The following is a 113542-nucleotide window of genomic DNA, read 5'->3' as shown; positions in this document are numbered from 1 at the left end:
CGGTCCGACAGGGACCATCACGGGCCGCAATGCCCAAAATATGGGCAGCGCCCGATCTTGGGCCCATGAAACGGGCAGCCCGACGACTAAGCTATCAACAAGCCATGACGCGCGATGGCCGAGATCCGGCACGGACAGCACCTCGGGCCATCCCGTCCATGACTGGCATCCCCCATGCATTGTGCACAATCGCCATGGACGGACGGGGGGTCATCATGGGGGCCGGAGCTGCCGTCGAGCTGATCCAGCTGACCAAGATCTACGGTGACACGCTGGCGGTCGACCAAATCGACCTGCGCATCCCTGCCGGCTCCTACTGCTGCCTCCTGGGGCCCAGCGGCTGCGGCAAGACCACGACGCTGCGCATGATCGCAGGGCATGAGGCGATCACCGACGGCGACCTCCTGATCGGCGACGCCCAGGTGAACGACATCCCTCCGGCCCGCCGCGGCACGTCGATGATGTTCCAGAGCTACGCGCTCTTCCCCCATCTCGACTGCGTCGACAACGTCGCCTTCAGCCTCAAGATGCGCGGCGTCGGAAAGGCCGAGCGCCGCGAGCGCGCACGCGCCATGCTCGCGCGCGTTCAGATGGAGCCCTATGCCGACCGCCGGCCGGCCCAGCTTTCGGGCGGCCAGCAGCAGCGCGTGGCGCTCGCCCGCGCGCTGATCACCGAACCCGGCGTGCTGCTGCTGGACGAGCCGCTGTCGGCCCTCGATCCGTTCCTGCGGATTCGCGTGCGCGAGGAGCTGAAACGCCTGCAGGCGGATCTACTGGTTCGCGAACCTGTTCCAAGCGCAGGCGGTCGGGGATTTCGGCGGGTCGTTCAAGCGCTCGCTGATGCTGGCGCTGGTCGTGATGGTGCTGACGGTGCTGATCTCGCTGCGCGCCGGCTTCGCCTTCGGGCGCCGCTTCCGCGGATCCGGCCTGCTCTTCTATCTTGCGGTCGCGAGCCTGATCGTGCCCTCGGTCCTGGTCAGCCTGGGCATCGGCGTCCTGTTCCGCATCCTGGAGCCGGAGCCGGCCTGGTGGTCCTCGGCTCTGGGGGCGCACCTGACCTGGAGGCTTCCCTTCGGCCTGCTGATCGTCTTCGCGATCTTCAATCGGTTCAATCCCGCCTACGAGGAGGCCGCGCGCGACCTCGGCGCCGGGCCCTGGCAGACCGTGCGCCACGTCGTCCTGCCCATCATCCTGCCGAGCATCATCGGTGTCGCGCTGTTCGGCTTCACCCTATCCTATGACGAGTTCGCGCGCTCGCTGATGACGGCCGGCTCGTCGAACACCCTGCCGCTGGAGATCTACGGCATGACGACCAACGTCACGACACCGGTGCTCTACGCGCTGGGCACGCTGACGACCGGCTTTTCCTTCGTCGTGATCGGCGCATGCCTCGCCGTCCTTGCGATCGTGCAGCGCCGGCGCGCCCGCAGCCTGGCCGGGCGGGGCTGATCGACCTATGCGCATCCTGGTCCTGAACCCCAACACCACCGCCTCGATGACGGCGAGGATCGGCGCCGCCGCGCGTGCCGCGGCTGCGGCGGGGACGGAGATCGTCGCCGTGAACCCCGCCATGGGGCCCGCCTCCATCGAGGGCTTCTACGACGAGGCGCTGTGCCTGCCCGGGGTGATCGAGGAGGCCGTCCGCCACGAGCGCGCCGGGACCGACGGCGCTGGCATCGACGGCACGGTGCTCGCCTGCTTCGACGACACCGGCGTCGATGCCGTCCGGACCGTCGCCTCCGGCCCCGTGGTGGGAATATGCGAGGCGGCGCTCCGCAGCGCGGCGGTGTTGGGCACGCGGATCTCGGTGGTGACGACGCTGTCGCGCTCGGTCCCCGCGATCGAGATGCTGACCCGCCGCTACGGCTTCGCCGACCGCTGCCGGGTGCGCGCGACGGATATTCCCGTGCTGGCGCTCGAGGATCCGGCATCGGGCGCGACCGACCGCCTGCGCGCAGAGATCGCCGCCGCCATCGCCGACGACGGCGCCGATGCGGTCGTCCTGGGCTGCGCGGGCATGACCGACCTCGCGAGCCGCCTCGGGCACGAGTTCGGCCTGCCCGTGGTCGACGGGGTGGCGGCCGCCGTGAAGCTCGTCGAAGGGCTGGTGTCCCTGGGATTGCGCACCAGCAAGCGGGGAGCCTACGCGCCGCCGCTTGCCAAGGCCTATGCGGGCGAACTCGCCCGCTTCGCGCCGGGATCGGCGCCGGGGCTGGCATCATGACCGGCGCAGGCTACCAGATCCGGACCATGAGCCGGGCCGAGCTGGAGCTTGCCGTGGACTGGGCGGCGGCCGAGGGCTGGAACCCCGGCCTGCACGATGCAGGCCCCTTCCACGCCGCCGATCCCGAGGGTTTCCTGGTCGGCGTTCTCGACGGCAGCCCGGTCGCGACGATCTCGGTCGTCCGCTACGAGCCCGCCTTCTCCTTCCTGGGCTTCTACATCGTCGCGCCGGAGGCACGCGGACGCGGCCTGGGCCTGCGCCTTTGGCAGGCAGGCCTGGAGCGGCTGGCGGGCCGGACGATCGGGCTCGACGGCGTCGTCGCGCAGCAGGAGAACTATCGCCGCTCCGGCTTCGCCCTGGCCTGGCGCAACATCCGTTTCGGCGGTCCCGCCCCGGCCGGAGGCAGCCTGCCGGCGGGGCTGGTCGACGCCAGGACCCTGCCCATGGATCGGCTGCTGGCCTATGACCACGCCCTGTTCCAGGCCGGACGCCCTGCGTTCCTGGCTGGATGGATCGCCCTGCCCGGCTCGGTGGCGCTGGCCCGGCTGCGCGACGGTGCCGTCGCCGGATACGGCGTCGTGCGCCCCGCCCGCGAGGGCATGCGGATCGGCCCGCTCTTCGCTGACGATGCCGGGACGGCACGGCTCCTCTTCGAGGGGCTGACCGCGGCCGCCGCCGGCCAGCCGGTCTTCATCGACGTGCCGGAGTCCAATGCCGAGGCCATGCGGCTGGCGAGCGAGGCCGGGCTGACCGCCTGGTTCGAGACCGCGCGCATGTATGCCGGGCCGGCGCCCGACCTGCCGGCGGCGCGGATCTACGGCGTCACCAGCTTCGAGCTCGGCTGAGCGACAGCGGCGCCATGGCCTACCGTGTCGGGCCGGTCCGGGCCGCCTCCTCGAAGATCTCCCGGAACGGCTTTCCGCGCGTCCCCGGCAGCTCGGTCAGGATCAGGGCGAAGTCGACGCCGTCCAGGGCCGGCGTGTGCATGACCTCGTCGATCCGGAAGCTCGCCACCTCGCCACCGTCGTCGAACTGGACGGAATCCCCCGCGCGGGGCGGAAGGCGGAGATCCTTGTCGCTCCAGACGGGCTGCCGCCCCTCGCGGGCGAGAAGGCATCGGCACCGGATGCTCATGAAGGGTTCCTCGGGATCGGGCCGGGCCGCGACGGACGGACCGTCGCGGCCGGCGATGGGCCTCGACCGGCATCGGGGCTCGCGGCCCCGGCATCCGGCGCCCCTACCAATGGCCGGCCGCCGCCGCGGTTCCCTCTGTGGTCAGAGCAGGCGCTCGGCCCGGATCGGCAGCTCGCGCAGGCGCTTCCCCGTGGCATGGAACACGGCGTTGGCCACGGCCGCGTTCATGCCGACGATGCCGACCTCGCCGATGCCCTTGATGCCGAGCGCGTTCACCCGCTCGTCCTTCTCGGGCAGGATGATGATGTCGACCGAGGGCACGTCGGCGTTCACCGGGATCATGTAGTCCGCGAGGTTCTTGTTCACGTAGCGCGCGGCCCCGTGGTCGAGTTCGGTGGCCTCGTGCAGCGCCGATGCCAAGCCCCAGATCGCGCCGCCCATGAACTGGCTGCGCGCGGCCATGGGGTTGATGATGGTGCCGGCCGCGAAGGCCGAGACCACGCGCGGAACGCGGATCTCGCGCGTGCGCCGATGAACCCGCACCTCGACGAGCTGGGCGCCGAAGGCGAAGGCCGTCACGTCGCTGCGGTTGCCGTTGTGCTGGAAGAGCAGCTGCCCGTCGCCCAGCGCCGCGACCGCGCCCCGCGGCAGCCCGTCGGGCACGTGCTCGGCATAGACCTCCAGCCGGCCGCCGACCCGGACAAGCGCGTCCCTGATCGGCTCTTCCGCGCCGCCGTCATGGCGCAGCCTGCCTTCCACGAGCACCAGCGCGTCGGGGTCGAGGCCTCGGAGCGGACCGTCCGCCGCCGTGACGGCCGCCGCGGCAAGGCGCCGCCGTGCCTCCTCGCAGACCTTCGCGGTCGCCAGCGCCGTCGATGCGGCATTGCTGGATCCGCCTGCGACGATGACGGGCGGCAGGTCGCTGTCGCCCATCGAGACCGTCACGTCGTCGACGTCGATGCCCAGCAGGCGCGCGGCGGTGATCGCCACCGCCGTATAGGCACCGGTGCCGAGCTCGTGCCCCGCCATCGCGACCTGCGCCCTGCCGTCCGGCATCAGCGTCAGGCGCGCGCCTGCCGGACCGGTGAAGACGGGATAGCAGGCCGTGGCGCAGCCGTACCCGACCAGCCACTCGCCGTCGCGCATCGAGCCCGGCTGCGGGTCGCGCCGCTGCCAGCCGAACCGGACGGCGGCGGCGTCGAAGCAGGGCATCAGCGAGCGCGACGAGAATGGCCGACCGCTGACGGGATCGATCTGCGTGTCGTTGACGCGGCGCAGCTCGATGGGGTCCATCCCGAGCGCGTAGGAAAGCTCGTCCATGGCGCTTTCCAGGGCGAACATGTAGGGCGTCTCCGCCGGGGCACGCATGTAGCCCGGCGTGTTGCGGTCGGCGTGGACGACGTTCACCCTGGTCAGGATATTGGGACAGGCGTACATCCGCGCCGTCTGCTCGGTGCCGGCGACGCAGTAGGGCGAGGGCCGGGAGCTGAGCTCCCACCCCTCATGGAAGAACGATGTCAGCCGCCCGTCGCGCTCGGCCGAGAGCCTCACGTGCTGGAGGGTCTCGGCACGGTAGCTGTTCGTCGTGAAGCCGTCCGCGCGGGTCGCCACGAGCTTGACCGGCCGTCCGACCCGACGGGCTGCGATCGCCACCCAGGCTGCGCGCCCGTTGACCCCCTTGGATCCGAAGGCGCCGCCGACATAGCGCGAGACGGCCCGGACGTCCTGGATATCGAGGCCGAGCTGGCTCGCCATCCGCGCCTTCGTGCCGTGCATGAACTGCGTCGGCTCGTAGACCGTCAGCTTCGAGCCTTCCCATGCGCAGGTCGTGCTGAAGAGCTCCAGCGGATTGTGGTGCTGGGTGGGGGTCGCATAGCGCGCCTCGACCTTCACGGGCGCCGCAGCGAAGGCGCCGGCCGCATCCCCGACCTCGGGATTGGGGCCGAAGGGTGCCTCGGCAGGTTCGGTCTGCGTCCCCTCGTCCCCGAAGGTGCCGGCTGGCCGCTCCTCCGCATAGTCGACCTCGACCTTGTGGGCGGCCTCGCGCGCAGCCTCGAAGGTGTCGGCGACCACGACGGCGATGATCTGCCCGTCATGCCAGATCCGCTCGCTTTCGAGCGTCGTCGTGCTCGGCTTCCCGTCGGGCCCCGGCGGCGACTGCTTCAGCGCGTCCCCGACATTCTCATGGGTCAGGATGTCGAGCACGCCCGGAACGGCCATGGCTTGCTCCAAGCGGAAGCCGGCGATGCGCCCGCGCGCGATGGCGCTGGTGACGAGATAGGCGTAGGCGGGGTTGGCGACCACCTCGTCCGCGGCGTAGCGGGCGGCCCCGGTGACCTTGGCGACACCATCGACGCGCGGTGTGGCCTGTCCCAGCAGCGATTGCGGATCGTAATTCATGCCATGCGCTCCCCTATGCGCTCCTGGATGCAGGGCCTACATCGCCCTCGCCTGCAGCAGGGCACGCACGAGCGTGCGCCGGCCGAGCTCGGGCTTGTATGCGTTGTGGCCGTTGGTGACGGCGTCGCGCAGGGCGATCTCCGCCGCCGCCTCGGCGTTGGCTTCGGTCAGAGGCTTGCCGGTCAGGGCGGCCTCGGCCTCCGCGGCGCGCCAAGGCCGGTAGGCCATGCCCCCGATCCCCAGGCGGACGCTGCGCACGGTCTCGCCGTCCAGATCCAGGGCCACGGCCGCGGATGCGATGGCGAACTCGTACGAGGCCCGGTCGCGGATCTTCAGGTAGAGGGAGCGCCGCGTCCAGGCGCCGGCCGGCACGGCGACCTCCGTGATCAGCTCGCCCGGCAGCAGCGTCGTCTCGACATGGGGCTGCCCGCCCGGCGGCCGGTGCAGCGTCGAGAACGGGACCCGCCGCGCACCGCGGGGACCGGCGAGCTCGACCTGGGCATCGAGCGCCGCGAGGACGACGCCGAGATCGCCGGGATACTGGGCTATGCAGCTCGTATCGACGCCGAGGACCGCGTGATTGCGGTTGATGCCATCCAGCGCGGCACAGCCCGATCCCGGCAGGCGCTTGTTGCAGGCCGTCCAGCTCGGGTCGCGGAAGTAGGGGCACCGCGTGCGCTGCAGCAGGTTGCCGCCGATCGTCGCCATGTTGCGCAGCTGCGCGCTGGCCGCCAGCCGCAGGCTTTCGGCGATGGCCGGGTACTGCTCGACGACGCCCGGGTGCACGGCCACGCTGGCCATGCTGGCGAGCGCGCCGATCCGCAGCCCGTCGGGACGCAGCTCGACCGTCCCGTGCTCGGCCGCGAGCGGCGTGATGTCGACGAGGCTCCGCGGGCGCAGCACGTCGAGCTTCATCAGGTCGATGAGGCTCGTGCCGCCGGCGAGGAACTGGACCTCCGCGTCGACCTGTCCCTGGCCCGTCTGGAGGGCGCGGCGGGCCAGCTCGGCCAAGCCGTCCGCACGCTCGTAGGTGAAGGGGCGCATCAGCTCCGCTCCATCTGGTTGCGGGCATCCTCGATCGCCGCCACGATGTTCGGATAGGCAGCGCAGCGGCACAGGTTCCCGCTCATGTATTCGCGGATCTCGGCGGGGCTGCCCGCATGCCCCTCGTGCACGCAGGCGACCGCGGACATGATCTGGCCGGGGGTACAGTAGCCGCACTGGAAGGCGTCATGGGCGATGAAGGCCTGCTGCATCGGGTGCAGGCGATCACCGGCCGAAAGTCCCTCGATCGTCGTGACCGCCTTTCCCTGGACCGCGACCGCGAGGGTGAGGCAGGACAGCACCCGCCGTCCGTCCACATGGACCGTGCAGGCCCCGCACTGACCGTGGTCGCAGCCCTTCTTGGACCCCGTCAGGGCCATATGCTCGCGCAGCGCATCGAGCAGGGTCGTGCGCGGGTCGATGGCCAGGAGGCGGTCGCGGCCGTTGACGCGCAGGACGATCTCGGCGCGCGCCGGGGAGCCCTGCGCCGCGGCCGCCGGCGTGGCCGCGACGGCATCGGGTCCGGCGGCGCCCAGGGCGGCTCCGCCCAGCCCCGCGGCAGCCACTCCGAGGACACTTCCGCTCAGCACTTCACGACGATTGAGCGTGCCGCTCATGCGGTTCCTCATGATTCGATTTCGGGCTTCGAAAACGTACCACCTGCGGCAGCTTGTCTAAGGCCTTGAGTCGGCTCAGAAACGGGACGGCGATTCTTCGAAACTGGAACGGCTTCGGAGGGAACCAATGCTCGATGACCTCGCGATCTTCTGCCGCGTGGCCGAATCCCGGTCCGTTGCCGCTGCAGCCCGAGCCCTGGGGGCGCCGAAGGCGACGGTGAGCCGCCGCCTGTCCGCGCTCGAAAAGGAGATCGGAACGCCGCTCGTCCACCGGTCCACCCGCGCGGTCAGCCTGACCCACGCCGGGCGGGAGCTCTACAGCCAGGCGTCCTGCGCCCTGCGCGCGGCACTCGCGGCGATCGCCGACGCCCAGTCGGCCGCCCCGACGGGCGGGCTCGTGCGGCTGACCGCTCCGGCGGCGTTCGGACAGACGGTCCTGCTGCCGCACATCCTGGCGTTCCAGGCGCGACATCCCGACGTCCGTGTCGCATTGGACCTCAGCGATGCGCGCCTGCCGCTCGTCGAGCAAGGCGTCGATCTTGCCGTCCGCGTGGGGCCGCTCGAGAACTCCTGGCTGCGCTCGCGCCGGCTCTGCACGGTGGCGATGCGCGTCGTCGCAAGCCCCGCCTATCTGGCCCGGGCGGGCACGCCGACCACCATCGACGCGCTCCAGACGCATGATTGCGTCGCATTGTCCTCGGCATCCGAGACCTGGGCTTTCGAGCAGGGCGACAGGGTGCGGATCCTTCCGATCCGCTGGCGCCTGTCCATCTGCGGAATGACGGCGCTATCCGTTGCTGCTGCCGAAGGCGCAGGGGTAACGATCATTCCGGACTTCCTCGCCGATCCGCTGATCGCGGAGGGGCGCCTTGTCAGCCTGACCCTGGACGGTGTGCCCAGCTCCGCGCCGGTCACCGCCCTGTATCCCGGCAGCGGCGCCCCGTCCCCGGCGACCCGCCGGCTGCTCGAGCATATCGTCCTGGCGCTGCGCAGGCGGCCGGCGCCACCCGGGCGGGAACCGGAGGCCGTTCCCGACGAGACCCTTCCCCTGCCCCGCGGTTCTCATGCGCAGGAGCCACATCACTCTGCAGGAGAGCCGCCATGCACGCCCGCGACATGATCAGCACGCACCCGCATGTGCGGGGCAGCACAAACGACGCCCTTATCCGGTGCATCGAGGAATGCTACGACTGCGCACAGACCTGCACGACCTGCGCCGATGCCTGCCTGGGCGAGGAGCATGTGGCCGAGCTCGTGCAGTGCATCCGCCTGAACATGGACTGCGCGGATGTCTGCACCGCCACCGGATCGGTCGCAACGCGGCGCAGCGGCTCGAACGAAGCGGTGATCCGCGCCATGCTGGAGGCCTGCGCCACGGCCTGCCGCATGTGCGCCGAGGAATGCGACCGCCATGCTTCCATGCACGAGCACTGCCGGATCTGCGCCGAGGAATGCCGGAGCTGCGAGGAGGCCTGCCGCGGGGCCCTGCAGAGCATGGCCCACTGATCGCTATCCGGAAGTTCCGACGCGCGCTGGGGCGTCGCGCAGCGCCGGCGCGGCGGCACTAGCCTGCCCGGCAGGTCTTCCGGGCGAGCGCCACGTCGCCGCCCTCCGCGGTCGAAATGGCGGCGCCGCATCCGCGCGCGATGCGGAGCATCGGAGCGTTGTCGGGCATGATCTGCATGGTGATGCACCGCACGCCGAGCTGCTCAGCCGCGGCGATGGCGGCCCGGCCGAGTTGCCGGCCGCGTCCGGCGCCCTGCCACGCGTCTTCCACGGTCAGGGCCAGCTCCGCCTCGTCGTGCTCGGGACGCAGGACGAGTTCAGCAAGGCCACGGATCTCCCCCGCCTCGTCCCTGAAGGCCAGAAGGCGCACCCGGCTCTTCCGGCGGGCCAGAGATTGCGCATAGGCGTTGACCGCCAGGTCCGACAGCATGCCGTGCCAGCGCGACAGCCGCGCCGCAGGCGAGAGGCGGAGCAGGTGCGCCGCCACGGCGGCCGCATCGCGGCGGGTGTCGACCGGCATCGGGGTCATGTCAGGCGCATCCGTCTCTCAATCTACATTGTTGGACCGATCATCAACATGACGCACAAAGGTTTATTCCTGGTATATGCCTAGGGGGCAGTGCGGCGGGACCCGGGTTCAGTCAGGCGCCAAACGGTGCGTCCTGCCGGACGGGCGCGGAACGCTCGAGGCGGACGCCCCGCCGCTGCATGTCCCGGAGCTGGAGATAGGCCATGCCCGTCATCAGCGCGTCGTTGAACGCGTCGTGCTGCCCGAGCATGGGGATCCGCAGGTCCTGGAGGATCGACATGAAGCGGAGGTCGAGCACCGTTCCGGGCGGAGCGCCGAGGTACTTGACCGTGTAGTAAAGCTCCGAGATGTCGATCCGCCGGTTCGGCAGTCTGATCGCGATGAAGCGCAGGACGGACCTGTCCAGCATCGCGACATCGAAATCCACGTAGTAGCCGACAATGGGGCGGCCTCCGATGAAATGCAGCAGCTCCGGCATCACCCTGTGCATCGGCCGGCCTTCCGCGACCTCCTGCGCGCGAAGCCGATGGATCCTGATCGAGTCCGAGCTGGGGGCCTCCTCCGGGCGGACGATCGCGCGATAAGCCTGGCTGGTCAGGATCCGGTTGCCGCGGATCCGGATGGCGGCCAGCGCGATCACCTCGTCCCGGCGCGGGTTCAGCCCCGTCGTCTCGCAATCGATGACGACGGCCTCGTCCGCGGGTCCGGGACGGAACAGGAAGCGGTAGCTCTGGTCCCCCAGTGTCGCCCGGTAAAAGAGGTTCCTCAGCCGGCGCAGCATCTCAGAACGCCGCCAGATTGAAGCGCACGCGGATCGTCTCGCGGAAGCGCCGGACGATGCGCAGGGCATCCCGCAGCATGTCCCTGTCGGCCGCCGTAAGCCCGTCCAGGCGAATCGCCGAGCCCGGCTCAGCCCTGCCGCGGCGAAGGTCCTCGATCTGCGCGCGGAGCCTGAACTCCATGAAGACGCGGAGCGCCCCCACAAGCTCCCGCCCGAAGTCCGGCTCGAAGGAGCCCGCGCGCACCAGCGCGTCGATGCGCGCCCGTGTCGACGGCTCGGCGATCGCCTTCTCGAGAGCGAGCGTGCGCACGCCGTGCACGATGGGGAAAATGCCGGCGCGCTTGAGGTCAATCTCGTCGGGCCCGACCCCGACCGTCGCCATGACGGTGCTGAGGACCCCCAGGCTGGGCGTCGTGAAGGTCTCTATCAGATGCGCAAAGCGCGCCAGCACGACCCGCTCGCCGCGCATGGCCTCGAACAGGACGCTGCGCGCCCTGGGCAGGAGATCGGTGCGGCCGGCCGCCGTGACGGCGTCGAAGAAGATCGCAATCTTCATGGCTGCGTCGGGATCCCGGCTGGCGATCCATGACCGTAGCTGGCCGATGAAGCTGCCGACGGGCTGCGACCAGGTCGGGTTGCGGACCATGATGTTTCCCGGGCATGGCGGGAAGCCGAAGGAATCGAGCGCGCCCGAAAAGGCATCCCGGAAGTCCCGCAGGTCGCCTTCGGGAACCTCTTCCGCAAGGAGCAGGGCATTGTCCTGGTCGGTCCGGAGCGTCTGCTCCCCGCGGCCCTCCGATCCCATCAGCAGCAAGGCGCCCATGGATCCGATGCTGGGCGGCGCCACCATCTCGAAGAGACGCCCGAACAGGCGCCGGTTCAGGTCCGATGTGATCTCGGCGATCACCTCGACCTTCAGCCCCTGCCGATGAAGGCGTTCGACCTGGTCCTGGATGTCCCGCGCCGCGGCGCCGAGCTCGGCCAGGTCGCGCGCCCGGTCGATGCGCCCGGGGATGAGCTGGGAGTTTCCTGCGAAGAGCCCCAGGAGATCGATGTCCTCGAGAAAGCCCGAATAGCCCGCGCCGGAACGGATGGCGAGGCGCCGCTTTCCGTGCCGCGCCATCAGGAGCAGGGCCTCGTAGACGAAGTCCTCCTCGTCCACGGACACGACGTCGAAATGGCAGACGTCGCGCACGGGGGTGTCCAGGGGCAGCCGCCGCAGTACGACGGCCTTCGAGAGGTTCATCCCCGTCACCACGCCGGTGCGGCCGTCGTCGCGGACGAGGAGCGCGTTGGTGTTCGCATCGCGCATGCGGTGCCCGGCCTCCTCGATCGTCGCCAATCCATCGATGGTGACCGCCGGACCGTGCCGCGCGTCGCGCACCCTTGCGCGAAGGACGCCTTCGACCCCGTCCCCGCCGCGCTGGTCCGCGAAGGCCGCGAGCTTGTGCGAGATCTCCGCGTAGAAGAAGGCCGCGAACGCGGCATTGCGCCGGATCAGGCCCAGGACGAGCGCGCGCGGGACCACGTGGCAGAGCACCTCCTCGGCGGCCACGAAGTCCTCGCCCGCGGCGCCGTGCACCACTGCCCGGGAGTCGAAGGTATCCAGAGGGCCGAGCACAGCTTCCAGCGTCGCCCCGTCGCGCACCTCGACCGCGCCCTTGATGATCACGTGCAGCAGGTCCGAGGCGCTGCCGTGCGCCACGATCACCTCGCCCGGCGGGAAGTAGGCGATGTCGAGCGCCGCCTCCATCTCCTCGACCTCCTCCTGGCGCAGGCGGTCGAAGGGAGGGTTGGACAGGTCGAAGCCGCGCATGGCGGGTTCTCAGGCGCCCTGGGGCGTATGCGGAACGCCCCGCAGTTCGCTGCGCTCAGTGCGCATCTTCAATGCACATGGGCGCTGGCCGCCCCGATCCCGGTCTCCGAGCGGATGTATTGTCCGGCGAAGGCCGCACGCTCAGCCTCGGCCCGCCTGCTCGAATCCAGCTTCGAGAACACCCAGATCCCGAGGAAGGCGAGCGGCATCGAGAACACCGCCGGGTTGTCATAGGGGAAGAGCTCACGCTGGAAGCCGAAGGTCGACACCCAGACGGCCTTGCTCAGCACCACCAGGATGACGGCGCTGAAGAGGCCGAGGAGACCGCCAAGCAGCGCGCCCCGGGTCGTGGTGCCGCGCCAAAGGATCGACATGACGAGAACCGGGAAGTTGCAGCTCGCCGCGACCGCGAAGGCGAGCCCGACCATGAAGGCGACGTTCTGGTTCTCGAAGACGTAGCCGAGGACGATCGCGACGATGCCGATCACGATAGCGGCCAGCTTCGAGATGCTGACCTCCCGCTGGTCCGAGGCGCGCCCCCGTGCGATCACGGAGGCGTAGAGGTCGTGGCTGACCGCCGAGGCGCCGGAGAGCGTCAGCCCGGCGACCACGGCCAGGATCGTCGCGAAGGCGACCGCCGAGATGAAGCCGAGGAAGAGCGAGCCGCCCGTCGCCGTCGCGAGGTGCACGGCCGCCATGTTGGTGCCCCCGATCAGGCCCGAGATCCGGTCGTAGGTCCCTTCGGGGGTCGTGACGTAGTAGGCGGGCTCGTTCATCAGGTAGGTGATGGCTCCGAACCCGATGATGAAGGTCAGCACGTAGAAATAGGCGATGAAGCCGGTTGCATAGAACACCGACTTCCGCGCGGCCTGGGCGTCGGCGACCGTGAAAAAGCGCATCAGGATGTGCGGCAGGCCGGCTGTCCCGAACATCAGGGCCATGCCGAGCGAGATCGCGGAGATCGGATCGCTCACCAGCGCCCCGGGAGCCATGATCGCATCGCCCCTGGGATGGGTCGCCACCGCCTGCGCGAACATGGCTTCGGGGCTGAAGCCGAACCGCGCGAGCACGATCAGGGACATGAAGGTCGCCCCGGCTAGAAGCAGGCAGGCCTTGATGATCTGCACCCAGGTTGTCGCCTTCATGCCGCCGAAGGCCACGTAGACGATCATCAGCACGCCGACGATCACGACGGCATAGAGATAATCGAGCCCGAAGAGCAGCTGGATCAGCTTCCCCGCCCCGACCATCTGGGCGATCAGGTAGAAGGCCACCACCGCCAGGGTCCCGACCGCGGACAGGATCCGGATCGAGGTCTGGTCGAGGCGGAACGACGCTACGTCGGCGAAGGTGAAGCTGCCGAGGTTGCGCAGGCGTTCCGCGATCAGGAAGAGCACGATGGGCCAGCCGACGAGGAAGCCGATCGAGTAGATCAGGCCGTCGAAGCCGGACGTGAAGACCAGGGCCGAGATACCGAGGAAGGACGCCGCCGACATGTAGTCGCCCGCGATCGCGAGCCCGTTCTGGAACCCGGTGATGCCGCCGCCCGCCGCATAGAAATCCGCGGCCGACCGCGTCTGCCGTGCCGCGCGGTAGGTGATCCCCAGCGTCCCCAGGACGAACAGGAAGAACATCGCGATGGCCGGCCAGTTGAGGGCCTGCCTCTGTACGGCGCCGACATCCGGGCCTGCCGCCAGCACGGCCGCCCCGAAGCAGGCAATTCCGAGCACGGCGACGGCCGCTGCGGCGCGGATGCGGATCATGGCCGCAGCTCCTTCGTGAGGTTGCGCGTAAGCGGGTCGAAATGGCCGTTGGCGCGCCAGACATAGATGCCGGTCAGCAGGAAGGAGAAGACGATCACCCCGAGACCCAGCACGATGCCGAGCGAGGTCACCCCGCTGCCGATCTTCGAGGCGAGGAACCCCTTGGCGAAAGCCACGAGCAGGATGAAGCCGAAATAGGCCACCAGCATCGCGGCCGCGAGGGTCCAGGAGAACGCTGATCTCTGTTGCACGAGCTCGCGGAAGCGGGGGTTGCTCAGCACCCGGTCTTGGTCGTGGCCGATCATGCCACACTCCTTCGGCACCGCCGGACGCGGCCCGCGTGGCGCAGCCGCTGACGCGCGAAGCCGCGCGGCCGCGGACCTGACTGTTCGGCATACCGATAGTCTCACGGCCGAGACGGAATTCTCCATTCTCCCTTCGGTAAAGGACCGTTATCGGGCGGCCGCCGACCGGATGCATGGCCGCTTGGCATGAGGGCGCCGCCCGGCGACAATCGGCGCGAGCATCCGGCGCCGCCCGCACCCGTGGGCGGGATCTCAGCCTTCCCCGGTCGGACGTCGTTCCATGTCGAAGAAGCCACAGGCGCATCGGGCCGCGCAGCTCGACCAGCGGCTGAAGTTCCGTCAGCTCAAGACGATTCTGACGATCGCGGAGCACCGCAGCCTGCTGAGAGCGTCGCACGTCCTCGGTATCACGCAGCCGGCCCTGACAAAGAGCCTCCACGAAATCGAGGAGATCGTGGGCGTCCGGCTGTTCGACCGGCTGCCCAAGGGCGTGGTGCCGAACCAGTACGGCGAGGTGGTGCTGAGCCGCGCCCATCGGATCCTGTCCGAGCTCCACGAGATGGGCGACGAGCTGTTCCGCGTGGCGTCGGTCGGTGCCGGCGAGGTCTCGATCGGCGCCCTGCCAACGGCCGCGGCGGGCCTGCTGCCCGGAAGCCTCGCGCGGCTGCGCCGCTCGCACCCGGCGCTTGGGATCCGGCTGCGGCACGGCCGCACGGACGAGCTTCTGCCGGCGCTCGCGACCGGCGAGCTGGACGTGGTGATCGGGCGTTTTCACGAGCCGACGATCCCCGACGACTTCCACCGGGATGCGCTCTACGAGGAGCCCATAGCCTTCCTGGCGCAGGCCGGGCACCCCCTTCACGGCCGCGCGGCGCTCGGGGCGCAGGACGTGCTCGACTACGACCTGGCCCTGCCGGCCACGACGCAGCGCCTCGGCCGGGAGGTCGAGCTGGCGATGCTGGCGCTGGGGCTGGCGGTTCCCGCGACGGCGATCCGGTCCACGACGGTGCTCGCGATCCGCGAGATCGTGCGCAGCACCGAGACCGTGACGCTGCTGCCCAAGCTCGCCCTTGCAGGGGACATCCTGCGCGGAACCATCGCCGCGCTGCCGATCGAGGTGCCGAACCCAGCCCGCCCGGCCGGGCTGATCACGCTGCGCCACCGCCCCTCGCCGCCAGGGGTGGAGGCGTTGGTCGCCGCCATCCGCGCGCAGGTCGATGAGTTGCGCGCGGCGGGCGTCGCCCTCTAGCCCGCCGCACCGGTGGCGGCTTCGGCGTCAGCGCGCCTCGGGGACGTTGCGGGTCTTCAGAAAGTCCTCGAGGCTCTCGGCACGCATCCCGGCGTAGATCACCGCATTGGGGATCCCGTCCAGGCGCGCGATCTTCTCCATCACGAAGAAATTGACGCCGTAATGGATCATTCCCTGCCAGTCCCGCTTGCGGATCAGGTCCCGCTCCTGTTCGGTCAGCCCCGCGCGCTCGAAGCAGCCCTCGGGATCGGCCAGGAACTGCGGCCGGTTCTCCGGCTTGGTGGTCATGGACCACAGGAACTTGTTGATCCGCATGGTGCGGACGCTGACGCGGAGGTCGAAGGGATAGGTCCCGTCGATGGCCTCGATGCCCTGGAGCTGGACGTTCACGACACGGCCTCCGCGTTCCTGCCCGCGGCGGGCGGCGTGCCGGCCTCCTGCTCCTCGAAGACCGCGACCGTCATCGCCGTGGTGAAGGGCAGGTAATAGTTCTGGTGGACCTTGGTGATCTTCGGGGCGAGCGCTCCGCGCATTGCGAGCCACATGATCTCCTCGAGCCCCTCGGCGCCGCCGCGGCGGATGTAGTCGGCGTGGCGCATTTCGCAGAGCTGGGCGGGATCCTTCTCGATGAGCTCGAGGAAGCGCATGTCCCAGTCCGTATCGTTGAAGCCCGTGCGCTCGCCATGGACCTGGTGCGACAGCCCTCCCGTGCCGACGAAGGCGACGGAGATGTCGTCGGGGAAGCTGTCGACGGCGCGGCGCACCGCCTGGCCGAGCTTGAAGCAACGGCGGGCCGTGGGCAGCGGGAACTGCAGGACGTTGATGGCGATCGGAACGATCGCGCCCGGCCAGTCGGGATCGTGCGGCCACATCAGCGACAGCGGCGAGTTGCAGCCGTGGTCGAGCGGCCGGTCCTGGAAGACCGTCATGTCGAACTCGTCGTTGACGAGGGATTCCGTGATGTGGATCGCCAGCTCGGAATGGCCCTTGAGGGGCGGCAGGTTGCGCGGCCCCGCGCCCTCGTCGGCGATCGCGAAGCTCGGGCTGACCCCGATGGCGAAGGTCGGATAGAAGTCGAAGAAGAAGCTCGTCGCGTGGTCGTTGTAGAAGAAGACCAGGACGTCCGGCTTCTTCTCCGCCAGCCACCTGGCCACGGGCCTGTAGCCGTCGAACAGCGGCTTCCAGGCGGGGTCGTCCTGCTTGCCGCGGTCATAGGCGACGCCGATCGTGGGGACGTGCGACGTGCCGATGCCACCAACTACGCGGGCCATGTGCGCTCCTCCTCCCTAGTTTCCATGTTCAACAGCATTTCGGTCGCGATCGCCGCACGCGGGCCGGCTCCGCGGCATCAGTCGCGACCTTCCCGGTCCGCCCGATGGTCGGCGGCCGCCCGGATGCGGTCGAGCAGCGCGGCGAGGCCGAGGTCCTTCCAGCCGCCGTCCAGCCGGCGCCCGATCCCGGCGGCCCATTCCTGGCGCCGGACGGCGCCCGCCGTCATGTCGGGGGCAATGCCGGCATCCTCGACGGTCCTGGCGACCTCGCGCATTTCCTCAGCCCGGCGACGGCCATGCTGCAGCGAGCGCCCGATCATGTAGCGCGCGGTCTCCTCCCAGTCGTGGTTCGGGAAGGTGTCCCTCAGGGACGCCAGGACCGGTCCCTCGACGCCGTAGTGACGGGCGGTGGCCAGGCATTCCATGGCAAGCGCCTCCATGCCCTTGATCATGATGCTGCGGCACATCTTGACCGAGGACGCGACGCCGACCTCGTCCGAATAGGGCGCCGCATCCAGGCCGAGCGCGACCGCCACGTCCATGAAGGCGGCGGCGTGCGGGCCGCCCAGCAGCATCGGCGTGCGCAGGCGTTTGGGCGGCACCGACGCCATCACGGCGGCCTCGACATAGCGCCCTCCTACGCGCGCGATCAGGGCGGAGGCCTCCTGCTTGGTCGCGGGCGAGGCCGAGTTCAGATCCAGGAAGAAGGCCGCGCCGATGCCGGCGCCCGCGACTGCCGCCGCGGCCTCGCCGGTCGCAGCCGCGGTGACGGCCGAGATCACGAGCTCCGCGCCGGAGACCGCCTCGGCGGTCGAGGCGGCAGCCGTCACGCCGAGCCGCCTCGCAGCCCGGGCGGGACCGCTGGAGGCATCGGCGAAGGCGATGTCGAAGGCACGGATCGACGATACGCCCGCCGCCTTGAGGTCCTCGGCGAAGATCTGGCCGACCTCGCCGAAGCCGATCATGGCGATGGATGCGGGGATGGTCATGACGAGGCCCCCTTGAAGCTGAAGGTGACGGATCCGATGCGCTCGGCGATGTGCCACTGGCCGTCCACCAGGGCGAAGGTGTCGCGGTACTCGCCGACGAGCTGCACGGGATCTGCGGCCGGCGCGGCCGCGCCTTGCGCCCCGGTGCCGGCGCTGCCGGTATAGAGCGCCACGTAGCTGTGGCCGCGCGCCCTGTCCGGTCCCAGGACATCGATCACCGTGTTGGCGCAGAAATGACGCGTCAGGCGGTCCCTGGGCCGGGCCGCGAAGGCCGCCCGGATGGCCTCGCGCCCGCGGACGGGCTGGTCGGGCCTGGTCGGACGCGCGAAGACGCCGTCCTCGGTGAAGAGGGCCGCGAGCCCATCGGCATCCCCGGCATCGCTCAGCAGCGCGAAGCGGCGGACCAGCCTCTCGCACTGCCACTCGATGGCCAGCCGCTCCGGGCCTGGCAGCTCGACCGTCATGGCTGCGCTCCTTTCCACAGGTCCGCGGGCACGAAGACGTTGCCCTCGAAGATCTTGCGCGCGGTCCGCATCAACCCCGCGCGGACGACCTGCGGCTGGTCGGAGCGCTGCTCCACCTGCACCTCGACCAGGAAGGAGCCTGTCGGATGCTCGACCTCGATCCGCTGGACCGGGGCATCGGAAGGCAGCCGCGACAGGGGGCGGGCGACGGATCCCGGCATCAGGCAGGCGGTTGCGACGCTGACGGCGCCAAGCACGCCAATGGCCTCGTGCACACGGTGCGGGATGAAGGTTCGCGTCGCGATGGTGCCGCCCGAGCGCGGCGGCGAGACCAGCGACATCTTGGGCACCGTCCTGCGCGCGACGTCGCCGAGATTCATAAGGGGGCCAGCGGCCAGGCGCACCGCCTCGACCCGCGCCTTGAGGGCGGCGTTCGCCTCCAGGTCCGCCGGGCTCTCGGTGCCGGTGATCCCGAAATCCTCGGCCAGCATCACGACCACCGGCATGCCGTTGTCGATGCAGGTCACGCGGACGCCCTCGACGGTGTCGCAGACATGGCCCGAGGGCAGCAGCGCCCCGCAGGTCGAGCCCGCCACGTCCAGGAAGTCGATCATGATGGGCGCTGCGGTCCCGGGCACGCCGTCGATGCGGGCATCGCCCTGGTAGGCCACCTGCCCGCCCGGCGTCGGCACCCGGGCGATTGCGACGTCGCCGCTGTTGACCATGTGGATCCGCACCGGTGTCTCGCCGTCCCGCGCGGGCACCAGCCCCTTCTCGATGGCGAAGGGGCCGACGCCGGCCAGGATGTTGCCGCAGTTCTGGCCGAGATCGGTGCGCGGCGCATCGACGGCGACCTGGACGAAGAGATAGTCGACGTCGGCATCCGCGCGCGTGGCGGGCGAGACGATGGCGACCTTGCTGGTCAGGGTCGTCGCCCCACCCAGCCCGTCGATCTGGCGGGCATCGGGTGATCCCATCACCGCCAGCAGGACGCGTTCGCGCAGGTCCGGGTCGGACGGCAGGTCGGCCGCGAGGAAATAGGCGCCCTTCGAGGTGCCGCCGCGCATCAGCGTGCAGGGGATGGCGGTCTGCATGGCTCAGGCCTTGCCGTGATAGTCCGAGAGCGTCTCGTAGTACACGAGCCCCTGCGCCTCGAGCCGTGGCCGCATGCCGTAGATGTCGAGCCCGAGCTCGCCGCGCTGGAAGCGGGCGCGGTTGGCCTCCTCCCGCGCGAGACGCGCGCGGGCGCTGGCCAGGACCGCCGATGACCTTGCACGGGGCACCACCACCACGCCGTCGTCGTCGGCGACGACGATGTCTCCGGCATTGACGGGCTGGCCGGCGCAGACCAGGGGAAGGTTGACGTCGCCCAGCGTGTCCTTGACGGTGCCCTGGGCATTGACGGCCCTGGACCAGACCGGGAAGCCCATCTCGGTCAGCGGCGCCACGTCGCGGCAGCCGGCGTCTATGACGAGGCCGCGGACTCCCCGCTGGCGCAGGGAGGTCGCGAGGAGCTCGCCGAAATAGCCGTCCCGGCATTCCGATGTCGGCGCCACCACCAGCACGTCGCCGGGCCTGCAGACCTCGACCGCGACATGGATCATCGTATTGTTGCCGGGCGCGACGCTGACGGTCACGGCCGAGCCGGCGATGGCGGCTCCGGGATAGATCGGCCGGAGGTAGGGCTTCAGGAGGCCGGTACGGCCCTGCGCCTCGTGCACGGTGGCGACGCCGAGCCCGGCCAGCGCATCGATCTCGTCCTGCGGGGCGCGCTCGAACTCCCGGATGACGATGCCGGTCATGCCAGCTCTCCCGTCACCTGGGGGAAGACGCGCATGTAGCCCTCGCCGTAGGTGATCTTGAGGTCCGAGTTGCGCGCGGCTTGCACGCCGCGCTGGAGGGCGACGCGGGTATAGTATTCCCAGAGGTGCTCCTGGCCCTCCATGGCCTCGATCGCGCCCTTCTTCTTCTCCCAGACGGAGGTGATGTCGAGCAGCACGTCGGGCTTCCAGCCGCACTGCTCGGGCTGGTGGGGCTCGAACAGGAAGACCGGCGGCGCGCCCAGCACGGTCTCGCCGGGATTGTGGCCATGGGCCTGGGCGATGATGCGGGCCTCCTGGGCGAGGTGCGTCGCCAGCGGATGGTCGAAGTTGTAGGGATCCCGCAGGGAGTGGGACAGCACGAAGGACGGTCGCAGGGCGCGGTAGAGGTCGGCCAGGCGGAACAGCGTCGCGTCGTCAACGCGCAGCGGATAGTCGCCGAGGTCCCAGAACTGCACCTCGGCGCCCAGGATCCCGGCGGCCTTCTCCGCCTCGGCGCGGCGATTGCGCTTCACGTCCTCCAGGGTCATGCCGGGCTTGCGCCACAGCTTGGCGGATTCCCCGCGCTCGCCGTAGGACAGGCAGACGACGACGACCCTGTAGCCCTTCTCCACGTGCAGGGCGATGGCGCCTCCGGCGCGCCAGACGAAGTCGGCGGAATGGGCGCTGACGACCAGTGCGGTCCTGCTGTCCGCAGCCATGATGGATGGTCCTCTCTTCTCAGGTCCTTGTTGATGTCCGGAGCCAGCGGGCGAGCGCGGCGGTGACCGCCTCGGGCCGTTCGGCGGGCGCCATGTGCCCGCTGTCCTCGATGACCACGAGCTCCGCCCCCGGTATGGCCGTCGCCATGGCCTCGTGCTGCGCCAGCGGGCTCCAGGCGTCCTGCCTGCCGCAGGCCAGAAGGGTCGGCACCGCGATGCCGGAAAGCTGCGCGCTGGCATCCGGTCGGCCGAGCAGCGCCCGGATCTGGCCCTCGTGGATCTCGGGCGTGGCGCGGCAGACCATGGCGGTCAGCTCGGCCATCAATGGCGCATCGGCCAGGCGGTCCGGGTGGAGCATGGGCGGCAGCCACCGCTCCGCCAGGGCCGCCATTCCCCTTTCATAGGCGAGATCGACGAGCTCGCGGCGGCGCTCCTCCTCGCCAGACCGGCGGGGATGGACGCCGGTATCCAGAAGGGCCAGCCGCTCCACCCGATCGGGCGCGCGGCGAAGCACCTCCAGTGCGACCCGGGCTCCCATGGAATGCCCGGCCAACGAGAACCGTCGCGGCGCCCGGTCGAGGACGAGCTCGGCCATGGTGGCGATGGCATCGAGGCCGAAGAAATCAGGGACGAGCGTGTCGTGGGTCTCCGCCAGCGCGGCGGCCTGATGGCGCCAGACCGCGGCATCGCAGAGAAGCCCGGGAAGCAGCAGCAGGCTGGGCCGATCGGGCAAGGCAACACTCCTTCCTGTGCCGAAATCGGCCGGGCACGGGCATCCCGGCCTTGGCGGGAGCATCGACGGCGTGAAGTGACGCTACACCAGGCGCCCCGGGCCGTCGTATCGCTTAAAGGACTGAATGTATGAGGAGCCCGTTATACCGCCCCCGTACCGGCCCCCGGCGGCGGACGGCACCATCCATCCCAACCGGCGATCCGGCCATGTCGTGCCCGTCGGAGGGTCCGTGGCGGCGTCATGGGCGAAGCGCCTTTCAGCGGCGCGGGGCCCAGTCGGCCTCCACCTCGCATTTCAGGGAGGCCGCGAGGGCGTCGATGAAGAGCCGGACGGCAGGGATCAGGCCCCGGCGCGACGGGAAGACGGCGTGGAGGCTGCGGCTGGGCACCCTCCATTCCGGAAGCACCCTCTCGAGCCGCCCGCTCGCAATGGCCTCCCGGGCGATCATCGCGGGCAGTTCCGCGACGCCGATGCCGTCCAGCGCGGCCCGCTGAAGCATCAGCAACTCGTCGGTGACCAGGCGCGGCCGGTGCGGCACGCGGCGGACGTTGCCGGCCATGTCCGAAAGCGTCCAGGCATGTTCGGCCGAGGGGCTGCTCATGGCAACGCTGTCGGTGTGGAACAGATCGGCGGGATCCCGCGGGCGCCCCTGGCGGGCGAGAAGGCCCGGGCTCGCCACCAGAACCGGCTGGTCCTCGCCGAGAGTCCGGACGATCAGGCCGGTATCCTCCAGCGGGGTCTCGCGCACCCGGAGCGCCAGGTCGAAACCCTCGTCGATGACGTCGACGCGCCGGTTTGTCGCCTCCACATGGATGCGCACGCCGGGATGCTCGGACAGGAAGCGCGACACGATCTGCGCCAGGACGCCCTGGGCCAGCAGCACCGGGCAGCTCAGGCGCACCAGGCCGCGCGGCTCGGTCCGGGTGCGGTCGACGACGTCCTGCGCGGCTCCGGCCTCGGCGATCATCGCAAGGCAATGGCGGTGATATTCCTGGCCGAGCTCCGTCACCGAGAAGCGCCGGGTCGAGCGCTGGATCAGGCGCACTCCGAGGCGTTCCTCCAGCCCGGCGATGCGGCGGCTCAGCTTCGACTTGGGGACGCCGAGCGCGCGGCTGGCAGCGGCAAACCCGCCATGCTCCACGACCTGAGCGAAGAAGTAGAGGTCGTTCAGGTCCTGCACGGCCGCCCCGATCATCGTTCCAGGAATAGAACGGACAGTGCTGAATTCCCCGGCTGGAGGCAAGCTTCTGGGACACGCATCTTACCGGCTCGAACTTGAAAGGACACGGACATGAAGCTGCTGCACGTCGATTCCAGCCCCCTTGGCGGGGCTTCCGTCTCGCGCGAGGTCACCGCCGCCATCGTCGCCCAGCTGCTGCAGGCCGATCCCGGCGCCGAGGTGACCTACCGCGACCTCGCCGCGTCACCGCCGAACCATCTTTCGGCCGAGATTCTGGCCGCCATGATGCAAGCCGATCCGGCCGCCTTGAGCGCGGAGCAGAAGGCGGAACTGGCGCTGTCCGAGACGCTGGTGACGGAGTTCCTGGCCGCCGACGTCGTCGTGATCGGCGCGCCCATGTACAACTTCTCGATCCCGACCCAGCTCAAGGCCTGGCTGGACCGCATCGCGCGGGCCGGCCGCACCTTCCGCTACACCGAGAACGGGGCGGTGGGCCTCGCGGGCGGAAAGCGGGTCTTCATTGCGTCCTCGCGCGGGGGGATCTACGCCGGCACGCCCGCGGAGACCGCGCTCGACCACCAGGAAGCCTATCTCAAGGCCTTCCTGGCCTTCGTCGGGATCACCGAGCCGACGATCGTGCGCGCGGAAGGCGCGGCCATGGGACCCGAGGCGCGGGCCAAGGGCCTCGGCGAGGCCCATGGACGCATTGCCGAGCTCTTCGAGGCACAGGCGGCGTAGCCGCCGCCAACCTCCGGACCTATTTGCCCGGACCTATTCGCCCGAACGCGCGAAGGTCTCGGCCAGCAGGTCCACGAAGCGCCGCGCATCGGCGTCGAAGGCGACGTCGGCATTGGGCTCGCGCCCGGAGCGGCGGTGCACGTCGATGACGGTGCGGCCCAGCGTGTAGGTGCCGGCCGTCTCGACGACGACGTTCAAGCGCCGCGTGGCGAGAATCCCGCGATCGACGAGAAACGCCACGCAGAGCGCGTCGTGAACGGGCGCGGTGCCTGCGATGGGCATCTTCTGCCACTTCTCGTGGGTGTCGATGCGGAAGCGCACGATCTCGGACGTGGCCATGCCCGCAGGCGTCCCGAGCGCGGCCAGGCGTTCACAGTCGGAATAGGAGACGAGCGCCTTGTGGGTGGCATCCAGAAGCACCAGCGTCACCTTGGGGAAGCCGGCGCCCAGCACGCGCGCGGCCGCCTCGGGATCGCCCCAGATGTTGAATTCGGCCGCGGGCGTCACGTTGCCGATCTCGTGCCCGCCGCCCATGATCACGACCTCGGGGACCAGGCTCGCCAGCCGCGGCTCGGCGGCGAGCGCCGCGGCGATGTTCGTGAGCGTGCCGACGGGCACGAGCGTGATCGGCTCGGTCGCGGCGCGGTAGGTCTCGACCAGAAACTCGACGGCCGTGCTGCGCTCCTTGCGCCGGCGGGTGGCGGGGATGGGCAGCGTCTCGCCATGGTATCTCGCCCCCTGCTCGCCGGAGCCGCGGGGAATGGGGAAGTCGGTCCGCACCAGCGGCCGGTCGGCGCCCTCGAAGACCGGGACGTCGGAACGCCCGACATGGTCCAGCACGCGAAGCGTGTTGTCCGTGCAGGTCTCGACCGGCAGGTTGCCGTTGACCACCGTAACGCCCACGAGATCGAGCGCCGGGTGCAGCGCTGCCAGCATGATGGCGACCGCATCGTCGGTGCCGGTGTCGACGTCCAGAATGAGCTTGCGCGGGATCACGGGTCTGTCTCCCCAGGGGAGGCGGGCCTCACCGTTCTACGCGATCCCGGCGCCGTCGGCGAGACGGGCTCGAACCGGCGCACTCGTCACCCTGGAGGGACCGTTCCTCAATCGGCGCCCGCGGCCACGGCGTCCTCCTCGATCAACATGCTCGAAGCCGTCGCCGCGTAGAGCGCCAGGATGCCGAGCACTATCACCGCGGCGAGCGCCGGCGCCCTCCAATCGCCGGACATGATCCGGTTGGCGAGAAGGACGGCGCAGACCAGCGCCCCCGCCGCGGGGACCGCGACGGGCACCTCGAAGCCGCCCCTGGGCTCGCCGGGGCGCAGCTTCAGCACCACCAGCGCTAGGTTGACGATGGTGAAGACCATCAGCAACAGCAGGACCGTCGCCGCGGCGAGCTGCGTGATCTCGCCGACGAGCGCCAATGCGATCATCACCGCGAGCAGGACCCCGACGGCCACGTAGGGAGTGCGGCGGGCCCGGTGGACGCGGCTGAGAGGCCGCGGCAGCAGGCCCTGGGCGGCCATGCCGTAGGCCAGGCGCGAGGCCGTCACATAGTTCACCAGCGCCGTGTTCGTCACCGCGAAGAGCGTCACGCCGAAGAACACGGCCGGCGGGAACCAGGGCGCCGCGCGGGCGACGACCTCGGTCAGCGGCCCCGGAGCCTCGGACAGCTCCCGCCAGGGGACCACGGAGACGGCGGTGACGGCCACGGCCACGTAGATCAGGGTGGCGCCGACCATCGCCGTCATGATGCCGAGCGGGATCACCCGCCGCGGGTTCTTGACCTCCTCCGCGACGTTCAGCGTGTCCTCGAAGCCGATGAAGGAGAAGAAGGTCAGCACCGACCCCTGCATCACGAGCATCAGCCCCAGACCGTCGCCGCCATCCGCCGCCGGCGGCGCTTCCAGCAGGTCCACCGATCCCCAGTAGCGCATGCCGACCGCCACGACCAGGAGCAGCCCGGCCGCCTCGATGGCGGTGCAGACGACGTTCAGCCACATGGCCTCGCGGATGCCGCGGAAGACGATCCCGGCCAGGAACAGCAGGAACGCCATCGCCAGGATCGTCACCGGCAAGGCGCCGAAGGCCGGCAGGCTATGCAGGTTCTCGGCGATCACGCGCGACTGGGTCGCGACCGAGGTCAGGCCCGAGCACATCACCGCAAGGCCCACGATGTATGTCAGGAGCGGCCAGCGATAGGCCCGCTGGGTCACATAGGCGGCACCCGCGGCGCGGGGATAGCGCGATCCTATGGAGGCGTAGGACAGCCCCGTCAGCAGCGCCGCGACCATGCTGGCGATGAACGCCAACCAGACGGCATTGCCCATCTGGCCGGCCGCCTTGCCGATCAGGCCATAGACGCCGGCCCCGAGCATGCTGCCGAGGCCATAGAAGGCCATCTGCACCGGGCCGATGGTGCGCTGCAGGCTCGGCTGAGGATCGGAAGCCTGGCGCGCGGCCGACTGGCGAAGACCGGGTTCCTGCATCGAGGATCTCCCTTGACGGACAGAATGCCGTGCTTCCACTCCGGCCGCGCCGAAGTCGCGGGCCTTCATGAAACCGCAACGGTCTTGCGAGGTTGCGGAATCCCGCCCTCATCCCGAAGATTTAATCCCGGCGCGGCTGGCCCGGCTGCGGGGTCACAGCTTTGTTGCCTGCCCGGAGGGGGTAGTCTCCTGTAGGGCTGGATCAGGAACGAACTTTCAGGAAGATCTTTCGTGAGCGAACCGACCGCGCTCGAGCAATACATGCTCGAACTCGTGAACAGGGCCCGCGCAAATCCGTCTGCCGAGGCCGCACGCCTGGGTATCGACCTCAACCAGGGCGTCTCCACCGGATTCATCTCGACGGCAGCCAAGCAGCCCCTGGCCTTCAACCAGGACCTCATCGATGCCGCGCGCAAGCATTCGGCCTGGATGCTCGACACCGACACCTTCTCGCATACCGGCGTCAACGGCTCGAGCCCTGGCGACCGGATGGTGGCGGAAGGCTATGCCTTCTCTGGAAGCTGGCGCTGGGCCGAGAACATCGCGATCACCTGGGGCGCGCGGCAGACGCCGAACCAGCAGGTCGTCGACGGGCTCGAGGACGGCCTGTTCAAGAGCCCCGGGCATCGCCTGAACATCATGAACGCGGATGTCCGCGAGATCGGCGTCGGCATCGCCGCGGGTGAGTACAAGGGCTCGCCCGGCGTCACAGCAACGCAGGCCTTCGCCAAGTCCGGCGTGCTGCCCTTCCTGACCGGCGTCGCCTTCGACGACAGGGACGGCGACCATTTCTACGATCCCGGCGAAGGCTCGGGTGGCGTGCATGTCCAGGCACGGTCCGCGACCGGCCAGGTCTTCGAGACCGACACCTGGTCGGCCGGCGGCTGGCAGATGCCGGTCCCCCAGGGGACCTATACGCTGACCTTTTCGGGCGGCGGACTGGCCGCCCCGGTGGTGAAGACGGCAGTCGTCGGCACGTCGAACGTCAAGGTCGATCTCGACGCGGATATCGGCCAGCCGGCCCAGACGGCCCCCTCGCCCGCACCTGCGCCGACCCCAGCCCCAGGCCCGGTAGCGGCCGGCGTGGTCAGGGCGGGAACCGCCGGCCCCGACGCCATCACCGGTACGGACGGCGCCGACAAGCTCTCCGGCCTCGCGGGCAACGACACCCTTCAGGGCGGCGCCGGCGACGACCTGCTCTACGGCGATGCGGGTGCAGACCAGCTCCACGGCGGTACTGGAAGCGACCGTCTCTACGGCCGCGACGGCGCGGACCTGCTGTTCGGGAACGACGGCGCGGACTGGCTGGTCGGTGGCTTCGGGGGTGACCGCCTGACCGGTGGCACCGGTGCAGATCGGTTCACGGTCCAGTCCCTGAACGACCGGGGCGACCTGATCCTGGATTTCACCCTTGCCCAGGGCGATCGCCTGGATCTCTCCGAGCTGATGGACCGCCAGGGCTACGGCGGCGCAAATCCGTTCGCGGACGGCACGCTGGTCCTCGTGGACACTGCTGCCGGCGCCCGATTGGACGTCCATGTCAATTCGTACGATGTGGCCGGGCTCGTCACCTTCTCGGGCATCGCCGCGGCGGATCTGGACGCCTCGGCCTTCCTCGTGTAAGCGCGCCGACGCTTCGTGGCGTCAAGCATGGCCTCGGCTCGGGACATGCCGGGGCCATCCCACGGACCTGTCGGTACCGCCGCGACGGCCCGCTCCCGGCGGCCACCCTGGTGCCATGATCCGCATCACCCGGATAGACAATTCCGATCCCGATTCTCTCCGGCCGCAGGGCCGGAGAGAATCGGGATCGGATGACGGGACAGGTCCCCTGTCCTATAATAGGCTCTTTGTGTGAGAGCGTTATGCCGGCGATGGGCTAGGCTCTTGCAGGGGGATGCCCCGCATCCTGCTAACCGATACGGCATGCATGAGCATCAGCGATCAAATGCAGCAGCTCTTGCTGGCATCGATTATCGAATCCGCCGACGACGCGATCATCAGCAAGGACCTCGACGGCATCGTCACCAGCTGGAACCGTGCGGCCGAGCGTCTCTTCGGCTACACGGCCGAGGAGATGATCGGCAGGTCCATCGCTATCCTCGCCGTTCCCGACGTGCCCGACGAGATGCCGCCGATCCTGGAGCAGATCCGGCGCGGCGAGAAGATCGATCACTACGAGACGCGCCGCCGCCACAAGGATGGACACGTCATCGACATCTCGCTGACGGTCTCACCGGTGCGCGACGCGCAGGGGCGTATCGTCGGCGCATCGAAGATCGCCCGCGACATCAGCGATCGGCTGAGCGTTCAGAGGGAGAAGGGGCTCCTCGCGGCGATCGTGGATTCCTCCGACGATGCGATCGTCAGCAAGGACCTCAACGGCATCGTCACCAGCTGGAACGGCGCTGCCGAGCGCCTCTTCGGCTACACGGCCGAGGAGATGATCGGCAGGCCCATTGCAGTCCTCGCGGCGCCGGACAGGCTCGACGAGATGCCGCTGATCCTGGAGCGGGTCCGGCGTGGCGAGAAGGTCCAGCACTACGAGACGCGGCGGCGCCACAAGGAAGGCCGCATCCTCGACATCTCGCTGACGGTTTCCCCGGTGCTCAATGCGCAGGGTCGCATCATCGGCGCTTCGAAGATCGCCCATGACATCAGCGAGCGGCTGAGGGCCGAGCGCCAGGTCCGCGAGATGATGCACGAGCTCGACCACCGCGCGAAAAACGTCCTGGCGGTGGCGCAGGCGATCGTCCGGCTGACCAAGGCCGACGACATCGCCCAGTATTCCTCACTGGTACAGGGGCGCATATCGGCCCTGGCCCGCGCCCATTCCCAAGTGGCCGAGAACAAGTGGCATGGTGCCAGCCTGGACACGCTTGTCGCGTCCGAGCTGGAGCCGTTCCGCGCCGGCGAGGCAACACTTACGAGCCGCGGTCCCGAGGTCCTGCTCGCGCCGACGGCCGCGCAGGCCGTCGCGATTGTCCTGCACGAGCTCGCCACGAACGCGGCGAAGCACGGTGCCCTCTCTGCGCCCAAAGGTTCGGTCGAAGTGACATGGTTCCTGGACGGGCCCGAGGATGCTCTGACGCTGCGCTGGGTCGAAAGCGGCGTCTCCGGCGTGCGGAAGCCGGCACGGAGAAGCTTCGGCACGCGCGTGATCGAGCGCCAGATCCCTGACCAGCTCAAGGGCAAGGCGCGCATCGAATGGGCAGCGACGGGCCTTCGCTGCGAGTTCGAGATTCCGCGGAGCTACCTGATGCCAAGCCATGGCGAGATGGGGGAGCCGCTGATGATCGTCTGAGCGCCGCTGCAGACCAAAGGCGCCCATGGCCGGGCTTCAGGATGGATGTCCGGCATCAAGCAGCAGAAGTTTCCGCGCTTCACGGCCCTGACGATCTCATGCCGTGTTGAACGTCGATCGGCACCCGGGGCCGATCGGATGGAGCAGGCGCCTGGGATCGCCGCCGGCAGCCCGCCCCCTCAGACAATACGCTTGAAGAAGGTCCCGATCTGAGTTGCAGCCGCCGCGAGCGTTTCGACGTGGTCGGCCTCGACCTGCACGAACTCATGCTGGGGATTGGGCGGCAAACGGTCGAAGTAGCGCGGTTTGCTGGAGGCGAACAGGTTATCGCGGGTGCCGATCACCCACTGGACCGGGCAGGAAACCCTGGACATATTGGCCTCGACCTCCAGCTTCCCGTCGGGATCGAACCAGCTGAGATAGTCGTCGGCCCGCATCCGCGGGGAGAGCACCGTCATTTGGTTGTTGTCCGCGAATTCAGCGGCACTGGCACCGTCCCCGGCTGCGCGCATGGCGCGCGCCTTGTCGATCGCGGCTCTCACCCGGGCATTGAGAGGGATGCTCGTCGTCTCGTAGTAGACCTTGGGCAGGTGTCCCGGCGCGATCATCGATATGCCGTCAATCCCGCCGCGATGGACGGCATAGGCGACCGCCGTCGCCGCCCCGATCGAATGGCCGGCCAGGAACATCCTGGTTGCTCCGGCGCGCCGGAATGCAGCCAGGGCGGCTTCGATCTCGTCGAAGGCCCCGTCGAGCGATCCATCCAGATATCTCATGCGCGACCACGGCATCTCGTTGGCCTCGCAGCGCAGTCCTTGGCCCTGGATCTCGGCCCGCACCCGCTGCAAGCCTGAGAACTGTGGCATCCCTTGCTTGCCGTGCATAAGTAGGACCGCGCCCGGCGTGGTCGGTTGCGTGGTCACGCAACCGGGCAGCGTCAGTGCGGCTAACCCGAACCCAAGAAGGCTGCGGCGTCCGATCATCGACGTCCTTTCTGCGGGTGAGTGGAGCCGCGCTCGAAGCAGACCGATATACAACGATTTTTTTCTAAAATTACCGCAGTCCAGAGCGAATGGAAAGGAATACGGCGCGAGTGGTTGAGCTGTGGTGGAGGACGAACCACGGGCTGCGGCCCGCATCCCCCCGGGCCGCACGGGCGAGCCGTTCGCCCGTCGCCGTGATGCCGCACTGAGGCCTTCCGACATCGCCGGCGGGAACCGCCGATTGCCAGCGGGGTTCACGCAGGACGCCACGGAGGAGCCAATGCTGGACGAGGAGACGAAGGACGCGGTCCGCAGGCATCTGGATGAGTCGGAGACCGGCAGGCTCTCGCCCGAGATTGCCACCCGGCTGGCGCTGCTGTTCGAGCAGGAGATCGACGCGGCGGCCGATGCCGCGGGCCGGGACCAAGCAGAGTTATGCGACGAGCTGGCGGGGCTGATCTACCAGTGCAGGAGCGTCGAGGAGATCGACGCGACGGCAGAGGCCTATCTGGCGGCGGTCGGGTCGGACGCAGCCGGGCGGAAGATGGGAGGCACTTAGGACCTCGTTGCCGCCCGATCCGGAGGTCGAGGCGCAGTCCGGACCGCAGACCATGCTGATTCCGAAGGCCATCCTGTTCCTGACCGGCGGCGTCACGATCGCACTCGAGATCGTGGCGAGCCGTGTCATGACGCCATATTTCGGCGGCAGCCTTCATGTCTGGACTGCGATCCTCTGCGTCACACTCCTGAGCCTCGCCTTCGGCTATGGCTTCGGGGGCCGCCTCACTCGGGCGGGTCACGCCCTGCTGCGGCTGGGCTTTGCGACATTCCCGGCGCTCGCCGGCCTTGCCCTGGTCCTGGCCGTCCTGTGCTTCCCGGCCCTGCCGTGGATCGCATCGACCGACATCGTGGCCGGTGCCTTCGTCGCCGCCACGACCCTTCTGGCCCCCTGTCTGGTCGTCCTGAGCGCGCTCAACCCGCTGGTCGTCGCGCTGCCGGGCAGGCCTTCCGGCGGCGATGCCGGCAGCGGATCGGTCTTCGCCCTGAGCACTCTGGGATCCGTCGCAGGGGCACTGGTCGCGAGCTTCGTCCTCGTGCCGCTGCTTCCGGTCGACCACATCCTGCTTGCGATGGCTGCGACCCTGGGCCTGTGCTCGGTGGCTGCCGCCGTGACGGTGCTCGGGGGCCCCGCACGGCTCGTGACCCTGGCGGCGGCCTCGCTGACACTCCTGGGATCCGCCGCCGTGCCGATGCTCCTGCCCAAGCCGCGCTCGGTCGCGCTGGGCGACGGTCTGACCGCGCACCACGTCGCCAGCTACCGCTCGGGCTACGGAGAGGTCAGCATCGTGGAGCTGACCCACGACCGGATTCCGACACGCCGGCTCACGGCCTACGTCCAGAACGGTGGCGTGCAGGGCATGATCCATGCCGACGGGCGCATCGCCTCGGCCTATGCCCGCGTCATGGTCGAAGCGCTTCGGGCCTACAGGCCCGATGCACGGCGTGTCCTGGTCATCGGACTGGCTGCCGGCATGATCCCGACCGCGCTGCTGGAGCGCGAGCCGACCGCGCTGCTGGAGCGCGAGCCGACCGCGCTGCTGGAGCGCGGGCCGACCGCGCTCGCAAGGAGCGGCATCGCCGTGGACGTCGTCGACATCGATCCGCAGAGCCCGGCCATCGCCGCCCGGCATTTCGGTTTCATCCCGGCCCGTGCGCGCGTGCACATCCTCGATGCCCGCATCTTCCTGGACCGGTGCGCCGGTGCAGGATATGACGCCGTCATCCTGGACGCCTTCTCCGGGCTCGACCCACCCGAGCATCTGCTGAGCGTCGAGGCGTTCGGGGCCATGGCCGCCTGCCTGGCCGCGGATGGCCTGCTGCTGGCCAATCTCGTTGCGCCCCCGGCGACGGTTCCGGTGACAAAGGCAGTCCTGCGCACGGTGCAAGCCGCCCTGCCCGGCCCCATGCACCTCTTCTCGCTGACCAGGACCAGCTCGCGCCAGGAGCTGTCCAACCGGATCCTGCTCGCCGGCCCGGCCGTGCGGAGCCACGAGCCCAGCCTCGAGATCGAGGACTATCCCGTCGATCTCTTCGACTTCGGGGCCCGCACGCTGGTGGGACAAGTCATCGCGGCGAGCGACGAAGCCGACGGCATCCTTCTTTCGGACCGCCACAATCCCTTCGCGGTGCTCGCGGCGCGGGCAGCAGCCAGGCGTGCCGTCATCCCCCTGCCGGCCGGCTGGTGACGGATGCCCGGCGCTGGCGGCTCGGCGCGGATAGCCCCAGGCCACGCTTGCGCCGCCGGATTTGTTCGTTCATGGATATGTTCGGCATCACGTTGACGCATGGCGGGACGAACAATGGGCCGTAAGCCGCACTTCTCGAACGAGGAGATCGTCGCCGCTGGCGAGCGCCTGATGGCGGCTGGCGCCGAGGTGAACAAATTCGCCCTGCGCATGGCGGTCGGCGGCGGAAACCCCGCACGGCTCTGGCAGATCTGGCAGGCGCACGCCGCCCTTGCACCGCCAAATGGTCCCGCGCGCGAGCCAAGGCGCGCGGCGACCGGGCCCGAGCCCCGGCGTCCCGGCACGAGGAAGCCGGACACCACTGCGCGCCGCAGGAACGATCCTGAGAGCACGCGGCGCGACGTGCTGGAGGCTGCTATCCACGAGTTCGCCGCCAAGGGCCTGAGCGGGGCGCGGGTCGATGCCATCGCGGCCCGAACCCGGACGACGAAACGCTCGATCTATTACCATTTCGGCAGCAAGGACGGTCTTTACGTCGCAGTACTCGAGGCCGTCTACGGCAGGATCCGCGCCATCGAGCAGAACATCAGCCTGAGCGCCCTGCCCCCTGTCGAGGCGATGAGGAAGCTGATCGAATTCACCTTCGACTACCAGAACGACAATCCGGACTTCAACCGGCTCGTTACGATCGAGAACATCCATTTCGCCAAGCACCTGAAGCGTTCGACATCGATCAGGAACCTGAACGTCAGCGTAATCGAGACCATTCGGGAGATCCTGGCGCGCGGCCGGCAGAGCGGCGTCTTCGTCAGGGATGTGGATCCGATCGATCTTCACATGATGATCAGCGCCTACTGCTTTTTCCGCATGTCGAACCGCTACACCTTCTCGGAGATTTTCGGCGTCGACCTGAGCGAGGCGGAGGCCCGCAGGCGACACAAGACCGCGCTGGTCGAGATGATCCTGTCGTATCTGATGCATGCTTCCGACGCCACGGCAAAGCCGGGTCTTGACGCGCCCGCCGGCACGCCGGACGTGGGCGGCACGGCTCCGGGCCCGGCGCAGGTGCCGCCGCCGCGGCGAACGCGCGCCCGGAAGCTCGCGTCCCGCTGAGCGCCAGGGCGGCAGCGCCCGCCTCCCCGCCTCCCCACCTCCCCTCCCCGACGCCGCAGCCCCATCCCGCGCGCGTGGCGCCGGCATGCGGAGCCGGCACACCCGACCGTTGGCGCAGCTGAACATCAGCCGCCCCGAGAAAATGTTTGACGTACGAACCAGATGGTACAATGATATGACCGAACGAACCGGACGGTACATTGCTCCGCGCAGTCCGGCATCCGGCCGGGACCGCGGATCGGGATCGGGATCGGAGGACATCGATGGATCTGGAACGGCACGAGCCGCCACGCACCCCGGCAACCGACGCGGCACATGCGACGGGCGCGACGCGAAGCCGCATCGTCTATGTCCTGAACGGCCCGAACCTGAACCTGCTGGGCAAGCGCCAGCCGGCGATCTACGGCCACGAGACCCTTGCCGACGTCGAGGCGGAATGCCGGCGCGTCGGCGCCGAGCTCCGGCTCGAGATCGAGTTCCGCCAGAGCAATGCCGAGCACCAGATCATCGACTGGATCCATGAGGCCCGCGAGCGCGCAGCCGGCATCGTGATCAACCCTGCGGCGTTCACCCACACCTCGGTCGCGATCCTGGACGCGCTGAACACCTGCGACTTCCCGATCATCGAGGTGCACATCTCCAACGTGCACCGGCGGGAGGCTTTCAGACACCATTCCTACGTCTCGGCCGTCGCATCCGGCGTGATCGCCGGCTTCGGCACCCAGGGCTATTCCATGGGGCTCCAGCGCATGGCCCGGCTGATCGAGGCAGGGGCGTAAGGCCGAGAACGTCCGCCGAGCCCGGGAACGGCAATTCATAAACCAAGGAGGAGGAACACTCATGAAGTTCAAGACGCTCGCCGCGGTTCTGTCGCTGCCCGCCCTGGTGCTGCTCGCACAGCCCGCGGCGGCCGAGATCCGCGCCCACACCCTGAAGTTCACGGCCCAAAACCAGAAGGGCCACCCGCAGGTCATGGGCATGGAGAAGTTCGCCGAGATCCTGGAGAAGAAGAGCGGCGGGAAGATCACCGCCCGGCTGTTCCCGGGCGGCGTGCTCGGCGGCGACGTCCAGACGATCTCGGCGATGCAGGGCGGCACCGTCGAGATGTCCGTGATGAACGCCGGCCTCCTGGCGGGCCTGTCCAGGGACTTCGGCCTGGTCGACCTGCCTTTCCTGTTCGACAGCCCCAAGCAGGCCGATGCCGTGATGGACGGCGCGTTCGGCAAGCTGCTGGCCGACCAGCTGCCCGAGAAGGGACTCGTCGGGCTCGGCTACTGGGAGCTGGGCTTTCGCAACCTGACGAACAACCGCAGGCCCGTCGCCAAGGCCGAGGACATCGCGGGGCTGAAGATCCGCGTGGTCCAGACACCGGTTCTGATCGACCTGTTCGGCGCCCTCGGCGCCAATCCCGTCCCGATGCCCTATCCCGAGGTGTACACCGCGCTGGAGACAGGCACCGTCGACGGTCAGGAGAACCCCTTCGCCAATATCCTGAGCGCCAAGTTCTACGAGGTGCAAAAGCACGTCGCGGTCACGCGCCACGTCTACAATCCCCAGATCGTCCTGATCAGCAAGAAGACCTGGGACAAGCTCAACGACGAGGAGCGCAAGGTGATCCAGGAGGCAGCCGCGGAGGCGCGCGACTTCCAGCGCACCGCCTCCCGCGCGCAGGAGGCGGAGGCCCTGGCCGAGATCAAGGCGAAGGGCATGCAGGTCACAGAGTTCCCGCCCGCCGAGCTGGACAAGCTCCGCGAGAAGGCCAAGCCCGTCGTCGAGAAGCACGCCGCGGCAGCCAGCCCCGCGAGCTTCAAGGTCCTGCAGGACGAACTCGCGAAGACCCGCGCCAAGTAAGCCGGCGCCGCACGCGGGCGGCCGCGGCCGCCCGCGATGTTCCCGGACCGGGAGACGGAACGCGCGTCCCGGGCTCCCGGCTCCGCCCCTGCGGCAAGAGCCCCTGTTCCGGAGCATGGAATGACAACCGCGCAGAAAGCATCCTTCCTTGTCGGGCTGATCGGATCCGGCATCCAGGCATCCCGGTCGCCGGCGCTCCACGAGCGCGAGGGGGACGAGCAGGGCGTGCGCTACCTGTACAAGCTGATCGACCTGGAGCGCCTCGGTCTCGGTCCCGTCGACCTCCCCGACCTGCTGTGCGCGGCGCACCGCATGGGCTTCGCGGGATTGAACGTGACGCATCCCTGCAAGCAGGCGATCCTGCCGCATCTCGACGCGCTGTCGGACGATGCGCGGGCCCTGGGCGCCGTGAATACCGTCGTCCTGTCCGAGGGGCGCAGCATTGGCCACAACACCGACTGGTGGGGCTATGCAGAGGCATTCCGCCGAGGCCTTCCCGACGTCCGGCTCGGCCGGGCCGTGCAGCTCGGCGCGGGCGGCGCGGGAGCGGCCGTCGCCCATGCCGCGCTGAAGCTCGGCGTCCGCCGCCTCGCGCTCTTCGACATGGACCGCAGCCGGGCCGAAACGCTCGCCGGCACCCTGAACCAAAGCTTCGGGGCCGAGCGCGTCGTCGCGGGAACCGACCTCGCGGCCGAGATGGCCGAGGCGGACGGCCTGATCCACGCGACCCCCACCGGCATGGCCAAGTACCCCGGCCTGCCGCTGCCGGCCGAGTTGGTGGCGACCAGGCATTGGGTCTCCGAGATCGTCTACTTCCCGCTGGAGACCGAACTGCTGCGCCATGCCCGGTCCATCGGGTGCCGGACGCTGGACGGCGGCGGCATGGCGGTGTTCCAGGCAGCCGAAGCGTTCCGCCTCATCACCGGCATCGAGCCAGACGCTGACAGGATGCTCAGGCATTTCGCCTCGTTCGGCACGGCGTCCCGGCCGGGCTGAGCGCAGGAAAACCCGAGCAGGAAAGGACGGAGCATGACGACCTCTCCATCCAGGACCGCGCCTCCGGCCCCGCCGGCCCGGCTCGCGCAGCAGATCGCGGACGGCTATTGCCTGTTTCTGAAGATCGTGATCGCCCTATGCCTCGCAGGCATGTGCGTCCTGGTCTTCGGGAACGTGGTCCTCCGCTACGCCTTCAACTCGGGGATCACGGCGTCCGAGGAGATCTCCCGCCTCCTCTTCGTCTGGCTCACCTTTCTGGGCGCCGTGGTCGTCCTGCGCGAGCACGGCCATCTCGGCGTGGACATGCTGGTGCGGGCACTGCCCGATGCGGGCCGGCGAGCCTGCCTCGTCCTCAGCCATCTGCTGATGCTCTACGTCACCTGGCTGCTGCTCCAGGGAAGCTGGGACCAGACGCTGATCAACCTGGGCGTCACGTCCCCCGCGACCGGCTACTCCATGGCGCTCTTCTACGGGGCGGGTGTGGCCTTCGCGGTTCCGGCCGGCCTCATCTTGCTGAACGGCCTGTACGGGGCGGTGACGGGCAGGCTCCGCGGCGCCGACCTGATCATGGTGCAGGAATCCGAGGAGCACGTGGACATCGACAGCCTGCGCGGCCATCCCGCGTTCCCGGACGCCGACCGGCCGACGGCGCCTCTCGCCACCACCAAGCGCTGAGGGAGGAAGCTGCGATGACCATCACGATCTTCCTGGGCTCGCTGCTGGGCTCCATGGCCCTCGGCATGCCCATCGCCTTCGCGCTTCTGGTCTGCGGCGTAGCGCTGATGGCCCATCTGGACCTGTTCGACGCACAGATCGTCGCGCAGAACGTCGTCAACGGCGCGGACAGCTTCCCGCTGATGGCGGTGCCGTTCTTCCTGCTCGCCGGCGAGATCATGAATGCCGGCGGCCTGTCCAAGCGCATCGTCGACTTCGCGATGGCGGCCATCGGCCACGTCAAGGGCGGCCTTGGATACGTGGCGATCTTCGCGGCCTGCATCCTGGCCAGCCTCTCGGGTTCCGCGGTGGCGGACGCCGCGGCCCTTTCCGCGCTCCTGGTGCCCATGATGGTGAAGGCCGGGCATGATCGGGCCCGATCGGGAGGGCTGATCGCATCCGCGGGGATCATCGCCCCCATCATCCCGCCGTCGATCGGCTTCGTGATCTTCGGCGTCGCCGGCAACGTCTCCATCACCAAGCTCTTCCTCGCGGGCATCTTCCCGGGCCTGCTCCTCGGCCTTGCGCTGGTCGTAACCTGGTGGTGGCTGGTTCGCCGGGAGGCCGTGACTCCTCCGCCCCGCCGGTCGGCGCGGGAGGTGGCCCGCGCCTTCCGCGAGGCGCTGTGGGCGCTTGTCCTGCCGCTGATCATCATCTTCGGGCTGAAGTTCGGCGTGTTCACGCCGACCGAGGCCGCCGTCGTCGCCGCCATGTACTCGCTCTTCGTCGCGGTCTTCGTCTATCGCGAGCTGGCGCCCGGCGACCTCTTCGAGGTCTTCGTGACGGCCGCCAAGACGACGAGCGCCGTGATGTTCCTGGTCGCCGCCGCGCTCGTCTCGGCCTGGCTCATCACGGTGGCCGACCTGCCCGGCATGGTCGCCGAGCTGCTCGACCCGCTGATGGACAACCAGACGCTCCTGCTTCTCGGGATCATGCTGCTGGTGGTCGCCGTCGGCACGGCCATGGACATGACGCCCACGATCCTGATCCTGACGCCGGTGCTGATGCCGGTGGTCAAGATGGCGGGCATCGACCCCGTCTACTTCGGCGTCCTCTTCATCATCAACAACGCGATCGGCCTGCTGACCCCGCCCGTGGGCACCGTGCTGAACGTCGTCGCCGGCGTCTCCAAGCTCAAGATGGAGGAGGTGATCCGCGGCGTCTGGCCGTTCATGGCTGCCCAGCTCCTGGTGCTGCTGCTGCTCGTGCTGTTTCCCGCGCTCGTCACCGCGCCGGCCCGCTGGATCGGCGGCTGAGCGGCGGCGTGCCCGACCAAACCCAACCCCGTGGTGTCGCCATGCTCCGATCCACCGCTACCGTGTCCCTGAGTGGAACCCTTCCGGACAAGCTCGAGGCCGCCGCAGCCGCCCGTTTCGACGGCGTGGAGATCTTCGAGAGCGATCTGCTGTACTTCGGTGGCTCCCCGCGCGAGATCCGGCGCCTCGCCAGCGATCTGGGGCTCGAGATCACGCTGTATCAGCCCTTCCGCGACTTCGAAGGCCTGCCGCCAGAGCGGCGCGCCCGCAATCTCGACCGCGCCGAGCGGAAGTTCGACGTGATGGAGGAACTCGGCGTGCGGCTGCTGCTCCTGTGCAGCAACGTCTCGTCCGAGGTCATCAGGGACGACGCGGCCGCGGCCGAGGATCTGGCGGCCTTGGCCGATCGGGCCGGGCGGCGGGGCATCCGCGTCGGCTACGAGGCCCTGGCCTGGGGCACCCATGTCAGGACATGGGGCCATGCCTGGAAGATCGTCCAGGATGTGAACCACCCCAGTCTCGGGTTGCTGGTCGACAGCTTCCACACCCTCGCCCTGAATGACGACCCATCGGGACTGGCCGCGGTGCCCGGCGACCGGCTGTTCTTCGTGCAGGTCGCGGACGCCCCGCGGCTTCCCATGGACGTGCTGCCCTGGAGCCGCCATTTCCGCTGCTATCCCGGCCAGGGCGAGTTCGACCTCGCCGGGTTCCTTGCGCCGATCGTCCGCAGCGGCTACGGCGGCCCCATCTCCCTGGAGGTCTTCAACGACGACCTGCGGGCGGCGCCCGCCCGCCAGTCGGCCGCGGACGGCATGCGCTCGCTCCTGTATCTGGAGGAGGCGACGCGCCTGCGCCTCGCCAGCGAGACCGCGTCCGCCCCGCCGCAGGGTCCGACCTCCCCTGCCCGGCCGATCGACCTGTTCACGCCGCCGCCCCCCAGCCCCTGCCACGGCTTCGAGTTCATCGAGTTCGCGGCGGACGAAGGCGGCGCGGCACGCCTTGGCGCCTGGCTGGAGCAGCTCGGCTTCGTCGCCGCGGGACGGCACCGCTCCAAGAAGGTGACGCTGTACCGGCACGACGAGGTGAATCTGCTGATCAACGCCGAGGGCGAGTCCTTCGCCCATGCCTATTATCTGCTGCACGGGCCGTCGGTCTGCGCAATGGCCTTCCGGGTCGAAGCCGCGAACCAGGCGCTGAACCGCGCGCGGCTCTATCGCTGCCAGCCGTTCGAGGGGCGCATCGGGCCCAACGAGCTGCTGATCCCCGCGGTCCGCGCGCCCGACGGCAGCCTGATCTACCTCGTGGATGCCAACCCCTCATCCACAAGCATCTACGACACCGACTTCGTGCTGGACGAAGCGGCGAAGCCGGCTGGCGGCTCGCTCCGGGTCGATCACGTGTCGCTGGCGCTGCCGGACGGCCAGTTCGACAGCTGGGTCCTGTTCTTCAAGGCAGCCTTCGGCTTCCGCGCGGACGCGACCTTCGTCCTGCCCGACCCCTATGGCCTGGTGCGCAGCAAGGCGGTGCAGAGCCCAGAAGGATCCGTCCGCCTGCCCCTGAACATCTCGCAGAGCCGGAACACGGCGACGGCCCGCTCGATCTCGGCCTATAGCGGGGTCGGCGTTCAGCACATCGCGCTTGCCACCGACGACATCTTCCGCACTGTCGCCGACCTGCAGGAGCGCGGGTTAAGGTTCCTTGCGATCCCCGCGAACTACTACGAGGACCTCGCGGCCAAGTTCGGCCTCGACGACGCCTTCGTCGACCGCCTTGCGGCATCGAGCATTCTTTACGACCGCGAGGGCGGAGGCGAGTTCTTCCACGTCTACACCGAGAGCTTCGAGGAGCGTTTCAGCTTCGAGATCGTCGAGCGCCGCGGCTATGGCGGGTACGGCGCCGCCAACGCACCCGTGCGCCTCGCGGCCCAGGCCCAGGCGGCCTCGCGCCTGCCGGATTCGGCCGGGCTGATGTAGGTCGGTCGTCGGGACCGCCGTCACAGCCGGCGATCGCGACCGCCGTCACAGCCGGCGGCCTGCCGTTCACGCTGCACTCAGCCCTCGGGGACCAGAGCGTGCGGCTCGCCGGCATCCGGCCGCACGCCCGGCCGTCCCTGCCCCGTCATTACGTCCTCGACCGCCGCGGCGACCTGGTCGGGCACCGCGTAGTGGAGCATGTGACCCGTCCGCGGCAAGACGCGACGCACGCTCCGCGGGATCCGGCCGTGCAGCCACAGCGCGTGCGCCACGTGGTCGACGATGCGGTCCTCCGCGCCGGCGAGGATGGTCACGGGCATGCGGAGCTCGGCGTAGCGATCCTGCAGGGCGGCCGCATCCGACTTCATCGAGGCGGCGTCCTGGGCCTCGGCCCGGATCTGCCACGGCCGCAGCGGAAATCCATGGGGGAAGTCCTCGGAAAACCGTTGCGGCACGGCTCTCGGCGCGAACATGGCCTTCGTCGTCAGGGGCAGAAGGGCTGCGGTTACGAAGGGCGAGAGCGTGTAGCGGAGTAGATCCCCCAGCACGGGGACCGCATCCAGCGCCACGAGCGGCACGTCCAGCCGGGCCGCCGGTCTGTAGTAGCCGCTCAGCAGAACGAGCCCCGAGACCGCATCCGGATGCCGCAGCGCGAGCTCCAGGGCCGCAAGAGTCCCCCAGGAATGCCCGACAGCCGCGACGCGGCCGATGTCGAGCCTGCTCAGGGCCGCATGGATCAGCTCCGCCTGCTCCGCAGCCGTCCAGGCGCGGTCGTGGGGCCGGTCGCTGAACCCGAAGCCGGGGCGATCGAAGGCGAGCACGCGAAGTCCCTTGGCAACCAGCCAATTCGCGATCCCGCTGCGGATCCAGTCCTCGGCATCCACGACGTTGCCATGCAGGAGCAGGACGGCCGGGCCTTCGCCGCGATCGATGTAATGGAGGTTCACGCCGTCCACGCGGATGAAGCTCCCGCTCGGAAGGTGGGCACGCTCCGTGCGCATGGCCTGGACGGTATTGTAGAGCGCCGCTCCCGCCAGCGCCGCCGCAGTCCCGGCGAGTACCGCCGGCGCCCTGCCGCGACGGGGCGGCTGCGCCGGCCGCTCCGGAAAGGCCCGCATGCTGCGGCGGCGCCCGACCGGCTGCGTGGCGTCCGGGCGCTCCGGCGCGGGGGTGTTGTAGACCCGGACCATACCCGGCCGGTCGTGAATGCGGGATCGCTTCTTGGTCATAGCGCCTCCGGCCGGTCCTGATGCACCGCAGCGCGTCCGGCCGGACAACCGGGGCGGCCACGGAAGGTTCCCGCGGAAGGGAAGAGCCTGGCAGTCCTGCTCCTCGCTAGAAGAAGGCGGCACGGCGGAAGGCACCGCCGAAGAAGAGCTTCTGGCGCTTCAGGGCGATCACCTCGCTCTCGCCGAAGGAAATGCCCGCAGCGCCAAGGCGCTGTCGAACCATGCGGACGAGCTGCCGCTCCCCTTTGCGCTCGGCATCGTCGATGATGATCACGAAATCATCGGCCAGCCGGTCGAGGAAGACATCGGCGAAACCGGTGCGCGCCAGCCTGTCGGCATGGGCATGCGCCGGGGGCCCGTCCAGGATCATCAGGTCGAACGGTCCCGGCGGGATCAGGTCGGGCCCGTAGAAGCCGGCGCCATGACGCGTGCCCGTGCCCGTGGTCGGAACGAGCAGGACCTGGTGCCCGACCCGGCGGCCGACCTCCGCCGCCCATTCCGGATCGTGCTCGACGGTGACGATCTCGGCCGCGGGCCGGCACCGGGTGCGGAGACGGTCGAGCAGCACGGTCGTCTGCCCGGCTCCGAACTCAAGCGCGCGCGTCACGGGCAGCTCCTGGAAAGCCCGAGTAAGCAGGTACAGGAGGCCGTGGCTCGCCGCCCAGCCGAGGGGATAGAATTCGTCGCGGATGTCGAGCCGCGCCAGGTCGCGCAGCAGGACGTCGCGGTAGATCGCCTCCTGCGCGGGATTGAGGAGGGTTCGCGCCCTTATCTCCCGCAACAGCTCGTCCGGTGCCTGGGCGAGCATCTTGCCGATGCGCGTCATAACCGACATGGGCGTCTCCCTCGTGGTCGAGACGGTACTCGCGGATGCCGTAGGCGAGATTGAGGATGGCGGCGGTGCATGACGTCACGAGTGCCAGGGCCACCATCCTCATGCCTGATAGCATCTGATTCTCCTCGTGGGAGGTGACGAATTGAGGGCGGAGTTATCCCTGGCGACCAGGCACCGCGCCCAGCTGCCCCTTGCAAGCCTGGGCGCCGCAGGTCGATTGAGAACCATTCGCATCTGAATTATCATCGCGCGTCCGCCAGGATGCACCGGAGCCGCGCCTCGCACTGGGGTGCGGCTTCTCCTCCTACCCGTCGGGCGGCCTCGGTTCGGGCGTTCAGAAGGGCAGGACACGCATCATGGGGCATCGCGGACCGTCGGGCCTGATCATTAGCTTCCAGGAGTACTACGGCGATCTGCTGCGGTTCCTCGCGCGGCGCACCGGCAATCGCCAGTGGGCTGCCGACGTCGCGCAGGAGACCTATCTGCGGCTCGCCTCCCTGCAGGAGGCTACGCCCGAGGTCGGCGATGCGCGGGCCTACATATTCCGGGTCGCGGGCAATCTCGCCATCGATTCCATGCGCAAGGAGGCCCGCCTTGCCGCCCGCTATGCGGAGGAGGACGCTGCGATCCACGTCGCCGACCCCTCGCCCCTGCCCGAGACGATCCTCCTCGCAAGGGAAAGGCTGGCCCTGCTCGAAGAGGCCCTGAAGGAGCTGCCGCCCAATGCGCGGCAGGCCCTTCTGATGAGCCGCGTGGACGGGCTGAGCTTCGCCCAGATCGCGGCGGAGCTCGGCGTTTCAGAGAGCATGGTCGCGAAATACATCGCACAGGCGCTGCGTGCCTGCCGCGATCGCCTGAACCAGGAACGGTAAATGCCGATTGCCGCTGTCGGATCAGCTGCCGGGAATCGTCGTATTGATAAGCGAACCGCCGCACGGCGCATTACGCGCCAGGGGAGATCGGATCACCCCGGCGGAACACAATCGGCCGGCACCGCATGAAACCTGACGTGTCGAACAGTTCCGCCGAGGGCGGTCGCGATCTCCGCGACGAGGCGATCGACTGGATCGCGCGTCTTCGGTCCGGCCGTGCGACGCCCGCGGACCATGCAGCCTTCGCGGCATGGCGCCGAACGAGCACGGCACACGAGGCGGCCGCCCGCGAAGCGGAGACGCTCTGGCTGGATCTCGGGAATACGCCCTCGGCGGCGGCGTTTGCGAGGCGCCGAGGGGCTCTGCACGCCGGCGGGGATGCGGAGAGCCGGCACCGGGATCCCGCGAACCACCGGCGGCCAGGGCGCCGCACCCTGCTTGTTGGCGCCATCGCGGCATCCGTCCTGGTCGCCGTGATGGCGCCGGTCGCGTCCTGGCCGCCCGCGGGGCTCTACTCCGACTACGCGACCAGCGTCGGCGAACGTCGCCGCATCCAATTGCCGGACGGATCCATCGCCTTTCTCAACACCGCCACTGCGCTGAGCGTGAGCTATTCAGACGCGACCCGACGCGTCGTCCTGCACGCGGGCGAGGCGCTGTTCGAGGTGACCCGGGATCCGGGCCGCCCCTTCATCGTTGCCGCCGCAGGCGGCGAGGCCCAGGCCCTCGGCACCGCCTTCGCCGTGCGCGACGACGGTGGCAGCGCGGACGTCCTGGTCCGCGAGGGCAGCGTCATGGTCCGGGGCGCCGATGGATCTTCCGCCCGCCTCGAAGCCGGACAGCACGCCACTTTAGGCCCGGACCGAAATCTGGTCGGGCCAGTCCCCATCGACACCGCCGCGGCGACTGCCTGGACGCGCGGGAAGCTGATCTTCAACAGGCGCGCCCTGGGCGAAGTGATGGCCGAGCTGGAGCGATACCAGACCGGACGGATCATCGTGATCGCCGATCGGCTGCGGCAGGTAGAGGTCACCGGCGTCTTCGATCTCGACGATCCCGCCGGTCTCCTACGGGTGCTGGAACGCACGCTGGGCGTCGAGGTCGTGCGGCTTCCGTTCGTGACCCTGATCCGCTGACAGGGCCCTCGCCGCACTGCCCCCGAAAAAATTCGACCAAGCCGCTGCAAGATCGCCGCTGCAATTTCGTCGTAGGCATTGGCAGATGCGACTCAGTCCTAATCGCATGCATGCGAGGACGGAGCCGCCGACGAAACCGGAGGGGGCGTCCTGGACATGGAGATCGAGAGAATTTCACTGCGGAACCGCCGGCGCCCACGTCTCGGGTTCCGCGGGCTGGTGCTCGCGGGCGCTGCGCTCGTCGGTCTCGGCACGGCCGGGGACGCACGCGCCGGAGCTCCCCCGAAGCGGATCGGGAGCGGCGGCGCGGAACCTTCCGGGTTCGCACAGCTCCAGCTTGCCCAGGCCCAGCCTATCCAGGCCCGTGCCATCGAGCTGGCGATCCCCGCGCAGCAGCTCGACACCGCGCTGACGGTCTTCGCGGATCAGGCGAACCTGAGGCTCCTGTTCCCGTCGGAGGACGTCGCTGGACGGCGGACCCAGGGACTCTTCGGGACCCACACGCCCGAGCAGGGGCTTGCTCTATTGCTGGCGGGAACCGGCTTCCACCACCGCTTCGTCGAGACCGGGACGGTGACGATCGAGCGCACTGTGACAAGCCAGGACCCGGGCGTACTTCAACTCGCGCCGGTCACGATCCTTGGGACCCGCACCGCCGGCGTGCCGCTTTCCAACGTCCCCGGCTCCGTTACCGTCGTGGAGCGCGAGGAGATCCGCAGGGAACAGGCCACCACCGAACGCATCGAGGATATTCTCAGCCGGCGGATCCCAGGCTTCAATCCCACCAACAACGGCGTGCGGCAGATCCGCGGGCGGACCGCCCAGGTCTTTATCAACGGTGTGCCGGTCAACGAGCAGCTCCGGGCCAGCAGCGGCTCCGACCTGAACCTGATCAGCCCGGACCAGCTTGCCGGGGTTGAGGTCAGCCGCGGCGCCAACTCGGCCTACGGCTTCGGATCCCCGGGCGGCATCATCGCCCTGCAGACGCCGCGGGCTGAATCCGAGGAGCTGACGCTGCGCACGACTGTGCGGGAAAGCCTCAATCCCCACCGCGTCGGCGGCAGCCATCAGGCGAGCCTCTATCAGAGCGCTTCGCAGATCCTCGGCAGGTTCGACTATCACGTGGGCGGCCGCATCGCCTATGACGGCCTGGAGTTCGATCCCGATGGCGACCGCGCGCTCGGCTTCAACAACACGGCGCTGCTGAGCAACGGCAAGGAAATCCCCGCCAATCTGGACGGGTCCTTCGGCCTCGACCTGGGGGAAAGCGGACGGCTGCGGCTGACCGGGACCTATGGCTATGTCGACTTCACCGAGCGGTACGCGATCGAACCCGGCATCTATCGTGGAAGCTACGGCTCGCTCGCCCTGGATCCGGAAGGGGATCAGTCCTTCCGGCGCTCCCGCACGCTCAACCTGACCTACGAGAACGACGACATCGCCGAGAGCGCCCTCAAGCTCGAGGTCTTCACCAGCAAGACCTACACCGAGGTCCATTCCACGTCCGAAGGCACTCATTTCCGGGACGAACAGACCAACGAGTATTATGGCCTGCGCTCGGCGGTCACGACGCCGCTGGCGTTCATGACGGATGGATCCGCCGTCAGCTATGGCCTGGACATCCTGCGCAACCGGTACTTCCGCCCCAACTTCAACGCCGACACGGGCACGATCAGCACCTTCTTCTCTCCGGACGTGACGCTCGACAGCTACGCGCCCTATGCCCAGCTCGAGGTTCCCGTGGGCGATTTCCGCCTGAGCGGCGGCATCCGGCACGAGGAATATCGCGGCCATGTCGAGACCGCGCAGGGATCGGGCGGCATAACGGGAGGAGACATCAGGGACTTCGGCCTGACCCTTTACAACGCGGGCGTCGTCTACGGCCTGAACGAGACGATGGAGCTCTACACGACCCTCTCGCAGGGCGCGGAGATCACGCAGCTCGGCCGCGCGGCGCGCGGCGCAAGAAGTGCCGAGCTGATCGACCCGCAGCCCGCGAAGTCGAACCAGTACGAGTTTGGCCTGCGCGGCGACGGAACCGACCTGCGCTGGGGCATTGCGGCCTTCTACACGGAATCCGACCTGCTGAGCGCGCTGCAGTGCGACGGCATCAATCCCTGCACGCCGTTGCGCGAGCCCCGGGAGTTCTGGGGCCTGGAGGGCAATGCCGACTGGCGGAGCGACGAGCAGTGGAGCGTCGGCGGGGTCCTGACCTGGCAGGACGGCGTCCGCGAGACGAGCACCGGCGACAAGCGCCGTATCGGCAGCCGCGACGTCTCGCCGTTGCTGCTGACGGCCTATGCGGACTACAGCCCCTACGCCTGGTGGCGGAACCGGCTGCAGGTCAGCTATCGCGGCACGCGCGATCCCTTCGGCGTCAGCACCGCCTTTGACGAGGGCCGGGTCGACGACCTCCTTCTCGTCAATGTCTCGGCCGGGTTCGATATCGGTCCCGGCGAGCTCCAGGTCGGTGTCCGGAACCTGTTCAACACGGAATACACCTCGATCCAGGCGGAAGCCGGCAACAACGAGTTCCTCTGGCTGCCCGAGCAGGGCATGCGGGTCTTCGCCTCCTACTCCGTGAAATGGTGACCTGGGCCCGATGCGCTGCGTCTCAGGACAGGCAGTCGCCGACCGCGAGGGGCCCTCGGCCGACGGCCGGCGCGCGCGGCGCCCCCCGAAGCGTCGCCGCCCGCTCCCCTTCCTGATCCACAGCCTGCTCGGCCTCAAGCTCTGCCTGTTCACCTTGTTCGTCTGCGCCACCGGCACCGTCGCGGTGGTCAGCGACGATGTCGAATGGCTGTTCCAGCCCATGGTCCGGGCGAGCGCCACGGACCGGACCGTCGGCTGGGGCAGCCGCTATGCGGCCGTACGTGAGGCGCGTCCGGACCACACGATCGACTTCGCGGTGGTCGGAGAGGAACCCTATCTTGCGACCCGGTTCCTCACGACCAACCCGGCCGGCGAGACACGGATCGTCTATGTCGATCCCGCGACCGGCCGGGTGACCGGCGAGTCCGGCTGGATCACCTTTCCGTCGGTCGTGCGGGCCCTGCACTACTACCTGTTCTTGCCCGGAGACTGGGGCTTCTACGCCGTCACGGCGCTGGGCTTCGTCCTCACGGGATCGCTGATCAGCGGCCTGCTGACCTACAAGAAGTTCTGGCGCGGCCTTCTCAGGATGCCGCGGATGGGGCGCGGGTCGCGGGTCCTCTGGGGAGACCTGCACCGGCAGGTCGGGCTGTGGTCCGCCTGGTTCGTCTTCCTGATCGCAATGACCAGCCTGTGGTATCTCGGGGAACGCCTTCTCGCGCGCACCGGCCTAGATTTCGAGACGCCACGCACGATCATCGGGGCCGCGGCACTCGACGCGCTCGGCCCCGAGCCTCCACGGCATCGCCCGCTCGACGCCCTGGTCGACGTCGCCATGGCAGGCCTGCCCGACCTGGAGTTGCGGGAGATCTGGTTTCCCGCCCGTCCAGAAGAACCGCTTTTCCTGCGCGGTCAGGCGACAGCCTGGCTGGTCCGCGATCGCACGAACGGCGTCGAGCTGAATCCCTACACGGGCGAGGTTCTCGCGGTGCATCGCGCCGAGGCGATGCCGACCGTGGAGCGCTGGGTCCACACCGCCGACCCTCTCCACTTCGGTGACTTCGGCGGCCTCGCGTCCAAACTCGTATGGGTCGCCTTCGGCCTGGCGATGAGCTTCTCCACCGCAAGCGGCGCCGTGATCTTCCTCAAGCGTACGACACAGGCCGTCCATCCGCACGCTCTCGGCCCTGGACCGGGCACCGGTCGTTGCGGAGGGCGCCTCAGGTTTCTCGGACGGTGGAAATGGCCCAACCTCGTCGTGATCACGCTCGTGCCGGCCGCAGCCTATGCCATGCACTGGGCGCCGAGCTTCGCGCCGCAGCCAGCGGACAGCCTCATCCTAGGTCCCTCGCCGATCGGTCCCTGGCAGACGACGGTGCGGGCGGGCACGCCCTGGCCGCCGGTGCCTGGAGGGACGACCACTTGGTCCGTTCGGTTCTGCGACGGCTGCTATTGGGAGATCCGTTCCGCCGGACTCGGTATTAGCGGGCCGGACCTGCCGCCATCCCAACTCGCCCCGCTCGTCGGCGGCGCGAACACCGCATCGGCCCGCGTGCCCGTCCCCGAGATGCGCCCCGGCGAGATACCGCACCTGTGGCTCAACGTGGTCGGATGGGACGGCAGGAGCCATGCCGTCTCCTGGGCCTTGCCGCGCTAACCCGCCCCGGCATCCGGCGCGAGGCCTCCTCCGGGGGCGCCGCGAGAGGGAGTTTCTCGTTCGAAGGAGGTGTCGGCAGGTTTTACGCCGCAACGCCTCCGGAGCCGGAACATCGCCGTTCCGCGCCGCTGGTCCGATTGTTGCGTTGCCTCCGCCGCCTCGCATGGGAGCCCCCCGACGTGGCGCACAAGCAGCAACATGGGAGTTCAGGGAATGAAAGCGCCCATTGCCTTCATGCTCGCGACCCTCGCCGCATCCGGCGCGCAGGCCGCGATCATTGACCAGCAGCAGCTCGAAGCGGACAGCAGCTACCGGTTCGGCGAGACGGTGCAATGGCACCAGCTCGCCCAGAGCTTCACCAGCGGCGTCGACGGGACGCTGACCGGGCTCTCGCTGCGGCTCGGCCGGCAGGCCGGAACGGGCACCGACGGGACGGTGAGGATCGAGATCCGTGACACGGAATACGGCCCGGCCTCCTATGGGACCGGCTATTCCTACACCCAGACTCCGGGCTCTCCGGACATCCCCCCTGCCGGCGGGCAGATTCTCGCCAGCCTGACCCTGTCCGCCGCGGATCTGGCGGATATCGATCCTACGCAGGGCCAGATAGCATCCTTCACCACGCTGCTGATGCTGCCAAATCCGGTCGAGATCCTGAGCGGCGTGACCTATTCGATCCTGGTCGAAGGGTTCGGCACCACGACGTTCCTGTGGTCGCAGCAAAGGTCGGGGACCTACGCCGGCGGTGAAGGCTTCGCCCGAGTCGACGACGGCTATGGCTGGAGCTTCACCGGCACGTCCCCCGGCCGCGGGGACTTCGCCTTCTCGACCCAGGCCGTCCCCTCGGAGCCGCCCGGTCAGGTCCCGGAGCCGGCGACCGCCGGCCTGCTCGGAGTCGCGCTTGCGGGGATCGCGGGGCTGCGCCGCCGGAACGCAGGTCGCTGACCGGAGATCGACTTCATCCCGGAGGACGGAGATTTCCCGTCCTTCGGGGTCCTTCCGTCCCTCCCGGCGAACCGCTTGGGTCAGCCCGGGATCTGAGATCCGCCGCTAAACGGCCCGGAAGGTCGTTTCCTCCTCGACCGAGGCGATGCCCTCGACCGCCCGCACCTTGCCGAGGTTCTCCGTCGCCACCTCCCCCGCGATGACGCGGGACAGCGGGAAGACCTCGGCCACGGTCATGCCTGCCGACTTCAGGTTCCGGGCGACCGTCTCGATCTGGTCGCAGAACTGATCCTCGACCGTGATCAGCACATTCAAGGGCGGCTCCGCCTGCCCGCTCTTCGAAGACATGTCATCCCTCATCCGAGCCTGACCGACCTTGGAACCAAGCCCACCGCATTTTGGTTCGGTCCATTCTCTCCGAGCTACGCCTGCACCAGCCCGGCGCCGACATCGCGGACCGGCTGGGACAGTGGACGCGCGCGCGAGGTCAGCAGACGCCACAGCTCCGCTGCGGTGAGGCTCGGGTTCTCCTGCCTCAGCAGGGCCGCGATGCCTGCCACATGCGGCGTGGCCATGCTCGTTCCCGCGATCGTATCATATTGGGCCGCCCATTGCCGGAAGAAGGGGGGCTGGGGAGTCGGCGCAGGATCCGGCGCGCTCGAGTAAACGGCGACCCCGGGCCCCGAGATGTCGACCCGCCCGTCGGCATTGACCGATCCGTTCGAGAAATTGGCGGGTCTCAGGCCCCGATCGACCGCCGCGACGGCCATGATCGACGGGCAGTTCGCCGGGCTGCCGACGGGCCGGATGATGTTCTGGCTCCGATCGCTGTCATTGCCGGCGGCGGCAATGATCAGCGTGTTGCGCCGCATCGCCTCGCGAGCGGGGGTCTCGAAGGCGTTGAGAAAGCTCTGGCCCGGCTCTACGCGACCGCCGAGCGACATCGAGACGATATGGCAGCCATTCGTGATCGCCCACTCGATGCCGGCAAGGGTCGAGCGGCCGAGGCTCGAGCCCTGGTCGGACAGGACTTTGCCGACGTAGATCTCCGCCTCATGCGCGATCCCGTAACGCGGCCCCTTGGCAGGGCTCCGTGCGCCGCATGCGGTTCCGATGCAGTGCGTGCCGTGGCCGTTGTCATCCTGGACCTGCTGGCCGGGGATGAATGACTGCCCGACGATCTGGCGTCCGCGAAAGTCCGGATGGTCGAGGTCCAATCCCGTGTCGAGGACTGCCACGCGAACGCCGCGGCCGCTGCTTCTGGATTCGAGAGCCCTGCTCGCGATCAGGCCCCACGTCGCCTCGTTGGTGTCCTGGAACATGTCGGCCGCAGCCGCTCCCAGGTCGGAGCGCAGGGGTCCGACCAGACCGTCGCAGAGATGGTTCACGGCATCCCTGTAGCCCTGCAGATAGGCGACGACGTCGGCCGGCAGATTGCCGGCGAACGCAAAGAACACGGGTTCGGGTTCCACCGTCGCGATGGCGCCGTCCTGCGTCACCACCGCCGCCACGGCGGATTCCTGGTCGGTGTCGAGATCTGCGACGGCAACGCCCAGGCTGTTGAAGACGGTCATGCCCGCCTGGCGCGTCTGGGCGAGATCGACCGCTCCACCGGCAAAATCGGCGGCGAAGGCGACGTTCCTGACGCCGGCGGCGTCCTGCAGGCGCGCGACAGCGGCCTCCACTGCGTCGGGCCTGAAGGTGATCAGCGTGCCCGGGATCAGAGGCGGCGGAGACGCTGCCGTTTCCTGGCCGGGATTGCCCTCGGAGCGCCTCGATCTGCCGCGTGCCATGGCTCGTCCAACCCGGTTCGTGGTTCACCGCCGCCGACTGAACGGACCGATGATGCCTGCTCCCCCGATGCAGAGATCTTCCCCGACCCAGGCCGCTCAATCAGAGATTATGTTTCCAGCCTATGCCCGCATCCTTTGCAGTCCAATCGTCCCTACGACATAGCCTCGGGACAGGGGCGCTGCGATTGGAGCGGCCGGCGGACGGCGGGCAGCGTCGGGGTGCCGAGCGCCAGCGACATCGCGCTGGCGCTCATGCGGAACGATCGATCGGGTGCTTGAGCGCCCATTCGGCTCAGCGCTCTGGGATCGCCATGCAGGGCGTCACCGCAGCTCGACGACGATCTCGAGATACTCGCTCGGCACGACCACCGTGCCGTCGCCCGAGCGGTTGTAGCGGTCGATCAATGCCACGAGATCACCGAAGAGGGCAGCCTGCGCCGCCGGGTCGAGGGCAGCGAAGGTCTTGAGCACCGGCCCGTAGTAGCTCCTGAAGACGTCGAGCATGTGCTCGGGGCTGCGATAGCGGAACACGAACTCGCGGGATCCCGTCCGGATCATGGCGGCCCGGGCGCCGAACAGATCGGAAATGTGCTCGCGGGTCCCCCACAGAGCCGGCGACTTCACCCCCGCCGGGGGCGGCATGTGCCTTCCGATCGTCTTGAAGAGTTGGCCGATGAACCCCTCCGGCGTCCAGTTCGCGAGCCCAATCCTCCCCCCTGACCGGCACACGCGGGTCAGCTCGCCGGCAGCACGCGGCTGGTCGGGCGTGAACATCACGCCGAAGGTCGAGACGACGGCATCGAAGGCGCCATCCGCGAAAGGAAGCTCCTCGGCGTCCGCCTCGCGGAACTCGATCCTCAGCCGCTCGGCGGCGGCGCGCGCGCGGCCCCGCTCGAGCAGCTCCGGCACGTAGTCCGTCGACACGACCTCGCACCACCGCCGTGCCGCCGCAAGGGAGGCGTTGCCGTTTCCCGCCGCGACGTCGAGCACCCGCTGGCCCGCGCGCAGATCAAGGGCCTCGCACAGTGTTTCCCCCACGATCTGCAGCGTCGTGCCGACGACAGCGTAGTCACCCGAGGCCCAGGCGCCGTGCTGGCGGGCCTTCACGGCGACAAGATCGGGCCCGGGGTCGATCGACGCCGCGACGCCGCCGGGCCGTTGGCTGGTGAGACCTGCGTCCATTTCTGCCTTCCTTCTCCGCTTGAACGATGGCTTGCGAGGGGCTCTGCCCCTACGATCTGTGCGGGAGGTCCGGATCCGCCGGACGCGCACCGCATGTTTCCGACGATAGCGGCGGGGCATGGAGGAGAGCGTGGGGCAGGACGTGGAAACGGCCGTGGAAACCGAACGGCCTGCCCGGCGCGCCGGGACGGGTGGCCTGGATCTGCGGCTTCTCGGTCCTCTCGCGCTCGGCCGGGACGGCGTTCCCGTGGCGCTCCCGGCATCACGCAAGGTGCGTGCCCTGATCGCCTATCTGGGGCTGAGCCAGGGCCCCGTCAGCCGCAGCCACCTTTGCGAACTGCTCTGGGAGATCCCTAACGACCCACGAGGCGAGCTGCGGTGGTGCCTCAGCAAGCTCAGGAGCGTCCTGAACGGACCGGACCGCGAAAGGGTCGAGACCAGTGGCGACACGGTGAGGCTCGACCTCTCCGGCTGCTTCGTCGACGTGCTCGAGGTCGACGCGGCCGCGCGCGCGGGCCTCGAAACGCTTGGAGCGACGCGTCTGCGCACGCTCGCCCGGCTGTTCGCGGGCGATTTCCTGGAGGGGCTCGAGATCGACCGCAGCCCGGCCTTCGAGACCTGGCTCGCTGCGCAGCGGCGGCGGCTGCGGGCCTGCCACGCATCCATCCTAGAGCGCCTCGTCGCATGCCTGCCGCAAGGCTCCGACGAGGCGCTCGGCTGCCTGGACAGGTGGCTGCAGCTGGCGCCTTTCGACATGCGCGTGCACGAGGCGCTCCTGAATGCGCTCGCACTGCGCGGAAGGATCCGGGAGGGCGAGGAACACGTGGCGGCAACGGCCCGTCACTTCGACGCCGAGGGCATTCCCGCCGCTGCCCTCCGCGCAGCTTGGCGGTCGGCCCGGAGCCGGGACTGCGGGCACCGCGCGGCGGCCGTGCCCACGCGCGAGGCGAGCCCGCAAGCCGAAGGCGCCGGCGCTCCGACCCGTCGGGCATCCGTCGCAGTGATGCCGTTCCTGGACCGGACGGCTGGCGGGATCCGGGGCGGCCTGGCCGACGGACTCGTCCACGACGTCATCACCAGGCTTGCCAGGCTGCGCAGCGTCTGCGTCATTGCGCGCGGCTCGGTCTTCGCGCTCGACGAGAGAGGCGTCGCTCCGGAAGAAGCGGGCCGGCTCCTCAAGGTGGATTATGTCGCGAGCGGCTGGCTGCGCTGCCAGGGCGAGCGCGCTTCCATCGGCATCGAGCTCACCGAGACGGCGACCTCCCGGATCGTCTGGGCCGAGGTTTTCGAAGGGCTGACCCAGGACTCGCTTCTCATCCTTGACGATATCGGCGACAGGATCGTGGCCTCGGTCGCCGGCGAGATCGAGACCGCCGAGCGGAACCGGGCGATCCTGAAGCCTCCCGACTCCCTGGACGCCTGGGAGGCCTATCACCGCGGCCTCTGGCACGCCTACCGGTTCAACCGCCTGGACAACGAGCTCGCGCAGCACTTCTTCGGCCTGGCAGTCCGCCTCGACCGCACCTTCGCACGGGCTCATGCCGGCCTTTCCTTCACCCACTTCCAGAGCGCCTTCCTGGACTGGGGGGAGCGGGACCGGGAGATCGACAGGGCCTTCGCAGCCGCTGGACAGAGCATGATGGCCGACGATCGCGATCCCGCGGCCCATTGGGCCATGGGGCGCGCGCTCTGGCTGCGCGGCCGGCAGGACCAGTCGGTCGCGGAGCTGGAGACCGCGGTCGAGCTCAGCCCGAACTTCGCCCTGGGCCACTACACGCTCGCCTTCGTGCACTCGCAGTCCGGCGATCCCCGGACCGCGATCCAGGCTTCCGACCTTTCGCGGCGCCTGAGCCCCTTCGACCCGCTCCTGTTCGGGATGTTCGGTTCGCGGGCGATGGCCCATGTCCGCCTCGGGCAATTCGACGAAGCCGCGGATTGGGCGCTGAAGGCGGCCGGGCGCCCCAATGCCCACGTCCACATCCTCGCCATCGCCGCAAATTGCCTTGCCCTCGCCGGCCGCATCGAGGAGGCGCAGGCCTTCGGACGCGCCATCCGGAGGAGCGTCCCGGCCTATCGGATAGACGATTTCCTGGCGGCGTTTCGCTTCCCGCCGGAGGTGGAGGCCCTGTTCAGATCCGCTCCCGGGCGTTGCGGCCTCGACTAGCCCGGCTGTTCACGTCGGATGACATGAGGCGCCTTCGCATCGCCAGGCACGAGATTCCGCGTCCGCTCCAGACGTCTCCCCTTCCCGCCCTGCCCGGGCCAGACTGATGTAGGCCCCTTCCGTCGATCGGCACAGAATCTCGACGGTGTCCCTGCGGATCCCGACAATGCGGTCGTGCATAGCATCATCCAACCTGCGAAAACGCTTTCGGAACGCTCGCAGACCCAGCCAGGGCCGCCCAGAGCAACACGCTGCCGTCATTCCCAGGCGACCAAGAGCCTGACTTCGCCCTTCGTTCCCTTGACCGAAACGCCGACGAAGCCAAATCTTCAAGGCGTCTTTGCGAGGGGTTCCGCATGCGTTCACCGCATTCCGCCTCCTTCTTCAGCTTCAACGACCGTCTTCGGAGGATTCCGGGGCGCCGCTGACGCTTGGGCGTAGACGCAGCCGACGAAGCCCTCCGGAGCCCCCGGAGGGCTTCGTCGTTTCAGGGCCACATGACTGGCCCGCCACCGCGGCGCGACGCGCCGCCCCAAGGAGAAAGGCTTAGACACATGGGGTTCGCACGCTAACCAAGGACGAGCTCGACCGCGCGCTGGCGCTACGGGACCTGTCCGATCCCGCCTGCGGGGACCACGCCGTGGGCTTGGTCGTCGACCGCATCGCCACATCGCTTGGGACGCTCTGGGGCATCTCTCCGGAGATCCACCGGCCATCCCCCGTGGTCCCAATCGTGGACAACTACGACCGGCTGCTCTATCCCGCCGACGCCCCGGCTCGGTCGGACCGCTACGCCCGCTATCTCGGCGACGGGCTGATGCTCCGCACGCACACGACCGCCGCAATCCCGCCGCTGCTCTCCAGCATCACGGGCCCGGATGGCGCATCCATGGAACGGTTGCTGCTCTGCCCGGGCTTGGTCTACCGGCGCGACTGCGTCGATCGCACCCATGTCGGCGAACCGCACCAGCTCGACGTCTGGCGCATCACCAACGGCCCGCGCCTGGGACTGGAGGACCTGGTGGGCATGGTGCGCACCGTCCTCGAGGCCATCTTTTCGGGAGCGCGCTGGCGCGCAGCCGCGACGTCCCATCCCTACACGGATGAGGGCCTCGAGATCGAGGCCGAGTTCGGCGGACGCTGGGTCGAGATCCTGGAATGCGGCCTGGCGAGCCAAGCCCTTCTGTCGCGCTGCGGCCTGGATCCGGGACGCTGGTCGGGACTTGCCCTGGGCCTTGGCCTCGACCGCGCCGTGATGCTGGCCAAGCGGATCGACGATATCCGCCTCCTGCGGGCCGAGGACCCGCGCATCGCGTCCCAGATGCGCGACCTCGCGTCCAACCGTCCGGTCTCTCGCCAGCAGGCCTCGACGCGGGACCTGTCGGTCGCGGCCCCCGCCGGGATGGACGACGAGGAGGCTGGGGACCGGATCCGCGCAATGCTCGGCGTGCGGGCCGATCTCGTCGAGGAAGTCAGGATCGTCGCGCGCCACGCCGCGAGGGATGTGCCCCCACAAGCAGCGGCCCGCCTGGGCCTGCGCGGAAACCAGGAGAACCTGCTCGTCCGCGTTGTGGTGCGTGCTCCCGACCGTCCGGTCTCCCGGGCCGAGGCCGCGGAGATCCAACGTCTCGCGTACCAGGCGCTCCACAGCGGGGAAGCGCCCGGCTACATGGCGTGACCAACGGAAAGGCGGCGTCCACAACGGTGGACGCCGCCGCTCGGTCGGGATCAGCCCTCGCGATCCTGTCCGATCACAGCAAAGGCACCCGGGCCATCTTGCCTGGAACTATGCGGACACCGTGGCCACAGCTCGCGGTGCGGCGCGCCTGAGACCGATGAACTGCGCCTCAGCCAGGGCGAGGACGGCGGCCGCCTGGAACAAGACGAAGGTATAGCCGAGAGCAGTCGGGGCGACCCAGTTGGTCAGCAACAGGGCGGCGCTCTCGAAGACCCAGGCGGCGTTGACTGCCACCACTGTCCAAGCAAATCCCCGGGAGATTGTCGCGCGGGTCCCGAGCCAGGCCACCCCCGCGGCGAAGGGCAGGAGAACAAGACCGGCGGAGCGCAGAAGGTTCTCCGGCAGGCCGAGCAGGTCGGTGAGGGTGCCCGCACCTGCGGCCATCAGCAGACCGGTTGCGCCGCTTGCGGCGGCATCGGCGAGCAGCGCAATGCGCAGGAGGGAGGCGGAGCGAAGCAGGCTCATCATTGGATCGTCCTCTCGGTTCGTGTTGAGGCGATGATCGACCTGCTCGGCACCGGAATCGATTACGTGCCAGGTAACGCGCTCACGTTTCCCGAGCGCTGACCTCGGTGACAATCGTCCCGGACCAGTTGTCACGACCGGGTCTCTGCGCAGTGGATCCTGCAGCGTATCTTCGTCCCGCCGCTTCGGCCCATCCAACGACTACGTTTCGGCTTGCGTTCATGACTCATCGGGCGAGATGCTGTCCGCGGGATCGTCTGACGGATGAAGAAGCGACTCGAAATAATCGTCGGCGCCGCAATCGGCCTCGGCATGACAGCGCGGGCCGCCGCTGACGGCGGAGCTGATTTCCTGCTCGCACTCAGCGCCGGCCGTCTTCGCGTGATGGGCGCCCCTTCTCTGGCAGCCCTATTGCCAATCCGCGACAACAACAGCTTCACCGACGAATTCGCGCGCCAGGAGATCCTGGACCGTGTGTCCATCCCCGTCTTTTTCGGTGCAGCCGCCTGCGACCCGCGCCTGTCGATCGAGGCGCTGCTGACACGCGTTCGCGATGCCGGCTATTTCGGAATCGCCAATTTTCCGACTGCCATCCACCACGACGGCGCATTCCGCGCCGCCCTGGAGGACGCGGGCCTCGGCTTCGGGCGCGAGATCGAGATGCTCCGCGCGGCACCGGCCTTCGGCTTGGCAACCCTGGGCTACGCCAGGACCCGCGCAGAGGTGGATGCACTGATCGAGGCCGGCGTGGAGCGGCTCTGCCTGAATTTCGGCTGGAACTCCGGGGGCAGCCAGGGCGTGCCGAGCGGTGTGCCACTGGACCAGGCGGCGGAGCGCGCACGCCGCACCTTCGCCAGGGTTCGACGCAAGGCACGAGGTGTGCTCTGCTTCGTCGAGGGCGGCCCGATCATCGATCCGCGCCACCTGATGAGCGTCTGCGACGCGTCGCGCGCAGACGGATACGTGGGCGGCTCGACCCTCGACCGGTTGCCGCTCGAGATGTCCGTCATGCAGACCACCTCGGCGTTCAAGACGGCGGGCCTGCTGCGCGACGCGCCGGGCCCCGAGGCCGCCCGCATCCCCGGTCTGGTGGGGCGTTCACCGGCAGCCGGACAACTCGCCGCGCGCGTGGCGCGGCTGGCCGCCACCGACCTGCCCATCCTCGTCGAGGGAGAGCCGGGCGCCGGGCGCACGACGGTCGCCCGCGCCATCCACCAGGCGAGCGGGCGCACAGGCCCGACAACCATCCTCGACGCCCGGGAGGACATCGCGGCTCGCCTGTTCGGCGAAGGAGGGCCTGGAGCGCTGCTGGCAATGCGGCACGGCACGCTTGTCATCGAGAACGCCGATGCCCTGCCGCCAACGCTGCGCGCCCGCCTCGCGGACTGGATCGAACGCGGCACCTTCGACCGTTTCGCCAAGGCGAGTGACCGCATGCCACGTACGAGGCTGGTGCTGACGCATCCGCCGGGCGGGGAGGCGACGGCGCGGTCGCTTTCAGCCCAGCGGCTGACGGTGCCGCCGCTGCGCGACCGCCTCGAGGATCTGCCACTGCTGGCACGCGTGATGCTGCGTGGTGCGCAGCGCGGCGCCGCCGAGCTCGAACCGGCTGCACTGCGGCTCCTGATGGCGCGCAGCTGGCCGGGCAATCTCCGGGAGCTGGCGGAAGTGCTGCGCCGCGCCGTGACCGAGTCGAGTGGCGGGCGCATCACCTTGGCCCGGCTGGAGGCCCAGCTTGGCCCGGCCAACGCCGCCGCCCCGTCACCGCCCGAGGACGAACGCGCCTGGATCCTCGATGCGCTGCGCCGCAACCGCTTCCGCCGCGGCGAGACAGCGGCCTTCCTGGGCATTGCGCGCAAGACACTCTACAACCGCATGCGGCGCCTGGGACTCGATCCCTGAGCTCAGGAGGCGGCAGGTCGCCAGCCCAGGGGCTCGCCGCCCTCGACCGCCACATGCCCGGCGAGCTCCGTCCACAATGCCGCCGCATCTCCGGGCGAGGACAGACCCGGATGGATCAGGATGCGCCGCAGGCCGAGGGTAAGAGCCGCTTCCGCCGCCCGGAGCGACATCACGCAAGCCACCGGCGCGAAGCCGCGCTCGCGGAACTGCAGCAGCACGCGAAACTCCGCCTCCGCGCGATAGCCGACGGATGCCATAGCTGCGGCGGTTTCGCCCTCGTAGCACTGCACGGTCGGGTAGTTCACCACCTCGTCGATGCCGGCGCCGTGCAACGTCTTTGCCATGTCGGCGACACGCAGGAAAGGATCACAGGCGAAGATCCCGACGATCGGCGGTGAGCTTCTAAAGGGGCGCCGGGACTCCAGCGCGGCACGCAGCGCGCCGTTGACGTCAAGCACCGGCAGCATCGCCACCAGCGGCCACCTCGCCGCGGGAAATGGGGCGAGGGCGGGAAGGAAGACCGCGCGCTTTCGCCGCGTCGGCCGCAGCCCGTCCACGGCGGCACAAGGTTGGAGCATCGCATGGCTTGGCTGCATTGCCCAATTTTACCCATTGAGGCCAGCCAAACCACCTTTTAGGCGCCGGCACCGCTCCGTTACCGTCATTGCCAACAATCGGCGGGACAACGCCGCGACAAACGGGGGGACGGGCCGGCGCATGGATCTTGCTGCCACCATCGTGCTGAACGGGCTGACGCTGGCCGCGCTCTACTTCATCGTGGCGAGCGGCTTCTCGCTCATCTTCGGACTCATGCGCGTCGTGAACATGGCGCATGGCGCGATGTACATGGTGGCCGGCTATGTCGGCTATTCCGTATTCGAGCCACTCTACGACCGCGGCGCCTGGTACGCCTGGTATGCCGGCCTCGGCGTCGGCGTCGCCTTCGCGGCCGCCTTCGGCGCGCTGGTGCAGAAGCTGCTGCTCGGCTGGATGCAGGGGCAGGAGTTGCGGCAGGCGCTCGTCACCATTGGCCTCTCGATCATCGTGGCAGACCAGCTGCTGGCGGTCTATGGCGGCACGCCGCGGCAGTTCTTCGCGCCCGACGCAATCTTCGGCTCGACCCAGGTGCCCGGCATCGGCGGCTACCCGACTTTCCGCCTGGTGCAGATCGGTATCGCGGTGGCGGTCGGCCTCGGGCTCTGGCTCGTGCTGAACCGCACGAAGCTAGGCATGATGATCCGCGCCGGGGTGGACGACAGACAGATGCTCGGGGCGTGCGGCGTAAACGTGCCGCTCGTGGGTGTAGCGGTTTTTTCGCTTGGCGCCGCGCTGGCGGGGCTCGGCGGCGTGATTGGCGCCACGGCGCAACCTCTGGCGCAGGGCGCTGACGGGCGCTTCCTGCTGATCTCGCTCGTCGTCGTGATCGTCGGCGGCATGGGCAGCGTGACGGGCACCGCGCTGGGGGCCGTGCTTATCGGGCTGGCAGAACAGATCGGCCAGGCGATGTTCCCGACCTATTCGGTCATCCTGACCTTCGTCATCATGGTCGCCGTGTTGGCGCTGCGCCCACAGGGGATGCTGGGCCGTGCGTAGCGCCGCCGCGACCTGGTCGCTCCTGGGCGTGCTGGCGCTGCTGGCACTGCCCTGGCTTCTCGCGCAGGTCCTGCCGGCCGGCCAGGCGCAGTTCTGGACCGCAAACATCCTGGGGCGGGCGATCGTCTTCGGCATCATCGCCATGTCGCTCACCTTCCTGGCGACCTACGGCGGATTCGTGTCGCTGGCCCAGATGATGATCGCGGGCGTCGCCGGCTACGTACTGGCCATCTTCGTCGACGGCGCCGTGCCGCGCATTGTCGGTGGCCTCGGCTATAGCCTCGCGGTTCCGCTCGGTCTGGTGGCGGCGACCGCCATGGGGCTGCTGGTGGGGGCGATCAGCGTACGGACCCGGGACATCTACCTGCTGATGATCACGCTCGCGCTGGCGATGGGCGTGTTCCGCTTCGTCGAGACGAACATCGCCTGGTTCAACGGCTACGAGGGCATTCGCAACGTGGTCGGCCCCGCGATGCCCGGCTTTGACGTCCGGGATCCTATGGTCTTCTACCACGTGGCCCTGGGCACCGCGGCGTTGCTCTACTTCGGCGTCCTCTATCTGGTCCGCTCGCCCTTTGGACTGGTGCTGCAGGGAATCCGCGACAACCCGCGCCGCGTTGCCGCACTGGGCTACTCGGTGGCGCTGCACCGGATCGCCGCCTTCGGCGTGGCGGGCTTCATCGCCGGGTGCGGCGGCACGCTCTCCACCATCTACAACATCGGCATCTCGCCGGGCACCATCGGGCTAGGTGCCACGGTGAACGTCCTGATCATGAGCGTGATCGGCGGTTTGGGGCATCCTGTCGGCGCCTTCATTGGTTCGCTGATCTTCACCGTCTTCGACACCTTCGCCGCCACGATCTACGACCGCGACCGCTTCAACACGCTCATTGGCCTCGTCTTCCTCGTGATCGTGCTGGTCTCGCCGGACGGAGCGATCGGCATCGGGGCGCGGCTGCGCCGTCTGCTCGCCGCGGGACGGCGATGACCCCAGCGCGTCCGCGGGACCGATCGGTGCCGCGGACAAAGAGAACGGACAAGAAGCCAGCAAAGGAGGAAACGCCATGACCATCAAGATCTCCCGCCGCGTGATGCTGCTCGGCAGCGCCGGCCTCGCCGCCGGTGGGCTCGCCGCAGGCCGGATAGCCGCCCCCGCCATCGCGCAGAACGCGCCCATACGTCTGGGCGGCCTGACCACGCTCGAGGGCCCCTTCGCGACCGGCGGGCAGGACGCCTACCGATGCATCCAGATGGAGCTCGAGCGCATCAACCACACGGTCGGCGGCCGGAAGATCGAGTTTGTCCGGGAGAGCTCCAATGCGCAGGCGGATGTGGCGCTCGCCCGCGCGCGCAAGCTGGTCGAGCAGGACAATGTCGACATCATACTCGGCCCTCTGTCGGGTGCCGAGGGCATCGCGCTGCGCGACTATTCGCGCACGCTGAGCGGTAAGACCATCGTCAACGGCTCGTCGGGCGCTTCGGACACCACGCTGCGGAATCCCTCGCCCAACTTCTTCCGCTTCTCCACCGACGGCACCCAGTGGATGGCAGGTCTCGGCCGCCACGTGTACCAGACCCTGGGCATTCGCGAGGTGGCGGTCACGGCGGGCGACTATGCCTTCCCTTACGCTCAGGTCTTCGGCTTCAACCTCGAATTCTGCCGTCTCGGCGGGCGCGCGACGCATTACTGGGCGCCGCTCGGCACCACCGACTTCACCTCGCAGATCGCACAGATCAACCGCTCCAACGCGGGTGCCATCGTCGTGGTGCACGGCGGCACCGACGGCCTAGCTTTCATGACGCAATATGCCCAGGCCGGCGGCAACAAGCCGTTGATTGGCGGCTCCATCATGGCGGATCAGACCATGCTGTCTGCCCGCGGTCCCCATCGCCGCGTGATGATCGGCATGATCTCCGGCGGCCCGATCGCCGACGTGATCGATGATCCCACCTGGCGCGACTTCGTGGAGCGCTACCGTAAGCGCTGGCTGAATGAGGGCGGATTCCAGTCACCGTCCATCCACGGGGTGAACTACACGACCAACCTCTATGGCATCCTGCACGCACTGAAGGCCGTTGACGGCGACCTCTCCAACAACCAAGCAGCCTTTCAGCAGGCGCTCGCCAAGGCGGAGATCACCGCGCCGACCGGCGCCACGGTGAAGCTCGACCACAACCGCCAGGCCATTTCCGACATCTTCCTCAACAGGATTGAGGAGCGGCAGGGCAACGCGCAGGTCGTGGCCTTCGACCGCGCCCGCGCGATAAACCAGACGCTCGGCATGCCAGAGGAGCAGTTCCTGAAACTTGGCGCGCCCTCGCGCGACAACCCCGGCTGCGTCGCCTGACCAGGAGCACGGGGCCGGCGCCAGCGCTGGCCCCACCACCGCAGAACCGCTGGGCATGGCCATGACGGAACCTGCAATCCATCTCCGCGGCGTCAGCCGCCGCTTCGGCGCGCTGCAGGCCGTGCGCGACGTCAATCTCGCCGTGATGCCGGGTGAGCGGCGGGCAGTGCTCGGGCCGAACGGCGCGGGCAAGACGACGTTGTTCAACACCATCTGCGGCGACTTCCCGCCCACCTCTGGCACCATCGCCCTGTTCGGCGCCGACATCACGCGCCTGCGGCCGCACCGGCGCACGCGCCTGGGCATCGGCCGCACCTACCAGACATCGCTCCTGTTCAACGGCCTGACGTTGCTGGAGAACCTGTTCGTTGCCGTGCGCGGCCTGCGCCCGAACCGCTTCTCGTTCCTCCGCCCCGGCCGGGGAGACGACGGTATGGCGAAGGCGCGCGAGCTCGCGGACCGCATGCGCCTCTCGCACCTGCTGGACGCGGAGGTGATGAACCTCAGCCACGGCCAGCGCCGACAGCTCGAGGTCGGGATGGCGCTCGCGGGCGACCCGCGCGTGCTGATGCTGGACGAGCCGGCGGCCGGGTTGTCGCCGGGCGACCGTCCGGAGCTGCTGAACCTGATCCGCGGGCTGCCGCGCACGCTCACTCTGATCCTGATCGAGCACGACATGGACATCGCGCTGCCCGCGGCCGATGTCGTGACGGTGATGAAGGACGGCGAGGTCGTGGTGGAGGCGCCGCCCAACCGGATTGCGGACGACCCAGTGGTGCAGTCCATCTATCTCGGGGGCGTGCACTGATGCTGGAACTCCGCGACCTGCACGTCCGCTTCGGCCGGGCGCACATCCTGCAGGGCGTCTCGCTCTCCGTGGGAAAGCGCCCGCTGGCCATCGTCGGCCGCAACGGAATGGGTAAGACTACGCTCTGCCAGGCGGTCATGGGCCTCGTCTCGATCAGTGAAGGTCGGATAGCCTTGGGCGGGGAGCGAACGGACGGGCTTCCGCCCTTCCGCATCGCCCGGCGTGGGATCGCGCTGGTGCCGCAGGGGCGGCGCACCTTCCCCTCGCTCTCCGTGGACGAGCACCTGCGACTGGTGGCAACGCGCGGTGCGCGCTGGACGGTGGAGCGGGTGTACCACACCTTCCCGAGGCTCGCGGAGCGCCGTCGGAACGGCGGCACGGAGCTCTCCGGCGGCGAGCAGCAGATGCTCGCCATCGCCCGCGCTCTCCTCATGAACCCGAAGCTCGTCGTCATGGACGAGCCGAGCGAGGGCCTCGCCCCGGTCATTGTGGATCAGCTGGTCGCGGTGCTGCGCGCCCTGCCGCAGGACGGCATGGGCGTGCTGCTGGTGGAGCAGAACCTGCGCGTCGCGACGGAGGTGGCGGACGAGGTTGCGATCATGGTCACGGGCCGCATCGCCGCAACGATGCCGGCCGGGCAGCTCGCCGCGGACCAAGAGCTGCAGCGCCGCTACCTCGGCGTCTCGGTCGGCGGGCATTGAGAGAGGAGGAAGGGATGGCGAAGGTCTACGTCATCGGCACCATGGACACGAAGGGCGAGGAATTGCGCTTTGCTGCGGCCTGCGTGCGCCGGGCCGGGGCGGAACCGGTGCTGGTCGATGTCGGAACCCGGAACCCCGCTGGCGACGTCGATGTGACCGCAGTGGAGATCGCCTCGCATTGCCCCGAGGGGACCGGTCCCGCGCTCGGACTGGACGACCGCGGCCGGGCGATTGCCGGCATGGCGGCCGGGCTAACACGCTGGCTCGCCGGACGCCGGGACATCGGCGCGGTGCTGGGCCTGGGCGGATCGGGGAACACTGCCCTGGTCACTCATGCCATGCGGGCGCTGCCGGTCGGCACGCCGAAACTGATGGTCAGCACGGTCGCATCGGGCAACGTGGCGCCTTACGTCGGGCCGACCGACATCGCGATGATGTATTCGGTAGTGGACGTGGCCGGCCTCAACGCGATCTCGCGCCGCGTGATCGCCAACGCCGCCCACGCCGCCGCCGGCATGGCGCTTGCGGAGGCGCCGCCGGCGCCCGCGACGGAGAAGCCGGGCATCGGCATGACCATGTTCGGCGTCACCACCGCCTGCGTGACGATGCTCCGCGAGGCGCTCGATCCGACCCACGAATGCTACGTCTTCCACGCCACGGGCGCAGGTGGCCGAAGCATGGAGAAGCTCGCGGATTCCGGCCTGGTCGCCGCGGTGATCGACCTGACCACGACCGAGGTGCCGGATTTCCTGGTCGGCGGCGTCTTCCCGTGCGACGCGGACCGCTTCGGCGCGGCGATCCGCACGCGGCTGCCGTATGTCGGCAGCGTCGGCGCGGTGGACATGGTGAATTTCGGCGCGCTGGACACTGTTCCCGAGCGGTTCACAGGCCGCAACCTCTACGTCCACAATTCGCAGGTGACGCTCATGCGCACCACGCCAGACGAGAACGTCGAGATCGCCCACTTCATTGTCGAGCGGCTCAACCGAATGGAAGGGCCAGTGCGCTTCTTGCTGCCGCTCGGCGGCGTCTCGGCCATAGACGCGCCCGGCATGCCCTTCCACGATCCCGCAGCCGATGCGGCGCTTTTCGACACGATCCGAGCCGGCTTCGTCCCCGGGCCGAACCGCCGGCTGGTCGAGGTGCCGGCCGCCATCAACGACCGCGCCTTTGCGGACGCCGTCCTCACCGCCTTCAGGGAGATCGCCTGACCATGCCCCGCTTCACCCGCCAGCAATTGCTGGACCGCTTCAACGCCATGGTCGCGCGCCGAGAGCCGATCATCGGCGGCGGCGCCGGCACCGGGCTCTCCGCAAAATGCGAGGAGGCCGGGGGCATTGACCTGATCGTCATCTACAATTCCGGCCGGTACCGCATGGCTGGCCGGGGCTCGCTCGCTGGGTTGCTCGCCTACGGCAACGCCAATGAGATCGTAAAGGAGATGGCGCGCGAGGTGCTGCCCGTGGTGCGGCACACGCCCGTCATCGCCGGGGTCAACGGCACAGATCCCTTCGCCATCATGGACCACCTGCTGGACGAGCTGAAGGCGCTGGGCTTCGCGGGCGTGCAGAACTTCCCGACCGTGGGCCTGATCGACGGCACTTTCCGCGCCAATCTGGAGGAGACCGGCATGGGCTTTCAGCACGAAATCGACATGATCCGCCTGGCCCATGCGAAGGACATGCTGACGACACCTTATGTCTTCAACGCCGAGGAGGCGGCAGAGATGGCCAGGGCCGGCGCCGACATCCTGGTGCCGCATCTCGGTCTGACCACGGGCGGCGCGATCGGTGCGCAAACCGCACTGAAGCTGGAGGACTGCCCGAAGCTCATCGACGAATGGGCGGAAGCCGCCCGGCGCGTGCGCAAGGACATCATTGTGCTCTGCCACGGCGGGCCGATCGCGACGCCGGAGGATGCCAGCTACATCCTGCGCAACACGACGAACATCAACGGCTTCTACGGCGCCTCCTCCATGGAGAGGTTGCCCACCGAGACTGCGCTGACCGCGCAAACTCGCGCATTCAAGTCCGTTACCTTCTAGGGAGACCCGCCATGGCCCGCGCCTATGCCTCCACCATCCTGGATGCGCCCGTCGACACGGTCTGGTCCGTCGTTCGTGACTTCAACGGCTTGCCGACCTGGCATCCCGGCATCGCCCGATCCGAGATCGAGGACGGGCTCGATTCCGACGTGATCGGCTGCATCCGGCGCTTTTGGCTGCAGGACGGCGCGATGGTGCGGGAGCGGCTGTTGAGCCTCAGCGACCGCGACTACAGCTTCTCCTATAATTTCGAGACGCCAGCCTTTCCGGTGGGAAACTACGCCGCGCGCATGCGGCTGATGCCAGTCACCGATACCGACCGCACCTTCGCCGAGTGGGAGGCTACCTTCGACGAAGCCCCGGCAGACACCGGCAAATATGTGGAGGTCATTTCCAAAGGCGTGTTCCAGGCCGGCTGGGACGCGCTCAAGAAGGCGGTGGCTGGCCGCGCGACAGTCCCGGCCGCCCGGCGTTGGGCGGGTTTCCCTCCGAACAAGGTATGGTGCAGCACCGTCATCGACGGGCCGGTGGAGGCCGTCTGGGACATCATGCGCGATTTCGCGGGAATGGGTTCCTGGCATGCCGCCATCACGAAGATGCACATGATCGGGGGTGTGCGCAGCGACAAGGTGTCGGGCACCCGGGACTTTTACTTCGGCGAAGGCCACCTCCACGAAAAGCTCCTGCATCTCGACGACGCGGAGCGCAGCTTTTCTTATTGCATTGTCAAATGTGACACCCCCTGGATGCACTATGTCAGCGGTCCGCGCCTGTGGCCGGTGACGGACGGGGACCGCACCTTCGGCGTCTGGACGGGCGACTGGGTGGCCTCGCCGCAGGACGACCTGACGCTGATCCCGATGGCGACGAACGATGTCTATCTCAAAGCCTTCCACACGATTGCGGAGCGCTGGTTCGTGCGAAACTGACCGATATGCGGGTCGCCCTCCTCAGGGGCTCCAGGATCCGCCACGCGTCGATGGGCTGGCCGCGATCCGAACACCATTCGCACCAGCGCTCGTGCTGGTCGGAATGCCTCGTCTGCCACGCGCGATCAGGCCGCGACCCTCTTCTCGTCGAAGAGGCCCGCGCCGATGGCGCGCGCGGCCGTCAGCCGGGGACGCCAATCGCCATCGTCCGGGGCCGCGAGCAATTCCGACGTGACCACTCGAGCCCCGCAGAAGTCGAAGATCCCATGGTCGATCTGCGTCCTCATGGCCCAGAAATACCCGTGTCGTGCGTAGGTCCGCAGATCGGCACCGCCGATGGCCACCAAGTGCACGTTCAGCCTCTGGAGCTTCTTGACCAGTCCGGCCTCCGGCGTCTCGTGGTAGGCCCATCCGTTGCTGAAGACGCGGTCGATCCAGCCCTTCAGCAGGGCCGGGAACGACCACCAGTAGACGGGATAGACGAGCACCAGGGCGTCGGCCCGATCGATCCGTGCCTGCTCGACCGCGACGTCGGGCTGGATCGGCGTCTCTTGCTGGTACACGGCCATGTCCATGGCCGAGAAGCGGGGGTCGAACCCCTCCTCGGCAAGATCTGCGATCTCGGCGGTATGGACACCTCCGGCCTCGACGCCGGCCACCAGCTCCGCTGCAACGGAGTGGGTGAGCGAGGCCCTTCGCGGGTGAGCGACGACGATGAGCGCATGCATGGCGAAACTCCCATGGCCGGTTGCCCCGAGCGGGGCCATCTTATATACTGTTGGTAAGTTACGTTTGGTATATAGCGATGTCAAGCGCAGTGAGCGAACCAGCTGATAAGCACCCTCCCGTCCCGTCGCGTCGTCAACGCCTCGCCCGCGGCGATCGGAAGCGACAACTGATCTCGGTGGCTTGGACCATCGTGCAGCAGGAGGGCACGGAAGCCCTTACGCTTGGACGCCTCGCGGAAAAGGCGGGCATCACGAAGCCGGTGGTGTACGGTCACTTCAGCGACCGCAACGGCCTTCTGGCGGCCCTCTATCTTGAGTTCGACGCACTGCAGAACGAGCAGATCGACGAGGCGATCGCGCAGAGCGCCGAAACCCCGGCCGCACGGGCGAAGGTGATCGCCGACGCCTTCGTGGACTGTGTGTTGGCTCAGGGCCGCGAAATACCCGGCGTCATCGCAGCCTTATCGGGCTCTCCCGAACTCGAGCGCGTCCGGCGCGAGTGCGAAGGTGCCTGCCTGGAGAAGTGCCGCAAGGCGCTGGCGCCGGCATCGCCGTCGGGCGGCGTCAGCACTGCGGGGCTGCGTGCGATGCTGGGTGCGGCCGAGGCTCTTTCGGCCGCTGCCGCGGCCAGCGAGTTGAGTGCCGAGGATGCCAAGCGTGAACTGCGAGCGGTGATCCTCGACATGCTGGCGCGGCAAGCCGCGTCCTCGAGAATTTCTGCCGAATAGCCGCTCGCAGACTTCAGCACGCCTGGAAGACACGCCCGCGCAGCGTCAGGACGACACTTGGTTCGGTACTGCCGATCCGCGGTCTGAGTCACATCCCGCCATGGCGTACTGACGAAGCCGCAGCACGGTCGCGGCGATGACCAAGCTGTACTCCGAGGCTCTGTAGCTCATGTTCTCGAACGTGCGGTCGCGGATCTCGCCCTGACCGTGGAAGAAGATGGCGCAGCACGTTCACGCCTTCGCCCTTGTTCAGGCCTGCGCTCGAGCTGCCGCAGCGCACAGCCCCGAGCATTGGGCCGGTCCACCGCCATTGCGCAGCATCACCGGGAGCATCACCGTGCCCGCCTTCAGCAAGGTGGCCAGGTGGAGCAGCGCCGGCCATCGTTCGGTGATCGCGCTGCCGTCGATCCTGTCTCCGACCAGCGGCTCGCGGACCGATTGCTTCAACACCATCTTGACGGGCGCGACCTTTACGGACCCCGAGAGCTGACAAACCCGGTCAGCCGGAACCGACCCGCGATACGCCGCCGACCGCGGATCAAGACGTATCCAGCGATAGGCAGGAGCGCGAGCGCGAAGCCGAGAGAACTCTTTGGAGGATGCACGACAACCATTTCGCGGATGAAGGGCGCCTCGGCTGGCTGAACGAGCCCGATCGAACCGCGCGAAACCGATGCGTCGGCCGGTACTGCCACTGCGAATGCATCGAGATCCGGCGTCTCGCCCGCCCGTGCCGCACGGATGCGATAGCCGAAGCTCGAGCCGCCCGTCTGCTCCACCTTGAGCGGCTGTCGCGAGAGCTGGTCTCCTTCCGCATCGCTCCAGGCGACCTGAAGCCGGTCGACACCGGCAGGCCGGCGCCGCACCCAGATGGGACGCCCCGGGACGGGCTCAGCTTGGGGGCTCACGATCGGCAAATACTCGGCCTCATCGAACCGGCTTGCCTCCGCGAGCGTCAAATAGAGGACCGTGCCTGGCCGGGCGAATATGCGGGCGTCCTCGATGTTCGTCGCCAGCGGGCGCGTCCAGCGTTCCGTCGGGATGACATCAGCCACGAGCGCGGCGCGCCCCCGCAGTCCGATGGCACGCAGGCGACGCTCGGTACCGGTGACGCGCCGCCCGTCCCTTTCCACCGCCATCGTGTAGCGTCCCGGTTCCAGGAGCACCCGAAATCCCGGTTCGGGAGCCGTCACCAGCCGAATACTCGGCTTGGGCAATGGTGGCGGCGGCGCCACCGGCTCGACGGGTTCGCCCCTGATCCGCGCCGCCCCAGTTTGGACGAGCTTTCGCTCGTAGGCCGAATGCGCCTGTTGCGCCGCGGCGAAGTCGCGCACGAAACGGCGTTCTGTCTCCTGATGCTCGGTGTAGGCGCGCTCGGCCTCGTCTCCCCACAGGAGTCGTCCCCCACCGTTTCGCGCGCCTTCGGGATAGAGGATCGCATAGGGCTGAAGTGTCTCGCGCGCGACGACCTCCCCATCTTGACGGATTACGAGTTGACCTTCCACGACATCCCGCTGACGTTGGAAATCTACATAGACCTGACGCGACAGTGGCCAGTAATACTCGAGCGTGCGGGCATAGATGATCGCGCTGCCCTGACCCGCCATCAGGGTGACCTCATCCTCCGTTGATGGCACGAAGGTCTCCCTGTACTCGCCCCCGTCCCAGACGCGGCCGTTCACGACCACGACTTCACGCTGCTCGGGCTCGAGTCCAAGCGCGGGCTTGGCCGCGCCAAACAGGGCCACGGCGGCCAGGAAAATCCGGACCAGACTGTCTGAAGGCTTCAGGCTCGGCCGGACCTGCGGAGCGTTCATGCCAATGCTCCTCGGATCCGAAGGAGCGCGGTCGCCAAGATCAGGCCGGCGGCCGTGAGAGCGAGGGCCGACAGCATATGGGACGCCAAGAGAGGCGATTGCGCCGCCAGAGCCTCGGCAAGGTCGCCCAGGCCTCCGACCGCCGATACCGGATGCAGGATCGTCGCGGCGCCTTCGAGCACCTCCTTGAGATAGGCGGCGCCGAGGCTGAGCTCCTCCGGCGGACGGGCACGGAGCAGGCCGAGCACGATCTCGAACAGACCCAGGAGGCCGACCAGGATCAGATAGGCCACGACAGCGCCGCGAACAGTGCGCGCCCACGCGGAGACGAGCAGGCCAAGCACCAGCGTCGGCAATGCGCACAGGGTCATCTGGCCCGCCGAGAGGGCGCTGCCAAAGCCGACGACGCCGGCTCCGAGCGGCTGGGCCAGTAGGAGATAAAGGAAGTACGATCCCATCAGGGCCGCGAAGACGCACAGCTCCACGAGGAACTTCGCCAGAAGCACGGCCTCGAACGAGACCGGGCCCGCGATCAGCACGTCCAGCGTACGGTGCTCGCGCTCCCACGCGATGCTCGACGACAGCCGCAGCCCGAGTACGAGGCCCAGGAAGGTGACGACGACGACGTTCAGGCCCATCAGCGGATCGGTCGTCACCAGCACCGATTCCGTCTCGAAGGTCTTCACAAACCCCGTGCCGTAGGCCCACGCCGTCAGGCACACGACGCTCGCGACACCATAGAACCACGGAGATGCCAGCTTCGCCGACGCCTCGCGGCGGACCAGCAGCAGGGTGGTGCCCAAGAATCCGGGCCTGCGCAGCATGAACGTCATCGTCCGATCACATCACCGTGCGGATCAGCCCGCCGTCGATGCGCAGCGCGGCTCCGTTTACGATCGCGGTCCGCTCGCAACCGAGGAACGTGACGAAATCGGCCACTTCCTCCGGGCGCGAGAGGCGCTGAATCAGGGAGGTCGGTCGGTTCTCCGCGACGAAGCGCCGCTCGGCTTCCTCGGTGGGAACGCCCGGATAGAGGCCGGCGATGAGGTTGGCGACCCCCTCCGTCCGGCAGGGCCCCGGCAGAACGGAGTTCACCGTGACGTTCGTTCCCTTCGTGGTTTCGGCCAGATTGCGCGCCAGGGACAGCTGCATCGTCTTGGTCGCGCTGTAGGCGGGCAACTCCGGCGCCGGGTTGATCGCGGATTCGCTCGCCATGAAGATCACCCGGCCACTGTCACGCGCGAGCATTCTCGGCAAGTAATGGCGCGACAGGCGGACGCCGCTCATCACGTTGATCTCGATCAGGTCGTACCAACGGTCGTCGCCAGCCTCGTAGATGTCCACGGCCTCATAGATGCCGAGATTGACCACGAGGACGTCGACATCCGGACAGGCGGCAACGATGCTGGCGCAGCCTTCCGCGGTTCCGCTGTTGCCGACGACAGCCTCGACATCCGCCCCTCGGATACTCTCCCTGATGCGGCCGACGGCCCTTTCCACCGATTCGACGGACCGCCCGTTGACGACAACAGTAGCCCCTTCCGCCGCCATGCAGCGTGCGATCGCGAAGCCCAAACCTGCTGTCGACGCCGTTACCAGGCAGCGCTTTCCGGCGTAGCCGAGATCCATGATATCCTCCCTACTGCATGGTTTGGTTTGATTCCGCGAGTGCAAGAAACAGATCCTCGAGCGTCGGGGAGGCACCGCCCACGGTCAACACCGTCAGGCCGAGACCCGTCAGATCGCGGGCAAGGGCTGCCCGCGCTTCCCGGGAGTCGACGGGCGTCGGGGTCCGGAGCGCCACCTCTATCCGGCATCTCGCGATCTCGCGCACGGCGGCGACGCCTGCAAGGCCGCGAATGGCGTCCAGAACGGGGCCGACCGGTTCATGAACCTCGACCTCGAAAACGCCTGGCGCCGAACGGGTCGGGGCCAGGTCTGCGGGGCGGCCGGCGGCGACCACCCTGCCCTGCTTCATGAAAGCGACACGGTCGCAGATCCTTTCCATCTCCGCGAGCTGATGGGAGGAGAAGAGAAGCGTCACCCCGCCCTCGCGCATCTCGCGCAGGATATCGCGCATTTCCGCCACCCCGAGCGGATCCAACCCGAGCGTCGGCTCATCCAGCAGGAGAAGGACGGGCTGGTGCAGCATGACGCGGGCAAGGCAGGCCCGCTGCTGCATGCCCCTCGAGTAGGTGGCAAGGATCCGGTCCGCCGCATCCGTCAGGCCGACCCGATCCAATGCTGCGGCGACCCGCCGATCGGGCTCCGGCACACCGTGGAGCCTGGCGAAGAAATCCAGATAGGCCCGACCCGTCATCTCGGGATAGATGCGCGGCTTCTCCTGGAGATAGCCGACCCTGAGGCGAAGGTCGCGGTCGCGTGCCCCGCCGCGCACGCCAAGGAGCTCGATCTCTCCTCCGTCCGGGCGGACGAGGCCCATGATCATGTTCATCACCGTGGTCTTCCCGGCCCCGTTGGGGCCCAGGAAACCGAGGATCTCGCCACGCTCGACGGTCAGATCGACGCCGTCCACCACGCGCTTGCCGCGGAACGACTTGGTGAGATTTCTGACATGCAGGGCAGGCCCAACGTCCATCGCTCAGAAGACCGGTTCCAGAAGGTAGAGCCAAGCGAGACTGACGACGATCATCGTGACCGCCGAGCCGAGCAGGAACTCCATCGGCCAGCGAAGGATCCGCCACCGGTCGTTGGCAATCTTCATGACGCAAATGAGAAGCACCGCCGGGAGCGAGGCGGGCCAGTGCGAGAAGTCACCGGCCATGGCCGTGCAGGATCCAAGGAGGAAGAGAACGATCAGGATCAAGACGGCCGCGTTCTTCATGCCGCGCTCCTGACATCGGCGGCCGTGGCGGCCGCCTGTGCGATGGTGCGCCCGTCTTCCGGGTCGAAGAGGTAGATCCATTTCGGATCGAAGCGCACGGCGAGGCTCGCGCGGTCCTGCTTGCCGATGCACGCCGTCCCGGTGGTGGAATTTCGAGTCGTGAACTCGACGTCGCCGGCCCGCAGCACGTACAGGTTCTCCGCGCCGGTCGGCTCGAAGGAGTAGAGTTCGGCCGCGATCGTGTGATCGGCGTCGGGAGTGGTCCGCAGGTCGATGTGCTCGGGCCGTATTCCGAGCCGCACTTTGCGGCCCTCGCGCCGCGCGAGATCGTTCGCAAGCGCCCAGCTCCTGTCGAGCGGCACGGCGAAGGGGCCGACGTCGGCGATCACCCCGTGGTGGGAGCGCGTGATCACCGCATCCATGATGTTCATCTGCGGCTCGCCCACGAAGGTTGCGACGAACTCGTCGGCCGGCCTTTCGAAGATCTCGAGTGGCGGGGCGACCTGCACGATCCTGCCGTCCCGCATGACGATGATCCTGTCGGCCATCGTCATGGCCTCGAGCTGGTCGTGAGTGACGAAGATCGTCGTCACCCCGATCTTCTTCTGCAGGTGTCGCAGCTCCGCCCGCATCAGCCCGCGCAGCTGCGCATCCAGATGCGACATCGGCTCGTCCATAAGGAACAGGTCGGCTTCCCGCACAAGCATCCGGGCGATGGCGACGCGCTGGAGCTGGCCGGCCGCGAGCTGATCGGGCTTGCGGTCCAGCACGTCGGCGATCTGCATCATCCGAGCCACCGCATTCACCTTGTCCATGAGGACGGCCTTCGAGAAGCCGCGCACCTGCAATGGATAGGCGATGTTTCCGAACACCGTCATGTGTCGGTAGAGCCCGTAGTCCTGGAACACCATGCCGACGTTGCGGTGCCGTGGCCGGAGGAAGGTAACATTGCGCCCTCCGATCTCGATGCGGCCTTCCGTTGGCATTTCGAGGCCGGCGATCATGCGCAACGTGGTCGTCTTGCCGCAGCCGGACGGTCCCAGCAGGAACACGAATTCTCCGTCGCCCACGGCGATGTCCACGCCGCCGACAGCCGTGAAGGCACCGAAGCGCTTCACCAGATTCTGGACGCGAAGGTCAGCCAAGGACGCCCACTCCGGCCGGACGTGAAGGGAAAGGGCTCATTTCCGGATCACTCCCTGCGAAAGGCCGCTGATGAGCTGGCGCTGGAGGACGAGGACGAAAAGGATGAGTGGCGCTGTGACCAGCACGACCGCCGCGCCGAGCACGTTCCAGGAGATGTTCGCGCCGATCGAATAGGCCATGATCGCAGGTGGCAGGGTCTTAGCCTCCGTCGAAGTCAGGAAGGTCGCGAATGCGAACTCGTTCCAGGACAGGATCATGACGAAGATTGCCGTGGCGGAGATCGACGGCGCCATGAGCGGCAGGGTGACCTTCCGGAAGGCCTGGAACCAAGTGTCGCCGTCGACCATTGCGGATTCTTCGTAGCGGCGCGGGATGTCGCGGAAATAACCTGTCAGCATCCAGACGACGAACGGCAGCTGCATGGCCGTGTAGAGGATGATCAGACCCACGAGGGTGTCGAGCAGCTTCATGGTCTGGAAGGTCACGAATATCGGGATAAGGACCGCGACCGGCGGCATCATGCGATTGGTCAGCACCCAGAACGAGACGTCGTCTCGCCCCCCGAAGTCATACCGCGCGATCGCATAGGCGCAGAACATGCCGAACGTGACCGAGAAGAACGTCGACGCCAGGGACACCACCAGGCTGTTAAGGAAGTTCTCCATGATCCCCTTCTCGAAGATCAGGAAGCGGAAAGCCTCGACCGAAGGCGTGAATACCCATTGCGGGCTCTGCCCCGTGGCGGTCGCATTGTCCATGAAGCCGGTCATCACCATCCACAGATAGGGCAGGAAGTTGATGACGCAGACAGCCGCAAGGACCAGGTAGACCCACCAGTTACGCTGGACGGGCGGCGCGTCGGGCGAGACGATCGACGTGTCGGGATGTGCCATGCCAGCCTCTCACTCCGCCGTTTCGGTGCGCGAACGAAGAGCCCTGATGAAGACGAAGCTCATGACGATGATGACCATCATCATGACCAGCGAGATGGCGGCCGCCTTCGACGCGTCGAAGAACTCCAGCCCCGTCTTGGTCAGATAGACGTTCAGGGTCGTCGTGGCGTTTCCCGGTCCGCCCCGGGTCATCACCACGATGAGCTCGTAAGTGCGGAAGGCGTCCATCGTGCGGATGACCACCGCGATCAGCATCGCCGGGCGCAGGAGCGGCATGGTGATCGTCCAGAACACGCGCCACGCCGAGGCCCCGTCGATCTCCGCCGCCTCGTAGGGCTGTCGTGGGATGGAGGCCAGTCCGGCGCTCATCATCAGGAACATGAAAGGAGTCCATTCCCAGACATCGACGAAGACGAGCGTGTGGAATGCGATCGTCGGGTCGGAAAGGAACGGGATCTCGCCCCAGCCCAGGGCGCGCGTCACTCCGCCGCCGTAATAGGTGACAAGGCCGGCTCCGGGATAGAACATGTAGCGCCAGATCAGCGCGGCGACCAGCGGCGGCAGAATCATCGGAATGAGGATGAAGACCCGCATGATGCCGGCACCGAGCAGCCGGCGCTGGAACAGCAGGGCAAGACCGAGCCCAAGCCAGAATTCTATGAATACGGCCTGAACGGTGAACCAGATGGTCGTCTTCAGCGCGCTCCAGAACTCCGGGTCCTGGATCACCGCCTGGTACTGGTAAAGCCCCACGAAGAACCGCGGCACGTAGGGTTTGGACAGGATGACGTTGTGGCCCGCGATGTAGAGGGCGTAGAGAAACGGGTAGACGCCTATCGCGAACAGCACGATCAGCGTCGGCGCCATAAGAACCCATGGGAAGACGGCCGGGTTGGAGGGCCCGAGGCGCGACCAGATCCCGCGACGACGGCCTTCGGCCGGCTCCGCTGGCGACAACGGCGCGTCCGCGATGGTCTTAATGTGTGTCATTCGCTCGATCTCGTGACGGCTGACCGCGACGTCTCCACCACCGTGGCTCAGGATGGTCCGGGCGCCAAACGCCCGGACCGGCTGCGTCACGCCCTCATTTCCACGTGGAGGGCAGACGGTCGTAGTAGGACAGATCGCGCCAATGCTGGGGCGGAAGGTCAGTGCGGCCGGGCACGTAGTAGCCGCCGCGGCGCATCACCGCCGACATTCGCTTCTGCATGTTCTCGACCGCGGTCGCGCTGTTGATCTCCCCGATCCAGACGCGGCTTCCCTCCTCGCCCATGATGTCCGAGATCTCCGCCCATTCGGGGACGCGGATGCGTTCGTCGGGATTGGTCTCCTTCAGCATGAACTCGTAAACGTCCACCCACCAGGGCTGGAACTTCGCGAGGGTTACCGACTTGTAGGTCGAATGACGCGAGGGGCCGGCCCCGAATTCCGTCGCCCGCTCCTGGATCTTCTTGGACGTCATCCATTGAATGAACACCCAGGCGGCTTCCTTCTTGGTGGAGTCTTTGGACAGCCCGAAGGACCAGGCGCCGAACCAGGGATCGATCACGCCATGCGGACCGGCCGGGGTGTGCAGGTGCACATTCTTGCCGGCGACGGCCTTTTGCGCGTTCGGATCCTCGAAGAAGCCTTTGATGAAATCCTGGTAATTCCACAGGCCAAAGGCATTGCCCGACTGATAGACCGCCGTCGCCTCGCCGATGCCCCAATTGGCGCTATCGGCCGGCATGAATTTCTTGAATTTCACAAAGTAGTCTATCGAGTCGATGGTCTGCTTGTTGTTGATGGTGATCCGCCAGTTCTTGTCGACGTATTCATCGCCCTTCGTCTTGGGCGTCTGGAATGCGTAGAGGTACGGCAGATAGGTCACGCCCCAGAACCAGCGGCCAGGCATCTGCGCGAACCCGATCATGCCGGATTCCGGTTTGTGCACCTTCTCGGCTGCCTTGTACATGAAGTCCGTGGTGAATTCCGGCGAGAAGCGTTTGGGCATCTGGATGCCGGCGGCCTCTGCGACGTCCTTACGGAACGTCGTTCCCACCGGTCCTGCACCCAGAGGGATCGTATAGAGCGTGTCGTTGTAGACCCCGGTGCCGCTGATCACGCGCGGCAGGAAATCGTCGATGTCGTAGCCCTCGTCTGTGAGGTTTGGGTTCTTGACGTAAGGCATCAGGGGCTGGAGGAAGCCGGCCGCCGCGTATTCGGCGAGCCACATGACATCCACGGCATAGATGTCATAGGTGCCGGTCCCCTGCTGCATCTCGACCAGGGACTTTTGCCGATACTGGTCGAACGGGATCTCGTCGACCGTGACCTTGATCCCGTACTTCTCCTGAAACTCCGGGATGAACTTGCCCAGGGCCGCGAACTGCGGCATCGAAGGCTGCAGGAAGCGGATCTCCCGACCCGCCAGGGCTTTCTGCGCGTCCGTCTGCGCGAAGGCACCTGGCGCGCCCATCACTGAAAGCGCCAGAGCGGATACAAGTGCATGCCTGATCCGTTGCTTTGTCACTCTCTCCTCCCTAGCTGAGTATCCCCGTTCTTCTGGACTTCCCGCCGGCGCGGGACATCCGTACGCCTAATGCACGACTGCTTCTGAAAAGCGGGCCTGCCGCACGGTCCGGCCGCCATCAGCCTCGAACAGGTAGATGAAATCGGGATCGACCCTGAACGCGATCGGCGCGCCAATGTCGCGCGGATGAAGTCGTCCGACGTCGACCGTGGCCACCACGCGGAACACCCCACCCTCGACTTCGATGTCGAAGATGATGCGGGAGCCGAGCGTCTCCACCGCGAACACGCGTCCTCGGACGATGTCGTCGCCCGCCTCGCCGGGCGCCGCGAGGGCGACATGCTGCGGCCGTATGCCGGCGACATAGTCCGCCGACGGCGAGATCGCAGTTCCGGACCTGACCCATTCGCCGTCCAACGGGATGCGCGAGCTCCCGATGCCGAGGCGGAAGATGCCGCCGTCCTCCGAGATGCGGGCCGGCACGGTGTTCATCGCCGGCTCGCCGATGAAGGTGGCGGCGAAAAGGGTATCCGGACGATCGAAGAGCCTCTGCGGGGGCGCGATCTGCTCGATCCTGCCGCGATTGATCAGGACGATGCGGTCGGCCATCGTCATGGCCTCGAGCTGGTCGTGCGAGACGTAAAGCATCGTGGCGCGGAAATCGCGCTGCAGCCGCTTGAACTCCACCCGCATCTTCGCGCGCAGCTTCGCGTCGAGGTGTGAGATCGGCTCGTCCAGTAGATACACGCTCGCCTCGCGAACAAGCGCTCGACCGATTGCCACGCGCTGCATCTGGCCGCCCGAAAGTTGGGACGGATATCGGTCCAGAAGCCGCTCGACTTGCAGCGTCTCCGCTACCGCGGCGATGCGGGCAAAGATCTCCGCCTCGCTCATCTTCCGGACCCGCAGCGGGTAAGCCAGGTTCTCGAATACGGACAGGTGCGGAAAGAGCGAGTGCCGGTCATAGACCATCGCGAGGTTGCGCTCGCCCGGCGTCCACCGCGTGACGTCCCTGCCGCCGATCCGGATCGATCCTTCACTTGGCCGCTCGAGCCCGGCGATGAGGCGCAGCGTCGTCGTCTTCCCCGCCCCCGACGGCCCGAGGAGAAACACGGCCTCGCGGTCGGCAACGCCGAATGAAATGCCTGACAGGGCGGAAATGGCGCCCTTGAAGCTCTTGGACAGGTTTTCGATCAGCAGCTCTGCCATCGGATCACCGACCCACGAGAGACCACAAGGCGGCGAAGCTGGCCCGGCAGGTGCCGTCCAGCGGACGCAGGGGAGCCGCCGATCCAGCACGGCACCAGGTCCGACTGCGTCCGAAAGCCATCCGGAACCCCCTCGATGTCGCCCCGCCCCGGCGCACCAGTCCGGACGGGAACCACATTGCTTGTGTATGACATTATCAACCATGAAAATCGCTGTCTATGAAAACAAAAATCTTGAAAGCGATTTTCACGGGAAGCTATTGTGTCTGATAGGCAGCCTCGGGCCGCGAACGGGCGGTCCTTAACATCGGAGAGATCGACAGCTGCAATGGGTGCCGAGATCGGGCTTCTGGAGCACATTCAGAGCATTCGCGGCCGGCTGAAGCCGACGCTTCAGGCCGTCGCGGACATGGTGCTGGCGCGCCCCGCGGACGTCTGCACCATGAACATCAAGGAGCTCGCCGCCGCCTGCGACGTCTCGGAGTCCTCGATCAGCCGCTTCGTCCGCGGCATCGGCCAGGCGAACTTCCGCGCCTTCCAGCTCCGCATGGTCGAGGAAAGGTCCATCTGGGAGGACGAGGGGGCGAGCGACCAGGGAGCGATCTACGAGACGATCGGGCGTGGCGACACAGCCGCCACCATTTTGACCAAGGTCGCCCATCGCAACGCGGACGTGGCCCGCGCCTGCCTTTCGACGCTCGAACCCGGGGCGCTGAATAAGGCGGCCCAGATGATCTCCGAAGCCCAGGCCATCTATTTCTTCGCGGCTGGCCTGTCATCCCTTGCCGCCGAAAACGCGCTGATGCGCTTCTCGCGGATCGGCAAGCCGGCCATCTTCCACCGCGACCGAAACAGCCAGCTGCTGGCGGCTGCCGCCCTCCGCCCGGGCAGTGTGGCCATCGCCATCACCGACTCCGGCCGCACGGACCAGACCCTCATCGCACTGACCGCGGCCGCAAGCTCCGGGGTCGGCACGATCGCGATCACGTCCTTCGCCGATTCACCGGTCGCCCGAGCCGCGGAAGTCGTCCTGATCACCCCGACAGGCTACGCCGCCGCGGGCGACGAGCCGCTCTACGAGAGCATGGTCAGCAAGTTCGGCCAGTTGCTGACGATCGACGTCCTCTACTCGCTCGTTGCGGTCCAGGACTACGACAGCTCGCTCGCCTCGGTCCGGCGCGGGGACCCCTACATCCAGCAAAGCCGGCGCGTGAGACAGCACAATGGCAACGAGTGACCAGGCAGGTCCCGGCCGGATGAACCGCCGCTGGGCGCACCGCGGCGGATCGTTCGATCTGCTGCCCGAAGCCGTCCTGGAGGTCGAGCCGCTGCCCCCCCCGGCCCCCGACGAAGTGATCGCCCGCGTCGAGGCGGTGTCGATCTGCTCGTCGGACATCAAGGTGGTCCGCATGGGATCCAGTCACCCGCTGCTCGCGAACGGCGACGGCAGGGGCGTGGTGCTCGGCCACGAACTGAGCCTTCGTGTCCACGACGTCGGCAGCGCACAGACCGCACGCTTCCGCAAGGGACAGCGTATCAGCCTGCAACCCGCCATGCGGATCAATGGCAGGCGCAGCATCGTCGGATTCGATCTCGCCGGCGGCTTCGCGCAGTACCTCCGCCTCGGGCCGGAGGCGTTGGCGGACTACGTGTTCGAGGTTCCCGAGACGCTGACCGCCGCCGAGATCGCGATGCTCGAACCCTACGGCTGCGTCGAGCGGGCCTATCGCCCCAATGCGAGACAGGCGTTCCGGCACGACGGATCGGCACTGGTCTTGTTCGGGCCGAACGCCGATCGCCACCACGCCTCGCGCCCCCTGGGATGGAAGAGGCTGGTCGTAGCCGGCCCGCTCGATGCGCCGCTGCCGGACTTCGTCGGGCCGGTCGCGATGCGTTGCACCTCGATCACGGAGGTCTCAGAGGAGAGATTCGACGACATCCTCGCGCTGGGGGATATCGATGCGGGGAGCCTGGCGGCCCTTCCAACAATGCTGGCGGAAGGCGGACTGCTTCTGCAGGCGCGCCGATCCGCGCTCGGCCCCGTGCCCGTCGACGCGGCGCGCATCCACTATGATGCCCTGTCGTTCGTGGGCACGAGCGACCCCGACATCCTCCAGGCGCTGGCGCCCGGGCGCCAGCGCTTCGACGTCAAGCCCGGGGGTGTTGCCCTTGTCCACGGTGCCGGCGGCGCGATGGGCCGGATCCACGTCCACAGGCTGCTGCAACTCGAACAGGGTCCGCGCACCATCGTCGCCACCTCGCGAAAGGGTCGGCGGCTCGCCGACCTCGAAACGGATTTCGGACCGGTTGCCGATGCCATGGGCCGACGCCTGATCGTCGCCGAGAACGAGCAGCTTGGTACCATCATCGACCAGGTCGCGCCCGGGGGCCTCGACGATGCCGTCGTGGTGGCTCCCGACAGCGAGGCGGTTGCGGCCGCGGCCGGATGGCTCGCGCCGGATGGGCTGTTGGCGGTCTTCGCCGGCTTTCCCTACGGCGGGACCGTTCCATTCGACCTCGCAGGCATCGCGACCACGGGGAAGCGCATCACCGGATCGACCGGCTGCTCCGTCGAGGACATGCGGGATGTACTGTCGCGCGCCGTGCGCGGCGATCTCAACCTAACGGCAAACCTGAAGGCCGTGGCCGGCCTGAATGCGCTGCCACACGCGCTCGACGCCGTGAACCGCGGCACCGTCTCCGGAAAGATCGTCGTCTATCCCCAATCGCCGGACCTTCCCATGCGGGTGGTGACCGACGGCTGGCGCATCGCCGACGAAGAGGGCCTAACGAATCCCGAAGAACCAACATAGGGAACAACAGGGAGGACCCATGCGAGACCATGTCATCGGCATCGACATCGGCACGACTGGGACCAAGACCGGAATATACGACCGCGAAGGGCGGCTTGCCGGTAGCGCCTTCGAAGAATCGATCCTCCGCTACCCCCGGCCCGGTGAGGTCGAACAGGACCCCGACGAGATCTTCGATTCCGTCGTCCGGACAATCCGGGCCGCGCTCGCGGCATCCGGCCTCGACGCGTCCCGCATCGCCGGCATGGCGCTCGACGGGCAGATGGCCGGCATCATGGCCGTCGACGACGACTGGAACCCGGCCACGCACTACGACAGCTGGCTCGACACCCGCTGTGCTCCCTGGCTCGATCAGCTTCGCCCGCACGAAGCCGAGATCATCCGCACCTGCGGCATGGCGCTCGCGTTCAATCATGCGCCGAAGATCCTCTACTGGCGCGACGCCCGACCCGAGGTCTGGGAACGCATCGCCCGCTTCATCCAGCCAGCCGCCTATGTCGCCGGTCGCCTCGCCGGGCTCACCGCCGCGGACGCCTTTATGGACCGGACCTACATCGTCTTCTCGGGCTTCGGCTCCGGTGAGACCGGGGAATGGAACGACCGGTTGCTCGGCCATTTCGGCCTGACCACCGAGAAGCTGCCGCGGATCGTCGAGCCCTGGGACGTGATCGGCCATCTGACGCGGCGTTGGGCGCGCGAAACCGGCCTTCCGGAGGGGCTTCCAATTGCCGCGGGCTCCGGAGACCAGAGCGCCAACGTCCTCGGAGGCGGCCTCGTGGACCCGGGGGTCGTGTTCGACACGTCGGGAACGGCGTCGGTGTTCGCGACGATCATCGACCGCTTCGGAACCGACACGACCTACCGCTGCCTTATGACCTGCCCGCACGTGATCCGCGGGCTTTACTTCCCCATGGCATATGTGGCCGGCGGGGGCCTCAATCTTCGCTGGTTCCGAGACACCGTCTCGCCCCTTGAGAAGGTCGCCTACGAGAGCCGCGGGATCAATCCCTACGACGCACTCGCAGAGGAGGCCTCGGCGATCCAGCCGGGATCGGAGAAGCTGATATTCCTGCCGCATCTTTCCGGCCGCAACACGCCGATCGATCCCGACATGCGCGGCGCGTTCCTGGGCCTCACCTGGCGGCACGGAAAGCCGCACATGGCTCGGGCCATCATGGAGAGCATCGCCTACGAGTACGCGTTCTATCTCCGTGCCGTTCGAGAGATCGCGCCGGGCTATGATCCCCGCCATGCGATCAACATCGGCGGCGGCGCGCGAAGCCCGCTCCTCCGACAGATCAAGGCCGACGCCCTCGGAATCGACTATCACAGCCTGGAACGGGAGGAGTTCGGGACGCTCGGCTCCGCCATCATCGCCGGGCACGCGGTCGGCATGTTCCCGGACCTGGCGGCGACGGCAAGGCGCTTTGCCGGCGCAACTGTCGCGACGACACGGGCCCACCCGGACGTGACGGAGGCCTACGCGCCCTATGTGGACGCCTACATCGATGCGATGGCGACGCTCTCGCCGCTCTTCGCCCGTATGAATCGCAGACTGTCCGCCGTCCCGTAGGGGAACAACGGGACCGCCGGCACGTCCACACGCCCCGGCCGCCGCGAGGGACACGTCCCACGACCTGCGCCAGAAGGAAGGAAGCCATGCGCGCCATCGTCCTCCACTCACCCGGCGACATCCGCCTCGAGAACCGCCCCGATCCCGTTCCCGAACCGGGCCATGTGGTGGTGCGCGTGAGCTCGGTCGGCGTCTGCGGTTCCGACCTGCCGCGCATGCTGGTCAAGGGCGCCTGGAAGATGCCGCTGATTACCGGGCACGAATTCTCCGGCCGCATCACCGCTATCGGCGACGGCGTCGAGGGATGGAGCCTTGGCGAGCTGGTCGCCATCGCGCCCCTGCTGCCCTGCCGTCGTTGCAGCCAGTGCGCGACGGGCAACTTCTCCCGGTGCACGGACTATGATTACTTCGGAAGCCGGCGCGACGGGGCCTATGCGGAATTCGTCGCGGTGCCCGTCGGGAACCTGATCAAGGCGCCGCAGCACGTCGATCCGCGGGCCATCGCCATGACAGATCCCGCCTCCATCGCGCTCCATGCGATCTGGAAGGCGGGCGGGGTCACCGTCGGCCAGACGGCGGCCGTGGTCGGGTGCGGCCCTATCGGGCTCTTCGCGATCCAGTGGCTGCGCCTGCTCGGCGCCAGCGAGGTGATTGCCGTTGACGTCTCCGAGGAGAAGCTCGCCCTCGCCCGCGAGGCGGGCGCCTCCGTTTGTGTCCTGTCCCGCGACGTCGCCGGCCATCACGCGCAGGCCGCGGTCGTAGTCGAAGCTGTCGGTCTCGATGCGACGATCAACAGCGCGATCATGCTTGCCGGTCCGGGCGGGCATGTGACCTTCATCGGAATACCCGTTCCGGACGTGAAGCTCGACAACAAGACCTTCCAGCACCTGCTGCGGCAGGAGATCTCGTTGCACGGCTCGTGGAACAGCTTCGGAGCCCCCTTCCCGGGACCGCAGTGGACCACGACCTTGGAGAAGTTCGGCACCGGCGAGCTTCGCTGGGAGTTCATGATCTCCCACGATCTGGATTTGGCCGAGCTGCCGGCCATCTTCGGGCGGTTTGCGGCGAAAGACATCCATTTCTCCAAGGTCCTGTTCACGCCATGAGCGACGGCGGCCAGCCGACGAAGCAGGCGGTCCTCGGACTGGACCTGGGCACCAACGGCATTCGTGCGGGCGTGTTTGCTATCGATTCACGGCGTCCCGCGGCGATTGCGGAAGAGGCGTACCCGACCTCCTATCCTGCCCCGAGCCGGGCCGAGCAGAATCCCGCGGACTGGTGGCGCGCCCTCCGCGCAGCCGTCCGTCGGGCGCTTGCCGACGCCGGCCATCCGGACGTGCTGGCGATCACCGCCGCGACCTTCTCATCGACGGTCGTTGTTTGCGATAGGGCCGGCGGGGTTCTGGCTCCTGCCATCCTCTGGATGGATGCCCGTGCCGCCGAGGAGGCGCGGCTCACCGGGACGGTCGAACACCCGGTGCTGGCCGACAGCGGCGGATCGGACGCGTCGGAATGGCTGGTGCCCAAGGCGATGTGGATCGCCAGGCACGAGCCGGCCCTGTGGGCACGTTCAGAGGTGGTCTGCGAAGCTCTCGACTACATCAATTTCCGACTGACCGGCGTGTGGGTCGGGTCGCTCATGAACGCGACCTGCAAATGGAACTACGACGGACGCGCCCGACGCTTCTGCCCGGACCTGTACGCGCTCCTCGGCATCGCCGATCTCCTCGATCGGCTGCCGGCCACCATCGTTGAGCCCGGCGGCGTCATCGGCCCCGTGCCGGACGATGTGGCGCGGGAACTCGGCATCCGCGGGCGCCCCCTGGTCGTCCAGGGTGGAATCGACGCCCACATGGGCACGTTCGGCGCCAACACGATCGAGCCCGGCTCAATGCTGGTCATCGGTGGCACGTCGAACGTCCTTCTCACCCAGGTTCCCGACGACGGGTCGACGATCCGCGGCGTCTGGGGTCCCTATCCCAATGCCCTGACCCCGGGCCTGCGCATGATCGAAGGCGGGCAGGTCTCCGCCGGATCCGTCCTGAAATGGCTCACGGAAGAGGTCTTCATGCTGGACGATGCGGACCGTCCGGCACTGATGCACGAGGTTGCGGCGATGGCGCCGGATGCCGACGGCCTGCTCGCGCTCGACTTCTTCATGGGTTGCCGGACACCTTACCGCGATCCCCGCCTGCGCGGCGCATTCCTCGGCATGACCCTCTCCCACGGCAGGGCGGCACTGTATCGGGCCGCGCTGACGGCCATCTGCCTCGGCACGGCAAATGTCATCGTCGACCTGGAGGAACAGGGCGTGCCCATCGACCGGCTCGTGCTTGCCGGCGGCATCATGCGCAACCCGATCTGGCTCCGGGCCACGGTCGACGCGATCGGAAAGCCGGTCGACGTCGCTCTCGCCGACAATCTGACGCTGGTTGGAGCGGCGGCGGCCGCCGCGGCCGGGGTCGGTCTCCACGACGGGATGCGCAGCGCGTCCGCTGCGTGGCGAGTTCCGGTGCGGCGGATGACGCCCGACCCGGAACAGCACGGACGGTACCGGCGACTCCTCGCGGATTACCGTGCGGCCGCCGAGCAGCTGGCGCCGCTGCTTCACGCCCTGGCCGACAGGGCCGATCGCGCGACGCTCCGCGCCCAAGGCGGCGGCCTGCGGCCCTCGACGCCTGCCGCGTAACGACAGAGAGCTCGGACCGACCATGAACGGGAGAACGCCGATGAACGCCGAACCTCCTGCCGCACGATCGGCTGCGGCCGGCAGGCCTCTTGCCATGGTGAGCAATCATCGCAATCCGGGCACTCCGCTGCGACCCGAGATGTTCGAGGGACATCCGGCCAACAGGAGTGCCGCCGAGCGGCGGACCTCATCCCTCGCGGCGCGCCGCACGGTGAAAAAGGAGTGGCAGGCCGCGTGGTTGATCAATGCAATCCGATGCATGGACCTCACGACGCTCGCGGGGGATGACACGGCCGCACGGGTGGCGCGGCTCTGCGCGAAGGCCCGGCAACCGCTGGCGCCGCACGTCGTCGAAGGTCTCGGCATCGAAGCGCTCCGGCTGACGACAGGAGCCGTGTGCGTCTATCCGACGATGGTCACGCACGCCGTGAAGGCGCTCGCCGGCGCGGGCGTTCCGGTCGCATCGGTGGCGACCGGATTCCCGGCCGGTCTGATGCCACTCCGGCTGCGGCTCGAAGAGATCCGCTACGCAGTCGACCAGGGTGCCGACGAAATCGACATCGTGATCACCCGCGAGCATGTGCTCACCGGCGGCTGGACAGCCCTCTACGATGAAGTGCGCGCCATGCGCGAGGCCTGCGGAACGGCACATCTGAAGGCGATCCTGGCCACAGGAGACCTCCAGACGCTCCGCAATGCCTACTGCGCGTCGATGGTCGCCATGCAGGCCGGCGCCGACTTCATCAAGACTTCGACAGGCAAGGAAGGCGCGAACGCCACGCTGCCCGTCAGTCTGATCATGGTGCGTGCGCTGCGGGACTATCTCGACGAGACGGGATACCGCGTCGGCTTCAAGCCCGCGGGCGGCATGCGAACCGCCAAGGACGCGCTCAACTGGCAGTTCCTGATGAAGGAGGAGCTGGGCCGCGACTGGCTGGAGCCCCGACTCTTTCGGCTGGGCGCCTCCTCCATGCTCGCCGACATCGAACGCCAGCTCGAGCATTTCGTCACCGGACGCTACGCGGCGTCCTCGCGCCACGCGATCGCATGAGGACGCTTCGATGAACGCAATCTTGAGCATTCTCGACACGCTGGACTACGGCCCCGCCCCGGAGGACTGCAACGTCGCGCGCACTTGGCTGAAGAAGCACGAGGCCGGCTTCGGTCACTTCATCGACGGCCGCTTCACGGCGCCGGGAGAGACCTTTGAAGTGATGAATCCGGCGACCGGCGAGACCATCGCGAAGGTCACCCAGGGAACCGCGGCGGATGTCGATGCGGCCGTGACGGCCGCTCGCGCGGCGCAGCCCGGATGGGCGGCCCTCTCCGGCCACGAGCGCGCCCGCTTCCTCTACGCGCTGGCGCGCCATGTCCAGCAGCACAGCCGATTCCTCGCAGTGCTCGAGACGATCGACAACGGCAAGCCGATCCGCGAGAGCCGTGACATCGACGTTCCGCTCGTGGTGCGGCACTTCTATCACCATGCCGGTTGGGCCGAGATCCTGGCCGACGAGTTTCCGGGCGCGCGCCCGCACGGGGTCTGCGGACAGGTCGTCCCCTGGAACTTCCCCCTTCTCATGCTCGCATGGAAGGTCGCGCCTGCGCTGGCGGCCGGCAATACGGTCGTCCTGAAGCCGGCCGAGTACACGCCTCTGACGGCGCTCGCCTTCGCCGAGATCACCCGCGAGATCGGTCTGCCCGGTGGCGTGCTCAACATCGTCACCGGAGACGGCAGGACTGGCGCGGATGTCGTCGGGCACGAGGGCATCGACAAGGTCGCCTTCACCGGCTCGACCGAGGTCGGCCGCATCATCCGGCGCCGGACCGCGGGATCGGGCAAGGCGCTGACGTTGGAACTCGGAGGCAAGTCGCCCTTCATCGTCTTCGCCGACGCCGATCTCGATGCCGCGGTGGAAGGTGTCGTGGATTCCATCTGGCTCAACCAGGGCCAGGTCTGCTGCGCCGGCTCGCGCATCCTGGTCGCCGAGGCGGTTGCCCATCGTTTCGAGGAACTGCTCAGGCGCCGCCTCGCCAAACTCATCACCGGCGATCCACTGCAGAAATCGACTGATGTAGGGGCCATCGTCCATCCGGTGCAGTTGGAACGCATCCGAGGTCTCGTCGCGCGGGGTGCTGCGGAGGGCGCAGTACTGCACCAGGGCGCATCGCCCCAGGGATGCTTCTTTCCACCGACGCTGGTCACCAACGTGCATCCGGCCTCGGTCCTGTGCGCGGAGGAGATTTTCGGTCCGGTGGTGACGTTGACGCCTTTCCGCACCCCCGAGGACGCGGTGACCCTTGCCAACAATACTCGCTACGGGCTGGCGGCCTCGGTCTGGTCCGAAAACCTGAGTCTCGCGACAGATGTCGCCGCCAAGGTCAAGGCCGGCGTGGTCTGGGTCAACTGCGCCAACATCTTCGACGCCGGAGCCGGGTTCGGCGGATTCCGCGAAAGCGGCTTCGGACGCGAGGGCGGACGCGAGGGCATGGCCGCCTATCTCGCCATGCCGGGGCCGGTCGCGAAGAAGCCGGAAGGCAGTCCACCCGCACCCGACCCGACGCCGTCCTCGTCCATGGCCGGCGCAGCCCTCGACCGGACGGCGAAGCTCTATGTCGGCGGGAAGCAGGTGAGGCCCGACGGCGGCTACAGCTACCCCATCGAGGGACCAGGAGGCCCGGTGGGCCTTGCCGGCTTGGGAAACCGCAAGGACATCAGGAACGCGGTGGAAGCCGCGCACAAGGCGACCGGCTGGGGCGCGCAGACAGGCCACAACCGCGCGCAGGTGCTCTACTACCTCGCTGAGAACCTCGCGGCCCGAACCGCCGAATTCGAGGACCGGCTGAAAAGCTTCGGGCAGACGGCCGCCGCCGCCCGGGTCGAGTTGGCGACCGCGATCCGGCGGATCTTCTGGTATGCCGCCCAGGCCGACAAGTACGACGGCGCGGTGCACCAGACGAAGTCGGCCCATGTCACGCTCGCGATGAACGAACCCATCGGCGTCGTGGGCATCGCCTGCCCCACGGCGTTCCCGCTGCTCGGCTTCGTCTCCCTGGTGCTGCCCGCCATCGCGATGGGCAACCGGGTCGTCGCCATTCCCTCGCAGACGCATCCGCTCTCGGCGACCGATCTCTACCAAGTCATCGACACATCGGACGTGCCCGGCGGCGTCGTAAACATCGTGACCGGCGAGCGCGAGACGCTGGTGAAGACCCTTGCGGAGCACGACGACGTCGACGCCGTCTGGTACTTCGGCACCCGCGCGGGAGCACGCACCGTCGAGGAGGCCTCCGCAGGCAACCTCAAGCAGACCTGGACGGAGGACGGGACCGCGCGCGACTGGGGAAGCGCGCAGGGACAGGGGAAGCTGTTCCTGGCCAAGGCCTGCCAAGTGAAGAACATCTGGATTCCGTATGGCGAATGAACGCTGGCGCCGGCCCGGGTGACCGGGTCGGCCAGCCCGGCCACCCGGGCGAACGGCCTGGGATCAGCGGGAGGACTTGCGCATGAGCGGACGTTTCGGTGTCCACAGCCTGGTGTTCTCGGACCTATGGACCGAGGAGACGGCTCCGGTCATCTGCCGGACCGCCGCCGAGATCGGATACGAGCTGATCGAGGTCCTGATGTTCGATCCGGCCACTCTCGACCGGGTGGCGACACGCCGAGCGGTCCGCGAAGCGGGGCTCGGCCTGCGCCTCGGCATGGCGCTCGGCCCGGGGGCCGACATCTCGTCAAACGACCCAGAGACCGCCAAGCGCGGCGAGGCGACCGTGGCCTCAGCGCTTGAGATCGCCGCCGAGCTCCAGGCGCCAGCCGTGAGCGGGATCTGCTACGCCGCCTTCAGCAGCTATGCCGCGCCGCCGACGGCCGCTCAGGTCGAGCGGGTCGCCGCGGCGCTGGCACGCCTCGACACCCGCGCCGGCGAGCTCGGCGTGGCCTTGGGAATCGAGCCGGTCAACCGCTACGAGAGCTACCTGGTCAACACGCTTGACCAGGCGGCGGCGCTCATCGATGCCGCCGGCGGCCGGAACATGTTCATCCACATGGACACGTTCCACATGAACATCGAGGAGGCCGACATCGCCGCCGCGATCCGCCGGAACGCCAACCGGCTTGCCTACGCCCACGTCGCCGAAAGCCACCGCGGCCTGCTGGGCACGGGCAACTTCGACCTTCCCGGGTATCTTCGCGCGCTCGCGGCGGCTGGATATGCCGGCGAATTCACCTTCGAGGGCTTCTCGTCCCGTGTCCTGGGTCCGGATCTGATCGGCGGCGTCCGACTGTGGCGGGAGGCGTGGGCGGACTCGGTGGATGCGGCGCGCACGGCGCTCGAGATCCTGCGCGTCGAATGGGCAGCCGCACTGGCCGCGACGCTCCGCTGATGCACGTCGCGGCCTGCCCGGCTCCGGTCGCCTCGCCACCTCGCAGCGCCGGTGGACGGCCGCGCACGGCACCTCACGTCCCGGTCCGCCCCGCATCATCGAGGGACATGGCCGCGGAAGCCGGTCGCGCGCCGGGCTTATCCGAAGATCGAGCGGACGGTTCCGCCGTCGGCCCGGTGCGTCACGCCGTTCATGGCGGTGTTGGTGGCGAGTTGGAGCACCCCGCGGCCGTGCATGATCGGATCGATGAGCTTCTGGGTCAGGTTCGATGGCTGCACCTCCTTGTAGAAGTCCCGCAGGGTTTCCTCGACGGTCTTGCCCTGCTGCCGCGCGAGGTCGGCGAAATAGGTGGCGACGGATTCGGTTGCCGTGGTTCCGGGCATGTAGCTGTTGACCCGGACCGAAGTGCCGCGCGTCAGCTCCGCCAGGGACCGGCCGAGCCCCAGCATGGCAGTCTTGGTTACCGAATAGGGGACCATGTTTCCGATGGATCGGATCGCCGCCTCCGACGAGATGAAGACGATGCTGCCATCGTCCCGGGCGAGCATGTCCTTCATGACGATGCGGGTGATGCGGACGGCGGTCATCATGTTGTGCTCGAAATACTCGATCCAGCGCTCGTCACTGACCTCAAAGAAATCGTTCACGTCGAAGACGCCGATGTTGTTGATCAGGAACGAGACCGGCCCGAGCGCGGCCGCATGGTCGGCGAGAGTCCTCGCCCCCTCTCCTGTCAGGAGATCGGCGACCACGCCATGGGCACGCGGGCCGATGGCTGCGGCGGCGGCCTCGATGCGGGAGGGCGTACGGCCGTTAATGACCACGACAGCCCCTTCGTCATGAAAGGTCTTGGCAATCGCGTAGCCGATTCCCGATCCACCGCCAGTGATGATTGCAACCTTCCCGGTGACCCCGAAATCCATATCCATCCTCCCTTCCTAGCCCAACATCATCTACCATGGCTTCACGAAGATAGGCAACATCTTTTGCTTAACTTGCATCAGACAACACTATAAATCCGAGTATTATCCTCCACGTTCATTGTGATAACTGTGGCCTTAAACGGTTTTCGTCTGTCCCGGCCGAACTTGCAACATGCAGGCTCAGGGATCTTTCTCCCAGCGGCACCGCAATAACGCGAGCATACCGATTTGCGGGGTGGCGAACGCCGCCGCGGAAGCGCTGGTCGTCGCCAAAGCTGTTGGGCCTGCTGTGGCGGTCATCGATATCCGCTTGGGTCCGGGACCCGATGGCATCCATGTTGCGGAACGCTTGCGCGAGGACCTCCGATGCGGGGTGATCATTGTGTCCGGATCGTGCGAGCGGGAGACCCTTGAGCGGATCTCCGGGGTCGAGGGCGCCGTGTTCCTCCAAAAGCCCGTCGATCCGACTACGTTCGTCGAGCATGTCAAAGGCATGTTGGCCGGATAGCAGTTAATCCGCCGCCACGGACTTGGCCTCCGCTGCGAACGGTGCGCGGCATGCGGTTCGAGAGCGCTATGGCGGGCACCAAGGGTTTCCCCGGATCACGGCCTGCGACGCCGGGTTCCCGTGCCTATCGCGATCCGCGTTAGGCCGTTCTGAAAACCACGCCTTGTCAGACGCTCGAAAATCCGGTGCGCACCAGCGTGACCCGAGCGGGGGCTGTGATCGCGGGCTTTCGCCCCCAGACCTTCCGAGCGAAAGAACGCTCGGGACGGACTATGGGACCCACGGTCTTGGACCTGGTGGCGCGGACCATCGGCTGGGTGGAGCGGCGCTCGGCTGGCGGACGCGGCCGCCCGCCGGTACCGACGGCCGCGATGGTGCGCGCGCTTGTAGCTTTTACCCGCGGGGGCCGGCGCTGGGAGGTCCTGCTCGCCACACCCGGCCGGGCCAGGGGCTCCACGCTGCGCCGCCGGCTGATGGCGTGGTCAAGGCAAGCGGTGCTCGCGCGCGTTCATCTCGTGCTGCTGCGCATGGCCCGCTCCGCGGCCGCGGCCCGGGCCTGGACCTTGTGGTGGACAGTGTATCGGTCCGGGCCAAGCGCGGGGGCGAGCTGACGGGTCCGAACCCGACCGACCGCGGCAAGCCTGGCCCCAAGTACCACATGGTCGTCTCGACCGACGGGCTGCCGGTCGCAGCGGTGGCGTCGGCCGCCAACGTGCCCGACACCAAGCTCTTCCCCGAGCTGTTGCGCCTGGCCCAGGTCGCCTGTGCCGCCATCGGGAATCTCTACGCCGACGCGGGCTACGATAGCCGCGACAATCGTTGGCGCCGCCTGCGCAAAGGCATCCGGCCCACAATCCGCAAAGGTGGCAGCGGACATGGTTCGGGTCTGGGCGTGGTCCGATCGGTCGTCGAGCGGGTCATCGAGAGGTTGATCCGCTACAGATGCCTTGACCGCCGTCAGGACCGCTCGTCCATCATCATCCGCTCGCTCCTGGTGGCGGCCTGCATCTTCATCCTCGCCGGGGAGATCACCGATGTCTGATGGCGCTGCTCCTTCCCGCGCGGTTCCCATCCGTCTAGACTGATGGGCGCTGCGGCGCCACTGGCGGGATCGAGCGCGATGGAGAGCTTTCTGGCCTTTCTGGGTGTTTCCCTGGTCGTCATCATGACGCCCGGGCCCGATACGGCGGTGACGATCCGCAACACGCTGCTTGGTGGCCGCCCTGCTGGCATCTTCACGGCCCTGGGTATCGCCTGCGGCCAGACCGTCTGGGCCTTCGCCACCAGCCTCGGCATCGTGGCGCTGCTGATCGCGTCCGAGCCGCTGTTCCTCACCATGAAATATGTGGGCGCTGCCTATCTCGTGTATCTCGGAATCCACGCTCTTCGTGCCGCACTATGGCCCGATGGCGCGCAGGCGGAGACCGCTGTCCCGTCCCGAGGACCCGGGAGGCGCCTTTCGGCGACCTCGGCCTTCCGCCAGGGTCTTGTCAGCGATCTCGGCAATCCGAAGATGGCGGTCTTCTTCGCAAGCCTGCTGCCCCAGTTCGCTCCCTCGGTCGGGCCGAGCTTCGCCACCCTCATGGCGCTGGGGGTGATCTTCGCACTGATGACCTTCGGCTGGCTGGCGTTCTACGCCGCGGCCATCGCCAGGGCAGGCGACTTCCTGCGCCGCCCGATTGTCCGCCGGGCAGTGGAGGGAATAACCGGAACCCTTCTCGTCGGGCTCGGCCTGCGTATCGCCGCCGAACAGCGCTGAGGGAGTTGTAGCGCGGAAACGCCGCGGCTCCGGTACGAGCTTGTAGCCGCCGGGCTCGGTCACGAGGATGCGCGCATTGGACGGATCCCGCTCTATCTCCTGGCGCAGCCGTTAGACATGGGTCCCCAGCGTGTGGGTCGTAACCTCCCGCATTGTAGCCCCAGACCTTAAAGGGCGTTGCTACAACTACTCCCGATTGAGGACAGTCCCTGACGGAAGCCGGAACCGCTGAGATGGGCGGAAAGCGGCCCCAGACGCCGGTTTGGTCCGCCAAACTTGTTGCCCGGGTAGGCCGTCGATACATTGCCGGGAGTCAGGAGGAACGATGGCCGGCCGGATTCTCCGCGAATTTGGGCTGGTGACAGTGAGGGCCGGACCACGCCCTTGAACATCGCGAAGGATTGTAGCTCCCTGGGGTTTCCACATGCCCATGCCTTCGGCCTTTCAGGCCGTAACATCCTGATCACCGGTGCAAACTCCGGCATTGGTCGGCGCACGGCTATAGCCCTCGCCGAGCATGGGGCCGACATCGCCATCCACTCTCGACCAGGACACACTGTCGGATTAGGTCGCCCATACCGTCCTGGGACGCGCAGCAGCAGAGGCTGTCGCCTTCGAGGTCGAGCGGTTGGGAAGGCGTGCGGCTATCCTCGCGGCGGATCTGTCCCGGGCCGATGAGCCAGTGGCTCTGGTCGCCCGGGCCGAGGAGGCAATCGGCCCATTGCACGGGCTCGTCAACAACGCCGCGGCCTGCGAGGTTCCTGACACGCTGCTGGATGCCACATGAGCGCGCTACCGCCGTCACTACGATGTCAACGTGGCTGCTCCCACGCTGTTAATGGCGGCTTTCGCGAGAGTGCGTGCCCAACGCGCGCAAGAGAACTGCCGCATCGTCAACATCTGCACTGATGCTGCTCGCGCCTTCCCTGGCCAGGTGTTCTACGGGACGAGCAAGGCAGCTCTTGAGGCAATGACCCGGGCGGCAGCCATCGAGCGTGGACCGCTTGGCATCACCGTGAACGCTGTGGCTCCCGGTCCGGTCCAAACAGGCTGGATCGATGCAGCCCTTGAGGAGCAGCTTCTGCCATCAATCCCCCTGCGCCGTGTAGGTGAGCCAAACGACATCGCACTGGCGGTGGCATTCCTATTGAGTGATGCGGCTTCGTGGATCACGGGCCAGGTCATTCAGGTGGCAGGAGGGCACGCCCTCTAGGGGCTTCGGGTGAGCGTCCGGGTCGCACCCGGCGGTTTCCTCCCCCAAAACGGTCGCTTGAGGCCGGGCATCCATATCTACGGGGCCGTTCAGGGACAGCCACATAGGATGTCAGACTTAACTCATCGCAACTCATCGACGCCGGTGATCGGCAGCCCAGATGTCGACTGGGGCACCGTCCCGCCGAAACCATTCGTGTGGTTGCGACCTTACGGCGCCTCCCGCGCGCGGGAAAACCCTTGAGCAGTCTGGCCGTCACCTGGGACCAGGCCAGCGGCTCGACTCTGCGCCGCTGGCCTGACACGTCGCGCCGAGATGGGTCTGCTGCCGAAGGTGCAAGCCCTGCTGGTCGGTATGCTGCGTGGCCATCCCGACCTGATCCTCGATAGCTGATCCGTCCGCGCCAAACGCGGCGGCGATCTCACCGGCCCCAACCCGCCGGACCGGACCAAGCGGGGCACCAAGTACCACATCGCGGTGGATGTGCAACGCGTGCCTATGGCCTGCGCCACGACCGCGGCCAACATCAACGACACGCTCGTCTTTGAACGGCTATTTCTCGCCGCATTCGCTGTCATGGCTTGCATCCGCACAGTGTTCGCCGACAAGGGCTACGACGCCGAGCATCACCGCGACCTCTGCCGCCGCTGCGGCGCCGACCGCAGATTCACAAGAGAGCTCGGCCGCGCGGATCAGGACTTGGCCAGGGGCGCTAGCTGGTGGAGCGCAGTAACGCCTGGATCTTGGAGAACAGGCGCCTCGCGCTGCGCTATGACCGGCTCGGCTACTCATCCACTCGCTGATCCACGCAGCCTGCATATTTTTGGTGGCAAAGCGGTCCGCGCGCGCGAGCTCTGAAAACCGCGTCCAGGAGAACTAGCGCGGCCGTCCGGCCCATCGGATTTTCTTTCCGCTCCAAGCCCAGCTAAAAGGTGCCTTCCTACCATGAAGGCCGCAGCAAGCGCCGCATGGGCGGAAGTCTGGCAGCTCTGCCGTCACAGCGGCCAGGATCAGAGAAGGCTCGGCTGCGCGGGTGCGGATGCCTGCCGCTCCGAACGTCGGTCACCACCCGTATTTCATGAAAGCTGATCGGAACCGTTTGAGGGTCCGGGGCCTACTCGGCGCGACCAGAGGTAAAGTGCGTCTGGCTCTTTTTCTTCATTGGCATGTCCGTCCGTCATCTCGAGAAGCCGAAACCCCTTCGCCTCGTAGAAGTGGATAGCCCGCTGATTTCGTTGAAACACCCAGAGCCGAAGCTCATCGTTCACTTCCATTGCCTTGGAGAGGAGGGCGGACCCGATACCCTTCCCGCATGCGTCCGGATGGACGTAAAGGTGCTGAACCCAACCCTCGCGAAATGCGCAATAGCCGAGAATCCGCTCCCCCGCCGCCACCCAGACCTGATGTTCCGGGAAGAGACGATCGCGGAAGAAGGTGGAGTCTTCTTCGGGAGAGTGGAGGTCTGGCAAGTAGGGCAGACAGCGCCTCACCGTCAGCCGAAATAGCTGCGCGACAACGTCGCTTTCTGCCGGGAGAGCGGATCGGATCACCACGTCGGTTGCCATCGTTCAAGTGCCCTCATGTTCGTCTTAGAAAAGTTGGTGCTGTCACCGAGGCGCATTTTCTGGACACCCCCTTGCATTTTTGAATGAATTTTCCATGACGCCAGGTGACACCGGTTTCTGATACCTAGTCGGCGTGCGAACGGAAACGGCCCGACGACGGCGCGCTCCAGACAGATCTCCCCCTCGATGGTAGTGACGGGCCCGGGGCGCATTCGGACAAGGCTTGTCCATGGCGTGGCGAGCGACGTCCCGGACAAGCAGCCGAGCTAGCTCGCCTCCGCGCTTGGCCCGGACTGAGGCGCTGTCCACCACCACTCCCAGATCCGGGGCCGCGGATCGGGGCCGGAGCGGACCATGCACAGCAGCACGCGATGGACGCGCGCGAGCACCGTTTGCGCCGACCACGCGACGAGCCTGCGGCGAAGGGTGGAGCCACTGGCTTGGCCCGGCGCGGCGATCAGGACATCCGAGCGCGGGCCCTCGAGCGCGAAAGCGTCGAGCGTGCGCAACGCGTCGAGGGTCGGTACCGGCGAGCGGGCGCGTCCGCTAGTCGAGCGCCGCTCCGCCCAGTCGATGGTCTGCGGCACCAGGTCCAAGGTCGTGGGTCTCATCTTTGCTCCCGAGCGGTCTTCCACTCGAAAAAGCTTGGGGTGAGAGCCCGCGTTCGCAGCCCCGGTTCGGGTTGCACTGGTGCGCGCCCAATTTTTTACCACCTGACCTTCGGCGCAGTTTAAATTGCTCCTGGTGCCGTCCCGGGGGTGACGATGATCGGGACGCAGAACCCGCACGCAACTGTTCCCGTTGCAGATTGACCTTGGCGATGTCCGCGGTCCCTGCACGTCCGCAGCGCCGCTTTCTCTCGAGGAAACCGGCGCCGCGAACGCGGAACGGCGGGTCAGAGCACGAAGTCGTAAGCTCCGAGGTTGTGGGTGCCACTCAGCATAATGAGCATGTCAGGTTCGGTGTCGCCGTAGGCGTTCGCTTCGACGTAGGTGTTGCCGTTCTGGAAGAAGAAGCGGACCTGGCCCTCGGCCGTGAAGTCGTCGTGGCCGATGAAGGAGAAGCTCTGGTTCCCATCGGTGTGCGCCTTGGCGTCGATCGCTGACAGGTGAATTCGGTCGCCCTCGGCCTTGCTGAAGTTCCAGATCGTGTCCCGCGAGCCGTCGGTGCTTTCCTCGCAGGCCTGATAGCTGAAGAGGTCAGCGTCGGCTCCGCCAGTGAGATTGTCCGCGCCCGCGCCGCCGAAGAGGTGATCGACCCCGTAGCCCCCGTAGAGCGAGTCGTTGCCCGCCTTTCCGAAGAGCCAGTCGGAGCCGAACTCGCCCTTGAGGATGTTGGTTTGGGCGTTTCCGGTGATGTCGTCGCCGTAAGAGGAGCCGGTGACTCCCTCGATGCTGTAGAACTTGTCTCCTTGGGCGTCCCCCCCAGTGTTGACGTTGGTCCCGAGATTGACGGTGACGCCGCTTCCGAGGGCGTCGGTGTAGCTCGCCGTGTCGTAGCCGGAGCCCCCGTACAGTCGGTCGGGGCCGGAGCCGCCGAGGAGGACGTCGTTGGCCTCGAGGCCGTAGAGGTCGTCCGTGCCGCTTCCGCCATGGATCTCGTCTCCACCCCCGGTGCCCACGAGGGCCTTGTTGCCGTTGTCGTTGCCGCTGGTGCCGTAGATTTTCGTCATGTCAGTGTCTCGTCCTTGAAGCCGGCGGCTCGCTGGCATCGGGACCTCCCTGTGCAGCGCGCCGGCCGAGCCTTACTAGACGGACGTTGTTTCAGCCCGTCGCCGCGAGGCGCGGGAAGATGTTTCAACCGTGTCGTGGTGCAATCCGGCTGTTGACGGCCCCTCCCGGCGAAGAGGCTTCAGGGGATCGGAACGGGGATCCTGACAAACTTGTGCGTCGGCGTCACAAACTGAGGCCAGATGCGCTGTCAAGGTCGTCACGCAACTTCAGCATGCGGTCGAATCCAGCCAGGAAGCAATCCACCAGTTTCGGATCGAACTGGCTACCCGCGTGCGTGCGCAAATAGGCTGCCACCTCGATAGCTGGCCAGGGCCGCTTATAGGGCCTCGGCGAGCACAGCGCGTCGAAGACGTCGACGACTGCGACGATCCGCCCATTCAGAGGGATCGCCTCGCCGGCGAGGCCACGGGGATAGCCACTGCCGTTCCAGTGCTCATGATGACAAAGCGCAATCTCCGCAGCTGCGTCCAGCATCGCGATCCCGCTGCCTGCGAGAATACGGTGTCCGGCGACCGTGTGCCCCTGCATGACCTTCCACTCAGTCTCGTCCAGCGGACCGGGCTTCAGCAGGATGCGGTCAGGTATGGCGATCTTCCCGATGTCATGCAGCGGCGCTGCGGTCTCGACGAGATTGACGCACGCGTCCGTGCAGCCAGCCGCCCTGGCGAGCACCCCCGCCATGACGCCGATGCGCACCACATGCTGTCCGGTATCGGCGTCTCGGAATTCACCCGCCGCGCACAGGCGTCGCACCACCTCGCGGTGCACCCGCTCGAGCTCATGCGTCCGTGCACGGACGGCAACCTCCAGGGTGTCGGCCTTGGCCTTCTGTGCTTTGGCGAGCATGTGCAGTTCCAAGAGGTTGCGGACTCGCGCCAACAGCTCCCAAAACTCAAGGGGCTTCGACACGAAGTCTCGCGCGCCCGCCTCGAGTGCCACGCGGCGGGTCGCTTGGTCGGTCTGCGCCGTGAGCACCAACACCGGTGGCGCGAGGTCCGGGAAGCGGCGGCGGGCCTCCCGGAGGAAGGCGGCACCGTCCAGCCTGGGCATGCGAAAGTCCAGCAGGACGAGATCGGGATTGAAAAGCCCGAACTTCTCGAGACCCTCAGCGGGATCGGTCGCTGTCGCGACATTCGCGTAGCCTGCCGCGGTCAGCAATTCTTCGAGCATTTCTACATTGGCGGGCACGTCGTCTACGACGAGGATTCGCGCCATGACGTGCTCTTCAGGCGCCTCAGGCCGCATTACTGGTTTCCAACGCTTCGTCGAGGGCGGCCAGGAACTCTGGGATCTGGATCGGCTTCGTCAAATATCGCCGGAATCCTGCAGCAAGTCCCTTCTCGGCCGCCCGCGGCATGGCATTGGCGCTGAGCGCCAGGACCGGGATCGACGCCGTCATGGGATCCGCCTTGAGGCGCTTCAGTACCTCGAAGCCGTCCATGCCCGGCAGGTTGATATCCAACACGACCACGTCCGGCCGATGCGCCCGCGCCAGGTCAAGGCCGATGCGCGGATCCGCCGCCACGAGCAGGTTAAAGGCTCCGATCGTCTCTGCCAGATCCTGCATGAGCTGGATATTGGAGGGATTGTCCTCGACATAGAGGAGTGAGCGCGCCTTCGTGCCGGGCTCGACCTCGGCCTGACCGAGGGTGCCGGTCTGCTCGGGCCTGACAGCCGCGACAGGCAGCGAAACACGGAAGATGCTGCCGACACCGGGCGTGCTGTCCACTTCGATCCGGCCTTCCATAGCCTCGACCAGGCGGTTGGTGATCGTCAGTCCGATCCCGGTGCCTTCGATCGGTCCATGCTCCCGCCCCAACCGGTTGAACGGCTGAAAGAGCTCGGCAAGCCGGTCGACCGGGATGCCCATGCCCGTATCGCGCACCGAGACTTCCGCGAGCCCATCCCGGTTTCGCTGTGTCTCGACATGGACGGCACCGCCGCGACGGTTGTACTTGATCGCGTTGGAGACGAGATTGGAAAGGACCTGGGTCAGACGTGTCCGGTCCGCGAGTATGGACGGCACGTCCGTGGCGCCTCGCACGTGGATCGTCACCTCGGCGGCCTCGGCAACGGGCTGGAGCGTCGAGACGACTTCGTCGATGACGCCCCCGACATCGACGGCCTCGACCGACATCGAGAGGCGGCCGGCCTCGACGCGGGCGAGATCGAGCACCTCGTCGATCAGCCGGAGGAGATGCCGGCCCGACTTCGCGATCTGCTCGACCGCGCGGCCCTGTTTGGTGGTGAGTGGCTCGCGGGCGCTGTTGAACTCCAGGAGCTGCGCGAAGCCAAGAATGGCATTCAGTGGCGTGCGTAGCTCGTGGCTCATATTGGCGAGGAAGTCGGACTTGGCCCGGCTTGCGGCCTCGGCACGGGCTCGGGCGTCGTCGAGGTCCCGCGTTCGTTCCGAAACCCGCTGCTCGAGCCCGTCGCGTGCAGCCATCAGTTCGTCCTCGATGCGCAGCCGCTCCTCGACCTCCTGCTCCAGCGCACGGTTGATCGCACGCAGGCGCTCCGCCTCGCGGTTCGCCGCTGCGGTCAGCCTGCGGTCAGCGAACACGGCGACCAGGGCGAGGACCAGCAGCGCATAGGTCACGGCCGCAACCGCCGTGGCAAGTGGCACCTGCGGCATGGGATCGCCCAGTTCCGTCGACGGATCGAGCAGGATCACGGTCGCCGCCATGCCGGTGTAGTGCATTCCGCAAATGGCGACGGCCATCACCAGGGCCGCCGCCACTCGCTGCCTGGCGTCTCTCAGGGTGAAGGCGAGGAGCAGCGCCGCGCTCGCTGCGGCTACCGCGATCGCAACAGAGGCCGAGAACCACAGGGGATCGTAGGCGACGCTCCCGGGCAGTTCCACCGCCGCCATTCCCACATAGTGCATAGCGGCAACGCCGAGCCCGACCAAGGAACCCGCCGACAGGATCCGCGTTGACGCGATCGCGCCCCGCCGGACGACCTCGATGCCGGCCGCGACAAAGGCAACGGCAATGACAAGAGAGGCGGCAGTGATCGCTGGATCGTAGGACAACGGCACGGGGGCCCGGAATGCCAGCATGCCGATGAAGTGCATCGACCAGATTCCGCCCCCGAGCGCCGCCGCAGCGCCGGCATGCCAAGTCAGGCGCGCCTGCCCTGACGTGCTGCGCAGACGTTCGATCATGTCGAGTGCGACAAAGGATCCGAACGCTGCCGTCAGGTAGGAGAGGGCTACGAGCCACGGGTCGTGGGAGAACGGCAGGCCGCTCTCGCCCGATGTGAAGCACAGCCCCATCAACTCGAACCTCATGCTGTCCTGTTCCAAAAACGCCGCATGTCAGAAAATCATTAGTAATGCTGATAATGTTTAACAATCTGCCATCAAAGGGAGAAGTATCACCTCGGACCGGCCAGACCCGCGGCGTCGCCGAGAGCATTCCGTCCTGGTCAGGCGCAATATCGTCACGGTGCACTACGTGACCGCACCGTCTAAGGCCGGACAGGAGGCACAGCGACAGCGCGGGCCGCTCAGGCTTCTGGTGATGCGCAGGTCAGTCGCGCGGCGGAGCCCCTGCGTCGTTGGCCGCGCCCGCCGAGGTCACGTTGACGACAGCCGCCGTGCCCCGGCGGAAATCGTCTTCCTGGGCGAGACGCGTGAGCACTATGGCCGCGATCCTCCGCCAGAACATTGCGGCGCTGCGCTGATCCTCCCTTGCCGCCTTGTCGGCCCAATGTTGGGCATGGCTCAGCGCGGACGGCCCGTGCTCCCTCAGGAGTTCGTTCGCAATGCGTTCGAGATGGCCGGTCTTCATGGCCGCTTCCTTGCCGCTGCGAGCCATCCTGAAGGCTGCTACGGAGGGCTCATGGCAGCTTCATCATCTCTTGGATCCGTTGATCCGTAAGAAGAACCTGCCAAGTGTGCCGGACATCACGGGGCCTCCGGTTCCGGCACTCTCAGGATCACGGCATCGTCGGGGCCGACCGGGCGGCCATCCTCAGTGCGAACCTCGAGGCGAATGGTCTTTCCGGTATCACGCTCCACGAGTTTCGAGTGCTTTTCGCCGGGCAAGAACAAATGCTGTTCTCCCCATTGCCTCAAGGCAACCATGACCGGGAAAAGGTCACGCCCCTTCTCGGTCAGGCGATACTCCTGATGTGAACCGTCGCCGGCCGGAACAGCCTTCAGTATGCCCCGTGCGACCAGGGTGCGAAGCCGGTCCGAAAGAATGTTCTTGGCGATGCCAAGGCTCTTTTGGAACTCGTTGAAGCGGGTCAGCCCGTCGAACGCATCACGCACGATCAACAAAGACCACCAGTCGCCGATCGCGTCGAGTGACCTGGCGCTGGGGCAATAGTCTCCCTTGAGGCTCTTACGCCTGACCATCCGCCCCTCTCGCATGTCCTCGCAACGGACAGTGACCCCAAAAACAGGTTGCATAATAAAACCAATGCCCGCAGGATTCAATAGGTTTCATCATGAAACCTCAACGATCGGGAGGCTTCCATGCTATCGGGACGCAGCAGAACCCGCTCCGAAGACGTCAGCGCGGACATCCAGAGCGGGACGGGGGAGCAGCACCAGGAATGGTCCGGGGGTGAAGCCCCCAAGCAGGCTTCACCACGAGCATCGAGGCTGATCTACTTGTTGTTCGCGGTGGCTGCCGGCTTGGCCGTAGCCAACGCATATTTCGCTCATCCGCTCCTCGACCTGATGTCCGAGGATCTGCGTCTTCCGCGCGCGACCGTGGGCCTGGTCGTGGCTGCCACCCAGGCTGGGTATGGGCTGGGGCTCATCTTCCTCGTTCCGGTCGGGGATCTCATCGACCGACGCAAACTCGTCGTGGGGCAGCTTCTGCTCCTGGTCGCCGCGCTTGTCGCGGTTGCCAACGCCTCCACTGGCCCGATGCTGCTGGCGTCGATGGCCATGACGGGCCTCCTCGCGGTCGTGACGCAAGCCTTCGTCGCCTACGCAGCGAGCTTGGTGCGGCCGGCCGAGCGCGGCCATGTTGTCGGGATCGTCACGACAGGCATTGTCCTCGGCATCCTTCTGGCGCGCACCGTCGCCGGCGCATCCGCCGATCTTTCCGGCTGGCGTTCCGTCTATCTCCTGTCCGCGCTCCTGACTTTCATCGTCGCCGCAATCCTCGCCAAAGCGCTTCCACGAGACGTGCGCGCCAGGAGCCGGATCGCCTACCCGCGGCTCGTCGGATCCATGTTCACACTCTTCGTTGACGAGCCCGTGCTGCGCATCCGCGCCATCATCGGCATGCTGATCTTCGCCCAGGTCACGACACTGTTGACGCCTCTGGTGCTCCCGCTGAGCGCACCACCATTTTCACTGTCGCACACGGTGATCGGCCTGTTCGGACTGGCGGGTGCTGCCGGGGCGCTCGGCGCGGCCAAGGCTGGGCGGTGGACCGACCGCGGGCACGGGCAACGTGTTACAGGCGTCGCCCTCATCCTCATGCTCGTTGCCTGGCTGCCGATCTCGCTCCTATCCCATTCGATTTGGTGGCTGATCGCAGGGGTGCTTGTCCTCGACTTCGGGCTGCAGGCAGTGCATGTCACAAACCAGGGCATGATCTATCGTCAAAGGCCTGAGGCGCAGAGCCGCCTGACCGCCGCCTACATGGTCTTCTATTCCCTCGGCAGTGCTATCGGCTCCTCATCCTCAACATTGGCCTTTGACCATGCGGGCTGGACCGGCGTGAGCGCGCTTGGCGCCGCCATCGGTGTGGTTACGCTCGCCTTCTGGGCTCTCACCTTGCGCGCAACGCCCACATCGGCAACGCGGCCCTTGCATTGACCGACTGAGCTTCGGCGGCACGGGCTGGAACCCGGCGCCTCCTGAATCAGGAAAGTCGGCTTCGGCGAGCGTTGCCGCCCCACGCCGAGCATGCGCAATCGCTAGGCACGCAGTGGGCGCGCGTGCACCTGCTCACGCGCAGGCCGGCTCACGACACGTTTGATACAGAGTGCGGGCGCCACGGCATCGGCCAGATACCAAGCCGCCCCATCTTCCGCTCCCAGAAAACGACCGTTCTGTGGAGAAGGAAAATGTACAGAGCCATCGCCGAATTCTCTCGTGAACTCGCCCCGCTGGAAGACCGGCGCAGGTCCACGGTGCTCGACGTGATCAAGAAGACCCTGGGTGCCTGGGTCGATCGGGTGGAGAGCCGCCGCCGTCTCGCCGCCATCGCGGGCATGGATGCCCACCTGCTGCGCGACATCGGAATCACCCGCTCGGAAATCATGATCGAGACCAGCAAGCCGTTCTGGCGCGCCTGACGCCAGCCGCGGTCACCGGTCAAGCATCGTGCCGCCAAACCAACCCTAGGAGCCAGCAAGCAATGACCCGCCTCTTCCCGCGCACCGCAAGCGCCGCCACGATTTTCGCCGCGATGGTGATGCACGCCACCGCCCAAGCCGGCGAGATACGGCCGTTCGAAGGCTATGTCCTGCGGATGAAGGAGAACTGCACGGCAGTGATCTACTACGTCCCCACGGCCGAGAGCTTCCATGTCGTCACCACGGTGGCCGCCGACGGCGAAACCGCAGTCCGCTTCGTCTCGGACCTTACCGACGGACAATCCGTGGTCGTCGAAGCAGCGGGCGAACCGAAGCAGCCGCGGAGCGGCGTCAAGCTGACACGCACCGGCGACATGCTGCACATACGTCAGATCCCGATCGAGACCGCGTCGCCCGCCGCCGACACAAGGCAAGCCTCCTGATGCGGCAGATGGATGAGGCTCGATTCCCGATCTGTAGGCGATGTTCGCGGGCCCGACTGGGGGCGTTGCCCCCGCGGGCCCGTGTCGGCCGCCGCAGACCGGGGGTTCGCATATGTCGCTTCTGAAGAGAACAATACACCCCGGAAAGAACTTGCATGGGCTTGCCCGGCGCGATGGAGTGCCGGGCTACGCCCGCATCGTCGGACCAGGGCAGCACGGCATTGGACGTGACGTCCGTGCCGTAGTCCGAGACCATGACGGAGGCCGCCCGCGGCGTGAGACCAGTGTCGAGCGTGCGCGGGGACGCTCCGGCCGGCGAACCAGCATTGGCGCCGGCCGCCAAGCGTTCCATGATGGTATCGTAGATCAAGTTGAGTAATCGGAACCGCTGCCGCTCGCGACCGGCCATGCACGAGGACGATTGGCCAGCGGCTCGAAGAGCCGGGTCGGCGGCGCCAGCGGCGTCCGCTCGAGGGTGCCGTCCAGACGTCGCGACGCCCCCACATAGCAGGCGCCGCCTCGCGCCATGGCTGTTGCATTCTCTCCGGTCCAGACCGGACCCTCGGGACGCAAGAGGATGTGCAGGCGCCGGCTGCCGAAGCGTCGTCGCAAGACCGCATGTTCGCACATGCGGAAGGACAGCGCCGCATCCCTATAACGGCAGGCTCGCTACCCGTGGCCCGCTTAACGACAGATACCAGGATTTTGGGGCCATCAAGTCCCTGAGCCGAGCTTTATCGCTTACGACGCCGCCGAGCAACGGCCTGGGCTCGGCGCCCTCCGCCCCCAATGCTATGAAACATACTTCCGTCACCTCCAGGTCGCCGCGCGGCCCGGTGGATGAGGGAGGCATTGTGCGCGGCGAGCTTGTCGCAGGGGGTGACGATGCACCCGAACTGCCTGAGCTTGCCAACCGAGCTAGCGGCTCGGCCTGCGTGAGCAGGAGGGCAAAGTGCTCAAAGCGGCGCTTGGCTGATCCACTTCGAGCGGCTTGCCGCCGCGGCACGATTGATACATGGCGCCGACTGCCGCGGCATCGACCTGAAACAACACCGCCCTAGCGTGCGGTGGCGGCCGCGATGCGCCGCCCAATCCGAACGCTGGAGAACGAGGATGCTATCCAACAGTCACGACCGCTGCTGCTCGCGCCGTGGCCTGGCCGCCGGCCGGCGCGGCTTTCTTAAGCTCGCCGCTCTGGGCGGCGGCGCGACTCTGCTCAGCGCGGCGCCGCTGCGGCGAGCAGTAGCCGGAGGTGGCGTCGAGGTGCTGCTGCTGTCCTGCATGGACTACCGCCTCATGGACGATGTCACGCGTTACATGGACGGGCGAGGCCTGACCAACAACTACGACCACGTGATCCTGGCCGGCGCCAGCTTAGGCGCCATCACCGAAAAGGAGCCCGTGTGGGGCGAGACCTTCTGGCGGCATGTGGAGGTCGCCAAGTCGCTCCACCACATCCGCAAGGTGATCGTGATGGATCATCGCGACTGCGGTGCGTACCGCGTCCTGCTCGGGCAGGACTTGAAGGAAGATCGCGCTCATGAGGCCGCGGTGCATGGAGAGGTGCTACACCGGCTCGGCCAGCGGATCCGAGACCGGCATTCGGATCTCGAGGTCGAGCTGCTTCTGATGGCCCTCGATGGCAGCGTGGAAAAGGTCGCCTAGAGACAGGCTCTAGATCCGGCTCAATGCCGCATCGTCGTCGATCCGACCCCTGTCAGTTCATCGACGGCGATGCCGCATTTGCCGCACGCGTTCGGGTACGCGTCCCACCCCGCATCCGTCACCGTGACACGCCGTTCGACGACGACGCGGGCCCAGGTCCCGGCGACGATCCTGCCTTGCAGATGAGACCAGAGGCCGCGCCGGGTATCGCTTCGCCCGGCAGCGTGCGCCGCAACAAAGCGCTGCGCGCAAGCCAGAGGACCGCCTCGATGATGCACCGATGATCGGGGTAAAGCACCCGACCCCGGGCTTCCGAGGTGGCGGCAGCAGCGCAAGCCGGTGCCGCATGGCATCGGTCAGCATGGCCCCGATCGTCACGCCATCTCGGTTCGATTAAATCAGGCCTGGCACCATGCCCTCCGGCGACATGGCTCGACCTCTTACGTCCTTCCGGCGAACGCCCGCATGCAGCGCCCCCTGCCCCTCGTCATCGGCTCGTCGAAAAGCCGCAACTCACCCGATAGCCCAGGAGCACGACCTCCGCGAGACCGTCGACGCCGCCGAGGCGGCCTGGTCCCGGTCGGCCGCTACTGGTGAGACGTCATCGACCGCGATGTCGGGCCAACTCAATGCGTCGTCGATACGGCGGGCACCGGCCGGGAGCGATGAAGCAACGCTGCTACTGCGGTGATGCCTTGCCGTACTCGGCCGGCCTCATGCCAACATCGCGGGATCTCGAGGGGCAGGATTGGCGCACCGCACAGGCTCCGCCGACGTGCCGCGACGGCAGCGAGAAAAGAAGCAGCCGCCGAGGCGTGGCGCCTCGGCGGCTCGATCCGGCTGCGGAGGCGTTCCGCCTCCCGCGTCACGCGATGTCGAGAAGGTAGTCCTCGGCATACCCCGTGACATAGTCGATGCCGGCGATTAGACCGACCTTGTCGACGGTGACTGATGCCGCGTGGCCGTCCACCTCCCAGCTGAAGATCGTCTTGCCGGCCTGCTTGACCACGCTGATGTCGTGGAGGTCGATGTCGCAGAAAACCACCTTGTCGCCGCCGCTGCTGCCAGCGCCCTCGAATCCCGTGATCATGTCATGGCCGTCGCCACTCGACGCGCCGGCAAAATTGAACAGGAGTTCGTCCGCACCGGAGCCGCCGGCGAGGAGATCATTCCCCGATCCCCCGTCCAGGGTGTCGTTGCCACCCTCGCCATAGATCTTGTCGTTACCTTCGCGGCCATCGAGCCGGCCGTTGGCCGAGACGCCGTCATTGCCGGCGCCACCGTAGATCAGGTCGTCGCCGGTGCCGCCGTTCACGAGATCACTGCCGCTCCCACCGTAAAGCTTGTCGGCCCCGGTGCCGCCCAGCATCAGATCGTTGCCGCCCTCGGCCCGCATGACGTCATTGCCGGCATCTCCACGCAGGTCGTTGGCGCCGCCGTTTCCGGTGAGCATGTCCGCAAAGGCCGATCCACGCAGCCCCTCGATGCTGTAGAGCTCGTCGCCGGCCGCATGACCGCCCGATGCCGCTCCGGTTGCGAGATTCACGACGACGGCCCCGTTGGACGAGGCGTAGGACGCAACGTCAGAGCCATTCCCGCCGGAGATGATGTCGGCACCCGCCTTGCCTTCGAGGGTATCGTCGCCGTCCCGACCATAGAGCTCGTTCGCCTCGACGCTGCCGGTCAGGATGTCGCCGTAGCTCGAGCCCCACACATTTTCGATGCTGGCCAGAGTGTCGGTCTCGCCGTTCCAATCCGTGGCGATGTTCGACGTCAGCGAGACCGTGACTGCATCGCTCGCACTGGCATAGGACACGAGATCGGAGCCCGACCCACCGTCGATGCTGTCCGTACCGAGACCGCCAACGAGGATGTCGTTGCCGCCCAAGCCGAACAGATGATCGTTGCCGTTCATGCCGTTGATGGTATCGGCTCCATTCGTGCCGAAAAGAGCAAAGATCCCCTGGTCATTGCCACTGGTGCCATTAACGATCGCCATTTCTCCATTCCTTCCAGATGATCCGGCGGCAATTGATTCGGACCGTTGATTTACCCGGTACGGGCGCCGCTGGCCCTCTTATCGGCGCGGTCCGTTTCAGTTCTTTGCCGCGAAACCGTACGGCTGTTTCAATTGTGGCGTGATTTGCACCGATATACTGGGCTCAGAGAGTTCCTTGCCCATGGCCAGGCGCCGCGTCCGGAATGAAATGGGCCAGGACCGTCGGTCCTGGCTAGTCGTGGCCACGAATGTCACGTCGTGAAAAGCTCTGAAGTTCGGGTCAGCTCTCCCTGAGGCCCTTGCGTACACTGTCGCGCAACGGGGTCAGCAGGTAGTCGAGGAGCGTGCGCTCCGAGGTCGTTATCAACACGTCCGCAGGCATTCCCGGCGCCAAGGCAACGTCCGGCGGGAGGGTGCCAGGATCGATGGCGACTTGGGCACGGTAATAGGGCTGCCGGGTGGCTGCGTCTTCCAGCCGATCGGCCGAGACGTTCCTTACCAGCCCCTTGATCCGCGGCATCGAGCGGCTCTTGTAGGCCAGCAGATGCACTTGCGCGTCCAGCCCTGGATGAATCTCGTCGATGTCGGACGGCGTCACGCGCACCTCGAGAATCAATTCTGCGCCGGCCGGCACGATCGCCATGAGCGCCGCTCCCTGCTCGATGACGCCCCCGGTTGTCGTCACCTGCAGGTCGACAATGGTGCCGGCGACAGGAGCGGTAACGACAGTCCGTGCCAGCCGGTCTGCGGTGGCACGGAGCCGCTCGTTCAAACGCGCGAGATGCTGGCGGACATCGGCGAGTTCGGCCGCGGTCTTGTCGGCCTCCTCGCTGACGAGACTGGCCTGCTGTTGCCGGGCCTCTGCGATCCCTTGCCGTGCCTGCGCGATTTCGGCCCTGTCGGCGCCAATCGAGCCCTCGATCTGTGCCTGGGACCGCTCGAGCGCGAGCAGGCGCGGCCGGCGCTCCAGGCCCTTGGCGACCAGCCCTCGGACATCCGCGAGCTCGAGCTCGATCAAGGCGAGCTGCCGGCCGCTTGCTGCGATCTTTGCTTCCAGGCCCCGGATCTGCTCGCGCAGCTGCATGATCCGTTCTTCAAGCACGGCGTTTCGGTCGGCCAAGGCCGACCTGCGGCGACTTAGCCGATCGGCTTCGCCGGCGATCACACCCGCCAGAACTGGGTCGCCAGTGGCCGCTTCCAGCAGAGTCTCCGGGAAGCGTGGTGCTGCCGAGCCGTTCTGTTCAGCCACCAACCGCGCCTCGACGGCTCGGGCGGCATTCGCCTCGGCCATCAACGTCGCGTGCTCGGCGCGAGCCTGTGTGTCGTCGAGGGTCAACAGAACCTCGCCGGCAGCGATCATGCTGCCGTCCCTTACATGGATCTGCCGAACGATCCCGCCTTCGAGATGCTGGACGGTCTTGCGGCTCCCCTCCGGCACAACCACCGCAGGGGCGACGGCTGCGCCCGCCAGCGGGGCGACGGCGGCCCAACCGCCGAAGCCGCCGACGAAGGCGATGGTGACGATGGCGCCGGCCAGTACGGGCGCCCTCAGCGAAACCCGGGGGCCCGGTGCAGCTAGGGTCTGGGTCATGGGTCGGTCTCCGGAAATGCTCGAGGCGTGACGCCGTCAAGCGGCTCGGCTGGGACGCATCAGGTGCTGAAGCACCTCGTCGCGCGGTCCGAACCGCGCGACCGCGCCGCCTTCCAGGACAAGCACATGGGTTGCGCAGCGCAGGACGTTGGGACGGTGGGTGACGATCAGGACGGTCACGCCACCGGAAACGAGTGCCGCGAGGCATGCCTGCAGGGCCCCCTCGCCGGTCCCGTCGAGATTGGCGTTGGGCTCGTCCAGGATCACAAGGCTCGGGTCGCCGTAGAGGGCCCGGGCGAGGCCGATTCGTTGGCGCTGGCCGCCCGAGAGCGGCGCGCCGCCGTCGAGGATCCGCGTGTCGTAACCGCGCGGCAGCCTGAGGATCATGTCGTGCGCTCCGGCACGCTGAGCCGCGCGGACCACGGCGGCGGCGTCAGGCGCTGGCGCCATCCGGGCGATATTCTCGGCGACGGTGCCATCGAGCAGCATCGCTTCCTGTGGCAGATAGCCGATATGCCGGCCGAGCTCGGTTTCGGGGTAGTCCCCGAGCTTTGCGCCGTCGAGACGCACGGTCCCGGTCTTGCTCCTAATGGCGCCGGTTAGCAGCCGGCACAGCGTGCTCTTTCCGGAACCCGAGGAGCCAAGGATGCCGAGGCACTGGCCGGGCTCCAATGCGAAGCCGACATTGCGAAGGATCGGCTTGCCGGCCTCGTCGCTCAGCGAGAGTCCTTCGACTTCAAGCACCCCGCTCGGGGCAGGGAGGCTGGTTCGTGGCGGGGAGACGCCGGCGTCGACGAGTGCATGAATTCGTCTCCAGGCCTCGCGGGCCGTGGCAAGGGTGCGCCAGGATCCGATCAGCTGCTCGACCGGCGCCAGCGCCTTGCTGATGACCATCGAGCTCGCGATCATGCTGCCCGGAGCGAGTTCGCCACGAAGCACCAACCACACGCCAAGCCCGAGGGCGGCCGCCTGTACCGCAAGCCGCGCAGCGCGGGTGAGGCCGGTGATCACGCTGCCGCGTTCCATGGCGCGCTGCTGTGCCTCGAGCGCCGGCAGGAGCCGCTTCTCGATCCGTGTGACCAGCGCGTCGGTCATGCCCATGGCACGCGCCGGTTCCGCCCGCCGCGCCAGGGCGTCGGCGGCGGCCTGTGCCTGGATCTGCATGGCCGTGGCTTGCGCATGAGCCCGCTTGGTCAGGACGTCGTTCGCGAGCGCGAGCATGCAGAGTAGAGCGGCGCCAGCCAGAGCGAGAACCGCGAGCGCGGGGTGGAGAAGCCAGGCGAAGCCGGATGCGAGCGGAAGCCAGGGAAGATCCACAAGACCGATCGCCGCCGGTCCGGTCAGCGCCTGGCGCACCAGCGCGAGGTCCCGCAACCCCGTTGACCCGCCAGTTCCCCGCTGCAGGGCAGCTTTGGTCAACACCGAGGCGAGCCCCACCTCGAAGCGCGTGGCCGCCCGGGCGAGCAGCGTTCCGCGCACGGCTTCGAGCGCCGCGAGGGCCGCCAGCGCACCACCGGTCATGAGGCTAAGAAGCACCAGCGTCTCGATGCGGCCGCTGCCGAGGACGCGGTCAAAGATCTGCAGGCTATAGAGCGGCACTGCCAGCATCAGGAGGTTCAGGACGATGCTGAACAGGAAGACGGCCCAAAGCGCGAGGGCAAGCCCGCGCCGGACGTGAGCCCAGTGGGCGGACCCAATCTCGGTTTCCATGGACGGCTCCTCGCAGGGCACGGGCGCGAAGCGGCGTTCCTGCCTAAGAAGGATGCGGCGCGAGAAGGATGCGGCGCGGACTGGACGAAGGCGCCCGATCCGCACCAGCACCCGGTGGTCGTCAGCGCGTCACAGAATGAAGTCGAAGGAGGACAGGTTGATCGCTCCGTCCAGGACGATCTTCATCTCCGCCCCGTTCTCCTCAACGAGGTTGCACTCGATCACGGTGTCGCCGTTCTGGTGGAAGTAGCGGACCTGCCCCTCAGCCCAGAACCCGGACGTGCCGATGAAGCTGAAGGCTTGGTTGCCGGTGCTGTGCGACTTCGCGTCGATCCCCTCAAGAACGATCTTGTCGGACTGGCCTTGCGTGAAGTCGAAGATGGTATCGTACGAGCCGGGGTCGCTGTCCCCATAAGCCTCGTAGATGAACTTGTCCACGCCTTCTCCGCCAGTGAGCTGGTCGGCACCGTCACCACCGACGATCCTGTCCTGGCCCGCGCCGCCGAGGATGGTGTCGTGGCCGCCCTCGCCGCGCAGCAGATCGTTGCCGCCCTGGCCACGGAGCTCATTGGCGCCGTTGGTGCCCTTGAACTGGTCGTCGAAACCCGAACCGTTGAGGCTTTCGATGCTGAAGAGCTGGTCGCCCTCGGCATGGCCGAACAGCGTCGCGCCGCTCATCAGGTTTACATAGACGCCCTCGTTGGACAGATAATAGGACGCCATGTCCATGCCGTTGCCGCCCGAGATCTTGTCGGCGCCGCCCATGCCCTCGAGATAGTCGTCGCCCTTGGCCCCAAAGATCTCATTGACCGCCGCATCGCCGAGAAGCCAATCCCGCTGCGCGGAACCCCAAAGGTTCTCGATTGAAATCAGGGTGTCGCTGTCCCCGGCGATGTCGGTGGCGGTGGCAGTGCCATCCTTGATCGACGCCAGCACACCGCTGCTCGAGTACGCGAAGGAGACGAGATCGCTGCCCGCGCCGCCATGGAGCGTGTCGGATCCGAGGCCGCCAACGAGGATGTCGTTGCCCCCGTTGGCGTAGAGCTGGTCGTTGCCGTTCATACCGTCGATCGTGTCGCTGCCGCTGGTGCCGATGAGCGCGGTCGCCCCCATGTCGTTGCCGTTCGTGCCATAGATGATGGCCATTTCAGGGTCCTCTTTGCGAAACCGGCGGCTCACGGGCATCGAATGCATCCCGATGCCGTGCGCCGGCCGCCGCTTTATGGCCGAGCGATGTATCTGCCCCGTGCCGCGCAGCTGGGGCGAACGTTTCAAGCGTGTCGTGACACCGCCCACCTGTTGACCGGTTCACACACGCTCCATCGACAGGACGGGTTTCAGTGGCCGCCCGGCATGGGCATCATGCGAGCCAGGAGGATGGCAGATGGCCGCGACTGAAATCGTGATTGCCGACGACGAAGCCGATCTGAGGGAGCTCGTCAGCGACTATCTGGAGGCCCACGGCTATTCGACCCGCGTAGCAAGGGATGGACGCGCCCTGGACATGGCGCTCGCAGCACGGCGCGCCGACATCGTGATCCTCGACGTGGCCATGCCGGGAGAAGGCGGTCTGGAGATCGCGCGACGACTCCGCGCCTCGGACCCTCGGCTTGGAATTCTGATCCTGACCGGTGACATCACGCTCGCAAATCGGATCTCGGGCCTGCGGGACGGCGCCGACGACTACGTCACGAAGCCGTTCGAGCCGC

General features: G+C 67.7%; 103 protein-coding genes and 4 pseudogenes (1 of these 107 cut by a window edge). 54 read left to right on the top strand and 53 right to left on the bottom strand.

What is annotated here, in order from left to right:
• Positions 1 to 29: 29 nt before the first annotated feature.
• The 4 genes and pseudogenes from JUB13_RS19785 to JUB13_RS19770 all read left to right on the top strand — a co-directional run.
• Positions 30 to 695: pseudogene (locus JUB13_RS19785) on the top strand (ABC transporter ATP-binding protein); the annotation flags it as partial.
• Between the two features lie 145 nt (positions 696 to 840).
• Positions 841 to 1449, top strand: a complete 609-nt coding sequence (locus JUB13_RS19780) for an ABC transporter permease (RefSeq protein ID WP_456237116.1) — start codon at positions 841 to 843, stop codon at positions 1447 to 1449.
• A 7-nt stretch (positions 1450 to 1456) separates the two neighbouring features.
• Positions 1457 to 2224, top strand: coding sequence for an aspartate/glutamate racemase family protein (locus JUB13_RS19775; RefSeq protein WP_207481984.1), 768 nt, complete (start codon positions 1457 to 1459; stop codon positions 2222 to 2224).
• On the top strand, positions 2221 to 3069 hold the full coding sequence (locus JUB13_RS19770) for a GNAT family N-acetyltransferase (protein ID WP_207481982.1): 849 nt from the start codon (positions 2221 to 2223) through the stop codon (positions 3067 to 3069). The genes JUB13_RS19775 and JUB13_RS19770 overlap by 4 nt, the downstream gene beginning before the upstream one ends.
• 19 nt (positions 3070 to 3088) lie before the next feature.
• Here the strand turns inward: JUB13_RS19770 and JUB13_RS19765 are convergent, their stop codons facing one another.
• The 4 genes from JUB13_RS19765 to JUB13_RS19750 all read right to left on the bottom strand — a co-directional run bounded on the left by JUB13_RS19765 (position 3089) and on the right by JUB13_RS19750 (position 7419).
• A complete protein-coding gene (locus tag JUB13_RS19765) occupies positions 3089 to 3358 on the bottom strand; it encodes a hypothetical protein (protein WP_207482027.1) in 270 nt (89 codons plus the stop codon).
• Positions 3359 to 3499: 141 nt separating this feature from the next.
• Positions 3500 to 5758: a xanthine dehydrogenase family protein molybdopterin-binding subunit gene (locus tag JUB13_RS19760; protein ID WP_207481980.1), complete on the bottom strand. Its 2259-nt coding sequence runs from the start codon at positions 5756 to 5758 to the stop codon at positions 3500 to 3502.
• 36 nt (positions 5759 to 5794) lie between these two features.
• Positions 5795 to 6802, bottom strand: a complete 1008-nt coding sequence (locus tag JUB13_RS19755) for an FAD binding domain-containing protein (protein ID WP_207481978.1) — start codon at positions 6800 to 6802, stop codon at positions 5795 to 5797.
• Positions 6802 to 7419, bottom strand: coding sequence for a (2Fe-2S)-binding protein (locus tag JUB13_RS19750; RefSeq protein ID WP_207481976.1), 618 nt, complete (start codon positions 7417 to 7419; stop codon positions 6802 to 6804). The genes JUB13_RS19755 and JUB13_RS19750 overlap by 1 nt, the downstream gene beginning before the upstream one ends.
• 127 nt (positions 7420 to 7546) lie before the next feature.
• Here JUB13_RS19750 and JUB13_RS19745 point away from each other — a divergent pair, with 127 nt between their 5' ends.
• Both JUB13_RS19745 and JUB13_RS19740 read left to right on the top strand, forming a co-directional pair.
• On the top strand, positions 7547 to 8539 hold the full coding sequence (locus JUB13_RS19745; RefSeq protein WP_207481974.1) for a LysR family transcriptional regulator: 993 nt from the start codon (positions 7547 to 7549) through the stop codon (positions 8537 to 8539).
• The gene (locus JUB13_RS19740) at positions 8521 to 8925 is read left to right on the top strand and encodes a four-helix bundle copper-binding protein (protein ID WP_207481972.1); all 405 of its coding nucleotides are present in this window, start codon (positions 8521 to 8523) and stop codon (positions 8923 to 8925) included. Before JUB13_RS19745 ends, JUB13_RS19740 begins: the two co-directional genes overlap by 19 nt.
• Before the next feature lie 58 nt (positions 8926 to 8983).
• Here the strand turns inward: JUB13_RS19740 and JUB13_RS19735 are convergent, their stop codons facing one another.
• From JUB13_RS19735 to JUB13_RS19715, 5 genes are all read right to left on the bottom strand, one after another.
• Complete coding sequence (locus JUB13_RS19735; protein WP_207481970.1) at positions 8984 to 9454, bottom strand: GNAT family N-acetyltransferase; 471 nt, start codon at positions 9452 to 9454, stop codon at positions 8984 to 8986.
• 112 nt (positions 9455 to 9566) lie between these two features.
• On the bottom strand, positions 9567 to 10235 hold the full coding sequence (locus JUB13_RS19730; RefSeq protein ID WP_207481968.1) for a 3'-5' exonuclease: 669 nt from the start codon (positions 10233 to 10235) through the stop codon (positions 9567 to 9569).
• Between the two features lies 1 nt (position 10236).
• A complete protein-coding gene (locus tag JUB13_RS19725) occupies positions 10237 to 12051 on the bottom strand; it encodes a DUF294 nucleotidyltransferase-like domain-containing protein (protein ID WP_207481966.1) in 1815 nt (604 codons plus the stop codon).
• Between the two features lie 68 nt (positions 12052 to 12119).
• Positions 12120 to 13814 carry a cation acetate symporter gene (locus tag JUB13_RS19720; protein WP_207481963.1) on the bottom strand — a complete coding sequence of 565 codons (1695 nt, stop codon included), beginning with the start codon at positions 13812 to 13814 and terminating at the stop codon, positions 12120 to 12122.
• The gene (locus JUB13_RS19715; RefSeq protein WP_207481962.1) at positions 13811 to 14119 is read right to left on the bottom strand and encodes a DUF485 domain-containing protein; all 309 of its coding nucleotides are present in this window, start codon (positions 14117 to 14119) and stop codon (positions 13811 to 13813) included. Before JUB13_RS19715 ends, JUB13_RS19720 begins: the two co-directional genes overlap by 4 nt.
• A gap of 280 nt (positions 14120 to 14399) precedes the next feature.
• On the opposite strand from JUB13_RS19715, the gene JUB13_RS19710 reads away from it, so the two are divergent.
• Complete coding sequence (locus tag JUB13_RS19710) at positions 14400 to 15368, top strand: LysR substrate-binding domain-containing protein (protein ID WP_207481961.1); 969 nt, start codon at positions 14400 to 14402, stop codon at positions 15366 to 15368.
• A gap of 27 nt (positions 15369 to 15395) precedes the next feature.
• On the opposite strand, the gene JUB13_RS19705 is transcribed toward JUB13_RS19710, so the two are convergent.
• The 9 genes from JUB13_RS19705 to JUB13_RS19665 form a co-directional block, all read right to left on the bottom strand.
• Positions 15396 to 15758, bottom strand: coding sequence for a hypothetical protein (locus tag JUB13_RS19705; protein WP_207481960.1), 363 nt, complete (start codon positions 15756 to 15758; stop codon positions 15396 to 15398).
• Positions 15755 to 16639, bottom strand: a complete 885-nt coding sequence (locus JUB13_RS19700) for a gallate dioxygenase (protein ID WP_207481959.1) — start codon at positions 16637 to 16639, stop codon at positions 15755 to 15757. Before JUB13_RS19700 ends, JUB13_RS19705 begins: the two co-directional genes overlap by 4 nt.
• Before the next feature lie 77 nt (positions 16640 to 16716).
• Positions 16717 to 17628 (bottom strand): NAD(P)-dependent oxidoreductase, encoded by a 912-nt coding sequence (locus tag JUB13_RS19695; protein WP_211115597.1) that lies wholly within the window; start codon positions 17626 to 17628, stop codon positions 16717 to 16719.
• A complete protein-coding gene (locus JUB13_RS19690; RefSeq protein WP_207481958.1) occupies positions 17625 to 18092 on the bottom strand; it encodes a nuclear transport factor 2 family protein in 468 nt (155 codons plus the stop codon). The genes JUB13_RS19695 and JUB13_RS19690 overlap by 4 nt, the downstream gene beginning before the upstream one ends.
• On the bottom strand, positions 18089 to 19186 hold the full coding sequence (locus JUB13_RS19685) for a 4-oxalomesaconate tautomerase (protein ID WP_207481957.1): 1098 nt from the start codon (positions 19184 to 19186) through the stop codon (positions 18089 to 18091). Before JUB13_RS19685 ends, JUB13_RS19690 begins: the two co-directional genes overlap by 4 nt.
• Before the next feature lie 3 nt (positions 19187 to 19189).
• Positions 19190 to 19894, bottom strand: a complete 705-nt coding sequence (locus JUB13_RS19680; protein WP_207481955.1) for a 4-carboxy-4-hydroxy-2-oxoadipate aldolase/oxaloacetate decarboxylase — start codon at positions 19892 to 19894, stop codon at positions 19190 to 19192.
• Positions 19891 to 20613 (bottom strand): PIG-L deacetylase family protein, encoded by a 723-nt coding sequence (locus tag JUB13_RS19675; RefSeq protein WP_207481953.1) that lies wholly within the window; start codon positions 20611 to 20613, stop codon positions 19891 to 19893. The genes JUB13_RS19680 and JUB13_RS19675 overlap by 4 nt, the downstream gene beginning before the upstream one ends.
• 19 nt (positions 20614 to 20632) lie before the next feature.
• Positions 20633 to 21346, bottom strand: coding sequence for an alpha/beta fold hydrolase (locus JUB13_RS19670; protein WP_236025077.1), 714 nt, complete (start codon positions 21344 to 21346; stop codon positions 20633 to 20635).
• 256 nt (positions 21347 to 21602) lie between these two features.
• A complete protein-coding gene (locus tag JUB13_RS19665) occupies positions 21603 to 22541 on the bottom strand; it encodes a LysR substrate-binding domain-containing protein (protein ID WP_211115596.1) in 939 nt (312 codons plus the stop codon).
• 96 nt (positions 22542 to 22637) lie between these two features.
• Between JUB13_RS19665 and JUB13_RS19660 the strand changes: the two genes are divergently transcribed.
• Positions 22638 to 23264, top strand: a complete 627-nt coding sequence (locus JUB13_RS19660; RefSeq protein WP_207481949.1) for an FMN-dependent NADH-azoreductase — start codon at positions 22638 to 22640, stop codon at positions 23262 to 23264.
• A gap of 33 nt (positions 23265 to 23297) precedes the next feature.
• On the opposite strand, the gene JUB13_RS19655 is transcribed toward JUB13_RS19660, so the two are convergent.
• A complete protein-coding gene (locus JUB13_RS19655) occupies positions 23298 to 24260 on the bottom strand; it encodes a nucleoside hydrolase (protein WP_207481948.1) in 963 nt (320 codons plus the stop codon).
• Between the two features lie 107 nt (positions 24261 to 24367).
• The gene (locus JUB13_RS19650) at positions 24368 to 25753 is read right to left on the bottom strand and encodes an APC family permease (protein WP_207481947.1); all 1386 of its coding nucleotides are present in this window, start codon (positions 25751 to 25753) and stop codon (positions 24368 to 24370) included.
• A gap of 231 nt (positions 25754 to 25984) precedes the next feature.
• Here JUB13_RS19650 and JUB13_RS19645 point away from each other — a divergent pair, with 231 nt between their 5' ends.
• Together JUB13_RS19645 and JUB13_RS19640 are read left to right on the top strand one after the other, a co-directional pair.
• Positions 25985 to 27376, top strand: coding sequence for a CAP domain-containing protein (locus tag JUB13_RS19645; protein WP_207481946.1), 1392 nt, complete (start codon positions 25985 to 25987; stop codon positions 27374 to 27376).
• 307 nt (positions 27377 to 27683) lie between these two features.
• Entirely contained in the window at positions 27684 to 29057 is a 1374-nt protein-coding gene (locus JUB13_RS19640; RefSeq protein WP_207481945.1) for a PAS domain S-box protein, read from the top strand.
• Positions 29058 to 29236: 179 nt separating this feature from the next.
• Here the strand turns inward: JUB13_RS19640 and JUB13_RS19635 are convergent, their stop codons facing one another.
• Positions 29237 to 30040, bottom strand: a complete 804-nt coding sequence (locus JUB13_RS19635; protein WP_207481944.1) for an alpha/beta fold hydrolase — start codon at positions 30038 to 30040, stop codon at positions 29237 to 29239.
• A gap of 280 nt (positions 30041 to 30320) precedes the next feature.
• On the opposite strand from JUB13_RS19635, the gene JUB13_RS19630 reads away from it, so the two are divergent.
• From JUB13_RS19630 to JUB13_RS19590, 9 genes are all read left to right on the top strand, one after another.
• Complete coding sequence (locus JUB13_RS19630; RefSeq protein ID WP_207481943.1) at positions 30321 to 30599, top strand: hypothetical protein; 279 nt, start codon at positions 30321 to 30323, stop codon at positions 30597 to 30599.
• Between the two features lie 7 nt (positions 30600 to 30606).
• Positions 30607 to 32286: a fused MFS/spermidine synthase gene (locus JUB13_RS19625; protein ID WP_207481942.1), complete on the top strand. Its 1680-nt coding sequence runs from the start codon at positions 30607 to 30609 to the stop codon at positions 32284 to 32286.
• 114 nt (positions 32287 to 32400) lie between these two features.
• Positions 32401 to 33399, top strand: coding sequence for a TetR family transcriptional regulator (locus JUB13_RS19620; RefSeq protein ID WP_236025076.1), 999 nt, complete (start codon positions 32401 to 32403; stop codon positions 33397 to 33399).
• Between the two features lie 263 nt (positions 33400 to 33662).
• Positions 33663 to 34178: a type II 3-dehydroquinate dehydratase gene (gene aroQ / locus JUB13_RS19615; protein WP_207481940.1), complete on the top strand. Its 516-nt coding sequence runs from the start codon at positions 33663 to 33665 to the stop codon at positions 34176 to 34178.
• A gap of 61 nt (positions 34179 to 34239) precedes the next feature.
• Entirely contained in the window at positions 34240 to 35250 is a 1011-nt protein-coding gene (locus JUB13_RS19610) for a TRAP transporter substrate-binding protein (RefSeq protein WP_207481938.1), read from the top strand.
• 120 nt (positions 35251 to 35370) lie between these two features.
• Positions 35371 to 36246: a shikimate dehydrogenase gene (locus JUB13_RS19605; RefSeq protein WP_207481937.1), complete on the top strand. Its 876-nt coding sequence runs from the start codon at positions 35371 to 35373 to the stop codon at positions 36244 to 36246.
• A 33-nt stretch (positions 36247 to 36279) separates the two neighbouring features.
• Positions 36280 to 36921: a TRAP transporter small permease gene (locus tag JUB13_RS19600; RefSeq protein WP_207481935.1), complete on the top strand. Its 642-nt coding sequence runs from the start codon at positions 36280 to 36282 to the stop codon at positions 36919 to 36921.
• A gap of 14 nt (positions 36922 to 36935) precedes the next feature.
• Positions 36936 to 38216 carry a TRAP transporter large permease subunit gene (locus tag JUB13_RS19595; RefSeq protein WP_207481934.1) on the top strand — a complete coding sequence of 427 codons (1281 nt, stop codon included), beginning with the start codon at positions 36936 to 36938 and terminating at the stop codon, positions 38214 to 38216.
• A gap of 41 nt (positions 38217 to 38257) precedes the next feature.
• Positions 38258 to 40189: a bifunctional sugar phosphate isomerase/epimerase/4-hydroxyphenylpyruvate dioxygenase family protein gene (locus JUB13_RS19590; RefSeq protein WP_207481932.1), complete on the top strand. Its 1932-nt coding sequence runs from the start codon at positions 38258 to 38260 to the stop codon at positions 40187 to 40189.
• 77 nt (positions 40190 to 40266) lie between these two features.
• Here the strand turns inward: JUB13_RS19590 and JUB13_RS19585 are convergent, their stop codons facing one another.
• The gene (locus JUB13_RS19585) at positions 40267 to 41418 is read right to left on the bottom strand and encodes an alpha/beta fold hydrolase (protein ID WP_236025075.1); all 1152 of its coding nucleotides are present in this window, start codon (positions 41416 to 41418) and stop codon (positions 40267 to 40269) included.
• A gap of 106 nt (positions 41419 to 41524) precedes the next feature.
• The gene (locus JUB13_RS19580) at positions 41525 to 42253 is read right to left on the bottom strand and encodes an O-methyltransferase (RefSeq protein WP_207481931.1); all 729 of its coding nucleotides are present in this window, start codon (positions 42251 to 42253) and stop codon (positions 41525 to 41527) included.
• Positions 42254 to 42609: 356 nt separating this feature from the next.
• On the opposite strand from JUB13_RS19580, the gene JUB13_RS19575 reads away from it, so the two are divergent.
• The 5 genes from JUB13_RS19575 to JUB13_RS19555 all read left to right on the top strand — a co-directional run bounded on the left by JUB13_RS19575 (position 42610) and on the right by JUB13_RS19555 (position 49455).
• Positions 42610 to 43125: an RNA polymerase sigma factor gene (locus JUB13_RS19575; RefSeq protein WP_207481929.1), complete on the top strand. Its 516-nt coding sequence runs from the start codon at positions 42610 to 42612 to the stop codon at positions 43123 to 43125.
• Between the two features lie 137 nt (positions 43126 to 43262).
• A complete protein-coding gene (locus JUB13_RS19570) occupies positions 43263 to 44261 on the top strand; it encodes a FecR family protein (RefSeq protein WP_207481927.1) in 999 nt (332 codons plus the stop codon).
• A 156-nt stretch (positions 44262 to 44417) separates the two neighbouring features.
• The gene (locus tag JUB13_RS19565; protein ID WP_207481925.1) at positions 44418 to 46853 is read left to right on the top strand and encodes a TonB-dependent receptor domain-containing protein; all 2436 of its coding nucleotides are present in this window, start codon (positions 44418 to 44420) and stop codon (positions 46851 to 46853) included.
• Between the two features lie 10 nt (positions 46854 to 46863).
• Complete coding sequence (locus JUB13_RS19560; protein WP_207481923.1) at positions 46864 to 48510, top strand: PepSY-associated TM helix domain-containing protein; 1647 nt, start codon at positions 46864 to 46866, stop codon at positions 48508 to 48510.
• Positions 48511 to 48723: 213 nt separating this feature from the next.
• Positions 48724 to 49455 carry a PEP-CTERM sorting domain-containing protein gene (locus JUB13_RS19555; protein WP_207481922.1) on the top strand — a complete coding sequence of 244 codons (732 nt, stop codon included), beginning with the start codon at positions 48724 to 48726 and terminating at the stop codon, positions 49453 to 49455.
• A gap of 105 nt (positions 49456 to 49560) precedes the next feature.
• Here JUB13_RS19555 and JUB13_RS19550 read toward each other — a convergent pair whose 3' ends face one another.
• The 3 genes from JUB13_RS19550 to JUB13_RS19540 all read right to left on the bottom strand — a co-directional run bounded on the left by JUB13_RS19550 (position 49561) and on the right by JUB13_RS19540 (position 52430).
• The gene (locus tag JUB13_RS19550; protein ID WP_207481921.1) at positions 49561 to 49803 is read right to left on the bottom strand and encodes a hypothetical protein; all 243 of its coding nucleotides are present in this window, start codon (positions 49801 to 49803) and stop codon (positions 49561 to 49563) included.
• A gap of 74 nt (positions 49804 to 49877) precedes the next feature.
• Positions 49878 to 51248: a S8 family serine peptidase gene (locus tag JUB13_RS19545; RefSeq protein ID WP_207481920.1), complete on the bottom strand. Its 1371-nt coding sequence runs from the start codon at positions 51246 to 51248 to the stop codon at positions 49878 to 49880.
• A 321-nt stretch (positions 51249 to 51569) separates the two neighbouring features.
• On the bottom strand, positions 51570 to 52430 hold the full coding sequence (locus JUB13_RS19540; RefSeq protein WP_207481919.1) for a class I SAM-dependent methyltransferase: 861 nt from the start codon (positions 52428 to 52430) through the stop codon (positions 51570 to 51572).
• Positions 52431 to 52560: 130 nt separating this feature from the next.
• Here JUB13_RS19540 and JUB13_RS19535 point away from each other — a divergent pair, with 130 nt between their 5' ends.
• On the top strand, positions 52561 to 54594 hold the full coding sequence (locus tag JUB13_RS19535) for a tetratricopeptide repeat protein (RefSeq protein WP_207481918.1): 2034 nt from the start codon (positions 52561 to 52563) through the stop codon (positions 54592 to 54594).
• A gap of 595 nt (positions 54595 to 55189) precedes the next feature.
• Positions 55190 to 56272, top strand: coding sequence for a PheS-related mystery ligase SrmL (gene srmL, locus JUB13_RS19530; RefSeq protein ID WP_456237117.1), 1083 nt, complete (start codon positions 55190 to 55192; stop codon positions 56270 to 56272).
• 108 nt (positions 56273 to 56380) lie between these two features.
• Here the strand turns inward: srmL and JUB13_RS19525 are convergent, their stop codons facing one another.
• Complete coding sequence (locus JUB13_RS19525; RefSeq protein ID WP_207481915.1) at positions 56381 to 56800, bottom strand: hypothetical protein; 420 nt, start codon at positions 56798 to 56800, stop codon at positions 56381 to 56383.
• A 261-nt stretch (positions 56801 to 57061) separates the two neighbouring features.
• Between JUB13_RS19525 and JUB13_RS19520 the strand changes: the two genes are divergently transcribed.
• The gene (locus tag JUB13_RS19520) at positions 57062 to 58699 is read left to right on the top strand and encodes a phosphoenolpyruvate hydrolase family protein (protein ID WP_207481913.1); all 1638 of its coding nucleotides are present in this window, start codon (positions 57062 to 57064) and stop codon (positions 58697 to 58699) included.
• A 2-nt stretch (positions 58700 to 58701) separates the two neighbouring features.
• Here the strand turns inward: JUB13_RS19520 and JUB13_RS19515 are convergent, their stop codons facing one another.
• Positions 58702 to 59166: a phosphoenolpyruvate hydrolase family protein gene (locus JUB13_RS19515; protein WP_236025084.1), complete on the bottom strand. Its 465-nt coding sequence runs from the start codon at positions 59164 to 59166 to the stop codon at positions 58702 to 58704.
• A gap of 250 nt (positions 59167 to 59416) precedes the next feature.
• Here JUB13_RS19515 and JUB13_RS19510 point away from each other — a divergent pair, with 250 nt between their 5' ends.
• The 8 genes from JUB13_RS19510 to JUB13_RS19475 all read left to right on the top strand — a co-directional run bounded on the left by JUB13_RS19510 (position 59417) and on the right by JUB13_RS19475 (position 67122).
• Positions 59417 to 60292 (top strand): branched-chain amino acid ABC transporter permease, encoded by an 876-nt coding sequence (locus JUB13_RS19510; RefSeq protein WP_207481911.1) that lies wholly within the window; start codon positions 59417 to 59419, stop codon positions 60290 to 60292.
• The gene (locus tag JUB13_RS19505; protein ID WP_207481910.1) at positions 60285 to 61280 is read left to right on the top strand and encodes a branched-chain amino acid ABC transporter permease; all 996 of its coding nucleotides are present in this window, start codon (positions 60285 to 60287) and stop codon (positions 61278 to 61280) included. Before JUB13_RS19510 ends, JUB13_RS19505 begins: the two co-directional genes overlap by 8 nt.
• 76 nt (positions 61281 to 61356) lie before the next feature.
• Positions 61357 to 62640: an ABC transporter substrate-binding protein gene (locus JUB13_RS19500; RefSeq protein WP_207481909.1), complete on the top strand. Its 1284-nt coding sequence runs from the start codon at positions 61357 to 61359 to the stop codon at positions 62638 to 62640.
• Between the two features lie 61 nt (positions 62641 to 62701).
• Positions 62702 to 63448 carry an ABC transporter ATP-binding protein gene (locus tag JUB13_RS19495; protein ID WP_207481908.1) on the top strand — a complete coding sequence of 249 codons (747 nt, stop codon included), beginning with the start codon at positions 62702 to 62704 and terminating at the stop codon, positions 63446 to 63448.
• The gene (locus tag JUB13_RS19490) at positions 63448 to 64149 is read left to right on the top strand and encodes an ABC transporter ATP-binding protein (protein WP_207481907.1); all 702 of its coding nucleotides are present in this window, start codon (positions 63448 to 63450) and stop codon (positions 64147 to 64149) included. The genes JUB13_RS19495 and JUB13_RS19490 overlap by 1 nt, the downstream gene beginning before the upstream one ends.
• A gap of 14 nt (positions 64150 to 64163) precedes the next feature.
• A complete protein-coding gene (locus JUB13_RS19485; RefSeq protein ID WP_207481905.1) occupies positions 64164 to 65360 on the top strand; it encodes a Tm-1-like ATP-binding domain-containing protein in 1197 nt (398 codons plus the stop codon).
• 2 nt (positions 65361 to 65362) lie between these two features.
• Positions 65363 to 66193, top strand: coding sequence for a phosphoenolpyruvate hydrolase family protein (locus JUB13_RS19480; protein WP_207481903.1), 831 nt, complete (start codon positions 65363 to 65365; stop codon positions 66191 to 66193).
• Between the two features lie 11 nt (positions 66194 to 66204).
• Complete coding sequence (locus tag JUB13_RS19475; protein WP_207481901.1) at positions 66205 to 67122, top strand: SRPBCC family protein; 918 nt, start codon at positions 66205 to 66207, stop codon at positions 67120 to 67122.
• A gap of 125 nt (positions 67123 to 67247) precedes the next feature.
• Here the strand turns inward: JUB13_RS19475 and JUB13_RS19470 are convergent, their stop codons facing one another.
• Positions 67248 to 67850 (bottom strand): NAD(P)H-dependent oxidoreductase, encoded by a 603-nt coding sequence (locus tag JUB13_RS19470; RefSeq protein WP_207481899.1) that lies wholly within the window; start codon positions 67848 to 67850, stop codon positions 67248 to 67250.
• A gap of 176 nt (positions 67851 to 68026) precedes the next feature.
• On the opposite strand from JUB13_RS19470, the gene JUB13_RS19465 reads away from it, so the two are divergent.
• Positions 68027 to 68578, top strand: a complete 552-nt coding sequence (locus tag JUB13_RS19465; protein WP_328702969.1) for a TetR/AcrR family transcriptional regulator — start codon at positions 68027 to 68029, stop codon at positions 68576 to 68578.
• Positions 68579 to 68827: 249 nt separating this feature from the next.
• Here JUB13_RS19465 and JUB13_RS19460 read toward each other — a convergent pair whose 3' ends face one another.
• From JUB13_RS19460 to JUB13_RS19410, 11 genes are all read right to left on the bottom strand, one after another.
• Positions 68828 to 69025, bottom strand: coding sequence for a hypothetical protein (locus JUB13_RS19460; protein ID WP_207481897.1), 198 nt, complete (start codon positions 69023 to 69025; stop codon positions 68828 to 68830).
• A gap of 23 nt (positions 69026 to 69048) precedes the next feature.
• Positions 69049 to 70395, bottom strand: a complete 1347-nt coding sequence (locus JUB13_RS19455; RefSeq protein ID WP_207481896.1) for a hypothetical protein — start codon at positions 70393 to 70395, stop codon at positions 69049 to 69051.
• A complete protein-coding gene (locus JUB13_RS19450) occupies positions 70392 to 71219 on the bottom strand; it encodes an ABC transporter permease (RefSeq protein WP_207481895.1) in 828 nt (275 codons plus the stop codon). The genes JUB13_RS19455 and JUB13_RS19450 overlap by 4 nt, the downstream gene beginning before the upstream one ends.
• 16 nt (positions 71220 to 71235) lie before the next feature.
• Positions 71236 to 72024: an SDR family NAD(P)-dependent oxidoreductase gene (locus tag JUB13_RS19445; protein ID WP_207481894.1), complete on the bottom strand. Its 789-nt coding sequence runs from the start codon at positions 72022 to 72024 to the stop codon at positions 71236 to 71238.
• Between the two features lie 10 nt (positions 72025 to 72034).
• Complete coding sequence (locus JUB13_RS19440; RefSeq protein WP_207481893.1) at positions 72035 to 72994, bottom strand: ABC transporter ATP-binding protein; 960 nt, start codon at positions 72992 to 72994, stop codon at positions 72035 to 72037.
• Between the two features lie 3 nt (positions 72995 to 72997).
• A complete protein-coding gene (locus JUB13_RS19435) occupies positions 72998 to 73240 on the bottom strand; it encodes a hypothetical protein (protein ID WP_207481891.1) in 243 nt (80 codons plus the stop codon).
• Positions 73237 to 74385: an ABC transporter ATP-binding protein gene (locus tag JUB13_RS19430; protein WP_207481889.1), complete on the bottom strand. Its 1149-nt coding sequence runs from the start codon at positions 74383 to 74385 to the stop codon at positions 73237 to 73239. Before JUB13_RS19430 ends, JUB13_RS19435 begins: the two co-directional genes overlap by 4 nt.
• A 36-nt stretch (positions 74386 to 74421) precedes the next feature.
• On the bottom strand, positions 74422 to 75279 hold the full coding sequence (locus JUB13_RS19425) for a carbohydrate ABC transporter permease (protein WP_207481887.1): 858 nt from the start codon (positions 75277 to 75279) through the stop codon (positions 74422 to 74424).
• Positions 75280 to 75288: 9 nt separating this feature from the next.
• Positions 75289 to 76359: a carbohydrate ABC transporter permease gene (locus tag JUB13_RS31485; protein WP_207481885.1), complete on the bottom strand. Its 1071-nt coding sequence runs from the start codon at positions 76357 to 76359 to the stop codon at positions 75289 to 75291.
• Positions 76360 to 76363: 4 nt separating this feature from the next.
• Positions 76364 to 77791: an ABC transporter substrate-binding protein gene (locus JUB13_RS19415; RefSeq protein WP_207481883.1), complete on the bottom strand. Its 1428-nt coding sequence runs from the start codon at positions 77789 to 77791 to the stop codon at positions 76364 to 76366.
• Between the two features lie 66 nt (positions 77792 to 77857).
• Positions 77858 to 79000, bottom strand: a complete 1143-nt coding sequence (locus JUB13_RS19410; protein WP_207481881.1) for an ABC transporter ATP-binding protein — start codon at positions 78998 to 79000, stop codon at positions 77858 to 77860.
• 327 nt (positions 79001 to 79327) lie between these two features.
• Between JUB13_RS19410 and JUB13_RS19405 the strand changes: the two genes are divergently transcribed.
• From JUB13_RS19405 to JUB13_RS19370, 8 genes are all read left to right on the top strand, one after another.
• Positions 79328 to 80236, top strand: a complete 909-nt coding sequence (locus JUB13_RS19405; protein WP_207481879.1) for a MurR/RpiR family transcriptional regulator — start codon at positions 79328 to 79330, stop codon at positions 80234 to 80236.
• The gene (locus JUB13_RS19400) at positions 80223 to 81812 is read left to right on the top strand and encodes an alcohol dehydrogenase catalytic domain-containing protein (RefSeq protein WP_207481878.1); all 1590 of its coding nucleotides are present in this window, start codon (positions 80223 to 80225) and stop codon (positions 81810 to 81812) included. Before JUB13_RS19405 ends, JUB13_RS19400 begins: the two co-directional genes overlap by 14 nt.
• 19 nt (positions 81813 to 81831) lie before the next feature.
• The gene (locus JUB13_RS19395; RefSeq protein WP_207481877.1) at positions 81832 to 83385 is read left to right on the top strand and encodes a xylulokinase; all 1554 of its coding nucleotides are present in this window, start codon (positions 81832 to 81834) and stop codon (positions 83383 to 83385) included.
• A gap of 86 nt (positions 83386 to 83471) precedes the next feature.
• Positions 83472 to 84491, top strand: a complete 1020-nt coding sequence (locus JUB13_RS19390) for a galactitol-1-phosphate 5-dehydrogenase (RefSeq protein ID WP_207481876.1) — start codon at positions 83472 to 83474, stop codon at positions 84489 to 84491.
• A complete protein-coding gene (locus tag JUB13_RS19385) occupies positions 84488 to 86074 on the top strand; it encodes an FGGY-family carbohydrate kinase (protein WP_207481875.1) in 1587 nt (528 codons plus the stop codon). The genes JUB13_RS19390 and JUB13_RS19385 overlap by 4 nt, the downstream gene beginning before the upstream one ends.
• Before the next feature lie 40 nt (positions 86075 to 86114).
• Positions 86115 to 87125 (top strand): deoxyribose-phosphate aldolase, encoded by a 1011-nt coding sequence (deoC, locus tag JUB13_RS19380; RefSeq protein ID WP_207481874.1) that lies wholly within the window; start codon positions 86115 to 86117, stop codon positions 87123 to 87125.
• A gap of 10 nt (positions 87126 to 87135) precedes the next feature.
• Positions 87136 to 89496 (top strand): aldehyde dehydrogenase family protein, encoded by a 2361-nt coding sequence (locus tag JUB13_RS19375; RefSeq protein ID WP_207481872.1) that lies wholly within the window; start codon positions 87136 to 87138, stop codon positions 89494 to 89496.
• Positions 89497 to 89578: 82 nt separating this feature from the next.
• Positions 89579 to 90454, top strand: a complete 876-nt coding sequence (locus JUB13_RS19370; protein WP_207481870.1) for a sugar phosphate isomerase/epimerase family protein — start codon at positions 89579 to 89581, stop codon at positions 90452 to 90454.
• 137 nt (positions 90455 to 90591) lie between these two features.
• Here JUB13_RS19370 and JUB13_RS19365 read toward each other — a convergent pair whose 3' ends face one another.
• On the bottom strand, positions 90592 to 91377 hold the full coding sequence (locus JUB13_RS19365) for an SDR family NAD(P)-dependent oxidoreductase (protein WP_207481868.1): 786 nt from the start codon (positions 91375 to 91377) through the stop codon (positions 90592 to 90594).
• 235 nt (positions 91378 to 91612) lie between these two features.
• On the opposite strand from JUB13_RS19365, the gene JUB13_RS19360 reads away from it, so the two are divergent.
• The 3 genes from JUB13_RS19360 to JUB13_RS19350 all read left to right on the top strand — a co-directional run bounded on the left by JUB13_RS19360 (position 91613) and on the right by JUB13_RS19350 (position 93644).
• Positions 91613 to 91885 carry a response regulator gene (locus JUB13_RS19360; RefSeq protein ID WP_207481866.1) on the top strand — a complete coding sequence of 91 codons (273 nt, stop codon included), beginning with the start codon at positions 91613 to 91615 and terminating at the stop codon, positions 91883 to 91885.
• A 568-nt stretch (positions 91886 to 92453) separates the two neighbouring features.
• Positions 92454 to 92927, top strand: coding sequence for a transposase (locus JUB13_RS32110; protein ID WP_207481865.1), 474 nt, complete (start codon positions 92454 to 92456; stop codon positions 92925 to 92927).
• A 78-nt stretch (positions 92928 to 93005) separates the two neighbouring features.
• Positions 93006 to 93644 (top strand): LysE family translocator, encoded by a 639-nt coding sequence (locus JUB13_RS19350; RefSeq protein ID WP_207481864.1) that lies wholly within the window; start codon positions 93006 to 93008, stop codon positions 93642 to 93644.
• A 30-nt stretch (positions 93645 to 93674) separates the two neighbouring features.
• Here the strand turns inward: JUB13_RS19350 and JUB13_RS31475 are convergent.
• A pseudogene (locus tag JUB13_RS31475) lies at positions 93675 to 93813 on the bottom strand (winged helix-turn-helix domain-containing protein); the annotation flags it as partial.
• Positions 93814 to 94227: 414 nt separating this feature from the next.
• Between JUB13_RS31475 and JUB13_RS19340 the strand changes: the two are divergent.
• Both JUB13_RS19340 and JUB13_RS32230 read left to right on the top strand, forming a co-directional pair.
• Positions 94228 to 94857, top strand: a pseudogene (locus tag JUB13_RS19340) (SDR family NAD(P)-dependent oxidoreductase).
• Positions 94858 to 95307: 450 nt separating this feature from the next.
• Positions 95308 to 95715, top strand: a pseudogene (locus JUB13_RS32230) (transposase); the annotation flags it as partial.
• A 218-nt stretch (positions 95716 to 95933) separates the two neighbouring features.
• Here the strand turns inward: JUB13_RS32230 and JUB13_RS19330 are convergent.
• From JUB13_RS19330 to JUB13_RS19300, 7 genes are all read right to left on the bottom strand, one after another.
• Positions 95934 to 96422 (bottom strand): GNAT family N-acetyltransferase, encoded by a 489-nt coding sequence (locus JUB13_RS19330; RefSeq protein ID WP_207481859.1) that lies wholly within the window; start codon positions 96420 to 96422, stop codon positions 95934 to 95936.
• A 266-nt stretch (positions 96423 to 96688) separates the two neighbouring features.
• On the bottom strand, positions 96689 to 97033 hold the full coding sequence (locus JUB13_RS19325) for a hypothetical protein (protein ID WP_207481858.1): 345 nt from the start codon (positions 97031 to 97033) through the stop codon (positions 96689 to 96691).
• Positions 97034 to 97317: 284 nt separating this feature from the next.
• Positions 97318 to 98094 carry a calcium-binding protein gene (locus tag JUB13_RS19320; RefSeq protein WP_207481856.1) on the bottom strand — a complete coding sequence of 259 codons (777 nt, stop codon included), beginning with the start codon at positions 98092 to 98094 and terminating at the stop codon, positions 97318 to 97320.
• Between the two features lie 223 nt (positions 98095 to 98317).
• A complete protein-coding gene (locus JUB13_RS19315) occupies positions 98318 to 99370 on the bottom strand; it encodes an HD-GYP domain-containing protein (protein WP_207481855.1) in 1053 nt (350 codons plus the stop codon).
• Positions 99371 to 99389: 19 nt separating this feature from the next.
• Positions 99390 to 101447, bottom strand: a complete 2058-nt coding sequence (locus tag JUB13_RS19310) for an MHYT domain-containing protein (RefSeq protein WP_207481854.1) — start codon at positions 101445 to 101447, stop codon at positions 99390 to 99392.
• A 241-nt stretch (positions 101448 to 101688) separates the two neighbouring features.
• Positions 101689 to 101949: a hypothetical protein gene (locus JUB13_RS19305; protein ID WP_207481853.1), complete on the bottom strand. Its 261-nt coding sequence runs from the start codon at positions 101947 to 101949 to the stop codon at positions 101689 to 101691.
• Positions 101950 to 102065: 116 nt separating this feature from the next.
• Positions 102066 to 102521, bottom strand: a complete 456-nt coding sequence (locus JUB13_RS19300) for a winged helix-turn-helix transcriptional regulator (RefSeq protein ID WP_207481852.1) — start codon at positions 102519 to 102521, stop codon at positions 102066 to 102068.
• A gap of 120 nt (positions 102522 to 102641) precedes the next feature.
• Between JUB13_RS19300 and JUB13_RS19295 the strand changes: the two genes are divergently transcribed.
• The 4 genes from JUB13_RS19295 to JUB13_RS19280 all read left to right on the top strand — a co-directional run bounded on the left by JUB13_RS19295 (position 102642) and on the right by JUB13_RS19280 (position 106533).
• The gene (locus tag JUB13_RS19295; protein ID WP_207481851.1) at positions 102642 to 103943 is read left to right on the top strand and encodes an MFS transporter; all 1302 of its coding nucleotides are present in this window, start codon (positions 102642 to 102644) and stop codon (positions 103941 to 103943) included.
• 251 nt (positions 103944 to 104194) lie between these two features.
• The gene (locus JUB13_RS19290; RefSeq protein ID WP_207481850.1) at positions 104195 to 104425 is read left to right on the top strand and encodes a DUF1127 domain-containing protein; all 231 of its coding nucleotides are present in this window, start codon (positions 104195 to 104197) and stop codon (positions 104423 to 104425) included.
• Positions 104426 to 104487: 62 nt separating this feature from the next.
• Positions 104488 to 104868 carry a hypothetical protein gene (locus JUB13_RS19285; protein ID WP_207481848.1) on the top strand — a complete coding sequence of 127 codons (381 nt, stop codon included), beginning with the start codon at positions 104488 to 104490 and terminating at the stop codon, positions 104866 to 104868.
• Between the two features lie 1113 nt (positions 104869 to 105981).
• Positions 105982 to 106533 (top strand): carbonic anhydrase, encoded by a 552-nt coding sequence (locus tag JUB13_RS19280; RefSeq protein WP_207481846.1) that lies wholly within the window; start codon positions 105982 to 105984, stop codon positions 106531 to 106533.
• 865 nt (positions 106534 to 107398) lie between these two features.
• On the opposite strand, the gene JUB13_RS19275 is transcribed toward JUB13_RS19280, so the two are convergent.
• The 4 genes from JUB13_RS19275 to JUB13_RS19260 form a co-directional block, all read right to left on the bottom strand.
• Entirely contained in the window at positions 107399 to 108532 is a 1134-nt protein-coding gene (locus JUB13_RS19275; protein WP_207481844.1) for a calcium-binding protein, read from the bottom strand.
• A 280-nt stretch (positions 108533 to 108812) separates the two neighbouring features.
• The gene (locus JUB13_RS19270) at positions 108813 to 110123 is read right to left on the bottom strand and encodes an HlyD family type I secretion periplasmic adaptor subunit (RefSeq protein ID WP_207481842.1); all 1311 of its coding nucleotides are present in this window, start codon (positions 110121 to 110123) and stop codon (positions 108813 to 108815) included.
• A gap of 36 nt (positions 110124 to 110159) precedes the next feature.
• Positions 110160 to 111833: a type I secretion system permease/ATPase gene (locus JUB13_RS19265; RefSeq protein ID WP_207481840.1), complete on the bottom strand. Its 1674-nt coding sequence runs from the start codon at positions 111831 to 111833 to the stop codon at positions 110160 to 110162.
• 129 nt (positions 111834 to 111962) lie between these two features.
• Positions 111963 to 112979 (bottom strand): calcium-binding protein, encoded by a 1017-nt coding sequence (locus tag JUB13_RS19260; protein WP_207481838.1) that lies wholly within the window; start codon positions 112977 to 112979, stop codon positions 111963 to 111965.
• 238 nt (positions 112980 to 113217) lie between these two features.
• Here JUB13_RS19260 and JUB13_RS19255 point away from each other — a divergent pair, with 238 nt between their 5' ends.
• On the top strand, positions 113218 to 113542 hold the 5' portion of the coding sequence (locus JUB13_RS19255; RefSeq protein WP_207481836.1) for a response regulator. It continues 395 nt past the right edge of the window; the window shows 325 of its 720 coding nt (coding positions 1-325); it begins with the start codon at positions 113218 to 113220; the stop codon falls past the right edge of the window.

Source organism: Arenibaculum pallidiluteum, from assembly GCF_017355985.1.
Lineage (GTDB): Bacteria > Pseudomonadota > Alphaproteobacteria > Azospirillales > Azospirillaceae > Arenibaculum > Arenibaculum pallidiluteum.
This window is presented reverse-complemented; position numbering and strand designations above follow the sequence as displayed.

Bases quoted from the DNA above. Each gene is read 5' to 3' on its own strand.
- JUB13_RS19780 (WP_456237116.1), top strand. From the start codon at position 841: ATGCTGGCGCTGGTCGTGATGGTGCTGACGGTGCTGATCTCGCTGCGC.
- JUB13_RS19775 (WP_207481984.1), top strand. From the start codon at position 1,457: ATGCGCATCCTGGTCCTGAACCCCAACACCACCGCCTCGATGACGGCG.
- JUB13_RS19770 (WP_207481982.1), top strand. From the start codon at position 2,221: ATGACCGGCGCAGGCTACCAGATCCGGACCATGAGCCGGGCCGAGCTG.
- JUB13_RS19765 (WP_207482027.1), bottom strand. From the start codon at position 3,358: ATGAGCATCCGGTGCCGATGCCTTCTCGCCCGCGAGGGGCGGCAGCCC.
- JUB13_RS19760 (WP_207481980.1), bottom strand. From the start codon at position 5,758: ATGAATTACGATCCGCAATCGCTGCTGGGACAGGCCACACCGCGCGTC.
- JUB13_RS19755 (WP_207481978.1), bottom strand. From the start codon at position 6,802: ATGCGCCCCTTCACCTACGAGCGTGCGGACGGCTTGGCCGAGCTGGCC.
- JUB13_RS19750 (WP_207481976.1), bottom strand. From the start codon at position 7,419: ATGAGCGGCACGCTCAATCGTCGTGAAGTGCTGAGCGGAAGTGTCCTC.
- JUB13_RS19745 (WP_207481974.1), top strand. From the start codon at position 7,547: ATGCTCGATGACCTCGCGATCTTCTGCCGCGTGGCCGAATCCCGGTCC.
- JUB13_RS19740 (WP_207481972.1), top strand. From the start codon at position 8,521: ATGCACGCCCGCGACATGATCAGCACGCACCCGCATGTGCGGGGCAGC.
- JUB13_RS19735 (WP_207481970.1), bottom strand. From the start codon at position 9,454: ATGACCCCGATGCCGGTCGACACCCGCCGCGATGCGGCCGCCGTGGCG.
- JUB13_RS19730 (WP_207481968.1), bottom strand. From the start codon at position 10,235: ATGCTGCGCCGGCTGAGGAACCTCTTTTACCGGGCGACACTGGGGGAC.
- JUB13_RS19725 (WP_207481966.1), bottom strand. From the start codon at position 12,051: ATGCGCGGCTTCGACCTGTCCAACCCTCCCTTCGACCGCCTGCGCCAG.
- JUB13_RS19720 (WP_207481963.1), bottom strand. From the start codon at position 13,814: ATGATCCGCATCCGCGCCGCAGCGGCCGTCGCCGTGCTCGGAATTGCC.
- JUB13_RS19715 (WP_207481962.1), bottom strand. From the start codon at position 14,119: ATGATCGGCCACGACCAAGACCGGGTGCTGAGCAACCCCCGCTTCCGC.
- JUB13_RS19710 (WP_207481961.1), top strand. From the start codon at position 14,400: ATGTCGAAGAAGCCACAGGCGCATCGGGCCGCGCAGCTCGACCAGCGG.
- JUB13_RS19700 (WP_207481959.1), bottom strand. From the start codon at position 16,639: ATGGCCCGCGTAGTTGGTGGCATCGGCACGTCGCACGTCCCCACGATC.
- JUB13_RS19695 (WP_211115597.1), bottom strand. From the start codon at position 17,628: ATGACCATCCCCGCATCCATCGCCATGATCGGCTTCGGCGAGGTCGGC.
- JUB13_RS19690 (WP_207481958.1), bottom strand. From the start codon at position 18,092: ATGACGGTCGAGCTGCCAGGCCCGGAGCGGCTGGCCATCGAGTGGCAG.
- JUB13_RS19685 (WP_207481957.1), bottom strand. From the start codon at position 19,186: ATGCAGACCGCCATCCCCTGCACGCTGATGCGCGGCGGCACCTCGAAG.
- JUB13_RS19680 (WP_207481955.1), bottom strand. From the start codon at position 19,894: ATGACCGGCATCGTCATCCGGGAGTTCGAGCGCGCCCCGCAGGACGAG.
- JUB13_RS19675 (WP_207481953.1), bottom strand. From the start codon at position 20,613: ATGGCTGCGGACAGCAGGACCGCACTGGTCGTCAGCGCCCATTCCGCC.
- JUB13_RS19665 (WP_211115596.1), bottom strand. From the start codon at position 22,541: ATGATCGGGGCGGCCGTGCAGGACCTGAACGACCTCTACTTCTTCGCT.
- JUB13_RS19660 (WP_207481949.1), top strand. From the start codon at position 22,638: ATGAAGCTGCTGCACGTCGATTCCAGCCCCCTTGGCGGGGCTTCCGTC.
- JUB13_RS19650 (WP_207481947.1), bottom strand. From the start codon at position 25,753: ATGCAGGAACCCGGTCTTCGCCAGTCGGCCGCGCGCCAGGCTTCCGAT.
- JUB13_RS19640 (WP_207481945.1), top strand. From the start codon at position 27,684: ATGAGCATCAGCGATCAAATGCAGCAGCTCTTGCTGGCATCGATTATC.
- JUB13_RS19635 (WP_207481944.1), bottom strand. From the start codon at position 30,040: ATGATCGGACGCCGCAGCCTTCTTGGGTTCGGGTTAGCCGCACTGACG.
- JUB13_RS19630 (WP_207481943.1), top strand. From the start codon at position 30,321: ATGCTGGACGAGGAGACGAAGGACGCGGTCCGCAGGCATCTGGATGAG.
- JUB13_RS19620 (WP_236025076.1), top strand. From the start codon at position 32,401: ATGGGCCGTAAGCCGCACTTCTCGAACGAGGAGATCGTCGCCGCTGGC.
- aroQ (WP_207481940.1), top strand. From the start codon at position 33,663: ATGGATCTGGAACGGCACGAGCCGCCACGCACCCCGGCAACCGACGCG.
- JUB13_RS19610 (WP_207481938.1), top strand. From the start codon at position 34,240: ATGAAGTTCAAGACGCTCGCCGCGGTTCTGTCGCTGCCCGCCCTGGTG.
- JUB13_RS19605 (WP_207481937.1), top strand. From the start codon at position 35,371: ATGACAACCGCGCAGAAAGCATCCTTCCTTGTCGGGCTGATCGGATCC.
- JUB13_RS19600 (WP_207481935.1), top strand. From the start codon at position 36,280: ATGACGACCTCTCCATCCAGGACCGCGCCTCCGGCCCCGCCGGCCCGG.
- JUB13_RS19595 (WP_207481934.1), top strand. From the start codon at position 36,936: ATGACCATCACGATCTTCCTGGGCTCGCTGCTGGGCTCCATGGCCCTC.
- JUB13_RS19590 (WP_207481932.1), top strand. From the start codon at position 38,258: ATGCTCCGATCCACCGCTACCGTGTCCCTGAGTGGAACCCTTCCGGAC.
- JUB13_RS19585 (WP_236025075.1), bottom strand. From the start codon at position 41,418: ATGACCAAGAAGCGATCCCGCATTCACGACCGGCCGGGTATGGTCCGG.
- JUB13_RS19580 (WP_207481931.1), bottom strand. From the start codon at position 42,253: ATGTCGGTTATGACGCGCATCGGCAAGATGCTCGCCCAGGCACCGGAC.
- JUB13_RS19575 (WP_207481929.1), top strand. From the start codon at position 42,610: ATGGGGCATCGCGGACCGTCGGGCCTGATCATTAGCTTCCAGGAGTAC.
- JUB13_RS19565 (WP_207481925.1), top strand. From the start codon at position 44,418: ATGGAGATCGAGAGAATTTCACTGCGGAACCGCCGGCGCCCACGTCTC.
- JUB13_RS19560 (WP_207481923.1), top strand. From the start codon at position 46,864: ATGCGCTGCGTCTCAGGACAGGCAGTCGCCGACCGCGAGGGGCCCTCG.
- JUB13_RS19555 (WP_207481922.1), top strand. From the start codon at position 48,724: ATGAAAGCGCCCATTGCCTTCATGCTCGCGACCCTCGCCGCATCCGGC.
- JUB13_RS19550 (WP_207481921.1), bottom strand. From the start codon at position 49,803: ATGTCTTCGAAGAGCGGGCAGGCGGAGCCGCCCTTGAATGTGCTGATC.
- JUB13_RS19545 (WP_207481920.1), bottom strand. From the start codon at position 51,248: ATGGCACGCGGCAGATCGAGGCGCTCCGAGGGCAATCCCGGCCAGGAA.
- JUB13_RS19540 (WP_207481919.1), bottom strand. From the start codon at position 52,430: ATGGACGCAGGTCTCACCAGCCAACGGCCCGGCGGCGTCGCGGCGTCG.
- JUB13_RS19525 (WP_207481915.1), bottom strand. From the start codon at position 56,800: ATGATGAGCCTGCTTCGCTCCGCCTCCCTCCTGCGCATTGCGCTGCTC.
- JUB13_RS19520 (WP_207481913.1), top strand. From the start codon at position 57,062: ATGAAGAAGCGACTCGAAATAATCGTCGGCGCCGCAATCGGCCTCGGC.
- JUB13_RS19515 (WP_236025084.1), bottom strand. From the start codon at position 59,166: ATGCTGCCGGTGCTTGACGTCAACGGCGCGCTGCGTGCCGCGCTGGAG.
- JUB13_RS19510 (WP_207481911.1), top strand. From the start codon at position 59,417: ATGGATCTTGCTGCCACCATCGTGCTGAACGGGCTGACGCTGGCCGCG.
- JUB13_RS19500 (WP_207481909.1), top strand. From the start codon at position 61,357: ATGACCATCAAGATCTCCCGCCGCGTGATGCTGCTCGGCAGCGCCGGC.
- JUB13_RS19495 (WP_207481908.1), top strand. From the start codon at position 62,702: ATGACGGAACCTGCAATCCATCTCCGCGGCGTCAGCCGCCGCTTCGGC.
- JUB13_RS19490 (WP_207481907.1), top strand. From the start codon at position 63,448: ATGCTGGAACTCCGCGACCTGCACGTCCGCTTCGGCCGGGCGCACATC.
- JUB13_RS19485 (WP_207481905.1), top strand. From the start codon at position 64,164: ATGGCGAAGGTCTACGTCATCGGCACCATGGACACGAAGGGCGAGGAA.
- JUB13_RS19480 (WP_207481903.1), top strand. From the start codon at position 65,363: ATGCCCCGCTTCACCCGCCAGCAATTGCTGGACCGCTTCAACGCCATG.
- JUB13_RS19475 (WP_207481901.1), top strand. From the start codon at position 66,205: ATGGCCCGCGCCTATGCCTCCACCATCCTGGATGCGCCCGTCGACACG.
- JUB13_RS19470 (WP_207481899.1), bottom strand. From the start codon at position 67,850: ATGCATGCGCTCATCGTCGTCGCTCACCCGCGAAGGGCCTCGCTCACC.
- JUB13_RS19455 (WP_207481896.1), bottom strand. From the start codon at position 70,395: ATGAACGCTCCGCAGGTCCGGCCGAGCCTGAAGCCTTCAGACAGTCTG.
- JUB13_RS19450 (WP_207481895.1), bottom strand. From the start codon at position 71,219: ATGCTGCGCAGGCCCGGATTCTTGGGCACCACCCTGCTGCTGGTCCGC.
- JUB13_RS19445 (WP_207481894.1), bottom strand. From the start codon at position 72,024: ATGGATCTCGGCTACGCCGGAAAGCGCTGCCTGGTAACGGCGTCGACA.
- JUB13_RS19440 (WP_207481893.1), bottom strand. From the start codon at position 72,994: ATGGACGTTGGGCCTGCCCTGCATGTCAGAAATCTCACCAAGTCGTTC.
- JUB13_RS19435 (WP_207481891.1), bottom strand. From the start codon at position 73,240: ATGAAGAACGCGGCCGTCTTGATCCTGATCGTTCTCTTCCTCCTTGGA.
- JUB13_RS19425 (WP_207481887.1), bottom strand. From the start codon at position 75,279: ATGGCACATCCCGACACGTCGATCGTCTCGCCCGACGCGCCGCCCGTC.
- JUB13_RS19410 (WP_207481881.1), bottom strand. From the start codon at position 79,000: ATGGCAGAGCTGCTGATCGAAAACCTGTCCAAGAGCTTCAAGGGCGCC.
- JUB13_RS19405 (WP_207481879.1), top strand. From the start codon at position 79,328: ATGGGTGCCGAGATCGGGCTTCTGGAGCACATTCAGAGCATTCGCGGC.
- JUB13_RS19400 (WP_207481878.1), top strand. From the start codon at position 80,223: ATGGCAACGAGTGACCAGGCAGGTCCCGGCCGGATGAACCGCCGCTGG.
- JUB13_RS19395 (WP_207481877.1), top strand. From the start codon at position 81,832: ATGCGAGACCATGTCATCGGCATCGACATCGGCACGACTGGGACCAAG.
- JUB13_RS19390 (WP_207481876.1), top strand. From the start codon at position 83,472: ATGCGCGCCATCGTCCTCCACTCACCCGGCGACATCCGCCTCGAGAAC.
- JUB13_RS19385 (WP_207481875.1), top strand. From the start codon at position 84,488: ATGAGCGACGGCGGCCAGCCGACGAAGCAGGCGGTCCTCGGACTGGAC.
- deoC (WP_207481874.1), top strand. From the start codon at position 86,115: ATGAACGCCGAACCTCCTGCCGCACGATCGGCTGCGGCCGGCAGGCCT.
- JUB13_RS19375 (WP_207481872.1), top strand. From the start codon at position 87,136: ATGAACGCAATCTTGAGCATTCTCGACACGCTGGACTACGGCCCCGCC.
- JUB13_RS19370 (WP_207481870.1), top strand. From the start codon at position 89,579: ATGAGCGGACGTTTCGGTGTCCACAGCCTGGTGTTCTCGGACCTATGG.
- JUB13_RS19365 (WP_207481868.1), bottom strand. From the start codon at position 91,377: ATGGATTTCGGGGTCACCGGGAAGGTTGCAATCATCACTGGCGGTGGA.
- JUB13_RS19350 (WP_207481864.1), top strand. From the start codon at position 93,006: ATGGAGAGCTTTCTGGCCTTTCTGGGTGTTTCCCTGGTCGTCATCATG.
- JUB13_RS19330 (WP_207481859.1), bottom strand. From the start codon at position 96,422: ATGGCAACCGACGTGGTGATCCGATCCGCTCTCCCGGCAGAAAGCGAC.
- JUB13_RS19325 (WP_207481858.1), bottom strand. From the start codon at position 97,033: ATGAGACCCACGACCTTGGACCTGGTGCCGCAGACCATCGACTGGGCG.
- JUB13_RS19320 (WP_207481856.1), bottom strand. From the start codon at position 98,094: ATGACGAAAATCTACGGCACCAGCGGCAACGACAACGGCAACAAGGCC.
- JUB13_RS19315 (WP_207481855.1), bottom strand. From the start codon at position 99,370: ATGGCGCGAATCCTCGTCGTAGACGACGTGCCCGCCAATGTAGAAATG.
- JUB13_RS19310 (WP_207481854.1), bottom strand. From the start codon at position 101,447: ATGAGGTTCGAGTTGATGGGGCTGTGCTTCACATCGGGCGAGAGCGGC.
- JUB13_RS19305 (WP_207481853.1), bottom strand. From the start codon at position 101,949: ATGAAGACCGGCCATCTCGAACGCATTGCGAACGAACTCCTGAGGGAG.
- JUB13_RS19300 (WP_207481852.1), bottom strand. From the start codon at position 102,521: ATGGTCAGGCGTAAGAGCCTCAAGGGAGACTATTGCCCCAGCGCCAGG.
- JUB13_RS19295 (WP_207481851.1), top strand. From the start codon at position 102,642: ATGCTATCGGGACGCAGCAGAACCCGCTCCGAAGACGTCAGCGCGGAC.
- JUB13_RS19290 (WP_207481850.1), top strand. From the start codon at position 104,195: ATGTACAGAGCCATCGCCGAATTCTCTCGTGAACTCGCCCCGCTGGAA.
- JUB13_RS19285 (WP_207481848.1), top strand. From the start codon at position 104,488: ATGACCCGCCTCTTCCCGCGCACCGCAAGCGCCGCCACGATTTTCGCC.
- JUB13_RS19280 (WP_207481846.1), top strand. From the start codon at position 105,982: ATGCTATCCAACAGTCACGACCGCTGCTGCTCGCGCCGTGGCCTGGCC.
- JUB13_RS19275 (WP_207481844.1), bottom strand. From the start codon at position 108,532: ATGGCGATCGTTAATGGCACCAGTGGCAATGACCAGGGGATCTTTGCT.
- JUB13_RS19270 (WP_207481842.1), bottom strand. From the start codon at position 110,123: ATGACCCAGACCCTAGCTGCACCGGGCCCCCGGGTTTCGCTGAGGGCG.
- JUB13_RS19265 (WP_207481840.1), bottom strand. From the start codon at position 111,833: ATGGAAACCGAGATTGGGTCCGCCCACTGGGCTCACGTCCGGCGCGGG.
- JUB13_RS19260 (WP_207481838.1), bottom strand. From the start codon at position 112,979: ATGGCCATCATCTATGGCACGAACGGCAACGACATGGGGGCGACCGCG.